Below are 95,028 nucleotides of genomic sequence, written 5' to 3' on the forward strand. Positions count from 1 at the left end.
TGACCTGACCTGTTCGATGAACTGCGCATCGCGCAGTTCATCGACCCTGAGTCCAGCGCTTGCGCTGGTCCGGGTCCAGGGGTGGACAACCCCTGGTCGGGGTCCGGGGTGAAACCCCGGGGGGGCGCGACGCTTCGACGTCCCGGACATGGCCACCAAACAGCTGGGCGCCTTGCTCTGCAGGGGGCGGCAAACTAGGCTGCGCCGCGCCATGTCGCCCGAACCTGACTTCCGTTGCCCGAGCGCTGCGGGCACCTTGCCACGCCGGGTGCGCTTCGCCTCCGCTGCGCTGGTCCTTGCTGCCTCGGGCCTCGTCGGCCTTGGGGGCTGCTTCTCGGTCGCTGACGGCGTCCCGCCGCCCCGCGACGCGTTCTACTACCCGACGGGCCTCGTGGTTTCGCCTGGGCGAACTGCGCTCTTCGTGGCGAACTCTGATTTTGATCTGCAATACAACGGCGGCACGGTCTTCGCGCTCGACCTCGTGAAGCTTCGGGCCGACGGGGACAAACTACGGCAGGCGATCCTCGATGCGGCCGGGAGCCCCGCGTCGAGCGGCGATCCGACGGCTGCTGCTTGCGGCACGCTCGGCGTTGGGCGCAACGACAACACCACGCTCTACCCGGGGCCTTGCGCGCCGGTCTCGCTCTCCTCGTACTTGCAGAACGGCAAGGCTGTGACGATCGGCGCCTTCGCTACCGACGCGGTGATCGCGGTCAAGCCGAACCCTTGCGATGATGGGCGCGGTGCGCGGCTCTTCGTCCCGGTGCGTGGTGATCCCTCGGTCACGTACTTCGACATCACCGACGACCGCGAGATCTCCTGCGACGGCGCGCCGCTGCCTGCTGCGTCGCCTTGCAGCGGCTCGGTCTGCCTCGAGTGTGGGGCCACGTCCTCGGGCGGGCGGTGCTCGCGGGACTTCCTCGTGGGTCGGGATCCGTCGGACAGCCAGCGTGGTCTCACGTTGCCTGTCGAGCCGATTGGCATCGCGGTGGACGAGCGCGGCGAGTCGGTCGTGGTCGTGCACCCGAACGAGCAGACGGCGAGTACGGCGAGCCTCATCGTGAACCGCTGGGAGAGCGAGCCTGCGCTCGAGCACTACGTCGCGGGCTTGCCGCCGGGCGCGACGGACTTGGCGGCGATCCCGATCGCGCGCCTCGCCGAGGAGAACCGGGCCGCGATCGACTACACGCCTGCGTTCGGCGTGAGCTACCGATCGTCGCCGGTGTTCGACGTCTTGCGGTACAACGATGACGGCGGTTCGAGTCCGGCTCGGCCGTTCGTCACGCGGAGCGCGTCGGTGCGCATCGGCACGACGGCGAGCTCGACGGACTCGCGTGGGGTCGCGATCGATGGGACGGAGCGGCGGGCGTGCGAGGATGCGTGCCCGACGGGCGCGGTGCGCGGCAGTTGCCTCAGGGCGTGCGCTGAGGACCATCCGCTCGGCGTTTACATGGCGAACCGTGCTCCTGCGGCGCTCGTGATCGGGCAGATCGAGACCAAGTTCACGGAGCGCGAGGGGCCGAACGGCCCGGAGGTGACTGGCGCGTTCGAGGAGGTTGCGTTCCACGACTCGGTGCCGCTCGCGTTCGGCTCGTCGCGCGTGAGGATGGGGCAGGTGATCGGGCTGGATGGCCGGCCCGCGTGGCGTGTCTTCGCTCTCGCCTATGATTCGAGCTTCGTCTTCTCGTACGACCCGGCCTCGCGGCGCGTGGACAACGTCATCAAGACGGGCCGTGGCCCGCATGCTATCGCCTTCGACACGGAGCGCTTGCGGGACGAGGCGGGGAATCTGGTCCTCGACGAACAGGGCAACCCCATCTGGTACTCGACGATGTACGTCGGTCATTTCACGGATTCGTACGTCGGCGTCGTGGACCTCGACATGCGCAATCATGCCACGTTCGGGGCCATGTACATGACGCTCGGCAAACCGGTGCCGCCCAAGGAGTCACAATGAAGCGGCGTATTTCTTATTCGTTCGGCGGCCTCGCGCTCGCCACGCTCGGTTTGCCCCTCGCGCTTGTCTCCGCGGGCGGATGCGAGACGCAGACGGTGGCGTCGGAGGTCCGCGCGCTCGAACGCTCGGGCCGCGTCTCGTTCCTCTGCCTTGGCGCCCCGGGCCTCGGGACGACGCCGGCGCTGCCTTACGAGCGATGCGGCGGCACGCGGTTCGAGACGCCGGACGATTATGCCGTGGCGAACGGGGTCACGACGCAGCCGCACCTCTACGCGCTCGTGACCCAGACGACGCGTGGCGAGGTGGCCGTCGTCGACATGAGCACGAAGGTCGACTCCGTGCTCGACTCGAATCCGCGCGTGCCTGGCGCGAACTTCCTGCCCGTCGGCGCGCAGCCCATCGACATCGCGAGCACGAACGGCAGCATGGCCGCGTTCGTGGGCGTGGCCGAGTCTGGCCGCGAGGGGATTTTTGCCCTTGCCGCGAAGGACATCCGCGTCTGCAGCACGTGCTTGCCGAAGACGCTCTCGAGCTGGCCCGCCTGCGCGCTGCCCGGCGCGCCTGGCGAGATGCTCGTCGTCTACGATCCGAAGAACGACGCGGGCGAGGTCCGCGCGCACTGCGACGACACCACGTATTCGAAGCCGCGAGAGCCCGAGCCCGACGGGGCCGGCGGGTTCCTCGTCGACCTCACGCAGGAGGGCCTCGGCCGGCCCAAGCTCGTCGTGACGATCCCCGATCTCGGCGCGCTCGCCGTCATCGACGCGCAGACGCTCTTCGACGTGGAGCGCGAGGCCGATGGTACGCCCCGCAAGGATCCGGACACGGGCGAGCTCGTGTACGTGCACGCGCCGGGCTCGTGGAAAGAGTGCCCCATCGATCGCTGGGTCCCGCTCACGGTGGACCTGCCTGTGCAGAGCCCGCCCGCGCCTCCGCCGACGGGCGCCGCGTGCGTCGCGCCCCCCGTGATCGCGCCCGCGCCCGCGCAGGACTACGAAGCGCGCCCCGCGGGGATCACGCTTTCCGAGAAGCGCCTCTTCGTCGGCGACCTCGACGCGCCCGTCGTGCACGTGCTCGACATGAAGACGCCGTGCGAGCCGATCGAGCGGGATCCGCTCCTGCCGACGTCGCTGAGCGAGCCTGATCGGGTCGTGACCACGAGCCAGATCGCCGCGTCGCCGACGCTCGCGGGCTCGCTCGAGCGGTTCCTCTACGCGGTCGACGATCTCGATGGCAGCGTGATGGTCTTCGACATCGCCGAGGACGCGACCTCGCGCAGGCCCGTCACGCGGCCGCACCCCGAGTGGACGCCCGGGCAGGCGCCCGATCGCGTGGAGTTCGGCGTGCCCGTGCAGGATCTCGTGATCATCGAGCGCGACAACCCGCTGCCCATCCCGAACACGGGCGTGGCCCCGGAGGGCGTGCGTTGCAGCCCGGATCCGGATCTCACGGTCTGCACGACGACGTCGACCTCGTGTGATCCCGAAACGCTCTACCGGACGAGCGGGACGTACGAGAGCGGCGCGGGTCCGGCCCGCATGCGCGGGGCGTTCGCGTACGTGGTGCTCGGCACGGGGCAGATCGCGGTCGTCGACATCGACGATTACGACGCGCTTTGCCGCGCGCCGACGCGGTACACGTATCTTTATGGGTGCCCGCCGCCTGGCGCGCCGGCGGATCTCGCCGGGGAAGAGGTGCTCGCGAGCACGGGCGAGATCTCGTGCAACATCGTCGTGCCGCACACGCCGCGCAGCGCGAACTACATGCGGACGTCGGAGCGAACGGGCCAGAACCAGCCCGGCCTCTCGGGCTTCCCCTTGCTTTACAACAACCAAGGGACGCTCCAATCGACGTTCGACGAGGACGGGCCGATCATCCGCGCGACGGTGCCGGTGCTGCCGAGCGGCACCAAGGAGCTCCCGCCCGAGCATTTCACGCTGGCCGTGGGTGGGACGATCCGGGTGATCGATCAAAAAACGGGCCTCACGACGAATGCCGGGGATCCCGAGCATACGGTCGTGATGAATTTCGAGGACCCGCGCGCCCAGTCGGCGAGCCAGACGTTCACGATCACCTACGAGGGCGCTTTGCCTGGTTTCGCGGGGAAGGCCGGGCGGCTCGATCTCACGGGCGGCCCGACGCCGACGCTCTCCGACGCCGCGAGCCGCTTCTGCGATCAGGGCGTGCTCGGCGAGCGCGCCTGGGAGGAGATCCTTTCGAGCGAGGGCGACGCGAACGCCGCGGCGAAAGCGAAGTCCCTCGCCGATTACGTGCAGATTGCCTCGAACATCCCCGACGAGGACGACATTCACTGGACGAGCCCGGAGACACAAGGGGTCTGCACGTACCAGCAATGCAAATCGACGTTCGGCCCGGCGGAGCTTCCGCGGGAGGGGCGCGACATCTCGATCCTCGAGGCGTATCAGGATCGCCTGGAGCTCGGCGGGTCGCGCGGCGGCGCCTCGCCCGAGCTCATCGAATGCTGCTTCCCCACGCTCGTCGGGTTCAACATCCGCGTGGGCGGGCAATGGTCGGTCGTCGGCAACGCCTCGGGCTTCTTGCACCACGTGATCGCGGCTCCGGAGAGCGTCGGCGATACGCCGCTCGGCGCGTGCCGCAATTCGTGTGATCCAACGCGTGCACGGCTCAATGGCCGCGTGCGCGCCGCGCCGCACGGGGAGGTGGTGAAGGACGGCGATCTCCTCGCCTTCATCAATCCCTTTTTCCGCATGGCCATCAACGATCCGGCGCCGGAGAGCGAATTCGACGCGAACCCGAGCTCGGCCACGATCAACGGCCCGCCGCGCGACACGTTCTTCCAGTTCGCGACGCAGGGCAACTTCCGCCCCCTCCTCCTGACCCTCACCTCGTCCACGACGTCCGCGACCGAGATCCAGCCTCAGGCGGTCACGTTCGTCCCCTCCACCGGCGAGCTCGCCATCACCGACGGCTCGCTCGAAGGCCTCATGCTCATCTCGGCCAGCCGCCTCGCCCTCACGCGGCAATACTACTGACACGGTTCGTCCGCGGATCCTGAACGCCTGTCGAGGTCCCGGGTTTTTCCGGGGCGCCCTGGACAAACGAGGGGGACCCACCCGGCAAACCATGGTAAGGGGGGGCCGTGCAAATGCGCGGCAGCAGTAGCGGCAAGAAGCTCACCCCCGTGATGCGGCAGTACGAGGAGGCCAAGGCTGCCCATCCCGACGCAATTCTGTTTTTCAGGATGGGGGATTTCTACGAGATGTTCCGGGAGGACGCCGTCATTTCGGCGCGCCTCCTCGACATCACCCTCACAAGCCGGAACAAGGGGAACCCCGACGAAGAACCGATGGCCGGGGTGCCCCACCACGCGGCCGCCGGATACGTCGCCCGCCTGCTCGCCTTCGGCCACAAGGTGGCGATTTGCGAGCAGATGGCCGATCCCGCGACGGTGAAGGGGATCGTGCCGCGGCAGGTGGTCCGCGTGATCACGCCGGGGCTCGTGACCGATACGGAGCAGCTCGACGCGCGGGCAAACCACTACCTCGTCGCCGTGGACAACGAGTCCGGTAATGCGGAACGCGGGATTGCGCTGCTCGATCTTTCGACCGGAGAGCTTTCGGCCGGGACCATTTCGGATCTCGCGTCGCTGCTCGCGGAGCTCGCCCGGTGTGATCCGCGGGAGGTGCTCGTCGGCGGGGGGCTCGACCCGGATGTGAAGAAGGGCGCCGGGCTGGCAGCCCCTCGCGCGGTGCTGCGGGAGGACGAGCCGCTCGACGATGGAGACGTGGCGGCCACGATCGACGCGTCGGTGGCGGAGCCGATCGCGGCGGAGGCGGCGTCGACGTTGCCGCTCGCGGCGCGGCGGGCGGCGGCGCGGGCGCTCCGGTTCGCGCACAAGTGCACGCCGGGCAGTCCGCTGCCCGTGCGGAGGATCGCGCCGTACGACCCGACAGGGACGATGCGGATCGACGAGACGGCGCAGGTGCACCTCGAGCTCGTGCGAGGGGCCGACGGGTCGCGGAAGGGGACGCTGCTCGAGACGGTGGACGCGACGGTGACGCCGGCAGGGGCGCGTTTGCTCCGGCGAAGGTTGCTCGCGCCGCTGCTCGACGTGGCGTCGATCCGGCGGCGGCTCGACGAGGTGCAGGCGTTCGTGGAGAACCCGCGGGCACGTGGCGAGCTCAGGGAGGCGCTCGGGCGCGTGGGCGATCTGGAGCGGCTCAGCGTGCGGGCGGTGCTCCGTGAGGCGACGCCGAAGGATCTCGGCGCGCTGCGGGATGGGCTGCTCGCGGCGCCCGCGGCGGTGGCGGCGACGCGGTCGATCGTGGATACCGCCGGGGGTTTGGGGGCAGAGCTCGGCTTGTCCGAGCGGAGCCCCCAACGTTCGACCAGCGAGACGCGCGAGCTCTTCGGCGCGGAGGTGGACACGTTGCCCGAGCTCGCGGCGAAGCTCGCGGCGGCCCTGGTGGACCGGCCGCCGGCGCTCGCGCGTGAGGGTGGGTTCGTCCGGGAGGAGTACGACGCGGAGCTCGCCACGCAGCGCAGGCTCGCGCGCGGCGGCGCCGAGGAGATGACGAAGCTCGAAGCGGAGCTGCGCGAGAAGACGGGCGCGGGCTCGCTACGCATCCGCTTCACGCGGGTGTTCGGCTGGTACATCGAGGTGACGAAGACACACCTCGGCAAGGTGCCGCCGGACTTCCGGCGCAAGCAGACGGTGGCCGGCGGCGAGCGCTTTACGAGTGATCGTCTCGACGAGCTGGCGGACGGGCTGGAGAATGCCGAGTCGCGCGCGCTCGCGCGGGAGACCGACATTTTTGAAGGACTCGTGCGCACGGTCGCGGAGAACGCGGAGCGGATCCGCAAGCTCGCGCGGACGCTCGCGTCGTGGGACGTGGCCGCGGCGCTCGCCGACGTGGCGCACCGGCAGGACTACGTGCGGCCCGTGATCGACATGGGCGACGCGCTCGTGATCGAGAGCGGGCGGCATCCCGTCGTGGAGCGTCTCGCGGCGGCGGGTCGCTTCGTGCCGAACGACACGGCGCTCGATCTCGGCGGCGAGCGTCTCTGGCTGCTCACGGGCCCGAACATGGCGGGTAAGTCGACGCTGATGCGCCAGGTCGCGCTCATCACGATCCTCGCGCAGGCGGGGAGTTTTGTTCCCGCGCAGGCGGCACGGATCGGGCTCGTCGATCGGGTGCTCTCGCGCGTCGGCGCGAGCGACAACGTGGCGCGCGGCGAAAGCACGTTCATGGTCGAGATGCGCGAGACGGCGACGATCCTTCGCGACGCGACGCGGCGATCGCTGGTCATCCTCGACGAGATCGGTCGTGGCACGAGCACGTACGATGGGCTCGCGATCGCGTGGGCCGTGGCCGAGCACCTCTACGACGCGGTCGGTTGCCGCGCGATGTTCGCCACGCACTACCACGAGCTGACGGAGCTCGCGCAGCACGGGCCCGGCGTGGCGAACTGGTCGGTCTCGGCGCGCGAGCACGGCGGTGACGTGGTCTTCCTGCACAAGCTCGTGAAAGGGCCGGCGAGTCGGAGCTACGGCGTCGCGGTCGCGCGGCTCGCGGGCGTGCCCGAGCCGGTGCTCGCGCGGGCCAAGGCGATCCTCTCGACGCTCGAAGCTGGCGCGCCGCTGCCCTCGGGCAAACACGCGACGATGCGCGGACGCACGCGGCAAGGCTCGGTGCAGCTCGACCTGTTCGCGAAGGCGAAACCCGACACGGATGCGGCCGCGCCCGTCCTCGAAACGCTGCGCGCCGTGGAAGTCGAGCGTTTGACGCCGCTCGACGCGCTCACGTTCGTCGCGCGCCTGAAGTCGCTCCTGCCCTCCTGAACACGCGAAAAACCGGCTGCCAGAAAAAGCAAGCGACAGAGCTCGGCGCGCGGTCGTGCACCTGCGCATCCGCACCTGGGACGTGCGCTTACCGTCCACCTTGCGCCGGGAAACGTTGAGGACGGTCCTGATCGGAGCCGGGCAAGGTGCCGATGCACTTTTCGGGTGATTCCCGACGGGGAGCGTGCAGAAATGACCTGCTGCCCCGACCATGACACCTCCGAAATTCACCGAAGGATTGTCCCGGGACCTCCTCCCGACGCACGACGCCCCGTTCCCCGGCCCTACGGGGGATCAGGGAGCTCCGTACGTGCCGGGCCTGGTGCTCGAGGGCGTCGTGGCCGAAGGCGGCATGGGGCTCGTGTACGCGGCCCGCGAGATCTCCTCGGGCAAGCGCGTGGCGCTGAAGACGCTGCGGGCCTGCTTCGCGAACGACGAGGGGGCACGGGCCCGGTTCGAACGGGAGATCTCCTTCACGCGTCGGGTCGTGCACCCGAACGTGGCGCCGGTGCTCGGTCACGGGCACATGAGCGACGGGCGGCCGTACTACCTGATGGAGCTCTATCGGGGCAGGACGCTCGGGGCCGTGGTGCGTGAGGACGGGCCACTCTCGATCGGACGCGCGCTCGAGATCACGGACCGGATCCTGGCCGGGCTCGAGGCCGTGCACGCAGCGGGGATCGTGCACCGGGATCTCACGCCGGAGAACGTCCTGCTCACCGAGGGGCCCGCGGGCGAGACGCGCGTGCTCCTGCTCGACTTCGGCTTCGCCCACGAGCCGGGCGTGGACACGGGCGACGGGGTGACGGCGGACAGCCGCGGCGCGCTCGTGGGGACGATCCGGTTCATGTCGCCCGAGCAAGTGACGCGCGGTCGCGCGATCACGGCGCAGAGTGATCTGTTCGCGACGGCTCTCTTGCTCTACTACGCCGTGTCGGGGAAGCTGCCTTTCCGCGGGGAAGGGGACCTGGACGTGGCGGTGGCGACGGTGCGCAAGGCGCCTGTGCCGCTGCGCGCGGAGCTTCGGAATGTGCCGCGCGCGCTCGACGTGCTCCTGTCGCGCGCGCTGGCGAAGCACCCGGACGCGCGGTTCTCGGGCGCCGCAGAAATGCGACGCGCGCTGTCCGAGATGAGGCGCCCGCGCGCGAAGGTCGCCGGGGTAGCCGCGGCGCTCGCAGGGTAGGAGATCACCCGCCACGCGGGCGCCGGCGCGGCATCGAGCACGCCGTGCGCGCCCGCCGTGGGCCCGCTCCTTGCCATAGACGGCCGCGCTGCGCGGCTTTCGCTCACGGTTCCGCCCGCGGGAGCGAAAGACCGCCGCCAGAGCGACAGGCTTGGAGGAGAGGGCTCATGGATGCACTCGATCTGTTGGAGCAACAGCACCGCGACGTCTGCGCGTTGCTGTCGCGGCTCGTGGAGGCGTCGCCGGTCGGCTTGGGGAGCGAAGAGGCGTTTTACGCCGCGCTGCGCGCCGTCGAGGCGCACGTCCGCGTCGAGGAGGCGTACGTCTACATCGCGTGCGCGAGCAGGCTCGGTGACGACACGAAGGTGCGCGAGGCGCGCGAAGAGCACACGCGCATCCTCGACGCCGCGCGGCTCGCGCTCACGATGCCGCGCACCGGGCCGCAGTTCGCAGCGATGATCGCGGCGCTGCGCGAGCGCTTCGAGAAGCACGCGGACGTCGAGGAGGACGTGGTGTTCCCGAAGCTGAAGCGCAGCCTCACGGACGAGGAGCTCGACGTGCTCGGCGAGGAGATCGAGCGCTCGTACAACCGGCTGCTCGCGGGCGCGGACGATACGCGCACGACGCACGCGCGTCCGTCGGACGCAGAGGACGCGTCCCGGGCGGAGCCGCGGCTGCGCCGAGGCATGCGTCGTCCGGCGCCGCGCGGGGCGATCTGAGGCGATGCGGAGATCCTTGGTGCAGCAACCAATGCGGCCCGGCTACACGGGGACCGGGCCGCCGAAGGCGCCGAAGAAGCGCGCGAACCAGACGGCGATCATGGCGACCGCGAGGACGATCGAGCCGAGGGTGACGACGCGCGTCTGCTGGAACGCGAACGTGTACCAGCGGCCGTGGCGCACGTAGTTGTAGCTTCCTTGCAGCGCGAGGAGCGCGACCATCGGGACGATGGGGATCACGAGCGGGTGGAAGTGGATGGCCTCGCGGAGGTCGCCGGTGGCGAGCGCGAGCGCGGCGCGCGTGAGGCCGCAGCCGGGGCAGGGATGGCGCGTGACGAGCGCGAACGGGCAGAGGGGGAAACGGACCACGACCGCAGCGCTGAGCACGGCCCCGACGAGGGCGAGGCGCGCGGCGCGACCGAGCGCGGTTCCTTTGGGGCGAGGGGGCGTGTAGGGGCGCGGGACGGGGTAGGGGACTGGGGTGGGGGACGGGACCGGGGCGGCGATGGGTTTGTCCAAGCGCTGCCCCGGTTCGTCCTGGTCGATCAGTCCACCGCGTTTGGATCCCAGACCTGGTTCAGGTCCTTCGCCAGCGCGTAGGGGAAGAGGAAGATGTACATCACGAGGCTCTGCGACTGCGGGTTGCGCGAGCCGGCCATCTGCTTCGCCCGCGTCACGATCTCGGGCAGCTTCAGGATCATGAGCAGGTTCAGGATCGGGACGAAGAGGTGCCACGACTGGAGCGACTCGTCCTTCGTGTAGGCCTTGAGCTCGTTCAGCATGCCGTAGCCGCCGAAGAGGTGGTACATGCCGCAGCAGAAGAGCGTGCCGAGCAGCGCGGTCATCGGGTTGCGCGTCGTTCCACGCACGCCGCCCATGCCGCCGCCCTGCGCGCCCATCATGGCGCCGCCGCCCATGCCCATCGGAGCGCCCATCGCGCCGCCGGGGTACTGGCCGGGGGCCACCATGGCGCCCGCGGGAGGCGCGCCGTACGCGCCGCCGGGAGGCGCGCCGTAGCCGCCGGGACCGCCCATCCCGCTCGGATCACCCGGAGGCGGGCCGTAGGCGCCGGCAGGCGGAGGAGCGCCGTAGCCGCCCGGAGGAGGCGGAGGAGCGCTGTATCCGCTGCCCGCGGGGGGCGGGGGAGCGCCGTAACCGCCTGCAGGAGGCGGAGGAGCGCCGTAGCCGCCCGGAGGAGGCGGAGGAGCGCCGTAACCGCCCGCGGGAGGCGGAGGAGCGCCGTAACCACCCGCGGGAGGCGGAGGAGCGCCGTAACCCGGAGGCGAGCCGCCCATGGGTCCGCCGGGCGGGGGCGCGCCGAAGCCGCCGCCGGGGGGCGGGCCCGCGGGGGGCGGGAACGCGCCGGGCGAGGGGATGCCGGGCGGGTTCGGCGAGGGAGGAGTGAAGTTCGGGAGATCGATCGCGAGCGTGCTCCCGAGCCCGCCCTGCGGCTCGTATCCGCCCGCCGGCGGATATCCCGGCGGGGGCGGGGGCGCGGCCGGCAGCGGAGCTGCCGTTGGGCCGAGTCCCGCGGGCGGCACGCCGATCACCGTGCCCGCGAGGCCCTGATCACCGAGCGTCGGCCCGCCGGGCGGCATGCCTGGCGGCGGCGGCGGCGCGGCGGCCGGCATGTGCGGCGCCATCGGCGGCGGCGGCGCCGGCGGCGGCATGGCCCCCGCGGGCGGCGTCGGGGGTTGCTGACTCATCAGCATCGTCCCCTTGAACTTCGGCGCGGCGGCTCCTTTCAGGTTGAAGCCACACTTCGTGCACGTCGTCGCCGTCTCCGAGTTTTGTGTCCCACAATTCGGACAGAACACGAACCACCTCCCGAGGCGCTGCGCGTCATTCGAACGGTTGCGAAGGGCGCGAGGCGGCCGGGAGCGTAGTGGAGGTTCGCCCCACTTCTCAAGCACAACGCAAGGGGTCGTCAGAGTATCGAGCGCCGACGCGTGCGCGCGCTTGCGAGCGAGCAAACCCGCGCGTGCCCGGCAGGGCTCTCGGGCGCGTGAAACGGCGCCGCTGCGAGGTGGGCGCGGGTGGAGCGCGGCCCCAAGAAAAAGAGAAAGATTCGGCATGGCGAACGGCGCGCCTTGACACAACCGGGGGTCGCTCACTAGCGTGCGCGCGCCTGCAGAAGGGGCCCGAGCGAAACGCGGGCAAAACCCTTCGGGCGGCTCGCTCTCTTTCCGGTCTGGCTCGTGGCCCGACGGAGGAGCTCGAAGTTGAGCACGAGGACACGTGCTCGCTTGCCGCCGCCTCGATCCACCCCTAGCCCTGCTGGCGAACGAACATGACGAAGTTCGCACTGTCTCCCGACCGCGAGAAGCACGTCGAAGAAATCCTCTCGCGCTACCCGAACCGCCAGGCGGCCTGCATCCCCGTCCTCCATCTCTGCCAAGAGCAGAATGGGTGGATCTCCGACGATGTCGTCGAGTGGGTGGCGGCTCGGCTCGGCCTGTCGGCCGCGCACGTGAAGGGCGTGGTGACGTTCTACACGCTCTTCAACAAGGAGCCCGTGGGCAAGCACCAGGTCTGGGTCTGCCGGACCTTGAGCTGCGCGCTCCGCGGCGCGGACGACATCCTCCACCACTGCGAGAAGCGCCTCGGTATCCACGTCGGGCAGACGACGAAGGACGGGAAGGTGACCTTGCGGACGGCGGAGTGTCTCGCCTCGTGCGGCACTGCGCCGATGATCCAGGTCGACAAGGACTACTACGAGAACCTCACCACGGCCGAGGTCGATCGGATCCTCGACCGCCTCATCAAGTGACCCATGCTGCGACAAACGACGTATCTGACGAAGCGGTATGGCGTCCCCGAGGGGTGGACGCTCCCCGTGTACGAGCGTGACGGGGGCTATCAACAGGCCAAGCGCGCGCTCTCGATGCCCCGGGAGGCCCTCGTCGAAGAGATGAAGGCCGCGAACATCCGCGGTCGCGGCGGCGCCGGCTTCCCGATGGGCGTGAAGTGGAGCTTCATGCCGTGGCCTCCGAAGCCGGAGAAGCCGCACTACCTCGTCATCAACGCCGACGAGGGCGAGCCCGGGACCTTCAAGGACCGGACGATCATGGAGCTCGATCCGCACGCGGTGGTGGAGGGCTGCATCATCGGCTGCTTCGGCATCGGCGCGCACGCGGCGTACATCTACGTCCGCGACGAGCTGCACCTGTCGAAGGCGCGCCTCTGGGGCGCGATCGAGGAGGCGCGCGCCAAGGGCTACCTCGGCGCGAAGCCCTTCGGGATCGACTACCCCGTCGAGGTCTACGTCCACACGGGCGCCGGCGCGTACATCTGCGGCGAAGAGACGAGCCTCCTGAACTCGCTCGAAGGCAAGCGCGGCGAGCCGCGGCTCAAGCCCCCGTTCCCGGCGCAGGCTGGCGCGTTCGGCATGCCGACGACCGTGAACAACCTCGAGACGATCGCGGCGGTGCCGGTGGCGCTGGCGATGGGCGGCGACGCCTTCTCCAAGCTCTCGGACCTGCACGATCAGAAGGACGGCGGCTGCCGGCTCTACGGCGTCTCGGGCCACGTGAACAACCCCGGCGTCTTCGAGGCGTGCGTGGGCCTGACGCTGCGCGAGCTCATCTACGACCTCGGCGGCGGCGTGAAGGGCGGCGAGCTGCTCGGCGTGATCCCCGGCGGTTCGTCCTGTCCGATCCTTCGGCCCGACGAGACGGTGAACGCGCCGGACCCCAAGTCGCCGCTGCACCGCTGGCACGGCAAGAACGTGCTCGACGTGCCGATGGGCGTGGAGACGTACCGCGCGCTCGGGACGATGCTCGGCACGTGCTGCGCGATCGTGCTGAACAAGAACACGGACATCGTGCTCGCGATGCACAACCTGATGCGGTTCTACCGCCACGAGTCCTGCGGCCAGTGCACGCCGTGCCGCGAGGGCAGCGCGTGGCTCTTCCGCATCCTCGATCGGATGGTGCACGGCGAGGCCACGATGGAGGAGCTCGATCGGCTCCACGAGATCGCCGACAACATCATGGGCAACACGATCTGCGCGTTCGGCGAGGGCACGGCGATGCCCGCGCTCGGCTTCTTGCGGAAGTACCGCAAGGAGTTCGAGGAGCACGTGCGCACGAAGGGCAAGTCCGGGACGGGGAGGCTCGCGCTGTGAACAAACTCGAACTCGCGTTCTTCGGCCTCTGCTCGGTCATCGCGCTGCTCGGCGCGGTCGTGACCGTGGGCGCGAAGAACCCGATCCGCGGGGCGATGGGCCTCCTCTCGACGATCATCGGGATCGCGGGTCTCTACCTGATGCTGGCCGCCGAGTTCCTCGCGGCGATCCAGCTGCTCGTGTACGCGGGCGCGGTCGTGATCCTCTTCCTGTTCGTGATCATGCTCCTCGGCCCGTCGGCGCAGTCGAAGCGCGACGCGCGGGGCGCGGTGGCGCGTTACGTGGGCGCCGCGGCGCTCCTCGTGAGCGGGCTCGGCGCGATGGCGCTCGTGATGCGCACGCAGTCGGCCACGCCGACGGCGCTGCCGGCCGTGCCGCCGCAGTTCGGCACGATCGAGTCGATCGGGCACGAGCTCTTCTCGACGGCGCTCGTGCCGTTCGAGCTCTCGGGCGCGCTGCTCCTCGTGGCCGTCATCGGCGCGGTCGCGGTCGCGCGCGGCAAGCAGGTGGATCCCACGCTGCTGCCCGCGGCGGACGCGAAGCCGAGCCAGACGCCCGCACCCACCGCACGCACTGCAGGCCAGACCAAGGAGGCGAGGTCGTGACCGTCCCGCTCGAGTACTTCGTGATCGTGGCCGCCGCGCTCTTCATGACGGGCGCGGTGGGCTTCTTGATCCGACGCAACCTGCTCGTGCTCCTCATGAGCATCGAGCTGATGTTGAACGCCGTGAACCTCACGCTGGTCGCTTTCAACCGCCAGTACGTGGGGGGTCACACCGGGCAGATCTTCACCTTCTTCATCATCGCCATCGCCGCGGCGGAGGCCGCCGTCGGCTTGGCCATCGTCCTCGCGTTCTTCCGGCTCCGCGGCACGGTGCGCTCGGACGACGCCGATCTCCTGAGGAACTAGCGTGGAAGCCCTCAAAGCTCAGTTTCCCGCAACGAACTTCACGCTACTAGCGGTCGTCCTCGCCCTTCCGCTCATCGGCGCCTTCGTGAACGGCGTCTTTGGCAAGCGGCTCGGCAAGGCCGGCGTCCGCCTGATGGCCCTCTCGGCCCTCGGCGGCTCGTTCATCGCGGCGCTCGCCACCTTCCTCCTCCTGCCGAAGGGGGAGGGCGGCGGCACGCTCGCGTGGACCGCCTGGCGCTGGTTCTCGTTGAACGGGCGGATGGGGCAAACGATCCCCATCGATGTCGCCTTCAGCGTCGACGCGATGAGCGCGACGATGATGCTGGTGGTCACCGGCGTCGGGTTCCTGATTCACCTCTACTCGAGCGAGTACATGGTGAAGGACCCGGGCTACCACCGGTTCTTCGCGTACTTGAACCTCTTCTGTTTCGCCATGTTGACGCTCGTCATGGCGGACAACATGGCCGTGCTCTTCGTCGGCTGGGAGGGTGTCGGCCTCTGCAGCTACCTCCTCATCGGCTTCTGGTTCGGCGAGGAGAAGAACGCGACCGCGGGCAAGAAGGCGTTCATCGTCAACCGCATCGGCGACTTCGGTCTGCTCGTGGCGATGGCGATCCTGCTCTACTACACGGGATCGCTGCGCTTCGCGGAGATCAACGCCAGCGCGCGGAACCTGCTCGATCCGGTCACGATCTGGCCCTTCGGCAACCTCCCGCTCGAGGCGCAGTGGGACGCGGCGAACCCGGGCGCGAACGCGCTCTACAAAGCGATCGTGCACCTGTTCCTGCCCGAGAAGGGCATCCAGGTCTACGCGTCGACGCTCGTGGGCCTGGCGATGTTCCTCGGCGCCGCCGGCAAGAGCGCGCAGATCCCGCTCTACGTGTGGCTCCCGGACGCGATGGCGGGCCCCACGCCGGTCTCCGCGCTCATCCACGCGGCCACCATGGTCACGGCGGGCGTCTACCTCGTCGCGCGCACGTCGGCGGTGTTCCTCATGTCGCCGGCCGCGATGGCGACGGTGGCGGTGCTCGGCTGCGCCACGGCGATCTTCGCCGCGTCGATCGGCCTGTTCCAGCACGACCTGAAGAAGGTGCTCGCCTACTCCACGGTGAGCCAGCTCGGGTTCATGTTCATCGGTGTCGGCGTGGGCGCGTTCGCCGCGGGCTTCTTCCACGTCTTCACGCACGCGTTCTTCAAGGCCTGCCTCTTCCTCGGCGCCGGCTCGGTGATCCACGCGATGCACGCGCGGATCCACGACACGGACAAGTCGCAGGACATCCGCAACATGGGCGGCCTGAAGAAGTTCATGCCGATCACGCGGTGGACGTTCCTGCTCTCGTGCTTCGCGATCGCCGGCGCGCCTCCGCTCGCGGGCTTCTGGTCGAAGGACGAGATCCTCTGGAGGGCGTTCTCCACGAAGATCGTCGCGCCGGAGGTCGGCCGCATGGAGCCGCTCTGGACGTGGCCCTCGTGGCTCGGCCAGGGGATCTACTGGGTCGGCGTGGTCGCCGCGACGATGACGGCGTTCTACATGTTCCGCGCCTACTTCCTCACGTTCCACGGCGAGTTCCGTGGGTGGAAGATCGTCGCGGGCTGGAAGGAGCCGAAGCACGGCCACGGCCATGACGATCATGGCCACGACGATCACCACGATCACCACGACGACGGCACGCCGCTCGAGGGGCCGAAGCCCCACGAGTCGCCGCTCGCGATGACGCTCCCGCTCATGGTGCTCGCGGCGCTCGCGGTCTTCGCCGGGTTCCTGATGGCGGAGCCGATCCACATCGAGCCGCTCGGGCACATCCTCTCGCCGGTCTTCTCGCGTGCGCACGACGCCGTCGTGCTGCGCGGCGAGGGCGTCGAGAAGCTCATGTGGCCGATGATGGGCCCGGGCGTGGCGGCCTTCCTCGCCGGCACGGGCGCGGCGATGGTCGTGTACCTGAACAAGGGCGGCGCGCCGGAGGAGTCGTTCAAGAAGGCGGCGCCGGGCCTCTACAAGCTCATCTACGACAAGTGGCGGATCGACGAGCTCTACGACGCCGTGGTCGTCGGGATGGTGGACGCGCTCGCGGACATCTTCACGACCGCGGACAAGTGGCTCATCGACGGCGTCCTTGCGAAGCTCACGGCGGCGATCGTCGCGTTCTTCGGGACGGTCCTCCGCACGTTCCAGACCGGCCGCGTGCAGGTGTACGGCGCTGCGATGGCCCTCGGCCTCGCGGGCGTGGGCTTCTTCCTGGTCCGCCCGCACGCCGACGCGACGGTCGACGACTCGAAGCTCCGCTCGGCTGGCGAGGTGGTCATCTCGGCGGCGCCCGGCCCCGGCTACACCTACCGCTGGGAGGGCACGGGGACGGAGCAGAAGGACTTCACCCAGGTGCGTGAGGTCCGCATCAACGTCAATCCCGGGGAGACGAAGGACGTCAAGCTGCACGTGCGCAACGCGTTCGCGCAGGAGGCGACCCACTCGTTCGCGATCACGCGGCCTGGCCGCGGCTTCCCGTCCTCCGCGGCGCCCATCCCGGTCGTGCCGGGCAATGTGGTGCCGGCGGGCGGCGGTAGCATTCCTGCGAAGGACATCCCCGGGCTCATCAACCCGCGAGGCGCACAATGAGCCCGCTCGATCTCGTGTTTCAGTACTGGCCTGCGATCGGCGCGGGCATCCTCGGCGCGCTCGTCCCGCGGGGCGACGCGTCGACGAAGCAGCGCGCCGGCCTGGCTTTCATCGCCGCCCTCACCACGCTCTTCGTGATCTGGCTCTGGCCGACCGAAGGCGCGGCGCAGGCGGCGCAGGCTCCGGGCGAGTGGCCGCACCTGCTCAACCTGCTCATCGCGCTGCCCATCGTGGGCGCGGCGGCGGTGCTGTTCATCCCGCGCCAGATGCTCTCGGTGCTCCGCGGCTTCACGTACGTGGTGCTCGGCATCGGGTTCGTCGCGTCGCTCTGGCTGCTCACCGTCCCGATGACCGCGGGCTGGCACTTCCAGTACATCAAGGACTGGATGCCCTTCCTCGGCATCCGCTACCACGTCGCGATCGACGGCATCAGCCTGTGGCTCGTGCTCCTCACGACGTTCGTCACGCCGATCGCGGCGTACGCGTCGTTCGGCTCGATCAAGACGCGCATCAAGGAGTTCTGCTTCGCGCTCCTGCTCCTGCAGGGCGGGATGATCGGCGCGTTCGTCGCGCTCGATCTCTTCCTGTTCTACGTGTTCTGGGAGCTGATGCTCGTCCCGATGTTCATGATGATCGGCGTCTGGGGCGGCGCGGATCGCGTGAAGGCGGCGATCAAGTTCTTCCTCTACACGATGGCCGGCTCGGTGCTGATGCTGGCCGCGATCATCTACCTCGTCTGGACGCACCAGAAGCTCACGGGTGACTTCACGTTCGACTACCTCGCGCTCTCGCGCGTGGTCTTGCCGAAGAGCGCGCAGCTCATCTGCTTCTGGGCCTTCTCGCTGGCGTTCTTCATCAAGGTGCCGATGTGGCCGGTGCACACGTGGCTGCCGGACGCGCACGTGCAGGCGCCGACGGGCGGCTCGGTGATCCTGGCGGCCGTGATGCTGAAGCTCGGCACCTACGCGTACATGCGCTTCTCGATGGGGCTCTTCCCGGGGCCCGCCTCGAACCTGTCGGCGAACCTGGCGGGCGTGGCGATCCTGGGCGGCATCCTCTACGGCGCGCTGGTCGCGTGGAAGCAGCGCGACGTGAAGCGCCTCGTCGCGTACTCGTCGGTCGCGCACCTCGGCTTCGTCATGCTGGGGCTCTTCAGCGCGACGCCGACGGGCATGCAGGGCGCGGTGCTCCAGATGGTCAACCACGGCGTGTCGACGGGCGCGCTCTTCCTCCTCGTCGGCGTCATCTACGATCGGCGCCACACGCGCGAGGTGGACGAGTTCGGCGGGCTCGCGAAGGTGATGCCGCTCTACACGGTCGTCTTCCTGATCGTGACGTTCGCGTCGGTTGGCGTGCCTGGGACGAACGGGTTCGTCGGTGAGTTCCTCGTCATCATGGGCACGTTCCTCTCCGAGCGGCTCGGCAAGTTCGCCGGGATCCACACGGTGGGCGCGGCGGCCGGCGTGATCCTCGCGGCGGTCTACATGCTCTACGTGGTCCAGAAGATGTTCTTCGGCCCGCTCACGAACCCGAAGAACAAGCACCTGCCCGATCTCACGGTGCGCGAGTCGCTCGCGCTCGCGCCGCTCGTGCTGATGATCTTCGTCATCGGGTTCTTCCCCGCGATCTTCCTCGATCGGATGAAGGAGTCGATCCTGCTCCACCACAACCAGTACAAGGTCGTATCGGGCCAGGCGATCCTGTTCGCGGACGAGCGGGACGCGAAGCTCCTGCCCGAGGACACGTTCTCGCCGGCGTTCCTGAAGGGCATGCCGAAGAAGGAGAAGCCCGAGGAGCCGGCGGCGGGTGCCGAGGGCTCGCAGGCGGCGCTCGGCGGTGAAGGGAAGGTGGCGCAGTGAACGCGGGGCTCTTCCTCGGTCTGTCACCGCTGCTCGTCGTCAGCTTTGGCGGCCTGCTCCTCATGGTGGCGGAGGCGTTCTCGAAGCGCCGCGTCGACGAGACGTCGGACGATCGCGACGCCGGTCCGTCGTCGGAGCTCTCGCTCGGCACGGCCGTCACGCTCCTCGCGGGCGCGGTGTTCGCCGCGGCGATCTGGTTCGTGGGTCCGGAGAAGCTCGAGGGCGCGTCGTTGGTCGCGCCCTGGGTGATCGTCGACCGCTTCACCCTGTTCTTCTCGTTCGTGCTTTGCCTCGGCGGCGCGCTCGCCGCGCTGCTCGCGGGCGGCTACCTGCCGGAGCATCGGCTCGATCGCGGCGAGTTCTACCCCCTCATCATCTTCTCGACCGTGGGCGCGATGATCCTCGCTGCGGCGGGTGATCTGCTCTCGCTCTTCCTCGGGCTCGAGACGATGTCGCTCGGCGTGTACGCGATGGTCGGCTTCCGCCGCGCCTCGCTGCGCAGCACTGAGGCCGCGGTGAAGTACTTCCTGCTCGGGTCGTTCGCGGCCGCGCTCCTGCTCTACGGCGGGGCGCTGCTCTACGGCGCGACGGGGCACACGGATCTCGCGGGCATCCGCGAGGCGATCGCGAACGCGCAGCCGGGCAAGGGCCCGAACTTCGCGCTCGTGATCACGGCGGCGGTGCTCATCATCGTGGGCCTCGCGTTCAAGGTGAGCGCGGTGCCGTTCCACATGTGGACGCCGGACGCCTACGAGGGCGCGCCGACGCCGACCACGACGTACATGGCCGTGGCCGTGAAGTGCGCGGCGTTCGCCACGATGCTCCGCGTGCTCATCGGCGCCTTCGGCGAGGGCGGGCTCGAGTCGTGGGCGGCGGGCTGGCCTCCGGTCGTGGCGCTGCTCGCGGTGCTCACGATGACGGTGGCGAACCTCGTCGCGGGCCAGCAGGAGTCGGTAAAGCGCATGCTCGCGTATTCGAGCATCGCGCACGCGGGGTACGTGCTCGTGGGTGTCGTCGCGACGATGCGCGCGGGCGGCGACGCGCAGGGCAGCGTGATGTTCTACCTGCTCACGTACACCGTCTCGACCGTCGGCGCGTTCGGCGCGCTCATCCTGATGGGCAGCCGCGGCGCGGAGGCGGTGAGCTACGAGGACCTCGCGGGCGTGGGCAAGCGGCACCCGGCCGCGGGCTTCGCGTTCTCGCTCTTCCTGCTCTCGCTCGCGGGCGTGCCTCCGACGGCGGGCTTCTTCGGCAAGCTCTACATTGTCAAGGCGTCGATCGGCGCCGGGCTCTACCCGCTCGCGGTCATCCTGCTGCTGAACAGCGTGATCTCCGCGTATTACTACCTGCGCGTGATGGTCTACATGTACATGCGCGAACCCGCGCCCGGCGCGCCTATCGCGAAGCCGATGCGCTCGGGCTACGTCGCGACGGCGCTCGTCGTCGCTGGCGTGCTCGTGCTCGTGCTCGGCCTGTGGCCGACGACGTCGCTGCAGATCGCGGTCGAGGCGGCCCTCGCCACGCGCTGACGGAGCGGGCCTTTGGGCTCGCTCCGCGTTCCTCGCTTCCCCCCAAAACGGTATCCTTGCCCCGGCGACGGCTGTGCCGCAGCATCGCCGGGGGTATGGCAACGAGGTTGACATGATCCGACAACTCGGTTGGCAAGGTTTGCGGCGAGCTCCCTCGAAAAGGCTGCGATCCCGCGCGGCGCAGGGCTTGCCCCCGTCCGGGGCGATGAACCGAACTTCGATGTCCTGGCTCCTCGTGGTCCCCTGCGTCGCCGCGCTGGGGTGCCAGAACGGCGCCGCGCCCGCGACCAACGACGCGAAGCCGACGACGAGCGCGCAAGCGGCGGGATCCGCCGCGCCGCAAACCTCGGCGGCGCCCGCGCCGAAGGGACCGATTCTGAATGGCCTTGGGCGCCCCGACGCGGACATCGCGAAGGTCGTCAACCCGAAGAACGAAGCGCCGTACGAGGGCCCGAAGGCCACGGTGCGCGGCACGGTGCGCATCAAGGGCGACGCGCCGCCCGCGACGAGCTTCACGTTCCCGGCGGGCAAGTGCGGCGAGGCGGCCGCGACGTACGGAAAACTCTTCCGCGTGGGGCTCGAGGGCGCGGCGGCCGACGTGCTCGTCGCGGTGACGGGCTACAGTGGGTTGGTCCCGGCACGCGAAGAGGCCGCGAAGATCACCATCCACGGCTGCGCCTTCTCGCGCCGCACGATGGCGCTCACGTACGGGCAACGCATCGACGTCGCGAACATCGACAAGATCGAGAGCTACATGCCGTACCTCGACGGCGCGCCGAAGAAGGCGGTGCTCGTGGCCGTGCCCGGCGGCGCGCCGGTGAAGCTCTACGCGTTCGAGCCCGGTCACTACATGCTGCGCGACGAGCTGCCGAACCCGTTCCTCACGGCGGACGTCTACGTGCTCGCGTACGCGACGCACGCGGTCACGGGCCTCGATGGGCAGTACGAGATCCCCGGTGTTCCGGTGGGCGAGGTGCGCGTGAGTGCGTTCCTCCCGTCGATCGACAAGGTCGTCGAGCAGCGCGTCACGCTGAAGGAAGGCGACAACACGATCGACCTGAACCTCGAGTTCGACGCGAAGAAGGACGATCCCGAGGTGAGGAAGAAGGCCGCCGCGGAGAAGAAGGCCGCGGACGGGAAGGTTTCTCCGGACAAGGTCGAGAAGAAGTAGCGCTACGCGCCCTTGCCCGACGGCGCGAGGAGAGCACGTACGCGCTTGCGTGCGGCTTCGAGCAGCGGATCGGGCGAGGGTGCGTCGGGAGAAACGAAGTCCGAGCCGGCGAAGGCGCGCGCGGCGTCGCGGCCCGCGCGCCGGCCAAGCAGGTCGGTGAAGAGCAGACGCGCGAGCGGGGAGGGCGCCACGGTGGGCGTGTCCTTCGGGGCGTCGAGCGCGGACGCGAGAAGGGCCGTATCGCCCGCGAGATCCGCGGCGACGGCGAGCGCGATGCGCGCGGAGCTCGACGAGGGATCGGCGCCGAGGACGAGCTCGGCCTGGTCACGCGCGAGGCGTGGAAGGCCGAGCGCCGCGGCACGAACAGCGAGCTCGGGCGCGGGCAGGCGCGCGCGACGAGCGGCCTTACGCGCGGCGTCGAGGTCGCCGGATCGGAGCGCCGCGTCGACCTCGGCGAGCGGGGCGAGCGCGGGCACCTCGGCAGCGATCCGATCCGCGAGGCGAGGCGCGCGTTTTCGCAAGGCGCGGGCCGCTCGCTCGGCGGTCACCGCGTCGTGGCGGCGCAAGGCAAGCTCGTACCGAGCGAGCCAGCCCTGCACCGAGGTCGGTCGCTCGATGACGAGCGCGTCGAGCGTGCGCTCGGCGTCCGCGACGCGACCCGCGCGTTCGAGCAGCGAGGCGTAGAGCAGGACGGCCTCGTCCTGCCCGGGATCGAGGGCGACGGCGCGGGCGGCATGCTGCAGCGCGTCGGCGACGCGCCCGCTGTCGGCTGCGCAGCGAGCGCGGGCGCGGGCGAGGGGCTCGTACGTCGGATCGAGCTCCTCGGCGCGGGTGAAGGCTTCGCCGGCGGAGGCACGCGCGTCGGGGAGCGCGCAGGAAGCCGCGCCGAGACGCGTCCAGACCTCGACGCTCTTCTCGTCGTGCTCCGTCGCGCCCTTGTAGAGCATGATCGCGAGCGGCAGATCGCCGTGCGCCTCGGCCTCCGCGCCGCGCGCGTAATACGCGTACGCCTCGTACGAGATGAACCGCCCTTTCGTGGGCACGCCGTCGATCACGCGGATCACCGTCGGATCGCCGCAACCCGCCACGAGGCCGAGAAGCGTGATCGTGGCGGTGACGATCGCGGCAGAGCCTCGGCGTCGGCTCATGCCCACCTCGTGATCGCTTCGAGCAGCCGATCGTCCTCTTCACGCGTGCCAATCGTGATGCGCAGCCGGTTCGCGAGGCGCCCGCCGCGCGCATGAAAGCTCCGCACGAGGATATTGCTCGACGCGAGCCCCTCGAAGACGTCCTTTGCGGGCCGATTCGTTTCAACCCAAAGGAAATTCGCGTCGCTCGGCGAGACCCCGAAGCCGAGCCGCGCAAGCTCACGCCCGAGCCTCTCGCGCTCCGCGACGACGTGCGCGACGACGTGATCGATCTCGGCGCGGAGCTCGCGCAGGACGAGCGTGGCGGCGCGCTGCGAGGGCGCGGGGAGGTTGTAGGGCTGGCGCACCTTGTCGACCTCGCGGACGAGCTCGGCCGGCCCCACGAGCCATCCGACCCGCAGCGCCGCGAAGCCGATCTTGGAGATCGTGCCGAGCATCGCGACGTTCGCGTAAGCGTGTCGGAGGTGCGCGATGCTCCCGGGCGCGAACGCGACGTAGGCCTCGTCGAGCACGACGAGCGCGCCTTCGGCAGCCTCGATCACGGCGCGGATCCGATCCTCCGACATGCGGTTTCCGGTCGGGTTGTTCGGCGTCGCGAGGAAGACAATGTTCGGCTTTCCGGCCTCGATCGCCGCGCGCATCGCGGGGACGTCGAGATCCCAGCGCTCGTCGAGCGACACCTCGACGACGCGCATCCCGCGGGCCGCCGCGCTGAGCCGGTACATGACGAACGTGGGCGACGGCGTGAGGATCGTCGCCGCGCCTTCGCTCGCGCGCGGCTGCGAGAGCGTGGTCAAAAGGAGGGCGATCACCTCGTCGGAGCCCGTGCCGACGAGGATCTCGTCGGGCGTCGCGCCCACGTGCGTGGCGATCGCCTCGCGCAGCTCGGTCGCCCGCGGATCCGGATACCGCTCGAGCCCGCCCGCCGCGAGCGCCTGCGCCACGGCGGCGCGCGCGTCCGGCGAGAGCAGGGGCGGGGCCTCGTTGCCGTCGAGCCGGATCTCGTAGTCGCCCGCGTGCGGCACGTAGGCGGCGAGGTCCGCGAGCTCGGGACGGAGGAGGTGGGCGAAGCGGGGCGCGTTCATGCGAGGCACCTCGGGATCCACGCGTCGGCGCGAATCAGCGCGGCAGCTTAGCCTCTCCCGCGCCAGGTGGCTCGCATGGTCCGGAGCCGTTCGTCGTTCGGGGCCTGTGCTCCGAGAGCCCGCCTGTCGCCCGGTGATGCAGTGCCATGTGGCCGCGCTGGATCCCTTCGGTCGAGAGCGCGCGGAGGGCCGAGAGGTTCGTCGCGAGGCCCGTGGCAGCCGCGACGGCGGCGAGCTCCGCCGCGGACGTCACACGGAGCAAGGCGAGCGCGAGGCGGGCGCCCGGATGCGCGCGGAGAGCGCCGCCGACGATGCCGAGCGCGAGCGGGAGCGCGAGCTGTCCTTCGAGGACGCGCTCGTCGTCCGTGAGGCGCCAGGTGGCGAGCGGACGGTAGCTGCCTTCGCGCGCCGCGTATGCGTGGGCGCCGGCCTCGACCGCGCGCCAGTCGTTGCCCGTCGCGAGCACGACGGCGTCGACGCCGTTCATGATGCCCTTGTTGTGCGTGACCGCGCGATAGACGTCGCGCTCGGCGAACGCCGAGGCCTGCGCGATGCCGCGCGCCGCGTCGTGCCCGGACACGCGCGCGCTCGCGAGCTCCTCGACGGGCAGACGAACACGCACGCGGGCGACCCGCTCGTCGCAGTAGTTCGAGAGGATCCGCAGGCCGAGCGTGCCAGCCGCGAGCTCGGCGACACGCGGGCCCACAGACTCGGCGACGGTGTTCACGAGGTTCGCGCCCATCGCGTCGAGGCAATCGACGTGTGCGTGGACGACGATCATGCCGCCGCCGAGATCACGCATCGAGAGGCGGCGCGCACCACCGCCGCGCGCGACGAGGTTCGCGATCGCCTCGTTCGCCCGCGCGAGAAGCTCCGCGGAAGCGGCCTCGATCCGCGCGAGCGCTCCTTTCGGATCCGCGACGTCGTGCACCTCGATCTGTGCGACGACGATCGACGGATCGATCTCCGCGACGAACCCGCCGGCCTTGCGCGCTCGCTTGGCGGCGTGCGAGGCCGCCGCGATCACGCTCGGCTCTTCGATCGCCATGGGCACGAGGTAGTCCTTGCCGTTGACGCGCACGCCCGGCGCGACGCCGAAGGGCAGGGCCAGCGTGCCGAGCGCGTTCTCGATCATCGCGTCGGCGGTCGACTCGTCGAGGCCGCCCGATCGAAGCGCGTGTTCGAGCTCCGCGGGCGAGAGGCCGACGAGGCGCGCGACCTCGGCGCGTCGCTCGGGGATGGAGAAATGGCGGAGCGAGGGAAGGGGGAGGGAAGGGTCAGCGTGCATGGTTGCTCGGGAGGGATAACGCGCCTCCGGGCGCACGTTCTGTGGAGACTCGGCGCAGCGAAGGTGATGAGGCGCGGGAGGATCGGTGGGAGAGGTCGCGGCGGCTCGCTCGGGTCGTTCAACCGACGGAGAGCCCGGGCGGGCCGATCCGCGTGTCCAGCGGCTCGAGATTCCGTGCGGCCGCGCGGGCGCGGAAGGCTGCGGACGAAGGCGCGCGGCCGACCCAGAGCGCGATGTCGCCGCCGCCGGCGCCGCTCGGCCCGAAGCTCGCGCCTTCAGCCTGCGCGAACGGACGCAGTTCGGCCACGTCTTCCACCACGATGGGAGCGCCGGCAGCACGACCGAGCTCGGCGAGGGCATCGATCTGCGCCGCGATCGCTTGCACGAACCCAGCAGCATCCTGCGCTTCGAGCGCGGCTTGCGCGCCGTCCGCGATCTCGTCGAGCAGGCGCCGATACGTCGCCGGATCCGTCGTGCGTAGGGCCTGAACCTTCTCGACGAGCGCGCCCGTCGAGGCTGCCGTGGGGCACGCGAAGACTTCGAGGACGACGCCTTCGGGTAGGTGGAACGGCATCACATCGAGCGCGTGATCCACCGCGATCCGGCACGCGACGATCCCACCGAACACGCTCGAAGCCACGTCGATGCCACTGCCGCGCGGCTGTGCTTTTCGGTGCGCGGCGAGCGCGAGCGGAAAGACCGCCTTCCGCAGCGCGGCCTCGTCCCCGATCGCCCTTGCGAGGACCGATCCGATCGAGGCGACGAGGATCGCCGCGCTCGAACCGAGCCCGAGCTTGCGTGTCGTTCCATCGAGCATCGGTGCGCGCAGGGCCGACGCATCGAACGCGGGCGCATGCCCGAGGACGCCTGCATCGATCGCCGCGTGCACCTCCTCCGTCACGAGCTCGCTCGTGCGGCTCGCGTCCGCCACCACGTACCGATCGACGGCCGCGACGAGCGCGGGCGCTCCTTCGAGGACGGCGTACGCCCCCGAGACCACGATCTTGCCGGGCGCCCGCGCGATCACGTTCGATCCAGGAGCCGCGCGCCTTCGCCCGGCGACGCCACGATCGTGCGTTTGACGCCCGGCACCTCCGCGAGCGCGGCCGTCACGCGCGGCTCGTCCTCCGGCGTCGTCAGAACTTTCACGTGGGGCCCCGCGTCGATCGTCGCGTACGCGACGAGCCCACGCGCCCTGAGCCTGCGTACCTCTTCGAGCGCCTCCACCGTGCCGCCGGTCCAGTAGAGCAGCCCCGGCCGTGCCGCGATGCTCGTCGCGTGCATGGCGAGCGCGCTTTCCTCGGCCGCGACGCCAAGCGCTTCGAGATCCCGCCGCAAGATCGCCTCGCGCACGCGCGCGCAGAGCGCGGGCGCGGACTCGACCCACGCCGGAAAATACGGGCTCGTACGAACCGTGTGCTCCATGCCGTCCGTCGAGCCCACGGCCTTCGGCCCTTCCCGCGTCACGGCCACGACGACACGCAGCGGCAAATGCTCCGGCGGCGCGATCGGGATCGCCGCGAGATCACCCTCGCCGGGGCTGCCCACCGGCAGCTCCACGAACCCGCCGAACGCCGAGCGCGCCGCGGACACCGAGCTCCGCCGCGCGAGATCACTCACCCGCGCCGGATCCGTATCGAGCCCCGCCGCGCCGAGCGCCGCGAGCGCGAGCGCCGAAAAGCCTGACGCACTCGACGCGAGCCCCGAGGCCGTGGGGAAATCGTTCCCGCTCTCGACGCGCGCCCGCGCCGTGATCCCCGACGCGCGACGCACCCGATCGAGGAGTTTTACGACCCGGCCGTACGCGACCTCGCCTGCCGGCGCGCCGCCGAGCAGGAACGTGTCCTCCGCGAGCGCCGGATCGAACGTCACGGTCGTCGTCGTGGCCATGCCCGCGAGCGTCACCGAGAGGCTCGGGACCGCGGGCTGATTCACGCCGTCCGCTCGTTTGCCCCAGTATTTCGCCAGCGCGATGTTCGGATGCGCCGTCGCTTTCGCAGCGCGTATCATCACGACAAACCTCCTTCGGCACCTAGCGTCTCCGCGCGCCTTCCCGCGCCGATCCGCGCGCAAAACCCTTCGTAGTGGCCCTCGGCGCTCCGCCAGGCGTCGAGGATCCGCGCGGCGCTCTCGGCCTCGCGTTCTTCGTCCCTCGTGCCGTCGCTCCGGAACGACGGCGGCACGAGCGCGATCACGCACCCGCCTCCGCCGCCGCCCGTGAGCTTCGCGCCGAGCGCGCCCGCCGACCGCGCGAGTGCGCAGAGCTCCTCGATCTCGCTCGTCGAGACGAACAGACCGGAGAGCACGAGCTGGTTCATGTTCATGAGATCGCCGAGCGCGCGCTGATCGCCGGCCTCGATGGCGAGCACGGCGTTGCCGACAATCGACGTCACCGCATCGATCGAGCGCTTCACGAGCGCGGGATCCTTCGTGTGTTGCGAGGCGATGAGCTCGACCGTCGTCCGCGTCGACGAGGGATGCCCCGTGGATCCCACGCACAAGACGAGATCCTGGCGCGGCGTGATCGGCCGCGCGCCCTCCGCCCGCGTGAACCGGAAGATGCCGCCTCGGGCCGCGGCCGTCGCGTCGATCCCGGAGGGGTTGCCGTGAAAGATCCGCTCCCATGCAGCCGCGCGCGCGAGCACGCGGGCCTCGATCGCCGCATCTTCCTCGGGCCTGGCTTCGTCCCCGCGCACGAGCGTCTCCGCCGCGCGCGCGATCGACACGGCCAGCGCAGCCGAGCTGCCCAGGCCTCCGCCCGGCGGCAGATCACACCGCGCCTCGACGCGCACGGGCGGGATCGCGGGAGCGACCTCCAGCAGCGCGGCGAACGCTCGCCCGAGATCGTTCGAGGACGAAGCATCCGCGACGACCGATCCGTCTCCGAGCTTCAACGTGCTCGGCCCGCCCGGCAGGCGCGTCACGACGGCGCGCGCCCCGCGATCGAGGCCGGCTGCGATCGCGGGCGATCCGTACACGACCGCGTGCTCGCCGAACAGGATCACCTTCCCCGACGCGGATCCCTCGGCGCTCCCCTTGCCCGTCACGATCGCGCCTCCGGCGCTGCCGGACGCACCCGCAGCGCGTCCACCACGCCGACGAGGATCGAGCGCGCCGCGGCCGACACCGGCATCGACGCGAGCTCCTTCGCAGCGGCCTCGCAGAGCGCTTGCTGCCGCTCCTCCACGGCTCGACGCGCGCCGGACGTCACGAGCGCCCGCGTCGCCGCCGCGATCGCCGCCGCGTCCGCGTCCGCGCGCCCGTGCGCTCGCGAAAGCGCGCGACGCTCCTCCTCGTTCGCCAGCCGCTCGGCCTCGGCCACGAGGCTCGTGCGTTTGCCCGCCACGATGTCGTTTCCCACGGGTTTGCCCGTCTCCGCGTGATCGCCGAACGTCCCGATGAGGTCGTCGCGGAGCTGGAACGCGACCCCGAGCGGCGCGGCGAAGCGCGCGAGCGCGGCGTGGAGCGCCGGCGATCCGCCCGCGAGCGCCGCCCCGATGCTGAGCGGCCCGCGCATCGTGTAGCTGCCGGTCTTGAGGTCGTGCATCGCCTCCACGTCCTCGGCCTTGCCGAGCACGTCCATCTGCTGGCCGAGCACCACGTCCTCGTGGATCCGCATGAACACCTGCATCACCTCGAGCCGCCGCTCCGCCGAGAGTCCCGTGATCGACAGGAGCGTCTCCACCGCGAGCCCCCACGTCATGTCGCTCGCGAGAATCGCCGCCGTCGCGCCGATGTGCTCGCCGCCGAGCTCCTTGGCGAGCGCCGCGTGCACGCTTGGGCCGCCGCGCCGCGTGGGATCTCCATCCATCCAGTCGTCCTGGATGAGCAGATAGCTCTGCAGGAGCTCGAACGAGACGCCTGCGTCGATCGCCGGCTCGAGCGTGCGTTCGCCACCACCGGCGGCGATCCAGCCGGCGGCGATGAGCCCCGCGCGCACGCGTTTGCCGCCGCGCAGCGAGAGGTCCCGCGCCGCTTCGAGCATCGCGGCGATCGCGGGCCCGTACGTACGCGCCCGCGTGATCTTCTCATCGAACCGCACGGCGATGCGGCGCTCGATCTCGGGCTTGATCTGCTTGAGCAGCGCGAGGAACGCGTTCCCGTTCGTGACGGGCTCGGCCGTCGCCGAGGAGAGGCCTTGGTTCATAGGGCGCGCGAGCGTAGGAGCCGCGCACGGGTCGGTCAAATGGCCCCGGCGCATCATCGCCCGCGTCGCGCATGACGCGCGAGCGCTCTGCGAAGCGGGCCACGATCACGAGCGTCCGCCGTCACCGGATCGAGCTCTGCGAGCAGCACTACGAGCGCTCGCGAGCGAGCTCGCGCTTCCTTGTGCGCCACGGTGTCGCTGCGGGCCTCGGCGAGCGCCTCCATCCGCCGGCTCGTCGCAAGCGCGGCCGGCAACGCGGAGAGCGCCACGTACGTCGCGTACAGATTCTCGAGCGCGACGACATGGTCCGGCGTGAACGAGAGCGCCGCCTCGAAGTCCGCGGCGGCTTCCCGCAGCCTCCCGAGGTGCCTGCGTAATTTCCCGCGCGCCGCGTGTCCCTCTGCGAAGCCGGCGACGCGCTCGAGCCCCGTGGCATACACACGCTCCGCCTCCACCACGTCGCCCGTGGCCTCGTGTTGCGCCGCGAGCGCGAGGTACGCCGGTCCGTACGTGGGATCGAACGAGATCGCTTCGAGCAGCCGCCGCGTCGCGGCCGCGCCGTCTCCACGCGCTGCGTGCGCCGTACCTTGCCGCACGAGCTCCGCGGCTTGCTTCGTCGCCCAGCTCGTCCCCTCATCCTGCCCGCGCGCCTCTCCGGCGAGCGCGACGACGAGCGCTGCGCATCCGAGCGTGCTTACGCGGCGTCGCGTGCGAACGACGGCGAAAGGCGTCCAATGCATGGACCTCAAAACAATTCGGCCGCAATGCCGTCGGCGAGGACCCACGCGTCCCGGGGCACGCGGATCGTCCCTCCCTCGATCGTGAGCTTTCCTCGCTGCACGAGCCGCTCGGCTGCCTGCTTGCGTGCATGCGTCCACGCCTCAGCGCCGACCTCTGCCGCCGAGCGTTCGAGGTCGAACCCTTCCCGCAGCCTGAGGCCCAGCATGATCCGCTCACGCAGCCGCGTCTCCGGATCGAGCGGCTCCTCGCTCTCGACCTCGGCCTCGCCCGCGAGCGCCGTCCGCATGTACCGCGCTGGATCGATCGCGTTGCGGTACCGCAGAGCAAACCCCTCGCGCACGCCCGCTCCCTTTCCGCTCACCGTGCCGAACGCCGCGCAGCCGAGGCCCACGTAGTCGTGCCCGCGCCAGTAGCCGAGGTTGTGCCGCGCCTCGTGCCCCTCACGCGCGTAGTTCGAGATCTCGTAGTGCCGGAGCCCCGCCGCGCCGAGGGCCTCCTCGATCGCGAAAAACGTCTCGGCCACGCCGTCCTCGTTCGCGATCGGCAGGCGCCCTCGCCGCGACAGCTCGCCGAACTGCGTCCCCGGCTCGATCGTCAGGCTGTACGCCGACACGTGCGTCACGCCCGTCTCCGCCACGCGCCGCGCCTCCGCGGCCGCCTCGCTCGGCGACTGCTCCTGCGTGGGCCCGCCCGCGAGGTACTTCGGACCGGCCTCCTTCGCCGGCACGGCCACGCCGTAGATGAGATCCGCGCTCACCCGCGGCACGCCTGCCCGGAGCGCCGCCCGCACCGCTTCGAGGCCTCCGTCTGCGTCGTGCAGCCGCCCCAGGAAACGCAGCCGCTCCGGCTCGAGCCCCTGCACGCCCACGCTGAGCCGGTTCACGCCCACGTCGACGAGCGCCCGCGCCCGATCCTCGTCGAGCGAGCTCGGGTTGCACTCGACCGTCACCTCGACATCGTCCACCGCGCGCCCTGCCGCCGCTGCGCGGATCCCCGCGAGCACCCGCCCGAGCGCCCCTGGCGCCCAGAGGGATGGCGTACCTCCGCCGAAGAACACCGTCGTGAGCGTCCGTCCCTCGAACGCCCCGGCTCGAAGATCGAGCTCGGCGAGGATGGCGTCGGCGTAACGCTCGTGTTCGATTCCGTCCCGTTCCTTTGCGAAGGAAACGAAATCGCAATAAGGGCACTTTTTCAGGCACCACGGGAAGTGGACATAGACGCCGATCGGCTCCATGGATTTCTACGTGTGTGGAGGTCTCTGGGGCTCCCGGGTGTCACGGGAGAACGCGGGCGGTGGGACGCTCGTCGAACGGGGGACGAAGGACACGCCTCGTCCCCGAAGGCCACGATGACCCCTTGGGCGTTCCCGCGCCCGTGCGCAAGTTGGTGTGAGGTCGTTCGTGCAGGAAAGGTCGAGGAGGTTTCCGCATCTGCCCGCTGGACAGCCGTGCCCACGGGCGCTCGAAGACGGAAGAAGCGGAGCGCGTGAGCCATGGTCAGCCAATTGCCGGGCGAAACACGGGGTGTTAGCTTGAACGTTCAGGACGGTGCCCAGGCACCATCCGCACAACGTATGTTGACGTCTAAGGAGCTGATCGAGCGGATCCAGGCGTATCAGCCTGGGGCCGACGTCGAGCTCATCGCCCGCGCTTACGACTACGCCGCCGAAGCGCACAAGGGCCAGATGCGTAAGAGCGGCGACCCTTACTTCTCGCACCCGGTCTCGGTCGCCGGCATCATCATCGAGCTCAAGCTCGACGTGGCCAGCGTCGTTGCGGGTCTGCTTCACGACGTCGTCGAGGACACCCTCGCGACGCTCTCGGACATCGAGCGCGAGTTCGGGCAGGAGGTGGCGTTCCTCGTCGACGGCGTGACGAAGCTGTCGAAGATCAACTTCGCCTCGAAGGAAGACCGGCAAGCCGAGAACTTCCGGAAGATGCTGGTCGCCATGGCGCGCGACATCCGCGTGCTCTTGGTGAAGCTCTGCGACCGCCTCGACAACATGCGGACGCTCGAGCACATGAAGCCCGAGGCGCAGGACCGCATTGCCCGCGAGACGATGGAGATCTACGCGCCGCTCGCGAACCGGCTCGGCATCGCACGGTTCAAGAGCGAGCTCGAGGACCTCGCCTTCAAGTACCTCGAGCCCGAGGCCTACGCCGACCTCTCGCAGAAGGTGCTCGGCACGAAGGCCGAGCGCGACAAGTACATCACCGACGTCTCGAAGATCCTCGCGGGCAAGCTCGCCGAGCAGGGCTTCGCCGCCGACGTGACCGGTCGCGCGAAACACAACTACTCGATCTGGCGGAAGATGCAGTCGCAGCAGTGCGACTTCGATCAGGTCTACGACGTGATCGCCTTCCGTGTGCTCGTCGAGACGGTGGCCGAGTGTTACGCGACGCTCGGCGTCATCCACTCGCAGTACACGCCTGTGCCCGGCCGCTTCAAAGACTACGTCGCGCTGCCGAAGCCGAACATGTACCAGTCGCTGCACACGACGGTCATCGGCCCGGGCCGCGAGCGCATCGAGGTGCAGATCCGGACGCACGAGATGCACCGCGTCGCGGAGCAAGGCATCGCCGCGCACTGGAAGTACAAGGAGCGCCACTCGGGCGGGCTCGACCCGAAGGACGCGGCGCGCTTCGGCTGGCTGCGCCAGCTCATGGAGTGGCAAAAGGAGCTCAAGGACCCGCACGAGTTCCTGGACAGCGTGAAGGTCGACCTCTTCCAGGACGAGGTCTACGTCTTCACGCCGAAGGGCGACGTGCGCGTCTTCCCGCGCAACGCGACGCCGATCGACTTCGCCTACGCGATCCACAGCGAGGTCGGCGATCACTGCTCGGGCGCGCGCGTGAACGGCGCGATCGTGCCGCTCCGCTACAAGCTCAGGAACGGCGACGTCGTCGAGGTGATGACGAACCCGAGCCAGCAGCCGAGCAAGGACTGGCTCGACTACGTCACGACGAGCCGCGCGCGCTCGCGCATCCGCAGCCACCTGCGGGCCGATCAGCGCGAGCGCTCGCTCAAGCTCGGTCGCGAGCTCCTGGAGAAGGAGTTCCACCAGCGAGCGATCAGCATGGCGCGCCTCACGAAGAACGAGGCGGAGGTGCGCAAGCTGTGCGAGCACTTCAACGCACAGACCTTCGACGAGCTCCTGATCGGCATCGGCTACGGCAAGCACAGCCCGAAGGCGATCATCGAGTTCCTCGCGCCGCCGCAAGGCAACCAGGAGTCGCTCCCGCCGCCGTCCCTCAAGGAGAGCCGCATCGAGTCGCTCGTCCGCAAGGTGACGGGCCGCGACAACCACGGCATCCGGCTGAACGGCATCGACGACGTGCTCGTTCGCTACACGAAGTGTTGCAACCCCCTGCCGGGGGACGAGATCGTCGGTTTCATCACGCGCGGCCGCGGCATCACCGTGCACCGCCGCAACTGCCCGAAGGCGCTCGACACCGATCCGGAGCGCCGCGTGGAGATCTCGTGGGACGCGCGGGCGAAGATCAACCGCCCGGTGCAGCTCCGCGTGATGACGGCGAACCGGCCCGGCATCCTCGCCACGGTCGGCCAGACGTTCCACGAGCAGGGCATCAACATCAGCGAAGCGACGTGCCGCGCCGGCGACGACGGCCGAGCGACGAACACGTTTACCTTTCTGTGCTCGGATCTCGCGCAGCTCAAAGGCGTCATCCGGCAGCTCCAGCGCATCCCGGGCGTGATGGCCGTCGAGCGGACGTAGCCTGGTTGAGGGGGGCCCGAGAGCCCCCTCAAAACTCCCCGATGGCCACGTGGGGTCTCGTCAGCGCCGACGACGCGGGCCGGGCCCCGAGCTCGCGCCTGCACCCGCGAGCGCGCGCGTGAGCGGACGACCGAGGTCCCCCTCGGGCGCATGCCGCGCCGCGAGATCCTTGATGCGACGAACGAAGGCGTTGATGGCGCGTTGATCGACGCCGGCCGGCGAGGTCGCGCGCTCGCACCAGTAGGTGCGGCATCCGAACGGACGCGACGTGTAGATCGCGCAGCGTCCGTTCTCGTCGAGCATCGGGCAGACGCGCTCGTCGACGGTGGTGAGGCGACGCTTGCCGCGCGAGGTGTCCTCGCTGCTCGCGAGCGGAGGAGGCGTGCGGCCGAGCGCGCGCGCACCACCTCGCGCCGCGATGGCGCGTTGCACGAGGGCGAGCTCGATCGACGTGACGTACGGCTCGCGCCCCGTGACGCCGAAGCGGCAGCACTCGGTGGACGCAGGGCACGACTGCCCCGCGAAGGACGCGTCGACCTCGCGGTAGATCATCGCGAGCTCGTCGAGCAGACCCGCGAGCGCGCGCCGCTCATCGTCCTTCGTGGTGTTCGGGTGAATCGATGCGTGCGAACGATCGGGCGACTTCGTGCGAGACATGGAGCGATCGCCCGCAGCATACGCCACCTCCGCACTGTTCCAACGCGTGGCTCACTTTGCGTGCTGCGTGCGAGCGCTATCCTGCGCGGTGACCATGCCCAAACCGCACGCGCATCCGCGACTGCGGCCGATCGAGGCCATCTTCGTTCCGCACCCGACGTTCGGTAAAGCGCTCATGCTCCGCGACGGCGAGGGCATCGCGCCGAGCTCGGTTGCGATTCGCGGAGACCTCGCCCCGATCGTCTCGTGCATGGACGGCACGAGCTCGCTCGACGGCATCGCACGCCGCGCGAGCCGCACCATCGGCCGCATGATCGACGTCGCGATCGTCTCGCGCCTCGTGGCTGAGCTCGACGAGGCCTACATGCTCGAGACGCCACGCTTCCAGGCGAGGCGACGCGAGGTCGTGGCCGCGTTCGCCGCGGCGAGCGAGCGGCCCGCGCACCATGCGGGCGGCGCTTACCATCGAGATCCCGAGGAGCTCGCTCGTTACATCGAGGAGGCATGTCTCGCGAAGGCGCCACGCGGCAACGGCGCCTCGCACGGCCGCCTCGTCGGGCTCTGCGCGCCGCACATGGACCTCTGGCGAGCGGCTGAAGGCTACGGCCACGCGTACGGCGCGCTCGCCGAGGCGCTACCTCCCGAGGTGGACACGTTCTTCCTGCTCGGCACGTCACACGCGCCGATGCGCCAGCCCTTCGCCGTCTGCGACAAACGTTTCGCCACGCCGCTCGGCGCGCTCGAGCCCGACCACGATGCGCTCGCGTTCCTCGCGGCGCACAGCCGCTTCGACGTGCGCGAGGACGAGTACCTGCACAAGGGCGAGCATTCGTTGGAGTTGCAAGTGATTTTCCTGCGCCACCTGCTCGGCGATCGTCCCGCGCGGATCGTGCCCGTGCTCTGCGGCCTCGGCGATGCGCAGGCGAGGGGACGTGATCCACGCGAGGACGCGCGGGCCGAGTCGTTCCTCGCGGCGCTCGCCGAGCTCGTGGAGCGACGCGGCGCGCGCGCCTTCCTGATCGCGGGCGCCGATCTCGCGCACGTCGGCCCGCGCTTCGGCGATCCGCGCCCGCTCGACGCTGCCGAGCGCGACGCGCTCCAGGCTCGTGACGCGGAGTCCATCCGCCTCATGGTGGAGCACGACGCGAGCGGGTTCTTTTCGCAGGTCGCTGAGGATCTCGACACGAGGCGCGTCTGTGGCCTCGGCCCGATCTACACGGCGCTCCGGGCGTTGCCGGGGTCCGCGGCGGGACGGCTCTTGCACTACACGCAGTGCGTCGATCCCGTGGAGGGATCGATCGTCAGCCACGCGTCCTTGACGTTCGTCTCCTGAAGGGCCGTGTCCCAGCACGGCCCTCTCGTCGAACGAGGACTAACTCCGCGAGAACTTGCGCCGCGCGATGTCGAGGCCGAGGCGCTCGGCTTCGCGGTAGATCGCCTGGCGCGACATGCCGAGCGAACGCGCGGCTGACGCGACGGAGCCGTTCGCACGCGCGAGCGCATCTTCGAGACGTGCGCGGGCGAGCGAAGGATCCGTGGCGGGGGGCAGCGAGGGCTTCGTACGGCTCGCCCTCGCGAGCGACGACGCGATCGACGACGGAAGGATCGCACCGTCGGAGCCCGCGACCTCGGCCGCGGAGACGAGCGTCGCTTCGAGCTGCGGCACGCCGCCCGGCCAACCCGCGCGTACGAGCGACTCGAGCAGCTCAGGCGTGATGCGCGAGAGCTCGATGCCACGGCGCTCCGCGATGTCCTGCACGATCGCCGCGATGTCCTCGCGTCGATGCTCGAGCGGCGTGATCGTGACGCGCTTGCCCGAGAAGAGCGAAGCGAACCACGGCGCGAGCTTGCCGTCGCCGACCGCGCGATCGAGCGGCTGCCCGACCGTCGCGATGACCGACACGCCGCTCGTGCGGCCGACCGCGTGCGCGATCTCGAGCTGCTGCGGGCGCGGCAGCCGATCCGCATCGAGCACGACCCACGTCATCGGGCGAATGCCTGCCGGGATCGTCGGCTTGCCTTCGGCGCGCCCGTCCACCGTGACGATGTCGCCCACGCCTTCGCGCACGGCGGCGGCGAGCTTCGCCATCGTGCGCTTGCCCGTGCCGGGACCGCCCTCGATGCACACGCACGAGCCGCCCTTCACGAGATCGAGGATCGGATCGATCCAGTCCTTGCGCTGCCGCGGGCCGTGAACGAGCGGGCCCGTGCGCATGATCGCGCCGCCGTACGCGCTGAGATCACGCTCGACGAACACGCCGATCCGGCTGCCGAGACGCACCACGTCGCCGTGGCTCAGACCGATGCGACGCGCGCGCACGCCGTCGACGAACGTGCCGTCGGGCGTGCCGAGATCCTCGACGTAGCAACCATCCGCGCGAACGCTGACCTTCGCGTGCTCGGGCGCGATGCCCGCGCCGTCGACATGCGCGTCGCGCGACGCGCTGCCGATCACCGCGCCGTCGGTGAGCGTGATCGGCGCGAGCTCGCCGTTGAAACCGACGAGCACGAGCCCCCAGCCGCTGCCGTCTCGCCGACCCTTCGCGAAGACGCCCGACCGGTGTTCTTTCTGTGCTTGGCTGACCGCCTCCGTGTTCGAAGCGGAGTTGATACGCAAAGCAGCTTGCTGTTCGTTCATGTTTCCCCCCATCCCTACGGAGCACGCGACGGTGCCCCATCCGCCTGTGCTGCAACCCCCAACGGCCGACTCTCCGGCCAGGCCGTCCGATGCAACGGTTGAAGAAGATACTCTTGGAATTCAAAGAGGCAACTGTCTGGGGCGCAGGGCTTGACAGTTTCCAAAGTGCCGAGTAGGAATGGCCTCGCTGCTGACGAGGCACGCCTCGGTACGCAGTAGGGCCCTCGTCGGGGACCTCCCGAGTGAATCGGGAAAAACCCGAACGGCCCTTCGGCATCGTCCCCTTGAAGGCGATGACGAAGTTTGCGGGAGTAACTCAGTGGTAGAGTGCAACCTTGCCAAGGTTGACGTCGCGGGTTCAAATCCCGTCTCCCGCTCTGAAAATTAGCAGTTCCTTCGCAGCACCCTGCGGGAGTAACTCAGTGGTAGAGTGCAACCTTGCCAAGGTTGACGTCGCGGGTTCAAATCCCGTCTCCCGCTCCGCAACGTAGAGAAACACAAAGGCCGGCCGCGCGAACATGAACGCGGCCGGCCTTCGTGTTTCGAAGGCTCAGGGCACAAACGCGGCCGGCCCGCGCCCCGTTGTGATACGCCTCCTCGGCGATGCCGCCCGCGCCTCTTCACGAGCGACTCCGACAGCTCGCGAGCACCCTCGAACGACAGTTCCTCGGCAAGGACGAGATCATCCGGCTCCTGATGATCTCGGTCGTCGCCGGCGAGCACTGCGTGCTCCTCGGTCCGCCCGGCACGGCCAAGAGCGCCCTCATCCGCTCGCTCTCGGAGCTGATGCAGGCGAACTACTTCGAGTACCTGCTCACGCGCTTCACCGAGCCAAACGAAATTTTCGGTCCCGTCGACATCGTCGCCTTCCGCGAAGGCACCTACCGCCGCAACACGCAGGGCATGCTGCCCGAGGCGGAGGTCGTCTTCCTCGACGAGGTCTTCAAGGCGAACAGCGCGATCCTGAACGCCCTGCTCACGCTGCTCAACGAGCGCAAATTCACGAGCGGCGGCAAGGTGATGCGCTGCCCGCTCATCAGCGTCTTCGCCGCCTCGAACGAGGTGCCCGGCGACGAGACGCTGAACGCGATCTTCGACCGCTTCCTCCTGCGCGTCCACTCGGACAACCTCGACGCGTACCACTTCAGCGAGCTTCTACAGCGCGGCATCCAGCACGAGATCCGGCAGATGTCCGGCGAGCCGCTGCGCCCCGTCGTCACCGCCCGCGAGCTCGCCGATCTCGGCAAGAGCTTCGGCGGCCGGATGAATTTTTCCGACGCGTTCCTCTCGGCCTACAAGGGCATCGTCTTCCAGATCCGCGCCGAGGGGATTTCGCTCTCGGATCGTCGCGTCGTGAAGATGCTCAAGCTCTTCGCCGCAAGCGCCTACCTCGACGGGCGCAACACCACCGACGCGAGCGACTTCTTCGTCCTCAAGCACATCTGGAACAACCAGGACCAGGCCGCGATCCTCGAAGGCATCGTGCAGCCCGTGCTCGAAGCGTTCTTCCGCGAGCACCCCGATCGACGTCGTGTCGGCGCGCTCGGCGTGGGCGTCGACGCGCTCGCCGCCGAGATCGATCGCATCCGCCAGCTCCTCACCGGCGGCACCGCCCTCGGCGACGTGCAGCTCTTCAGCCAGCTCAAGGCCCTCGGCGAGATCAAGACCGCGCTCGCCGGGATTACCGATCCGCGCGCGCGCGAGCTCGAGAAGCGCGTCGCGCAGCTCCTCGAAGCCTCGTTCCGCAGCGGTCGCTTCGCGCAGATCTGACGCGCCGCCTCAGGTGGGCCGCTTGCGCTCGCGCGGCGGTCCGCTCGTGCCCCGCTCGCGCGGCGGCCCGCTCGTCCCACGTTCACGCCGATCCGCAGGCCGCGCGCGTCGCTCCTCGTGCCCGCCTTCCCGCGACGCGTACCCTGCCCGCGGGCGTTCGCCACGCTCGCCGCGCTCGCCTCGATCGCGCGGCGCCGCGCCGACGTGCGCCCGCGGCCTCTGCTGCTTCGCGCGTTGCGCCGGCATCTGATCCACGGCCGGGCGCACGCGCTTCGGCACGCCGAACTCTTTTCGGATGGCGAGCAGCTCGTCGACCGTCAGGAGCCGCCACTTCCCCGGCAAGAGCCCCTCGGAGGTCACGCCGGCAAAACTCAGCCGCGCGAGTCGCATCACGGGGAAGCCCGTCGCCTCGCCCATGCGGCGGATCTGCTGGTTTCGCCCTTCGCGCAGGGTGATCTCGAGCCAGGTCTTGTCGCCCTCGTGTCGCAGGATGCGCACGTCCGCAGGCAGCGTCTTGCCGTCTTCGAGCTCGACGCCCGTGCGCCACACGTCGGCGTCGCCTTCATCCATCACGCCTCTCACTTTGAGGACGTACGTCTTGGGCACGCCGCCGCGCGGATGAAGCAGGCCGTTCGAGAACTCGCCGTCGTTCGTCATCAAGAGGACGCCGCTCGTCGCGAAGTCGAGGCGGCCGACGGGATACACACGCGCCCCCGCGCCACGCACGTGATCCGCGACCGTGGGCCGACCTTCGGGATCATGGAGCGTCGACACGACGTTCCGCGGCTTGTGCAGCACGAGGTAGACCGGCGACTCCGCGGTGAGCCGCTTGCCATCGACCTCGATCTTGTCGCGGCGCGGGTCGGCCTTGGCCCCGAGTTCCGTCACGACGCGCCCGTTCACCCGGACCCGCCCTGCCGTGACCAACTCCTCCGCTGCGCGCCGGGAGCTCACCCCCGAACGGGCGATGATCTTCTGCAACCGCTCTTCCATCCGCCGACAATGCCTCCAGCCCGCTTCGCTCCAAACCCGTTCGACGCTCGGGGCTCCGGTTTGCCTGACGGCGCCCTTCGCCCCGAACTTCGTCGACGCTCGGGGCTCCGGTTTGCCTGACGGCGCCCTTCGCCCCGAACTTCGTCGACGTTCGGGGCTCCGGTTTGCCTGACGGCGCCCTTCGCCCCGAACCCCAGCTCGTGATAAGCACGCTCCATGCGCCGCGTCGACAAGCCGTGGGGACACGAGCTCATCTGGGCGGAGACGTCCCGTTACGTGGGCAAGTTGCTCCACATCCGGGCAGGCGAGCGTCTGTCCCGTCAATACCACCGGGTCAAGGAAGAGACACTCTTTCTCCAGTCGGGCGAGATGGACCTCGAAGTGGGTCCGAAGGAATCGCTCGAACGTCGCCGCATGGTGAAGGGCGACGTCTTCCACGTCCTGCCCGGGACGATCCACCGCATGATCGCCGTCACCGACGTGGACGTGATCGAAGTGTCCACGCCCGAGCTCGACGACGTCGTCCGCATTGAAGACGTCTACGGCCGCGAAGGAACGAACGCTCCCTGAGCGTGTCCCCGTCGCGCTAGGGCTTCTTCTTCTCGCCCTTGTCGGTCTTCGCGTCGGCCTTCTTGTCGGCTTTGCCGTCGTCCTTCTTCTCGGCCTTCTCGTCCTTCTTCTCGGCCGGCGCGGGTGAGCCTTTGGGCTCGCCTTCGCCCTCGTCGCCGTCCTTGTCGGCGTCGCGCTTCTCGGCCGCGCGCTTCTTCGCCGCCTCTTCTTCTTCTTTCTTTCGCTCGGCCTCCTCGGCACGGCGGCGCACCTCCGTGTCGTGGTCCCAGCGATCGACCCGCTCGTCGCCGTCGAGGTCCACGCCCATGCGTTCGAGCTTGCCCTCGCGGTAGACCTCCCAGACATCGGGCTTGCCGTCGCGGTTCTGGTCGCGCTTGATGCGCGAGAGCTTCCCGTCCGAGTAGGACTTCCACTCGTCGGGCTTGCCGTCGCGATCGTTGTCGAACTCGACCTCCGCGAGCTTGCCGCGCGAGAACGTGATCCACGTGTCGATGCGGCCGTCGTAGTTCGTGTCGCTCTCCTCGTGCAGGCTCTCGCCCTTGTCGTTGTAGCGACGCACGACGTCCTTCACGCCGTCGAAGTTCGTGTCGATCTCGCGGCAGACGAGGATCTTCTTCTGCGACTCGCCCATGCCGACGAGCAAAAAGACGCGGCGGACGTTTGGCTTGAGCGAGCCGGGCCCCGCGATCTCACTCGCTTCCCGATCCTTCCGGCCCTTCCAGTCGCACATCGAACGATCGTCGACCTTGTAGGCCGGACCTTTGAGCGGAGCGCGCTTCGGCGTGGTCTCGCCGGTGAACGCGTTCGTCGTGGTCGCGGGCGTGCTCGCGCACGCCGTGAGCGCGAGGAGAGAGCCGGCGAGTGTCCACACGATCACGCGGCTCGTCATCGAGGGCTCGTTCCGCCGGGCTGCGGTGCGGTGGGCGCGCCCCCCTGAAGCACCGGGGTGGGCACCGTCGGAAGCGGCGCCGCGCCCGAGGGACGGGGCGCAGGGGCCTGCGGCTTCGGCATCGTGGCCTGCTTCGCGCGGGCCTCGGCGCAGAGGTCGAGCACCGTCTCGGGATCGGGTTTGCCGTCGACGTTGCGATCGGTCGCGACGAGTGCGCAGCGATCGTCGCTGGGATCGTTGAAGGCCCACCACTGATCGACGAGCCCGTCGCCGTCCGAGTCGCGCTCGCGCCGGACGAGACGGCCGCCTTCGTAGTAGTCCCAGGTGTCGAGCTTGTCGTCGAAGTTGGTCTCGCGTTCCTTCAGGAACACGGCGCCGTCGCGCGAGCTCACGATCTCGTCGGCGCGGCCGTCTCTATCGTAGTCCGACTCGCGGCGGCGTTCGCGGCCTGCAGGGTCGTAGTAGACGAAGACGTCGATCGCGCCGTCGAAGTTGAGGTCGAGGATGCGGCAGACCTCGCGTCCCGCGCCGTCGGGCACACGCGTCATGTCGGGCTTGCCGTCGCCGTTCACGTCGAAGCGCTGCGCGTTCGCTGCGGTCATGTCGCAGGCCTCGTGCTTCACCTCGGTGTCACGCTCGGCGCCCGTGGGAAGGGTGGGCGGCGGGCCGCCCGGATCGGCCGAGGTGCATGCGGTCGCGCCGATCGCTGGCAGCGACGTGAGGAGGGCCGCGACGCCGAGCGAGCGCGCCCAGCGGCCAGGGCATGGAAAGCGGCGAGATTCCAAGCGTTCGAGGCGAGTCTAGACGCACCGCGACGTCTTCCGCAAGGCGAGCGGCAGGCGGATGCCTTGCTCGTGCTCATGCTACTGACGTGCGTTTCCGGAGACTCCCGAGTCTTCCTGATTGACAACACACGTACCGGCATCTAGGGTAACGCCTTGTCAGTATCCCTCAGAGTCCTGGGGGCGTGCCGTCCGCATGCGGTGGGCGACGCGAAGAGCGCAGGGCCGGCGTGACATGTCGCGAAAGAAAGTCTCGACGACCATCTACATCACGCCCGAGCAGGCCGAGCGCCTGAAGCTCTTGCACGACCGGACGAAGGTGCCGATCGCGGTCTACATCCGCGAGGGGATCGACATGGTCCTCAAGCACTACGAGCACGTGCTTCCGGGACAGATGAGCCTGGAGACGACGGTCCAGAAGAAGTAACCGCCGCAAGCCGTGGCTTTCGCCCGCGCGACGCGCTAGGAGCACGCGGCCGTCGTCTTGCCGGCCTCACGGAAGTATGCCCGCCGATCCCAAGCTCATCCGCAACTTCTCCATCATCGCGCACATCGATCACGGCAAAAGCACGCTGGCCGACCGCATCCTGGAGACCACCGGCGCCCTGTCGGAGCGCGAGAAACAAGACCAATTCCTCGACAAGATGGAGATCGAGCGCGAGCGCGGAATCACCATCAAGGCGCAGAACGTGCGGCTCGAGTACGCCGCCAGCGACGGCCAGAAGTACCGGCTGCACCTCATCGACACGCCCGGACACGTGGACTTCAACTACGAGGTCTCACGTAGCCTCTCGGCCTGCGAGGGCGCGCTGCTCGTCGTGGACGCCTCCCAGGGGGTCGAGGCGCAGACGCTCGCCAACGTCTTCCTCGCGCTCGACAACAACCTCGAGATCATCCCCGTCCTGAACAAGATCGATCTGCCCTCGGCGGACGTCGACCGCACGAAGCGCGAGATCGAGGACGTCATCGGCCTCGATTGCGCGAACGCGATCCTGGCGAGCGCGAAGACCGGCATCGGCATCAAGGACATCCTCGAGGCCGTCGTGGCGCGCGTGCCGCCGCCGAAGGGCGACGCGCAAGTCACGCCCCGCGCGCTGATCTTCGATAGCTGGTACGACAGCTACCGCGGCGCGGTCGTCATGATCCGCGTGGTCGAGGGCACGCTGCGCAAGGGCCAGAAGGTGCGGTTCCTCGCGACGGGGCGCGACTACGAGATCACCGAGATGGGCGTGTTCGCACCGCACGCGACGCCCATCACCGAGCTCGGCCCGGGCGAAGTCGGGTTCATCGCGGGCAACATCAAGAGCGTCACCGACACGAAGATCGGCGACACGGTGACGGACGCGGTCCACCCGACCACGGTCGCGCTGCCCGGCTTCAAAGAGGTGAAGCCGATGGTCTTCGCGGGCATCTTCCCCACGGATTCGGCTCAGTACGAGGACCTGCGCGACGCCCTGTCGAAGCTCCAGATGAACGACGCGGCGTTCGTCTACGAGCCCGACACGTCCGAGGCGCTCGGCTTCGGCTTCCGCTGCGGCTTCCTCGGCCTGCTCCACATGGAGATCATCCAGGAGCGGCTCGAGCGCGAGTACAACCTCGACCTCATCACCACGGCGCCGAGCGTCGTGTACCACGTGTACATGAACACCGGGGAGATGAAGCCCATCGAGAACCCGGCGCGCTTGCCCCCGACGCAGCACGTCGACCATCTCGAGGAGCCGATCTACCGTGTGACCATCCACGTGCCCTCGTCGTACGTGGGCGCAGTGCTCGCGCTCTGTCAGGACCGGCGCGGCGAGCAGAAGTCGCTGCAGTACGCCTCGTCCGACCGCGTGATCATCACGTACGACATGCCCCTCAGCGAGGTGCTCTTCGACTTCCACGACAAGCTGAAGAGCGTCTCCCGCGGCTACGCCTCGATGGACTACGAGCTCGTCGGCTACAGGCCCGCCGACCTCGTGAAGCTCGACATGCTGGTGAACGGTGACCCGCTCGACGCCCTGAGCGTCATCGTCCACAAGGAGAAGGCGTTCCAGCGTGGGCGCGATCTCGCCGTGAAGCTGAAGGACATCGTGCCGCGCCAGCAGTACGAGGTGGCCATCCAGGCGGCCATCGGCTCGAAGGTGATCGCCCGGACGACCGTGAAGGCGATGCGCAAGGACGTCACGGCCAAGTGCTACGGCGGCGACATCTCCCGCAAGCGCAAGCTCCTCGAGAAGCAAAAAGAGGGCAAGAAGCGCATGAAGATGGTCGGCAGCGTCGAGATCCCCCAGGAGGCGTTCCTGGCGATCCTCAAGGTCGACTGAAGCGCGCGCCCTCTACCGTCCGCGCCCGAGCCTTCGTATAAGGCGCGACATGTCGGTCGCTCGACGCGCTCTCCCGCTCTGCCTCCCGCTCCTCCTCGCGCTCGCTGCCTGCGACGAACCGGTCTCGACGAAGGGCGCGGCGCCCTCGGCCGCGCCGCCGCCCACCGCAGCCGAGCCGCAGCCCTCCGCGACGACGCCGCCTCCACCGGCGAAGGCGAAGATCGAGATGCCGCCGCGGCCTGTGCCTCTTGGCTCGGCGGGCCCGATCCAGCCGAGCGCGCCGCCGGATCAGCAGATGATGGCGATTCAGTACACGATCGCGATGGTCACGCCGCGCGGCACCGACCCCATCGTCGACAAGGACTACGTCGACCGCATCGTGAAGAAGCTCGAAGCCGCGGTGCGCACGGCCGACAAGGGCAAGACGCCGCCGAACCCAGTGAAGCCGAACAAGGGCAACCGCAAGCTCGAGGTCGACATGGGCAAGGGGTGCAACGAGCGCGTGCCGGAGAACCTGCTCCACCAGCGGGCAGGCTCGTCGTTGAAAGAGGCCTACGAGGCTGGCGTGCTCGTCATCTCTTGCCACGACGACAAGTGGGAGTGTCATCAGTCGACGCGCATCCCCGAAGACGTGTTGTGCCACGCCGCGCCGCGCCGCTGAGCCACGTCCGCCCCTGACGAGCGAGCCCGCATCCTCCGCACCACGTGGGGCCTAGCCGCGCTTCTATGCGCGATGTGGTAAGGGAGAGCGGCAAATGCATACGGCCCTCCCGAATCTTCGCTCGCGCGTACGGAAAGGTCCTTACGCCGAGCTCCTCGCCGAGCTCAACCGCAACCGGACCCGGCTCGCAGAGGCCGAGCACGACGCGACCATCTCGTTCGGCCCGACGATGCGCGTCGAACGTTTCGTTCTGGGCAACGGCCTCAGGGTCCTGATCCTGCAGGACAACGCGGCGCCCGTCGTCTGCGTGCAGACGTGGTTCGGCGTCGGATCGCGGCACGAGCGCGTCGGCAAGACGGGCATCGCCCATCTCTTCGAGCACCTCATGTTCGGCGAGACCGAGACCTCGGCCCACGGCGCGTACGATCGCACCCTCGAAGAGGCGGGCGCCGAGACGAACGCCGCGACGTTCCTGGACTGGACGTACTACCACACGAACCTGCCCGCCGAGGCGCTCGAGCTCACGTTGCGGCTCGAAGCAGACCGGATGTCACGCCTCGTGTTGCGTGATCCGCAAGTGGCGAGCGAGAAGGAGGTCGTCGCGAACGAGCGTCGGCAACGTGTCGACGACGACGTGGACGGCGCGATCAGCGAGATCCTCTACAAGGAGGCGTTTCGCGAGCACGGCTACGGGCACCCGACGATCGGGTGGATGGACGACATCCTCGGCTTCACGACCGACGACTGCGTCTCGTTCTATCGGACGTATTACGCGCCGAACAACGCGGCGATGGCGATCGTCGGCGACGTCGACATCGGGCAGGTGCTGCGGCTCGTGCAGGACAACTACGGCGGCCTGCCGTCCTCGGTTTTGCCGGTCGAGGACGTGCGCCCCGAGCCTCCGCAGATCGAGGAGCGCCGCATCCGCATCACCAAGCCGACGCCGACGCACAAGGTAGCGATCGGGTACAAATCGCCGGCGCTCGGGGACTTCGATCATCCGGCGCTCACGCTCCTGAACGAGGTCCTGTTCGGCGGGCGCTCGTCGCGGGTGCATCGCGCGCTCATCCAGGAGCAGGAGATCGCCACCGACGTGCGCGGCTGGGTGGGCGCGTTCCGGGATCCATCGCTGTACGACGTCTTCTTGTCGGCCCGCGGCGAGCACACGGCGGAGGCGCTCTGCGCAGCGCTCGACGTGCTCCTCGATCGGGTTCGCACCGAGCCGGTGACCGAGGAGGAGCTCGAAAAGGCGAAGGCGCGCGTCGAGCTCGCGGTGCTGCAGGGGCTCGAGACGGTGAGCGGCAAGGCCGAGCAGATCGGGTTTTACGAGGTCGTGCTGGGCGATCCGGCGGCGCTCTTCGATCGGCTCTCGGCGTACCGCAGGGTCACCGTGGGGGATCTCCTCCGCGTGGCGCGCCGGTACCTCGGGCGCTCGTCGAGGACGGTCATCGAGGTCGCGCCCGACGGATCGATGGAGAGCGACGAGATGGACGACGAAGAGACGGACGGCGAGGGGAGCGAAGAGGAGGTGGCGTCGTGACGCACGTCATTGTCGAGCCGAGTCCCGCGTTGCCTCTCGTCAGCGTCGTCGTCGCGTTCCGGTCGGGCTCGGCGCACGACCCCGTGGGCCGCGAAGGGCTCGGGCGCATCACGGCCCGCATGCTCCGCCGCGGCGCCGAAGGTTGGAGCTCGGAGAAGATCGAGCAGACGATCGACCTCCTCGGCGGCGAGCTCGGCGTGGACGTCTCGCCGAGCGCGAGCACGGTGCACTTCGAGGTGATCCGGCGTTCGCTCGATCCGTTCGTGGACCTCGCGTCGACGCTGCTCGCGCGGCCCTCGTTCGACGAGGCCGAGCTCGCTCGGCTGAAGCGGGAAGCCGAGGCCGAGCTCATCGAGTCGCGCGACAGCGACGGCACCTTGTGCGCCCGCGCCTTCCGCCGGACGCTCTTCGCCGGTCATCCGTACGGCCGCCGCGTCGCCGGTTGCATCCCCGCGTTGCGTGCGATCGAGCGCGCCGACGTGGTGTCGTTCTACGGAGCGCACTACGCGCGGGAGAATGCGATCGTCACGATCTCCGGGGACGTCGACGTCGAGGAAGGTCACGCGATCGCGGAGCGCCTGCTCTCCGGACTTCCGGTCGGCGCGAGTGTCCCGGATCCCGTGCAGCCGCCGCCGCGCAGGCCCGGCCGTCGGCTCGTCTTCGTCGACAAACCCGAGCGAACCCAGACGCAAATGATCGTCGGAGGGCTCGGGACGCACCCGAACGACCCCGACCATGTGGCGCTCCTCGTGGCGAACACCGCGTTCGGCGGGACGTTCACCTCGCGGCTCATGCAGGAGGTGCGGGCGAAGCGCGGCTGGTCGTACGGCGCGTCCTCGCGCGTTGGCTTCGATCGGCAGAGGGACGCGTTCACGATGTGGACGGCGCCCAAGGCCTCGGATGCCTCGGCTTGCCTCGCCTTGAAGCTCGAGCTCTTGCACACGCTCCGCAAGGACGGGATCACGAAGGACGAGCTTTCGTTCGTGAAGAAGTACCTCGTCCGTTCGCACGCCTTCGAGGTCGATACGGCGAGGAAACGGGCCTACCAGAAGCTCGAAGCCGCGCTCTACGACTTGCCCGAGGGCTACCATGACAAGCAGCTCGAGCAGATCGAGGGCGTCACGCTGGACGAGGCGAACGCCGCGATCCGCGAGCGTCTGTCGGAAGACGATCTCGTGGTCTCGGTCGTGGGGACCTTTTCGCAGATCGGCGACGCCGTCGCGAAGTCCGTCCCGCGGCTGCTGGAGACCCAGGTCGATCCGTTTGACCTCGAATGACCTGCCGCGCGGGGATGGGGGGGACGCGCGCCTCTCGCCTCACGGCGGGAACATGGCCATGGGGTAGGACACCTCCCGCGGAGCGATGGCGCAGGGATACATGATCGGCTGCTTGCGCCGACGTGAGCCGCGTGCCGCGCTGGGCGGTCGATGCACATACGCGAGCAGCACTTCGCGCACGCGGAGCAGATCCTTCGGCCGCAGGGGGCGCGGCGTCGACACGGCGAGGCTCGACGCGGCGAGCGCGCGCCCTCGCCGGAGCACCTCTGCGCGCGCGAGCTTCAACCGAGCGTAAGCAGTCTTGAGCGGGATTCCGAGCTTCTCGGCGATCTCCGGCATCGACTGCTCCTCGAGGTCGTGCAGGACGAGGATTTCGCGGAGCTTTGGGCGCATCCGACCGATGAGCTCGCGGGCGAGCGCCTGCTCCTCGCCCTCCAGGAGCGCGGATTCGGCTGCGAGAGTGTCGCTCATCGGCTCCGGCGGCTGCTCGGCCACGAGCGGCTCCATGCGGTGCCTCGCGAGCTTCCGATAGTTCGTCGCGAGCTGCATCGCGATGACGAACAGCCACGGGCGCGCCGAGCTTGCCGCGTCGTGATCCTCGATCCGCCGCAGGGCGACCGAGAAGACCTCCTGCGCGATGTCGTCGGCGTCGCGTGCGGGCACTCCATATCGCTCGACGGTGCGCAGGACGAACTGCCATTCGCGCGCATAGAGCTGCTGGAACACTTCATCCCGCGGAGGCAGGACCCCGGAGATGAGCTCCTCCGCGAACGGATAACGAACGGGGGGGTGCGAAGGATCGTGAGGGACGACGTCGGCCGACGGAGGAGGGATGACGTCGGGACACCACGTGGATGGAGACGACGTCGGCGTCGACGGGAAGGAAGCGCCACGGCGCTTGCCTTCTGCAAGGGTTTTATTGGACGAACCTGCGCATGAAGCTCGTTTCCCGCGGGTGTTGCGGGGACGCTCGTCGGCTTTCTTCATGATTCACCGCCCCGAGGCACGGCCTGCGCGCTCGACGTCGCCCGCGCCTCTCGAACGGTTTGTCCTGCGGGTGGCAGGGAGCGTCAATGGTCATCCGCGCTCAAGCGCCCGCGATCGGCTCTCCCTCGGCCTCCGTCGCGAGCATCCACAGGACCGCCATCCGCACAGCGACGCCCGCTTCCACCTGATCGAGAATGACGCTGCGTGAGCCATCTGCCACGGCGGGGTCGATCTCCACGCCTCGGTTCATCGGCCCGGGATGCATCACGATCGCGTCGGGCGCTGCGAGCGCGAGTCGCGCCTCGTTGAGGCCGAACTTCCTGCTGTACTCGCGGGTGCTCGGCAAGAACGTGCCCGCGAGGCGCTCGCGCTGGACGCGGAGCATCATCACCACGTCGGCCCCTTCGAGCGCGGGCTCGAGTCGATCGTGCACCTCCGCGCCGAGCGTCTCGGCCGCGGGTGGCAGCAGCGTGCGAGGGCCCGCGAAGCGCACCGTGGCGCCCATCGTTCGCAGGAGAAGCGCGTTCGAGCGCGCGACACGGCTGTGCAGGACGTCGCCGCAGATGGCTACGACGAGGCCTTCGAGTCGGCCCTTGCGACGTCGGATCGTGAACGCGTCGAGCAGCGCTTGCGTGGGGTGCTCGTGCGTCCCGTCGCCCGCGTTGACCACGGCGGCCTTCGTGCGTGCTGCCACGTAGTGCGGCGCGCCCGACGCTTGATGCCGGATCACGAGGACGTCCGGGCACATCGCCTCGAGGTTCTTCACCGTGTCGAGGAGCGTCTCGCCCTTGACCGCGCTCGACGTCGACACGCTGATGTTGATGACGTCCGCTGAGAGCCTCTTGCCTGCGAGCTCGAACGAGGTCCGTGTGCGTGTCGAAGGCTCGTAGAAGAGGTTGATCACCGTCTTGCCGCGGAGCGTCGGCACCTTCCGGACGCTGCGCCGCGAGACGTCGAAGAAGCTCTCCGCGGCTTCCAGGATCGAGTGGATCTCGGCCCTCTCCAGGGCCTCGATCCCGAGCAGGTGGCGGTGCGGATATCGCGCGCGTGGTGTCGTCGTCACGTTCCCCCCAGGGTGGATGTGTCCTCGATGGTGGCCCACGCGCCGTCGTCCTTCTGCGTGACCTCGATCCGCTGTCCGGGGCCGAGCTCCACGCGACGCACGGTGTAGTCCGGGTGGATGGGCAGCTCGCGGCCGCCGCGGTCGACGAGCACGCAGAGCTCGATGCGACGCGGGCGGCCGTAGTCGAGCACGGCGTCGAGCGCCGCGCGGATGGTGCGGCCCGTGTAGATGACGTCGTCGACGAGCACGACGCGCTTGCCGCGCACCTCGAACGGGATGCGGCTCGGGCCGATCTTGGGGTTCGGCAGGGCCGTCGCGGCGTCGTCGCGGTAGAGGGTGATGTCGATGGAGCCCGTCGGCGGGGCTTCACCTTCGAGCTCGCGGAGCAGCGCGGCGAGCCTCTCCGCGAGGGGCTCTCCGCCGCGCCGAATGCCGACCAGCGCGAGGTCACGGACGCCGCCGTGCTCGGCGATCTCGCCAGCGACGCGGCGGAGGCCTCGGGCCACAGCGACCGGATCGAGGAGGACTTCGGACATGGCGGGGACGAGCTACCACAAGGCCGACGCGGTGTCCCCGGGCCGCGCGGGGTGCGTCACGTCAATCGGGCTGGTGGAGAATTTTCTGGGTCGGATCCACGAAGTAGAACCGACCGTAACCGGCGCGCTGGAAGGTGACCGCGCCGAACGCGTTGACGAGGACGGAGACCACGGCGAAGGCCCAGAAGAAGCCGCCGAGCCGCCTCCTGCCGAGCGCGAGGAGCGCGAACAGGAACACGGCGAAGTCGTTGGAGAAGCGGTAGCCGAACTGGATCCAGCCGCTGTTCTGGTAGAGCAAGCTCGGCAGCGCGACGCACGCGGCCGTGAGCGCGACGGCCCAGAACGAAGGCGGCGTGCGCCGAGGCCAGAGGACCCACGCGTAGATGGGCGTCGTGATCCACAGCGCGAGGCCGTGCGCGTTGATCTGGAACGGAGCTCCACTGACACCCGTGTAGGGCAGGGACGTCAGGATCACGCCGAGGTTCCGGCCGAGGTAGTGGTACGAGAAGAGTCCCCACCGCTCGATGCGTGTACGCCACGTGATCGCCAGCAGCCGGTGGCCGAACTCGAACGGATCGCCGAACCGCGCGGCGTTGTACCAGAGCAAGACGCCGAGCACCGCGGCAGCAGGTACGGCAAAGAGCGCGAGCTTCTTCGCGAGCGCGCGCGCGTCCACGTCCGCGAGGCGCACGCGATCGCTCGCGCCTGCTCGCGCGCTTGCCCTCACGGCCTCGTACACGAAGAGCGGGAACGCAAAGCCGAGCGGCGTACGTGTGGCGAACCCGAGGCCGATCGCGAATCCCGCGAGGATCGGGTGCGCGGCGCCGACGGACGCGAAGAGGTAGAGCGCCGCGAGCGCCGCGCCGACGACGTGCGCGGCGAACCAGACCGTGCCTTGCACGGCGGAGAACCAGTACACGGTGCCGAATGCGAAGAGCAGCGAGAGGAGCACGTTCTCCCGCTCGGATCGGCCCGTCCTGCCCGCGCGCGCGAGCGCGTCGAGGCCGAGGTACAGGAGCGCCGGCGCGAGCCCCGTGTAGAGCGCGAAGACCTGACCGTCCCGGACGCGTTCGACGTTGCCCGCGAGCTTGACCGCAGGCAGCAAGAGGACCGCGGGGAACGGCGGAAAGCTCACGTAGTGCTTGCCTCCCCACGCGACGAAATCGTTGTTCCCCGTGTACGCGGGGGGCGGGCCGCCGAGGTCCAGGCGACCGTGCAGCCACGCGTCGGCGAGCAAGGCGAAGTGGTTGAACGGCGTGTGCGTCGTGAGCCGCTCGCGCCCCGTTGTGGCGAGACAGACGACCGTGACCAACGTGTAGATCGCCGCGGCAAAGAGCCACCTTCGCGATCGATCGTCGGGCCGTTCGAGCGGGCGGTCCATGCGTGCTGGGCGCACCCTACCATGGCCTTCGCTGCTCGAAGCGCGTCGGGCGGCTTGCGAGCACCCCGACCGTGCGCTAGTTGCTCCCGCCTCGCGCGGCCGCGGCGAACGCACCGCTACCGCGATCTCGCTTTTGCCCCCAGGAGTCGACCATGCCGCTCTTCGCCATTCCTGCCGGAGACATCGACGCCGCTGGTCGCTCGATCGCGGCGGACCTGCCCGTGGCTTGGCTCGACGAACAGCTCAGCGACTGCGACATGCGTGGCGCCGAGCCGGGGCACGTTTCGGGTCGGATCTCTCGTTCGGGCTCCGACATCGTCGTGCGCGGGCGCGTCCACACCGTCTTGCAGGCGCCGTGCGCTCGTTGCCTCGAACCCACGAAGCTCGATGTCGAGGCCGAGATGTCGCTCCTCCTCAAGCCCGCGCCGCCTGCCGTGCTCGCGCAGAAGGCGGACGAGAAGCGCGCGGCGGCGCAGGCGAAGAAGGCCGCGGGGGGAAGCACGAAAACCGAAACGGGCAAGAAGGCGCCGAAGGAAAAGGAGCTGCCGGAGTACGAGTTTTCCTCGGAGGAGGCGGAGGTCGACATCTACGACGGCGAGACGGTCGTGCTCGACGGGTTCATCCGCGAGGCGATTCTGCTCGAGATGCCCATCTTCCCCTTGTGCTCCGAGGCGTGTCCGGGTATCCGTCCCGCCTCCCCCGAGGCCGACGAGGGTGGCGCCGAGCCGCCCATCGACCCCAGGCTCGCGCCCCTCGGCGCTTTGCGCGCCGCGCTCGCCAAGAGCGGCTCGCGCGGGCCGAACGATGATCAAGGGGCCGCGACCGGCAGCGCCGACGCGTCCCAGCAGAAGAAGACGAAGAAGGAGTAGCCCGTGGCCGTCCCGAAGAGGAAAACCACCCCGAGCAAGCGCGACATGCGGCGCGCGAACCACGACAAGGTCACCCCGGTGCAGGTGGTTGCCTGCCCGAACTGCGGGGAGGCGGCGCTGCCGCACCGCGCCTGCGGCGCCTGTGGTTTCTACAAGGGCCGCAAGGCGAAGGCCGTCAAGGCCACGACCACCTGAATCCACCGCAATCCCCGGCTTGCCCGTCTCGCAGGGCCTCCCGCTTCATGACGAAGGGCGAGGCTGCGAGATGGGCTCGCGCCGGGCAGCGCGCGCGTGCATGGATCTCGGCGCTTCGCGATGAATCCCGCGGAGGCACAGGCCGAGGTCCATCGCTCGAGCACGCGCCGCGCCGGCGCCCTGCTACCTTGTCACCATGAACGCGCTCCCTACACCGAAGAGTCGCATCCTCGGGACTGGCCACTACGTCCCTGAGAAGGTCCTCGCCAATGTCGACCTCGAAAAGATGGTCGATACGTCCGACGCTTGGATCGCGGAGCGCACCGGCATCCGGCGCCGGCACATCGCGGCCGAGCACGAGAACACGAGCGACATGGCGGCGGCCGCCGCGCGTCGCGCCCTCGAGTCGGCGGGCCTCAACGCCGCCGACATCGACATGATCATCGTCGGGACGATCAGCGGCGACAGCCCCATGCCCGCATGCGCCGTGCACGTGCAGCAGAAGCTCGGCGCCGACAACATCCCGGCGTTCGACGTGTCGGCCGCGTGCGCCGGGTTCATCTACGGCCTCACCATCGCCGATCAGTTCATCGCCACCGGCGCGGCGCGCTGCGTCCTCGTGGTCGGCGTCGAGCTCCTTTCGAGGCTCCTCGACTGGCAGGATCGGACGACGTGCGTGCTCTTCGGAGACGGCGCGGGCGCAGTCGTGCTCGGGCCCTCGGAGGGAGACGGCCGGGGCCTGCTCGCGACGCGCATCTTCACGGATGGCTCGCTCGCGCATGCGCTCACGATCCCAGGCGGCGGCACGGCCGAACCGCTCACGGACGAGGGACTCGCCAAGAAGCGCAACAAGGTCCACATGATGGGGCAGGAGATCTTCCGGACCGCCATCAAGAACCTGACGAGCGCGTCCACCGCGGTCCTCAAGGCCTCCGGGCTCACGAGCGCCGAGCTCGACTGGGTCGTCGCCCATCAGGCGAACCTGCGCATCATCACGCAGGTCGCCGATCGGCTGAACTTTCCGATGGAGAAGTTCGTCATCAACATCCAGGAGTACGGCAACACGTCGAGCGCCTCGATCCCCATCGCGCTCGACGAGGCCGTGCGCGACGGGCGCATCAAGCCCGGGCAAAACGTCCTGATGTGCGCCCTCGGCGCCGGGATCTCCTGGGGCGCTGCGCTCGTCCGGATGTGACGCGCGCTCTGCGCGTCTCCTGCCGATCCTTTGACTACAAAACTTTCTGTCGCGACGTAGCACGAGGAGTCCGCGTCGATGCAACGAAGCACGAAGGTCGCCTGGTTGTTTCCTGGTCAAGGCTCGCAGCTCGTCGGCATGGGCAAGGAGCTCGCCGCGACGTCCGAGGCCGCGCGCCGCACGTTCGAGCGTGCGGACGCGGCGCTCGGCGAGCCGCTCTCCCGGCTCTGCTTCGACGGCCCGATGGAGGAGCTCACGCTCACCGCGAACACGCAGCCCGCGCTGGTGGCGGCGAGCGCGGCCATCGTGGCGGCGCTGCGTGAGCGTCACCCGGAGCTCGCGCCGCCCATGTTCGCCGCGGGGCACTCGCTCGGCGAGTACAGCGCCCTCTGTGCGGCGGGCGCGATCGAGCTCGAGGACGCCGTCCGCCTCTGCCGGCTGCGCGGCTCTGCGATGCAGGCCGCCGTGCCTCCGGGCGAGGGCGCGATGACGGCGATCATGGGGCTCGACGCCGAGACGATCACGGCGATCTGCGAGGAAGCGGCCGCGGGAGAGATCGTTTCGCCGGCGAACTACAACGCGCCCGGACAGGTGGTGATTGCAGGACAAAAGGACGCGGTGGCACGCGCGAACGATCTCGTGGTGGCGCGCGGCGGCAAGGCCGTACCGCTCAAGGTGAGCGCGCCTTTCCACTGCGCGCTCATGCGGAGTGCGCGCGACGCGCTCGCGCCTGCGCTCGGACAGGTCGTGATCCATCCGCTCGCCTTCCCGGTGATCGCCAACGTCGACGCGTCGCCGAACACCGATCCTGGCCGCGTCGCCGACCTGTTGCTGCGGCAGATCGACGGCGCGGTCCTTTGGTCTGCTTCGGTCGAGCGCATGGCGGCCGAGGGCGTGACGCACGCGCTCGAGCTCGGGCCTGGCAAGGTGCTCGCTGGGCTCGGGAAGCGAATCGCGAAATCCATCAAGGTGCTGAGCGTCTCGGATCCCGCGGGGATCGACGCGGTGGCAGCGTTTCTGGAGGCATGAGAGATGTTCGGTCTGAGCGGCAAGGTCGCGCTCGTGACGGGCGCTTCACGTGGGATCGGTCGGGCGACGGCAGAGGCGCTCGCGGCGCAAGGCGCGCACGTCGTCGTGAACTACGTGCGCGGCGAGGAAGAAGCGCGGCGCGTCGTGCAAGCGATCGAGGAGCGCGGTGGCAAGGCAGAGGCGCTCGGCTTCGACGTGGCGGACATGCAGGCCACCGACGAGGCGATCGCAGCTCTGTCGAAGCGGCTCGGCCGCCTCGACATCCTCGTGGCAAACGCGGGCGTCGCCGTCGACAACCTCGTCCTGCGCGTGAAGGAAGAGGAGATCGATCGCGTCTTCGCGGTGAACGTGAAGGGCGCGATCGGGTGCGCGCGCGCGGCGATCAAGCCCATGATGCGCGCCCGCACGGGACGCATCGTGTTCCTGTCGAGCATCGTCGGAGAGATGGGCAATGCAGGGCAGGCGGTCTACGCCGCATCGAAGGCCGCGCTCCTCGGTCTCTCGAAGACGCTCGCGCGTGAGTACGCTTCGCGGAACATCACGGTGAACGTGGTCGCACCCGGCTTCATCGACACCGACATGACCTCGTCGCTCGGTGCCGAGGTGAAGGAAGGCATGCTGAAGGCCATTCCTCTCGGTCGCACCGGAAAGCCGGAAGAGGTCGCTGCCGCGGTGATCTTCCTCTGCTCGGATGCTGCGTCTTACATCACGGGCGAGACCATCCGCGTAAACGGCGGCATGTACATGTAAAAAGCGTTTCGCACGCCACGAAGGTCGTGCAAAAGCTCGAACGATGGGTTAGGAGGGGACCGCTTTTTCCCGGAGGACGCCATGGCGGAAGGTCGCGACATCTCGGCCGAGGTCAAACGGATCATCAAGGAACAGCTCGACGTCGAAGAGAAGGACATCAAGCCCGAATCGACGTTCATCGACGACCTGGGCGCGGATTCGCTCGGCCTCGTGGAGCTCGTGCTCGCCTTCGAAGAGGCGTTCGAAATCGACATCCCGGACGAGGACACGGAGAAGATCCGGAGCGTGCAGGATGCGATCGACTACATCAATTCGCACACCAAGAAGTAGTCCCCGAGAGCCCTAGCGAGGGCCTCATCCCCGATCCATCCTGGGCGAAGCGAGTATGGAACGCGTCGTCATCACCGGCATCGGTCTCGTTACCCCGAACGGCATCGGCACCACGGAGACGTGGCGCTCCGTGCTCGCGGCCGAGTCCGGGATCGGACCCATCACCCTCTTCGATGCATCGCAGTATTCGACGCGCATCGCAGGCGAGGTGAAGGGGTTCGTCGCGGAAAACTTCATCCCCAAGAAGAAGCTCCGCGAGATGGGCCGCTTCGCCCACCTCTCGATCGCCGCATCGCAGCTCTGCATGAACGATGCGGGGATCGAGCTGACCGACGAGGACCGCGAGACGTGCGGCACGTACATCGGTGTCGGCCTCGGCGGGCTGGAGAATTTGTACCAGTACGCGCAGGTGCTCCTCGAAAAGGGGCCCTCGAAGGTCAGCCCGTACTTCATCCCGCAGGTCATCGCGAACCTCGCCGCCGGGCAGGTCGCGATGGCCTTCGACCTCAAAGGGCCGAGTTACTGCAACACGAGCGCGTGCGCCTCGAGCGCCCATTCGATCGGCGAAGCCTTCGAGTGGATCCGCCGCGGCCGCACGCACCTCATGCTCGCGGGCGGCACGGAGGCGACGATCACGGGCCTCGCCGCCGCAGGCTTCGGCGCGATGTTCGCGCTCTCCCGGCGCAACGACGAGCCCACGCGGGCAAGTCGGCCCTGGGACAAGGGCCGCGACGGCTTCGTCATGGGCGAGGGCGCGGCGACGCTGCTGCTCGAGTCGCTCTCGCACGCGAAGCGCCGCGGCGCAAAGATCTACGGCGAGGTGACCGGCTACGGCGCCACGTGCGACGCGTACCACCTGACGAAGCCCGCGCCGGAAGGCGAGGGCGCGCAGCGCGCAATGAAGCAAGCGCTCGTGGACGCGAAGCTCGCGCCGACGGACATCGAGTACATCAACGCGCACGGCACCTCGACGCCGCACGGCGACCTCGAGGAAGCCCGCGCGATCGTAAAAGTGTTCGGGGAGCACGCGACCGGGCACGCGCTCTGGGTGAGCTCCACGAAGTCCGTGACCGGGCACTTGCTCGGCGGCGCGGGCGCAGTCGAGGCGGCTCTTTCGGTGCTCGCGCTTCACGAGAGCAAGGTCCCTCCCACGGCAAACCTCGAGGAGCAGGATCCCGAGTGCGTGCTCGACTGCGTCCCGCTCGTCGCGCGGGAACGCCGTCTCCGGAACGTCATGTCGAACTCGTTCGGGTTCGGGGGCACCAACGTTGCGCTCGTGTTCTCCCGCTTCGAGGGCTAGGCGATGAGGTGCCCGTTCTGCGGGCACCTCGAGGACAAGGTCGTCGAGTCCCGCGCACCCGGGTCGGGTGACGTCGTGCGCAGGCGCCGCGAGTGCGCCGCGTGCGGTCGTCGGTTCACGACGTACGAGCGCGTCGAGGACGTCCTGCCGACCGTCGTGAAAAAAGACGGCCGGCGCGAACCCTTCGATCGAGCCAAGCTGATGCGAGGTCTCCGGACCGCCTGCAACAAGCGGCCGGTCTCAGTGGACCGGCTGGAAGTCGTGGTGGACGCGATCGAGCGCGAGGTGCAGGAATCCGAACGGCGCGAAGTGACGAGCGCCGAGCTCGGGGAGCGGGTGATGAACCACCTCCGCGACCTCGACGAGGTCGCCTACGTCCGGTTCGCCAGCGTCTATCGCTCCTTCCGTGACGTGGACGAGTTCCTCCGCGAGCTTGGTAAGCTTGTGAAGGCGAAGGGCCCCTAGTAGATCCGGGCTGACCCATGACGACTGCCCCCGAATCCGATTTCGATCTCGCCACGATGCGCCTCGCGCTCGAGGAGGCGAGGAAGTCCCAGCCATCGCCGAATCCGCCGGTCGGGGCCATTGTCGTCAGCGAAGCGGGCGAGGTCGTCGCGACGTCCTACCACATCCGCGCCGGCGAGGAACACGCCGAGACCGCCGCCCTGCGTCGCGCCGGCGAGGCCGCGCGCGGCGGCACGCTCTACGTCACGCTCGAGCCCTGCAATCACCACGGCCGGACGCCGCCCTGCGTCGACAACATCCTGCGGGCAGGCATTCGGCGCGTCGTCATCGGTTGCCTCGATCCGAACCCGAACGTCGAGGGCGGGGGCGCGGCGCGGCTCACCGAGTCGGGCGTCACGGTCGACGTCGGCGTCGCGGGCGCCGAGGCGCGCGCACTCATCGCGCCGTGGGCGAAGTTCATCACGACGGGCATGCCGTACGTGTCGCTGAAGCTCGCGCTCTCGCTCGACGGGCGCATCGCGACCCGCAGCGGCGCCTCGAAGTGGGTCACGGGCCCCGAGGCGCGGGCGAAAGTCCAGGAGCTTCGCGCGCAGCACGACGTCGTCGGCGTCGGCATCGGGACGGCGCTGGCGGACGATCCGCGCCTCACGGTGCGTACGCCCGGGCTCGCCGAGCAGGGGCGTTGCCCGACGCGCGCGGTCTTCGACACGCACCTGCGCTTGCCGCTGCACAGTCGGCTCGTGCAAACCGCGCGCGAGGTGCCGACGTGGGTGCTCACAGGCGAGGACGCGCCGGGGGCAAACGAGCAGGCGCTCGCCGACGCAGGATGCGTGGTGCTGCGTGTGCCAAACTCGGCAGAAGGCCGGGTGGAGGTGTCGGCAGCGCTGCGGATCCTCGCAGCGCAGGGCGTGGTGTCGATCCTCGTCGAGGGCGGCGCGGAGCTCGCGGGCAGTCTGCTCGCGGCGCGTCTCGCGGACGAGCTCCACGCGTTCATCGCGCCAATCCTGCTCGGGCCGCGTGGTCGTCCCGGAGCAGTCGACTGGGCAGGCCCGGACACGCCGAGCGAGGCGCCGCGGATCGTCGATCCGCGATGGGCGCTCTGCGGCCGCGACGCGTACGTCAGCGGGCCGCTGTCATTCCCGCGTTGAGCTGGGCATTGGTCTCATCTGGGAGGCGCTGAGCTGGGGCGTTGCCCCAGGCCCCACCAGGGGTTGTCCACCCCTGGACCCGGACCAGCGCAAGCGCTGGACCCGGGGTCGATGAACTGCGCATCGCGCAGTTCATCGAACAGGCCAGGTCAAGACCAACGACGACCGACCGCAACGCTGACGATTCAACAGGCGACGGGCCCGTTGCCAGCGGGCAACGCACCTTCCTGGTCTTGCCACGGGCCTGTGGGAAGAACTGCGCATCGCGCAGTTCTTCCCCAAAAGGTCCAGGGCTTGCCCTGGTTCGGGTCGAGGGGCGAACAGCCCCCGCGGGGCCCGGGGCAGCGCCCCGGCGCGACGCTTTCGACCATCAACCCGTCGCGTCTGCGCGCTTCTGCATCTTGCGCTGGATGATGCGCTTCTTCAGCATGCCCACGCGGTCGATCATCAGCACGCCGTCGAGGTGATCGTTCTCGTGCTGGATCGCCACTGCGAGCAGACCGTCGGCCGCGAGCTCGAACGTCTTGCCGTCGCGGCCCTGGGCGCGCACGCGGACCTCGGTCGCGCGCTTGATGTCCTCGCTCACGCCGGGGAACGACAAACAGCCCTCGGGACCGACCTCTTCGCCGACCTTTGACAGGATTTCCGGGTTGACGAAGACCATGAGGTTGCTTGGTTCGTCCTCGGCGGCGATGTCGATGATGAAGATCCGGTGCGGCTCGCCGATCTGCGTGGCCGCGAGTCCCACGCCTGGCGCTGCGTACATGGTCTCGGCCATGTCGTCGATGAGCCGCTCGAGCTCGGGCGTGATGCGCTCGACCGGCTGGGCCTTCTGGCGAAGGCGAGGGTCGGGATAATGCAGGATGGTGCGGATGGCCATGTTCGCTTCTTGTTGCCCTTGGAACCGCCGCTGCCGCTACGTCACCGGCGGCAGGGTGCATACAGGGTAGCCTAGTCGAACGTCGTCGTCCTGCCGAGACTCGTCAAGACGCGCTCGGCCCGCCGACGACGCTTTACTTCGCGCGTCGGAAGATCGCTGGATCGACCGGCGTCCCCCGTGCTGCCAGGTCCTCCGCGATGGCTGGGACCACGCCCGTCGGGTGGAGACTGCCTTCGATCGTCCCGCCCGCGGCGGTCCGTTCGATGATGAATGTGAAGAGGTCCCGCGCCACGAGCGCGCCGCCTTCCACCCGCAGATCTGCGACCCGCATGAGCCGCGCGCGGCCGTCGCGAAGCCGGGCCACTTCGAGCACGAGGTCGAATGCGCTCGCAAGCGCCTCCCGCGCTGCCTCCACGGTCGTGCCTGGGCGCGCCGTCACGAGGTCGGCCGTGAGCCGGGCGAGCGCATGGCGCAAGGTCGGCGCGCGCGTTGCCGCGAGCACGCTGCCCGCGCCCTCGCCGAGGGCCCCTACGAGCTCGGAGGCTGCAGGTCCGGCGAGTGCGCCGATCACGATGCGGTCGGGACGCATCCGTGCGGCGACACGTGTCGCGTTTGCCGCCGCGTCCGCGCTCGGGCCGAGCGGGATCGACAGCGCGTTCGTGTGGAGGACGGGGATCTCGTCGTCGTCTTGCAGCGACACGACGCGCTCCTCTGCGGCGAAGCCTTGCGCGAGCGCTGCGACGAGGGATCCGTGCCCCGAGCCCATCGGCCCGGCCACGAGCACGTTTGCGCGACCGGCCATGCATTGCGAGAGCAGCGTCGCCACGGCCCGCGAGACGAGCCCTGCGCGCACGAGATCTTCCAGCGTGCTCGCCTCGATCCGCTGCGGCTTGCGCAGCACGACGAGCAGCCCTTTCGCGCCCGGCGCGGGCACGACCCCGAGGATACGAAATCCCTCCGGCGTGACGACGTCCACCGCGCCCGGCGCCTCGAACGGCGTGCCTGCGCGCACGAGAAGCCGCCTGAGCGCCCGCGCTGCGGCCTCTTCGCTCGTGAACGGCATCTCGCCGGTTGGTGTCTTGCGGCTCTTGCGGAATGCGACGAGCCGCGTGTTCCCTTGCACGTGGATCTCAAGCACGTCGTCGTCTGCGAGCAGCGGCCCGATCGCGCCGAGCTCCAGGATCTCGCGCCGCGCTTCCACTGCGAGCTCCGCGATGCCCACGCCGTCCGGCACGAGGCCCGCGGTCTTCATCCCGGCCACGCGTTCCTCGATCGTCGTCGCGATCTTCGTGGCGAACGTCGACGAGATCGGCGCGCCCGTGGCGAGCGGGGCGAGGTCCACGCCCTCGGCCACGCGCTCCACGAGGGTCACGAGTGCGGCGCGGTGCGGGGCCGACGGGCCCGGCGTCGGCTCCGAGTTCGTACGATTCACCGGGGACGGAGGCACCGCCGTCGGGCCGGGCGGCATCGCGTGCCGCGATGGGAACGCCTGCCCGAAGGCAGGCGGGAAGGGGCTTTGCGGTGGCGCGGGGATGCTCGACGCCGTGGGCCGCGGGCCGGCGCTCAGCGTGGGCGGACCGGCTGCGGTGTGCGGCGGCAGCGGCGAGAGTGCGGTGGGCGAGAGCATCGAGCCGCTTGGCTTCGTGCTTGCGGTTGGACGTGGCACGCGCGGCGGGGCGGGCACGGGGACCGGCGCCTCGTCGGGATCGTTCTCCAGCGGGAAGTGGCTGACCACGTCCGCGGCTTGCTCGCCGGTGAGAATGCCCGGGTCGCGGGGTTTGGCGGGGATGGCCGAGGGCGGGCCTCCGGGCGACGAGAGCGGACCTTCGATCGAGCCCATGTCGGGCATCGCGTTGAACTCGCCGCTCGGCATACGCCCGCCGGCGAGCGAAGTGCCGGGGCCGGCTTCGATGCGCAGGACGAAGTCGCCGATGTAGATCTTGTCGCCTTCGCGGACGAGCGTCGGCTGCCCGATCTTGCGGCCGTTGACGTACGTGCCGTTCGTGCTCTTCAGGTCGGTGACGATGAAGCGGCCGTCACGCAGGACCAGGCGCGCGTGCCGCTTCGACACGTTGCCTTTCGGCAGCATGAGGTCGTTGCCTTGCACGCGGCCGACGTTGATCTCCGCGCGATCGAAGGATTCGCGCCGCTCGGCGCCGCCCTTCTCGCTGATGATGACCGAGAAAATCATTCCGCTCGGGCGGCCTTGCGGGATCGGCCCCGGGCCACGCCCGGCAATACGAGCAAGCCCCGAGGAGCATGTCAACGAAGAGGGGACGATCGCGCGCGGGTGGGGACGGAGACGGATGACGGATCAGCGCGGCTTGCGGGCGGAGGCGGAGGAAGGCGGGATCGAGGTGGGGTCGCCGTTTTCGCGGCGGTCTTTCATGTCACCGGCGACGAGGGCGAGGAGCTCGCCGGCGACCGACATCACGTCTTCTTCGGCGAGACCTCCCTGGCGCATTTCGCGGTAGATGGTCTTTGCGAGGATGCGGAGCGCCCGCGGATCGCGGGAGGCGTGTTCATAAGGGCGGGGCCGCTGCGTCGCGTCACCGCTCCCCTCGGAAGGGGCGCCCGTGATCTCGGCTTTGGGGGTGGGGAACTCCATGCCGGCCGCCCCTTGCGATGGTCGTGCCGAAGCCGGGGCGTCTGAATTTCGGTCATTTCCCGGTCATATTTTACCCGGGAAGCGAACGCCTTTACGCACGTGCGTCACGCGCGGTGCGTTTTCGATTTCGCAGGGTGCGTCAACGGCGGGTGTGTGCTCGCGTGCCTTCCATGGGTGGCACTCCGCTTGACGGTCGGACGAGCGGACGTCTACCTTGGCGCCGCTCGACCGGGGGCGCGTGCGCTGGATACGCGCGGAATCGTGGGGATCGACAGCGATCGGCGAGCACCGTGTGAAGTGGAGGAGTTATGGCAGTAGGTAAAGTCAAGTGGTTCAATGACGAGAAGGGCTGGGGGTTCATCAAGCAGGACACGGGCCCCGACGTCTTCGTCCACTACTCTCAGATCCAGCAGCCGGACGCGGGTCGGAAGCGTCTCTTCGAGGACGAGACCGTCGAGTTCGAGATCAAGGAGGGCCCCAAGGGCCTGCAGGCCATCAACGTGATGCGCCTCGCCGCCGCGAGCTGAGCTGAGCTGAGCTAGTCGTCACCCGGCGCCTCGGACCTCGCACCGTCCGACGGCGCCGGGTTCGTTTCCGGCTCCCCCCTGCTCATCCCTTCGGAATCGGCACTTCGGAAAACGTCTTCGTCGCGGGATCGAGCCTGCACGAGCTGATCGACTGGATCGCCCCGGAGGCGTCGTCGATCTCGTACAGGTTGAAGCCCGCCATGCGCTCGTCGCTGTCGTGCAGGAGCGATGCGCTCGTCGCGCCGACCGCGTCGATGTGGCCCCGCGCCGTCGGCAGCGTGCGGTGGATGCGCCGGTGCAGGTGTCCGTGCAGCAAGAGGCCCCGCTCGACCCCGCGCAGGAGATCGCCCTGCTCCCGTGCGTCGTAGAGCCCCTCGAGCAGCCTCTTCGCGAGCCGCGGCGGGTTGTGCCACGGGTGGTGCTGGAGCAGGATGGGCGTGCGCGAGCGCACTTCCGGGTGGGAGAGCACCCGCGAGAGCGCATCGAGCTGCTTCGGGCGGAGGGCGCCGGCCGCGACGAGCGGCGGCCTCGGCACGGCCGTCGACAGGCCGATGAGCGCGACCGGGCCGCGCAGGCGCACGAAGGGGAAGGGGCCCGGGATCTCGGGGAGATCGGTCTTGAGGTAGGGCTCGAAGTAGTGGAGGAAGCGCTTCGAGCGGAAGGCGCCGCGGGTGTAGGTGTCGTGGTTGCCCGGGACCATGCTGATCTGGTCGGGCGAGAGGCCGAGGTCCTGTTCGACGAGCTTCTTCACGAGCTCGAACTCGACCTCGAGGGCGAGGTTCGTGACGTCGCCCGTGATGACCACGTGATCGACGCCGAGCTTCCGGATCTCCGCGGCGGCCGCCTCGACGGCGAAGGGCTTGTGGACCGACTTGCGGTGGAAGCGCAGGTTCACGTAGCCCGTGAGGCGCTTGTTGAAGAGGCGCATCGGCACCGCGCCTTCGAGCGAGAGCAGGTGCAGATCCGAGAGGTGGGCGATCTTCACGCGCCCACTATGATCCCGCCGGGCGCGCTTCGCTACGGATCCCGGGCGCACCGGAACCCGCGCCAGGGCCGGCGCATGGAAGGAAGATCGTGCTGGCGCGACGCCGCCCGCAAAAACGGCCGGCCATGCACGTAGCCGCCGCCCCGCAGGACCCGCTCCTCCCCCGAGGACGGGCCGCGCGGGTTCATCACGCTGCCCTCCTGGTAGCGAGGGGCGTAGTAGTCCGCCACCCATTCTTCTACGTTTCCCGCCATGTCGGCGAACCCGTCGGGGGTCCGGCCGTCCGGGAACGAGCCGGCGGGGGCGAGCTCGAGGAAGCCGTCGGTCGGGTCGAGCTCGTCCCAGGAGAGCTTGCCGTGGTTCACGATCGAGCCGTTCCAGAGGTTGCCCCAGGGGTACCGCCGGCCCCGCGCGCCCCGCGCCGCGCGCTCCCACTCGGCCTCGGTCGGCAGCCGCCCGCCCGCCCAGGTGCAGAAGGCCACGGCGTCGCCATAACTCACCATCACCACCGGCAGCTCCGGCCGATCGAAGCGCGCCGCCCCCGAGGCATACGGCGGCTCCAGGCAATGCCCCGCGGCCACGCAGCGGCGGTACCGCGCGACCGTGACCTCGGTGCGATCGATCCAGACGTCCGAGAGGTAGACCTCGTGGGGCGGGTATTCGTCGCCGAAGATCTGCTCGGGGCACTCGCGGCCCATGGGCTCCAGGGCGCAGAGCGTCTGCGCGTGGGCGACCTCGGCGGGCGTCGAGCCCATCGTGAACGTGCTTTCGCGGAGGAGGATCGCCTCGGGCGCGGGGCTTTGCAGGGTGACGATGCCGGTCTTCGTGCTCGCTTGCGGCGCGGGGGCCGAGGGAGCCTCGGGGGGAGGCGGAGGACGGGCGGCCCCGCCGGAAGGGGCGAGCACGAGGAGCGCGAGGGCGGCGACCGTCGCGGGGCGCATCGAGGAGAGGCGTAGCACCGGAACGGCCGTTCGTCGTCGCAGGACGGCTACGGCGCGAGCTTCGCCAGGACGAGCTCCGCCGCGCCGCCCGCGAGCGGGCCCTGGCCGAAGTCGACCGTGCCGGAGACCAGGGCGCCGAGGAAGACGCGGCCCGCGGCGTCGGTCGCGACCGCGGTGATGGCCTGATCGTCCTTGTCGCCATAAGCCGTGGCCGAGAGGACGTTGCCCGCCGTGTCGTACCGCGCGAGGAATGCCTCGGACGCGGAAGCGCCGCCCTGCGCGTTCAGCGTGATCCCGCCGAATTGCGCGTCCTTCAGGAAGCCGCCGCCGACGACGAAGCGGCCCCCCGCGCCGATGGCCACGCCGCCGGCGGTGTCGGCCTTCGAGCCGCCCATGATCACGCTTTTCACGTGGTTGCCGCTCGGCGAGAGCTCGAGCAGGAAGACGTCGAGGTTCTGCGCGGTGTGCGCGCCGCCGCCGAAATCCACGGTGCCCCGCACGATTCCGCTCACGATCGCGTTGCCCGCGGCGTTCACGCGCACCGCATAACCGCGCTGCGGATCCATGTCGCCGTATCGCTTCGCATAGGTGACGCCGCCGTTCGGATCGAGGCGCGCGACGAACAGGTCGAAGCCGCCGGCGCTCGTGAGCGTGGTCCCGCCGAAGTTCACCTCGCCACGAAAATCCCCGGTGAACACGGCATTGCCGCCCGCGTCGACCGCGATCGCGCGGCCGTTTTGCTCCTCGCCGTCGCCGTAACGCTGGGCGCGCACGGGGTTTCCGTTGCTGTCGAGCGTGAGCACGAATGCATCGAAGCTCCCGGCGCTCTCGAGCAAGCCGGTGCCGAAATCGACGCCGCCGGAGAAGCTGCCGGTCACGAGGATCTCGCCCGTCTTCGTGACGGCGACGCCGCGCGCGATCTGGTCCTCGCTGTTGCCGAAGCGCCGGCTCCACATGTGGTCGCCGCTTTCGCCGTCGTACTTGGCGACGAATACGTCGTAGCCGCCCGCGCTCTGGAGCGAGTTTCCGCCGCCGACGCTCATCTGCCCGAGGAACTCGCCGATGACGACGACGTTGCCTTGCGGGTCCTCGGCCACGCTCCACGCGGCTTGATCCTCGGCGCCGCCGAGCCTGCGGCTCCAGAGGTGCTCGCCCGAGGCGCCGTCGAGCTTGGCGACGAACGCGTCGTAGCCGCCCGAGCTCGTGAACGTGTTGCCCCCAAAACTCAGGGTGCCAGGAAAACGACCCACGAGGATCGGGTGGCCGCCGGCGCCGGCGATGAGCCCGAGGCTCTCGGCCGCGCCGAAGCGTCGGCTCCAGAGGTTGTCGCTCCCGCACGTTGGTGTGGCGCCGTCGCAGTCCTCGTCTTCCGAGGTGGCGCAGTCCTCCTGCGAGGGCAGGACCTCGCCATCGCAGGGCCCGAAGCCCGTGCCCTCGGCGTTGCAGGTGCGGGTTCCGCCCTGGCAAACCCCGATGCCCTCCGTGCCGGCGGGGCCGCCATAACAAGCCTCGGTCGTGTTCGGTACGCACGACGTCGCGCCGCCGGGGCCGTCGCTCCCGCCGCCGCCTTCGCCGCCGCCCGCGCTCGCGCCCCCCACACCGCCGCCGGTGCCGCCGGCGCCCTTCGTGGTCTCGGTCGTCGATTCTTCCTCCCCGCAGCCGTACGCCGCGAACACGCCGATGAGGAGCGAGATGGTCGCAAGACGGGACGGTTTCATAGAGGGTCAGAATAAGACGAATGCGCCAGCTAGCGATATCGCAAACGATGCGGATCCGAAGGAGAGCAATAAACCGTCTTGCGCTGCCGCTGCGTGGCGTGCAGGCCGGTCAAAATGGTGACGCGGGGCGGGCGGCGTCGCGCCGGGGCGCTGCCCCGGGCCCCGCGGGGGCTATTCGCCCCTCGACCCGAACCAGGGCAAGCCCTGGACCATTTGGGGAAGAACTGCGCGATGCGCAGTTCTTCCCACAGGCCAGTGGCAAGACCGGGAAGGTGTGTTGCACGCTGGCGGGATTTGAGCTCATCCTCCGTGTCGAACCGAGCCCGGAACGTTCCCCTCGACCTTCTCCCAGGAGGAGGAAGCTCCCCGGGGCGTTCCCCTCCACCTTGGCCTCGAGGGAGGAAGCAGCCGGGAACGTTCCCCCCATTCTCCTCCCCAGGGGAGGAAGCATCTGGGAACGTTCCCCCCGTTCTCCTCCCCGGGGGAGAAAGTAGCCCGGAACGTTCCCCCCGTTCTTCTCCCGAGAGGAGGAAGCAGCCAGGAACGTTTCCCCCGTTCTCCTCCCCAGGGGAGGAAGCAGCGGGGAACCTTTCCCCCGTTCTTCTCCTCACGGGAGAAAGCAGCCAGGAACGTTTCCCCCGCTCTCCTCCCGTGGAGAGGAAAGAATGAGGAACGATTCGACCGTCCACACCTCAAGCGTTCGTGTTGTCGATCACGGAACACCCTGTTAGGTTGCGGACGCATGGCCAAGCTCGACCAGATTCCGCGCGCCGAGAAGCGCGACATCGCCAAGAAGATCAAGGACAACCTGAGCGCGCGGGCCGCGAAAGGCCCTCCGGAACCCGCGCTGGATGCGTATGTCGCCGAGTGCACGGACATCGTCGACGCGCTCGACGCGCACGTCACGGGGAACGTGCTCGCGCAGGCGGAGCGCACCGCACGGCTCGCGCAGCTCGCGGCCGCGGATGAGGCGGTCGATACCTGGTATCGCCATCTGGAGAACTACATCGGGGTCGAATCGCGGCGCCGCGTGAGCCCGTACGCCCTCCATGCCGCCGCCGTGCACCAGGCCGCGTTCCCGGATGGCCTGGCGCACGTCGATGACCCCATCGCGGATGAAAACCGGATCTGTCGGGACGCGTTGCTCGCGCTCCGCGCGCCCGAGCACGCCGCGACGCTGGCGGCGATCGAATTGCCAATGATATGGCTGGAGCGTTGGGAGACGGCGCTCGACAAGAGTGATGCCCTGCTCGCCGAGGTGGAGAAGGCTCGGACGGACAAGCGCGCACACGTCGGCGCGGGCCAAGACGCAGAGACGGAGTGGGTGGAGCTGATGGTGCGGCTCAGGCGATACGTGTCGAGCCGGGCCAAACGATCCGATACGGCGAGGATCCAGGAGGGCAAGGCGCTGCTCGCACCGCTGCTCGATGCCATGGCGAGGCTGCGCGCCGAGGCCGCCGCACGCGCGACGCGGAAAGAGAATGGGAAGCAGGAGACACCCCCAGCGGAGGGGACGCAGGGCTGAGAGTCGCTGCCGCTGCCGCTGCCGCTGCCGCTTCCGCTTCCGCTTCCGCTTCCGCTTCCGCTTCCGCTGCCGCTTCCGCTTCCGCTGCCGCTTCCGCTTCCGCTGCCGCTGCCGCTTCCGCTTCCGCTTCCGCTTCCGCTTCCGGGACGCGCCTTCAAGGGCGCTCTCGTCCGGGGTCGGCCAGCATGCCCGCGTGCTCGGGTGGCGCAAGGCCAAGCCGTGCTCACCGTACTCGCGCTTCGCGCTCCGTGCGGCTGCGCGCGGTGCGAGGCTTCGCCTCGCAGCCTTGCACCACCCTCCGCGCGCGGGCCCGGGGTCAGGGCCCCGGTCGGGGCAGGAGGAAGCAATGGCTCTCAAAATCTACAGCGTCACGATCGAAATGCTACGGCGGCTGCGGCCCATCATCGAGAAGATCGGCGGGAAGGATGCAAACCTGGCGGATCAGCTACGGCGCGCCGCCACAAGCGTGCCGCTGAATCTGCACGAGGGCGCGTATTCGCAGGGGCGGAACGAAAGGGCGCGGTGGCACACGGCCATGGGATCCGCGGCCGAGGTGCGCGCGTGCTTGGATGTAGCGGAGGCGCTCGGGTACGTGGAACCAGTCGATGATGGGCTACGCGATGCGCTCGACCATATCATCGCCACCCTGCACCGGCTGGCGCGGCGGTGATGCGTAAAGCGGGCCGTCCTTCGCCGGGCGGCCCGCCACGTTCACGGGAGCGGGAGCGGAAGCGGGAGCGGAAGCGGGAGCGGGAGCGGAAGCGGAAGCGGAAGCGGAGGCGGAAGCGGAGGCGGAAGCGGTCTAGCGTTTCTACCCCCTACCGCGAACATCGTTTTCAGCGTGACGTGCAGAAGGTTGCGACCGTCTTGCAGCCGGAGTCGGTTTGACTGCACACCTTTATTGCTGCTGCCTCCGCCGCTTGCTGCGTCGTCTCCGGGTTGCTGCCAAACGCCATCGGCTTCGTGCCTTGGGCGACGGAGACGCACGCGTTCTTGAACCAAGCGACGGCACCGCCACAGTCGGGCTGTCCGCAGAGCGCGGTCGCGTCTTTCTGCGCCTGCTCCTGGCTTGCGCGATCGACGACGCCTCCGAACTTTCCAGTCGAAGCCGAGATGGCGACTGCCCCGTACTTGTCACCGCCTTTACATGCGACGAGCAATACAGGGATGCAGATGAGCGCGAGCGAGGTCGAACGAACGAACGAGATAGTCATGAGTGTGCTTCTCCTTGTGGGATGCGAGGCTTCAAATAAAGGGACACGGCACCCAGGACAAATAAACCAGGATTTCCGCCTCCTCGGGGGCGTGGCACGCTTCCCGCGCGGCGGTCAACCGTGTCTGCGGTGGCGTGCGGGCCACCGAAGCGGAAGCGGGAGCGGAAGCGGAAGCGGGAGCGGAAGCGGGAGCGGAAGCGGGAGCGGAAGCGGGAGCGGAAGCGGAAGCGGAAGCGGAAGCGGGAGCGGAAGCAGAAGCGGTCTAGCGTTTCTACCTCGCTTCCGCGTCCAGGCTCCGCACAAGCTCCGTCCCCTTGTCGCCGCCTTGAAAACGTATATTGTCGATCGGGTGAAAAAGACGGGCCTCCTCGCGCTTTCCATTGGCATCTTGGCTTGCGGCCCGAGCGTCGAAATCACCGAAGCGGCTTCCACCGGGGCTCGCCCTCGCCCCGATGCATGCACTCCCGGTGCGGCTCCGAAGCTCGCGTCGATCGACCGGGAGCAGCTCTCGCCGCCGCCTGCACCGGTGGGCTCCATGGTCCTCGATCCCAAAGCGAGCCGCGCGCTCATCATCGGCGGCATCTCGCTGAATGGCGGTGGTCCTGCGAAACAGATCTCGGCGCTGGACCTCGCCTCGCTCGAGCACCACATCCTGTCGCTCAAAGGCGATTCGGTCGAGGTGCCCACGTTCGCCGCGGCGATATGGGATCCCGAAAATGAACGCGCCGTCGTCATCGGCGGCACGGCAAACACCGCTGATCTGGCGCAGGTCTTCGCCGTACGTGTCGAAGGGGACGCGGCGATCATCGATCAACTCCCCGAGTTCCCGATCGGCTCTGCCTGGGCTCCCGCCGCCGCATACGATCCAATTGGCAAAAGGGTCCTCGTTACAGCGCTCATCTATTCAGACGATCCAGCGCTCGCGCTACCCTATCGCGGGACCTACGCGCTCGACCTTCGGCCAGGCGCCGAGAGTTGGTCAACGCTCGTTCCGGGGGAGGCCGGTCCGCCGGCGCCGCAGCCGGGCGAATTGCGGCAAATGGCTTATGATCCCGCGCTCGATCGGATGGTGATGGTGCGGAGCGGGCAGAAGCCTGGGCCGGCTGACGCGTGGGCGCTCGACCTTCAAAACCCGACGTCATGGATAGGTTTGGCGGGGACGCTCCCTGCTCTCCCCGTGTCGACGCCGTCGCTCCTCTGGGACGAGGTCTCGTGCTCGTTTCTCTCGTTCACGCGTACCCCGAACGCGTGTGGCTTCGACGCTTGGGCGATCGACGCCGCTGCCACGCTCTTCGCACCAAGCCCCCTCGGCAGCGCCATGTTTGGTCCCGGTGGGCCCGGATATGGCAACGTCTTGCTCGATGCCCCTCGAGATCGGCTCCTGATCCTAGACGGCGGCGATTGCACTGCCGAGAGTAACTTCCTAAAGACTGTCGAGATCGTCGGAATCGATCGATAGTCGCTCGTACATAAGCGCTTCGGCCGCTTGGTACCCGCGTATCACGGCGGCGGAAGCGGAAGCGGGAGCGGAAGCGGGAGCGGAAGCGGGAGCGGGAGCGGGAGCGGGAGCGGAAGCGGGACTTACGCGGGCGCGAGCATCTCCAAACGCTTTCGGGCGAGACGCAGGCGCCCCTCGACGGCCTTCGCCTTGATGTCGAGCGACGTTGCAATCTCGGTGATCGATTGCCCCTCCAGGAACGGTATCACCGCGGCCCGGAGGCGTGGACCAATCTTCTCCAGGAATCGCTTGAGCCGAAACACACCATAGATCGCGTGCAGATGCGTCTCCGGCGTGGTCCGGTCCTCCTGCTCAGGAAGCTCTTCCGCGCAGCCAACGAGCACTTCACTCTCGCGTCGCACGAGCCTTCGGTGATTGCGCGCATGGTTGAGCCCGATCAGCGCGAGCCACGGGCGAGCCTGCTCCGGCGTGACCAGGCACGAGAGGCGACGCCATACCGTGATGAAGACCTCTTGCAGGACATCCTCCACGTCGCAAAGAGGGACGGCCTGGACAAGAAGAAGGCGGCGCAGGAAAGCGCGGTGTTCGAGGTAAAGGCGGCCGAGCAAGGCGTGCGATGCCGAGAAGTTTGCCGGCGGAGGATGGAGATGTAGGGTTGTCATTAGCTCATGACTCCGTAGCTCCGGGGTTGTGGGTCAGACGCCGGTCGGTGGTAGGTACACCGGCTGGCGTCGCTTGTTTTGTCTCATGGATTGCGGCCCGAGGCAATTGGAAAAGTGCGGATTGGTTCGTCGGGGGAGTCGCGGGAGAACCCACGCTGAAAGTCCCTCACCCCCAACCCCTCTCCCGTCCCGGGAGAGGGGCGAGGGAGGCTTCTCCTACGACGCGCGGCGGTAGACGAGGCGGCCCAGGGTGGCGATGACGTGGTCCATGCGATCGAGCATCTGCGCATCGACCGGGCCGATGTAGCGCATGGCCTGGGCGACCTGGACGCAGGCCAGCACCTCACGAGCGGACCCGAGAGCCGTCTGATAACGCTGTCGTTTATGCCCGGCCGTATTCCCGGCACCTTCCGCCGTATTGAGAGCGACGCTATGCATGGCCCGACGAAGTTGCCGAGCGAGATCCGAATCCCTTCGTTCGATCTGCTCCGCGATACCCGCCGCGTCCCCAGCCATGGCCAAAACGACCTCGAAAATCCTCAGCATGACGAGACCCTCCGCCCGACGACCCAATCGCCGGGACCCTCGTCCCACACCGTCGCGCGGAGCGCTCTTCAAGGCTGCGCAGCACCGCGCGGAGCCGCGCGGAGCGCGAAGCGCGAGCACGGTGAGCACGGCTTGGCCTTGAAGAGCGCGAGCACGACGGTACGATCGCCGTCCCCGAGCGGGATCCCCTGAACCCCGCTCCCGCTCCCGCTCCCGCTTCCGCTTCCGCTCCCGCTTCCGCTCCCGCTTCCGCTCCCGCTCCCGCTCCCGCTCCCGCTTCCGCTCCCGCTTCCGCTCCCGCTCCCGCTCCCGCTTCCGCTTCCGCTTCCGCTTCCGCTTCCGCTTCCGCGCTCCACCCCGAGATCGTCCGAACGGAGGGGCACAGCACCCGCCTTTGGTGGGGTTTCCTCCGCCGATGATTCCGGCCATAACCCGCGCCCCCGAGCGCGTGAGCAACGCGAGAGCCGGAAGGGATGTTCGAGATGAAGGAAGAGACGTTCGAGGGTAAAGGTGGGCTGAAGATTTTCATGCGCTCGTGGCGGCCGGGGACGCCGCGCGCCGTGGTGGTGCTGGTCCACGGCTTCAAGGCCCACAGCGGCCTGTACGAGTGGACGGCGGAGCAGCTCGTCGAGCATGGGTTTTCGGTGTTCGCGCTCGACCACCGCGGGCATGGGCGCTCGGAGGGCGAGCGGCTCTACGTCGACAAGTTTTCCGAGTACGTGGAGGACGTGCACACGCTCGTCGGCCTGGCGAAATCGCGCGAGCCCGGGCTTCCGGTGTTCCTGCTCGGGCACAGCGCCGGTGGCGTGATTTCAAGCGTATACACGCTCGAGCACGGCGAGGAGCTCGCGGGATTCATCTGCGAGAGCTTCGCGCACGAGGTGCCCGCGCCGGATTTCGCGCTGGCGATCCTCAAGGGCCTCAGCCACATCGTGCCGCACGCCCACGTCCTGAAGCTCGACGACGACGGCTTCTCGCGTGACAAGAGCTTCGTCGAGCGGATGAAGAACGACCCGCTCATCGAGCGCGCGGGGTACCCGACGCAGACCGTGGCCGAAATGGTGCGCGCGGACGAGCGACTGAAGCGGGAATTCCCGATGATCACGCTGCCGGTGCTGATCCTGCACGGCACCGAGGACCGGGTGACATTGCCGCATGGCAGCCAGCTCTTCCACGAGAAGGCCGGATCGAAGGACAAGACCCTCAAGCTGTACGAGGGGCATTTCCACGATCTGCTGGCCGACGTCGGCAAGGAGGGCGTGCTGCGCGATATCGTCGAGTGGATGACGGCGCGGATGTAGCGCGCAGCTCACGTGGGCCGCCGCGCCGGGGCGCTGCCCCGGACCCCGCGGGGGCTATCCGCCCCTCGACCCGGACCAGGGCCAGCCCTGGACCTTTGATGGAAAAACTGCGCTTCGCGCAGTTCTTCCACAGGTCGGTGAGTAAACCGACCGATGTTTTAGCTGCCTTGCAACCCATATTCCGACCGGAGAAGCACGCACATGACTACATCGACCTGGCATGACGATCCCGAACATGTGTTTCGCATCCGCTCAGCAGAAGGCAGCTTCGACGGCTACCTGGCGCGACCGGCAGCCGTGGCGGCACCGGCCATCGTCGTTCTGCATGAAGTCTTTGGCGTCAATGTGGACCTTCGTGCCACTTGCGACGAGCTTGCCGCGGCAGGATTCATCGCGATCTGCCCGGAACTGTTCTGGCGCCAGGGGGAGTCGCACGTGGACCTGTCCGTTCAATCCCAACCCGACTGGGAGAAGGGCCTGGCCCTTTACAAGGCGTTCGATATCGACGCTGGCGTGCGCGACGTCGAAGCGACGATAGCCGCTGCGCGCACGCTCACGGGAGCTACGGGACGCGTGGGTGTCATGGGTTTCTGCCTTGGCGGGCTGCTCACCTTTCTCGCAGCGGCGCGCACGCGCGTGGATGCAGCGGTCGCCTTTCACGGTGGGCGTACCGAGGAGTTTCTCGGCGAAACAGCGGACATCGACGGACCGTTGCAGATGCACCTCGCCGAAGAGGACGAGTTCATCCCGAAGAAAGCGCAGCGAGAAATCGCGGAGGCCCTCGCGGGAAACCCGAAGTTCGAGGTCTTCAGCTATCCGGGTTGCCGTCACGCGTTCTCGCGGCACGGCGGAACGCACTTCAATGCCGAAGCCGCGCGCCTCTCCCGTGCCCGCACGCTCGAGTTCTTCCACCGCGAACTGGCGTGACGCGCACTCGCACACGTTCAGATTCCAGCCATCCCATAAGACCGAGGAGTCCACATCATGAGCTTCGTACGTACCAAAGACGGCACCGAGATTTTCTACAAGGACTGGGGCAGCGGTCAGCCGATCGTGTTCCACCATGGCTGGCCCTTGAGCAGCGATGACTGGGATGCGCAGCTCATGTTCTTCCTCTCGAAAGGGTTCCGCGTGATTGCGCACGATCGGCGCGGGCACGGTCGGTCCTCCCAGACGTTCAGCGGCAACGAGATGGATACGTACGCTGCTGACGTCGCCGCGCTGGCGGAACATCTGCAGCTCAAGGATGCCGTCCACATCGGACACTCCACCGGCGGCGGCGAAGTGGCGCGGTATGTCGCGCAATACGGTGGCGGCGGGCGTGTCGCGAAAGCCGTGCTCATCGGAGCCGTGCCTCCGGTCATGGTGAAGAGCGAGAAGAATCCCGGCGGGCTGCCCATCGAAGTGTTCGATGGATTCCGGGCTGCGCTCGTCGAAAACCGCGCGCAGTTCTATCGCGACGTGCCCTCGGGCCCGTTCTACGGCTTCAATCGGCCCGGTGCGAAAGTGCTGCCGGGTGTGATCGACAACTGGTGGCGGCAGGGAATGATGGGCGGCATCAAGCCCCACTACGATTGCATCAAGGCGTTTTCCGAAACGGATTTCACCGAGGATCTGAAGAGGATCGAAGTCCCGACCCTCGTCATGCACGGCGACGACGATCAGATCGTTCCGATCGCGGACTCGGCATTACTGGCCATCAAGCTCCTCAAGCGCGGGACGCTCAAGGTCCACAAGGGCCTGGGTCACGGGCTGTGCACGATCAACGCTGATGTGGTCAACGCAGACCTGCTGGCGTTCATCCAGGGTTGAGGTCTCGTGCGTGCGGCACGCGGCCTGCGCTGCGTGTCGCACGCCCCCCTCCGCCCTGGCGGCCGCCACGCCTGGCAAGGCCCATCTGGCGCACAACCCGCCCGCCTTCCCAAAAGCGGTACCCAAACAGATCTCGCTTGCGGCTTCCGCTGCCGCTCCCGCTTCCGCTTCCGCTCCCGCTCCCGCTGCCGCTCCCGCTCCCGCTCCCGCTCCCGCTTCCGCTTCCGCTTCCGCTGCCGCTCCCGCTTCCGCTTCCGCTCCCGCTTCCGCTTCCGCCCCCGATCGGCGAGGCTAACCGGCCCGGAAGGCGTTCCCTCTCCTCCTCACGATGGGCATACTCGTGTGGGGCTGTATTCCGGAGGCAAGCGAGGCGACCGTGTACATGGCCTGCCGGGGCGAGGGAGAGGCTTGCGCGGACGGTTCGCAGTGCTTGGTCCTGGTGTGCTGCCATGGCGCGCAATGCGCAGAGGAGTGCGTGGAGGACAGCGATTGCCCCGCGCTCGATGGGTATGAGCCCGTCTGCCAGATCTTCACGAACGGACGCTACTGCGCGCTCCGTTGCGCCGGCGAAGACGCGCCCTGCCCTGATTCATTGTCGTGTTCGCACGTTGATAAGCGCGACGGCACGTCGAGGTTTTTGTGTCTGTGATGCGCGTGCTGTTGCTTGCGCCTGCGCTCGCGGTGGCGGGCTCGAGCGTTGCTTGCGGCGGCCGCTGCCAAACGGACGTCAGAGAGTCGACGTTCGAGCTTGCGCCGGACGAGCTGGATATGGAGTGCGAAGAGATTTGTGCCGAGGCGCCCGAGGACGGCTGGGCCTTCGACGGCTGCTCACGCACCAAACCCGGCGTCGACCCGCCCATGGTCACGTGCACGTTTTCACTCGAAACGTGCGACAGCGGCGGTGGATTCTGACCGCGATCGCGGGCCGTCAGCACTTCGCAGGCCGCTTCACCGATTGCACACACTCACGCAATCCCGCGCGGAAGCTGCGGCGTGTGTTCATTGCTGACAAATCGACCCCGAGCTCGACGAGCGCTCGGGCCACGGCGGGTCGAATGCCCGTGAGCATGCAGGAGGCCCCTAAAAGGCCCGCTGCCTGTACGATCTGGATGAGATGATCGGCGACCTGCGTGTCGACGATGGGCACGCCCGTGACGTCGACGATGACGAATTGGGCGCGCTTCTCGACGACCGCCGAGAGCAATCGCTGCATGATCTCGGCTGCGCGCTTGGTGTCGATGAGCCCGATGATGGGCAACGTGAGGACATCGTCCCAGACTTCGAGGACGGGCGTGGATAACTCCTGGATGATGTCGCGTTGGCGGACGATGACCTCGTTTTGCTCTCGGACCACCTGGAGCTGCTGCTGGAGCTCCTGGTTGTAGGCTTGGAGCTCGAGCGATTTGCGTATCTCCAGATCTTCCGCTTGACGGCGACGCACGAAATCGCCGAGGCGTTCCGCCAGCACCTTGAGGAGGTGTCGCTCCTCCTTCAAGAACGGCCCTTCATCGCCAGGGGGCCTCTCTTCGAGGTAAAAGACTTCCACGGTGCCGATGGCTCTGCCATCGATCGCGATTCGTTGCGACTGACGAAATGGCCCTTCTTCAAACGATTCCGAGACGAACGTCTGGCCCTCGCAGACGATGCGGGCGCGCGTGATCTCCGGGTATTGAAAAGCTGGCGGGATGCTCTCGACAATACCTTGGAAAACCTCCTCCCTGGAGGCGGAATCGTCATGAGTCATCTCGGAGACATTGTAAAGACAATGGAGCTCCTTGACGCGCTCATCGATGCGATGCTCCACTCTCTTTTGACGTAATCGTTCGCCCACGACCTTTGCGACGGCGTTGATGAAGCGCGGCTTCCATGCCTCCGACGTTTCGTCCCCCTGCGACGGAAGATCGCGCGCATAAAACACCTCCACGACGCCGACGTGCGTGCCGTCGGCGATGACCTCGCAGAACTGCCGCCAAGGTGTCTCGGAAAAACGCGGGGTTTGAAAAGAGCGCCCTTCCAGGACGATCCTGGCGCCGACGACCTCCATGCCCTGCGATCCCGTCGATACAATCTCGAGGATGCCGTTCAGTTTGTCCTCCAGGCCCTTCTCGGCATCCATCGCGGTGCTCGCGACCCGATAAAGGCACTGAAGCTCGTCCTCGCGCGCAGCGAGCTCGCGACGCGCCCGCTCGAGGTCCTGGGAGAGCTTTGCGAGCTCCGTTCGGACGTCCCCACCCTCATTCACACGCACTCCCTCCCCGAGCTCTCGATCCCCGGAACTGTGGATCGTTTGCCCAGACTGCCATGTTCCGTTTGCGAGGGAAACCAGAAACGCAAGCGCGCGGCGATCACGGCGACGAGCGACGCGTACCCTGCAGGACGACCTTGCTCCACGTCCGCACGGACCGCCAAGGTCGCCCCGATGTCGCGTGGCCTCCGAAGCCTCTCGTTGCCCCTCTCGGCCCCCGTAGCAGTCGTGCTCAGCGCGTGCGCCGGAAGCATGGCGCCGGGAGCTGCGGCGCGTGCATCCACGGCCGAACCGATGACGCTCGTCGAGTTTCGGCTCGAGGACGTGCCATCATCACGCGATCGGCAGCTCGATCGTGAAGCGCGAGCCCTGCCCGAGCTTGCTCTCCACCCTTATCGATCCGCCGAGCGCCTCGACGATCTGGCGGGCGATGTACAGCCCGAGGCCCAGGCCGCCGTAGTTCTTGGTCGGTACCCCACGCTCGAAGCGTTCGAAGATATGCGGCAGCCGATCGGGCGCGATGCCGATGCCTCGATCGGCGACGGTGAGCCAGGCCTTGCCGTCGAGGACCGAGAGCTCCACCTCGATCGGCTGACCCGCGCCGTACTTGATGGCATTGTGGACCAGGCAGGTCAAAACCTGCTCCAGCCGCGCCCGGTCCCAGAAGCCCACCACGGGCCCGTCGATTCGCCATAACAAAGGGCTGCGCACCTGCGCGAGCTCCGTTTCGAAGCGCGCCGTCACCTCCCGGGAGAGCGCCACGAGCTCGACCTCCTCGCGGTGCAGCTCGAGCTCGCCGGCCTGGATCCTGCTGACATCGAGCAGATCCTCGACCAGCCGCTCCAGCCGCCGGCATTGCGCCTCGGCCCGGACGAGCAGCTTCGGGGTCCCCGAGGGGCTCTTCTGCGCTTCGCGCAGCAGGCTTTGGAGGGTGAGCTTCTGGCTGACAATGGGGGTGTGGAGCTCGTGGGAGGCGACATATAAGAAATCGTCCCGGAGGCGGAGCGCCGATTCCGCGGTGGCGCGGGCGAGCTGCTCCTGCTCGATCGCCTCGGTGAGCGCGGCCGTGCGCGCCGCGACGAGCTCCTCCAGGCGCTTCTTGGCGAGGGTCTCGGCGGAGAGGCGGGCGTTGTGCTGCACAAGCGCACGCAGGTCTGCCTGGACCACATCCCGAAACTGGGTAATCAGCCGCTCGTACAGCAAGCCGTAGCCATTTCGCTTGTCATCGAGCACGCAGATGGTGCCGAAGATGTCGCCGCCGGGCCATTCGATCGGCAATCCGAGGTAGGAGACCATGCCACGCTCGAGCTGCGCGCTCGCCGCCCAGTGCTCGTCCGCCAGAGCGTCCGGGATCAAGAGCGGCAGGCGGGTGCGCAGCACGGCCTCGCAGTAGAGGCCGGCGCGGACGCGAACCCGCTCGTCGCGTCTGAACGGGTTGCCCATCGATTCGCTGGTGACGAAGACGACGAGGTCGGGCGCCTCGAACCTCACGACCATAGCATTGGGCACGCGCACGACTTCGGCAAGGAGATTCACAATTTCCTGCCATTTTCCGATCATGCCGTCAGGTATCGGGAGAGCTGCCTCGCTCATGGAGTGATCCGGCACCATCCGAGGAATCTATCACGCCGAGGCCCGTCGTCGTCATCATCCCACGCGAGCGTGGATCTCGGAACCCTGGAGGCAATCGGCATCACGAAAGTCCAACATCAGGACAACCCCCCAGGGTTGTTTTGGCTGGCGTCTTCGTCAATTGAGCAGGCGTGCGAGCTGTGATTGGCTCGGCACCCGCAGCGACCATGGCGATCACTGTAAAATCGTCAGCTCTCGCCTTCCTTTCCGCAGGAGCGCTGCGACCCCGAGGGCTGCGCTGTCGAGCACGCCGCGCCGAGCACCCGGGGGGCTCCCATGATGACCGGAGGGATCATGCGAATACGCCCTTCGTCCTCTCCATGGCTCAGAAACGGTACACAAGCAGATTTCGCTTGCCGCTTCCGCTGCCGCTGCCGAATTGCTGCGGCGGCTGCGGCCGGTCATCGAGAAAATCGGCGGGAAGGATGCCCTCTCGCGCCCGCGGGGGCCGGGTGCATCGCTTGCACCCGAGGCCGTCCAAGGGCGCATGTTGCGTGCTTCTTCTCTTTCACACGGCGCTGTTGCGCTCTTGATGCTCTTGCTGTCTGGTGTTCACGCATGCGGTGACGCCGGCTCCAGTGACGCCTCCACTCAACCCGCCACGGGCGGTGGCCCCGGAGCGGGCGGTTCTGGTGAGAGCGGTGGCGCTGGAGGCCAGGCAGGCGCCGGGGGACAGGGCGGCGCCTCGGGAGGCGCTGGCGAGGGCGGAGCTGGGGGCGGAGGCGGACAGGGAGGGATGCCCCCGAGCGTCCGTGGCAACACGGTGGCGACGGGTCCCCATTTCAGCTGCGCCATTGACGGCAAGGGGCGGATCGTATGCTTCGGGATGACGGGGCTTTGGTGGCTCGACGAGCAGAGCGCCACCCCGCAGGTGATCTCTCCAGACGGCGTCGTGTTCGCGTCTCTCGCGGCCACCTCGCGCGGGCTCTGCGCGCTGGATGAGGCAGGGGGACGGTGGTGCTGGGGAGAAGGGTATTTCGGGGAGGTGAACGGCCAGAGCAGTGAAGTCGACATGAAGAAAATGGACGAGGGCTGGCAGCAGATTTCCCTCACCCTCAGCGGTGGCTGCGGCGTTCGCGCGGCGGACGGCGCGCTCTGGTGCTGGGGGGCTGTCGGGTTCGACGAGCCGCAGGCTTCACCGATGACGCCGACCGTGCAGAAGAGCGGGCCTTTCCTCGAGGTCGTTCTCGGCAGCGCCTCCTCGGGGAGCCGGGGCGCGGCGATCCAGGCGGACGGCAAGCTGTTGACCTGGGTGCGCCAGAATCAGGGGATACCGGGGGCATACGAGAACCTGGCCCCCGAGGGGAGCTGGGTAGACGTCGCCACGCAGTGGCAAAACACCTGCGCGATTCGCTCAGACGGCACGCTCTGGTGCTGGGGAGAGAACGACTACGGGCAGTGCGGGCTCGGTCATCACGCGAAGGTCCTCGCGCCGACGATGGTGGGCAGCGCGAATGACTGGAAGGCCATCCAGATGGGCCACTTCAGCGCCTGCGGCGTGCGCGGCGATGGCGATCTGTATTGCTGGGGTTGGAACCGCTTGGGTCAGCTGGGCGTCCCCGTGACCCCTTCCACCGTCGTCGTCCACGAGCCCACGCTCGTCCTCCAGGGGGTCCCCGCGGACGGCTGCGACACGGAGGGCACGACCTCGGACTTCGCAAACAACCTGGCCCACTTCACCGGGCATGCTTGCGCGCGTCGCTCGGCGGATACCGTGGCCTGCTGGGGCGATGGTGCTCGCGGCCAGCTCGGCAACGATTTCACCGGCAAGACACCGAAGCTCCCGACGCTCATCCCCGGCGGCGAAGCGTTCTCGGGGATCGCAGGCGCCAACCTGCTTCGCAAGCCGGACGGCAGTGTATGGCGCCTCGGGCGCTTTGCGGTGCAGCCGCAGACCTCCTACGCCTCGGACAGCGAGGACGTCGACGTGTTCTCCCAGGTGCCCATCCCCGTGGCCAGCGGCGTCAGCGAGGCTGGTTTACCGGAGGGCGGCGATCTGTGCGCGATCTTTGACGATGGATCGCTTGGCTGCGTCGAGCACAGCTCCTCCTACGATTGCAACAAGGAGGCGGCAGCGGTCTGCGAGTTCGCTTTTGTTCCCGTCAATAACGACAAGGACTGGGTTCGCGTCGCGTCGAACCCTCAGTATTCGACCCAGGTCTGCGCGCTCAAGGCCGACGGATCGATCTGGTGCAAAGGCTCTCTCTCGGGCGATGGCACGGGAGCATACAGCCTGTCGATGGTGAAGGTCGCCGGGGGCCATACCTGGCTCGATCTTTCCTCGACTTTGGACTTTGCCTGCGGCGTGCGCGCCGATCATTCGCTCTGGTGCTGGGGGAGCATGGATTTCAAGAAGATCCCGGCGCCCGCGCAGATCGGCCTGGATACGGACTGGAGCGACGTGAGCGGCCGCTGCGCTCGCAAGCAATCGGGCGAGCTCTTCTGCTGGGATCAGTTCGGCAAGGGTTTCTCGTCGATCGGGAGCTGCGCCTCGTATTCGAGCGGGAATGACGTGGTGTGCTTCGTCAAGACAGACGGCTCGCTGTGGTGCGACGGCGACAATACGTACGGTCAGGTGGGTATCGAGGGCGAGCCTGTCCCGGGTAATCCTGTCCGCGTGGGCCAGGATTCCGACTGGAGCGTCGTCAGCGTCGGCGAGCGCTCGACCTGCGCCTTGAAGACGGGCGGCGGCCTGTGGTGCTGGGGCGTTGCCGACGGGCGCACCGGTAGGCCCGCGAGCTACAGCGATGTTCCGGTCGAGGTGACTCTCCCCTGAGCGTCCGGAGGGGCCTCGCCTGTCCCTGCGGCGGTCCTCGGAAGCGGCAAGCGGCAAGCGGGAGCGGAAGCGGGAGCGGAGGCGGAAGCGGAAGCGGAAGCGGAAGCGGAAGCGGCGTCGGCAAGCGGGCTCTGTTTGTGTGTACCGCTTGTCGCAGTCTGAGAGGCGTGGCGCTCGGCGAGCGAGCGTCAGCATCTCGGTCCACGCGACGACTATTCGACCTTCTCCACCACGAACCGCATTACGCCCGGCGCTCCGCGCTCCTGCACTTCCCGTCCGGTCACCTTCGCGGTCGTGCGGCCGCCCAGATCGAACTTCTGGGAATCGAAATAGACCGCTCGCGAGCCCGAAGGGTCCGTCAGCTCCACCTCGTCGAGCTCGACGGAGCCGAGCTGCTTGGCGTTGAGGGCCTTGTTCACCTCGTCGATCGCCTTCACGCTTCCGGTCACGATGCAGATGTTGTCGTTGTGGAAGGTCTCCTTCACCGTGCACGGCTTCGCCGACGGGCGCATGAGCCATACCACGACCCCCGCGATGGCGAGCATCACCGCGAGGGTCGCGTACTGAACCGGCTTCGGGAGCGGCTTCACGGCGGGCGGCGTACCTTCGGGCGGGGGCGTCGGCATCGGTCAGGTCTGGATCAGAAATCCTGAAGCACCAGCTCAATTGGGCGCTCGTGTCTCGAATTGGGCGGGCCCCCGCATCCAAGGGGGCCCCGCACCTATCTGTGCCGCCTCATCGCTCGAAGAAGCTTGCCCACGGCCTCATGGGCCGTGCGAGCCGCGCTGGTGGCGTCGCTTTCGGTGACCAGTCCAAAGAGCTGTGCCGCTGCCTCGTGGGCAACGGACGCGGCATCGAGGTCGCCTGCCGCCGCTGCCGTCACCTCGCCCTGTAGGAGCACGGGCAGGAGGGGCCGGCCGGGATGCCCCAAAGGGCGGCCAAGAGGTCCGAAGTGGCACCAACGCGCGCAAACAGCGCCGAGCCGTCATTAGCAGGATGCAAATCCCGCGGGGTACGCCGGGTCAGGGGTGACGGAATCGGAAGCGGAAGCGGAGGCGGGAACGCGAACGCAAACGCAGGCGGATCACGCGAGCGCGAGCATCTCCAAACGCTTTCGGGCGAGACGCAGGCGACCATCGACGGTCTTCGCCTTGATGCCGAGCGACGCGTTTGCGTTTGCGTTTGCGTTGCCGCCTCCGCCTCCGCCTCCGCCTCAGCGTCGATTCGCCCCCGCAAACCGGAGCGCCCGCCCCCCGCGCCCCGCCGTCGCCTTCCCCCCCTCGCGCTCGACCACGCCCCCGACGACCACGAACCGCATCCCCTCGGCCAGCCGATGCGGCGCTGTGAACGTCGCGCGCTCGTGGATCTCCCCCGGCGAAAACACCAGCAAATCCGCCCCGCACCCGTCGCGCACGCAGCCACGCTCGCCTTCGAGCCCAAGCGTGCGGGCGGGCAGATCCGACATCTTGCGCACGGCTTCTTCCAGGGAAACGAGGCGCTGCTTTTCGACGAGCTCCTCGATCACCCGCGCAAACGCGCCAAATCCGCGCGGATGCCGGCCGCCGCCCCCGCCGTCGGTGCCGACCATGACGAAAGGATCGACGAAGAGGCGCGCCACGACGGCCTCGTCCATCACGAAGTAAGCCGCCTCGGCGCCGTCCGGGCCGACGTCGATGAGGATGTCCTCGAACGGAACTCGCCGCGCCGCGGCAACCTCTTCGAGCGTCCTTCCTGCGAATGCGCCCGTCCCGAAAAGCATCGCCTTCGGACCGTTGCGTTTCTCCACGCGGGCGCGAAGGAATGCGGCGAGCTCGTGGCGGCGGCTGCGCACCGCGTCGGCATAGGAGGACGGCGGGCGCGCGAAGTCGGGAAAAAGGACGGCGGTGGAGGTGTAACTCGCGGTGTACGGATACAGGTCGGCCGTGACGGGCAGGCCGAGGGTGCGGGCTTTTTCGATGCGGGCGAGCAGGCGCTCGGCGCGGGCGGCGCCGCGGCCGAGGACGATTTTCAGGTGCGCGATGTGCGCGCGGGCCTTGGCCTTGCTGCACATCTCGAAGAGCTCGTCGAGCGAGGATTCGACGCGGTCGTCGTCCTCGCTGCGGAGGTGGCTCATCACGACGCCGCCGCGCGCGCCGACAGGCTCGGCGAGGGCGACGAGCTCATCCATCGAGGCGCCGCGCCCCGGGTCGTACTCGAGGCCGGTGCTGAGGCCGAATGCGCCGTCGTGCAGGGCCTGGGCGACGAGATCACGCATTCGCTGGAGCTCGGCGGGCCTCGGCTTCGTATGGAGGGCGGCGCCGACGAGGCTACGGACGGTGCCGTGCCCGACGAGGGCCGCGACGTGGACGCGCGGCTTTCCAGCGTCGATTTTCGCGAGCCAGGGGCCGATGCGCGTGGCCGGGCTGCGACCGTCCTGGCCGACGACGAGCGTGGTGACGCCCATGGCGAGCGCGTACTCGACATCGCCGAGCGGTGCGCCGTGGGAATGGGCGTCGATGAAGCCGGGCGTGACGACGGCGCCCGTGGCGTCGATCGTGCGCTCGGCGCGCACGGAAGGGTCGACGTCGCCAACGAAGGCGATGCGATCGCCGCGGACGAGGACATCGGCGCGGCGACGCGGGCCGCCCGAGCCGTCGATCACGTGGCCTCCGCGGACGGCGAGACGAAACACCTCGTCGGAGCGGAAGGGCGGAGGCGGAGGCGGAGGCGGCGGCGCAGGCGGGAGCGCTTGCGGCGGCGTCGACGTGAGCGGGAGCGTGTGCGGTGGCGGAGGCGCGGGCGGCGGCGCCTCGGGAGGCGGCGGGGACGCGGGCGGCGGCGCGGGGCTACAGGCCGCGAGCAGCGCGAGGAGCGGGAGAGCGGGAAGGAGATGCTTTCGCAGGCGCGACATCGCGGGGGCCGGGACGGTTTTTGGAAGGCCCCCGCGAGATTGTCAACACGCGCTCAAGGCGTGCTCGTCGGGTCGGCCGGATCGCTGCCTGCGACTTGCTCGTCGCCGTCGAGGAAGCCGTCGAGATCGCGGTCGACGCCCATGCGAACGCCCGAGCCCGGAGGCGCGCAGGTATACGTGACCGCCTTGCCATTCGCCGTCAGGACCGATTCCAGCTGGGCCCTCGTGACGGCCGCGACGGAGGCGCGATCGACCAGGAATTGCCCGCTGCCGACGTAAACCAAGCCGATCTCGTTGACGAGCCGACCCTTGACGACGAGATCACACTCGCCGGCGTCGGCGCGCGCGACGAGCAGGTCGATGCGAGCCGATGTGACGGTCTGGTTGCTCTGGGTGAGCGTCACCTGTTGCCCCACGATCGGCGCCAGGTTCGATTCGAAGGCGAGCTGGTATTGCACCATGTCGAGCTTCGCCTGGTTGCCCGCCGGCGTATTCGGGATGCCGGCCGGGTTTGCCGCGACCAGATCGAAGCCGCTGACGAACGTGAAGAGCTCGGGCACGGTCCCGTCGTGATTGAGGCCGAAGCCGCGGACCTGGTCGCCGAGGAACGGATCCGGCGGCCGATTGCCGCTCGTGAACCCGGCGCCGAACATGCCAACCTTCGAATACGCGTTGCGCAGGTGCGGGACCTTGAGGATCTGGGTCGTCGCGTCGAACGAGCCGAAGCCGGCGGTCCCGAAGAACCCGGGGAAAGCGTCGCTCGGATTCGCCTCGGGATCGACGCGGTGACACGCCTCGCAGGAGCCCTGGGACGCGACGTTCTGGGTGAAGAAGAAATCGCGGCCGGCTTGTTGCGTGGGCGTGAGCGAGTTGTCGAGGTTGCGGACCGGGTTCGGCGGATACATGACCTGCAGGACGAAGTCCGTGAACTTCTGCATCTGCTCGGCGGAGAGCGTCGCATCGCGGCCGAGCAGGTCCACGAAGGCCCCGTTGAACTTCTTGAAGGCCGCCTCTTCGTCGAAGCTCCCGTCGTCCGGCTGCGACGAGGCCTCGTCGTTGCCTCCCGTCCGGTCGCCGCGCCAGTGCATCGGCCCGTGGTTTGCCATGCCGCGCAGGCTCTGCGTCGTCATCGGCCCCTTCATCGGATGGAAGTCGGGATTCTGGCCGAAGGTCGGATCATCGGTGCCGAAGACGGGGACGAGTTCGGGCTTGATCGGTACGAACGGGCCCGGGTTGTTCAGGACAACCCCGTCTGGATTGCCGAGATCCCAGGCGAGGCTGTCGAGATCGCCGAACACGTGGCAGCTCCCACACGCCGACTCGCCGTTGCTCGACGACAGGCGCGCGTCGTAGAGGAAGGCACGCCCCTCGATCACGCTCTCGGGCTCCGGGTTGTGCATCGAGACGTGCCCGATCTCCGTCTTCGTCGTGGTGTCCACGATCGCGATCGAATTGTCGAAGCGGGTGAGCACGTACATGCGCCCGCAGCTGTCGTCGAGCACCATGCCCGTGGGCCCGCCGCCGGAGAGCTCAATCTGGTTCGCGGCGTTCGGCACGAACGTGTCGTTCTCAAGCGCGGCTGTGTCGTAGACGCCGATCTTCGAGGAGGCGAACGCCGCCACGTAGAGCTTCGTGCCGTCGCTCGACACGACCATCCCGAGCGGCTGCGAGAGGGTCTTCTCGTTCACCGTGGCGGGGGCCGGGTACGCGTCGTAATCGATGTGCTTGTTGAGGTGCCGGGGCGCCGGGGCGCCCGTCCCGAGCACCGTGATCCGGCTCTCGTGCAGGTGGCCGCGGAGCGTCTCGCCTGCGTAAATGCCCGGGCCCTCGAAGCGCAGATCGTTCCGAGCCTCGGTGTTGCTGACGTAGACCTTCCCGTTCACCGGGTTCACGGCCATGTTGTAGAGGATCGTGCCGACGCCAGTGTAATAGCCGGACGAACCGGAGAGCTGCGCCGGGGGATTTGCGTTCGCGTCGATCACGAACACGTCCTTGTCCGGCAGGGAGAAGCGCACCGCGCTGTCCCAGGAGCGGCCGACGACGTCCTTCCAGTGCTCGCCGTCGTGCTTGACGATGATCCCGACCTCGGGCGCGGGCACGCCGTCGGCATTCGTGTTCGGCCCCGGAACGCCGCCGGCCGCCTCGCCGCCGTCGGGGACTTGCAGCTCACTCAGGGCCGTCGTGCGGTTGCCGGAGTGGAAGGCCGCCGCATAAACGCGCGAGCCGTCGGGCGTCACCGCGAGCGCGCGGGGCGTATCGCTGAAGAGCGTGAGGATGTTGAGGGGCGTGCCGCCGAGCGTCGTGCCGAGGTTTGCGGCGTCGAACACCCACACGTCGGCGCGTCCGACGCCGGGCGTCGTGAGCTGCGGATCGTACGGCACGTTCTGGCCGCGATGGGCCGTCGTGATGAACGCGCGGGTCTTGCCGGGCCCGCCGAACACGATGTCGCGCGGCTCATCGCCGACGAGCAGCGTGCGCACCACGTTTCCCTGGTGACCGAGCGGGCCGATCTTCACGACGCTGACGCTGTCGGAAAGATGATTGACCACCCAGATCTCGTCGTTCGAGCGCGCGGCGACGGAGACCGGCTCGAGCCCCACCGGCACCGAGCCGCGGTGCGAGAGGCTGCCGTTCGACTCTACGTGGAAAATTTCGAGCCGATTGTCGGGCGTATTGACGGCGAACAGGAATTGCTTGTTCGGCGAGAGCGCGACGGGCCGGACCTGGCCGCTTTCGAAAAGGGTGTAGGAGCTATCGGCGGACGCCTCCGCGCTCACCGAGAGACCTGCGAGGAGCGGCGCCACGGCGAGAATGGAGAGGAGCGGACGGCGAAATAGGCGCTTCGCCGCCTGTGGACGCGTGAACGTCATGGGACCTCCGTGCACGAAAAGGAGCTGCTCATCGCCAGGGGGCGAGGAGCGCCAAAAAGGAAACTTTGCGAAGCTTATCCGGGCTTTCCAGATTTGTAAAGCTCCAGATGTGCCGGAACTCCGTTGTCATGCTTGCAGGCAAAATTCTGACGCGGGCACGGGACGCAACCTACCCCGAGTCAGGAGATTCCTGATGGTAACGCGATTGCGCAGCCTTCAGCGTGCCAACGAAGCGCGGACGCGTTCGAGGTACGCGACCAGCGGGTCGCCCTCCACGAGCAGCGGCACCGTGCCGATTGCCTCGATCCACAAGAAGACGCCGGCGAGGATGCAATCGGCGTAACCCAGGGTTTGCCCCGAGAGGAAGGGCTGCCCCTGGTGGGTGAGCGTGATCCGCGCCGGATCGAAGCCCGCGCGCATCGCGTCGAGCCGCGCCTCGCGGCCGGCCGCTGCCTCTTCCAGCGTACACCGGAACCTCGCTTCGCGGCTCTGGCGGAAATAGGCGCGGTCCTTTTCGAGGAGGAGGTCGTGAATGTCCTTCAAGTAGAATCGCAGGACCTGCTGGAGCACGCCGGAGAACAACCAGGCCTCGAGGAAACGGCAGAGGCCACGCTCCTCCGGCGAATGGAAGAGCGGCGGGTGATCGGGATACGCCTCGTCGAGATAATCGGCGATGGCCCAGGAATCCCCCACGACGCGCTCTCCGTCCTTCAGGATCGGCACGGTCTTGAAGGCGCCGCCTTCGAGGGCCTTGATGTCGGTCATCGCCACGGGCGCGGTTTCGAATGCGAGGCGCTTGTGCGCGAGGGCGAGCTTGATCCGGAAGCAGAAGGGGCTCGGGCGTCGATCTGCCTCGGCGACGAGGTCGTACAGGAAAATGGTCATGGCCTCTCCGTATCACGCCTCCGTCGTGGGGCGCTTTTGCTTTTTCTTGCGGCGCTTGGGCCTGTGTTCGGAGGCCAGAGCCATCGCCATCGCTGGATCCCGGTACGGGCCGAGATCACCGGGGTCGGGCAGGGGCTCGTTCGTCACGGGTCGCCCCGCGGCGTCGAGCACGAGCGTGTGGTCGTCGGGCGGCCCGATCGTCTCGCGCCAGGGCTCGGCGGGCATGTAATCGGCGGGCGCCTGGCCCATGAATCCCGGCAGCGGAATCGCCCCGTGCGCCGTGCGCCCGAGCTTCGCCCCGAGCTGCCGCGTCTCCTCGGGGATCTCCTTGCGGCGCAGGCGCGCGATGAACGTGTACACGCCAAACACGAAAACCAGAAAGACGAGAATGCCCATGTGTTCCCCCCAGGCCGGTCAGCTCACTCCCGTGGGGAGACTCTACACGGATCTTTCCGCTTTGGATAGAGTGATGAGGGGGCAGGTCGACGCTCGGCTCAAGGGCTTTTCGTCGACGCGTCGGCGAGGGCGCGATCGAGGGCCACGGCGAGGGCACGTCGGCGCGCGGGGGCATACATGCTGCCGAGCTTCTCCGCCGAGCCGTGGCCCTTGAACGTGCGCCCGTCGCGCTCGACCGTCACGTCGACGGAGAGTTTTTCGTTGTCGATGACCAGGCCGAAAAGCGCGCCGAACATCCCCATGAACGCGATGCCATCCTTTCGCATGGCGTCGTAAATGGAGGACCTGCGCTCGAGATCGATACGCACGCGTACGCGCGTAGGGCCCGAAGCCGCGGGCCGCGATCGCGCCGCCTTGCCCAGGATTTGCACCGTGTCTTGCCAGGTGTCGGCTGGCGATTGGGTCTCGCGCGTCGGGTCGTGGTCCACGATCACGATTTCGTCGATGTCGAGATCGGCTGCCGAAAACGCGAGGGAAGGGGGGACGTGCGTGGGAGGGACACGATAAGCGCAGCCGACGGCGCCCAGCGCGAGGGCGAGCAGGAGGGCGGCAGGGGCTTTGCGGATCATGCGTACATCATGACGCCGCGGGACAGAGAGGGGAAGGGGCTTTTCGTCAATCGAACTTGACGAGGTTCTGGGCCGGGAGCGGCCCGCCGGGGAACTGGACGAGCCGGCCGCCGACGGCGAGCGTGCCGAGGTCGAGGCCAAAGAAGCCGAGCCGATCGATCAGGGCGGCGACCTCCGCTTTCGCGCGGGCCTCGTCGCCCGAATAAAACAGCACCCGCCGGCCCCCCTCGGCCCTCGGATCCCCCGCGACGAGGTGCGCCTTCAGGTGATTGAACGCTTTCACCACGCGCGCCCCCGGGACGAGGTCGGCGAACACCTCGCTCGAAGCGCGACCCTTCAGATCGACCGGCTCGAAGCGCGGCGCCTCGATCGGATTGTTCGCGTCGATCACGATGCGCCCGTTCCAGGAGGGCAAGCCCGCGAGCGCCCTCGGCAATTTCGACCAGTTGACCGCGACGAACACGATGTCCTGCGCCGCCGCCTCTTCCCGCGTGCCGGCTTTGATCGACGGGCCGAGCTCGCGGACGAGGCCCGTGAGCGAGGCGGGGCCGCGGCTGTTGCTGAGGATCGCGGGGATGTTCGCGCGGGCGAGCGCGCGCGCGAAGGCCGAACCGATGGCGCCCGAACCGATGATTCCGATGGTCATGACGTTGCTCCTCTTCTGCATTTGCCGTGGGTGTCCAATGAATCAGGCGGTGAAACCGCCGTCGGCCATGAGCTCGGCGCCCGTGATGAAGGCCGCTTCGGGGCTCGCGAGATACGCGACGGCGCTGGCGATCTCCTCGGGGCGACCATAACGACCGACGGCGAGGCCCGGGCCGACAATCTTGGAGACGGGGCCCGTGGCCGGGTTCATGTCGGTATCGGTCGGACCGGGGTGAACCGTGTTCACCGTGATGCCCCGGGGCCCGAGATCCCGCACGAGGCTGCGATTGAAACCGGCCACCGCGCCCTTCGTGAGCGTGTAGACCGAGGCGGTCGGGAACGCGGCATAACGCGCCATCGAGCTGCCGATGTGGATGATCCGTCCGCCGGCCTTCATGTGCCGCACGGCTTCTTGCGTCGCGACGAACACGCCGGTGACGTTGACCGCGATCATTCGCTGGTAATCCTCGAAGGCGATCTCGTCGACGGCGCCGAGAATGCTGATGCCGGCGTTGTTGACGAGGATGTCGATCCCGCCGAACACCTCGACCGTCCTTCGCACGGCCGCGCGCACCGCGTCCGGATCGCCCGCGTCGGCGTGGATCGCGACAGCCCTCCCGCCTTCGGCCTCGATCGAATGCACGACCTCTCTGGCCTTTTCGGGCGAAGCGCTGTAGGTGATTGCAACGGCCGCGCCTTCTTTGGCGAGGCGCTTGGCCACGGCCGCGCCGATGGAGCGCGAACCGCCGGTGACGAGGCCAACTTTGTGGGACAGGGAGAAGGTCGTGGTCGTCATGTCGAATCACTCCGTGAAGCGTTGATGGGGTAGATATCGCACGCGGATTGATTCATGATTAGGCGGAAGTCGCTGGTTTCAGTTTCAAGCGTTCGTTGAAGGTCAGGACATGGAGACGCTCGCCAACCTCGAATCGTTCGTTCGCAGCGCGGAGGCCGGGAGCTTTTCGGCGGCGGCGCGCCGGCTCTCGCTGACGCCGGCGGCGGTCAGCCGAAACGTGGCCATGCTGGAGGGCCACCTCGGCGTGCGGCTGTTTCAGCGGAGCACACGAAAGCTGACGTTGACCGAGGCTGGCGAGCGGTTCCTGCATGCGATCAAGGGCAACCTGGAGGAGCTCCAGGCCGCGATCGCCGACATCGCCGCGGACGACGGCGAGCCCGCGGGCGTCCTCAAGGTCAGCATGAGCCCGACGTTCGGGATCCAGTACATCGTGCCGCTGCTCCCGGCCTTCCTCGAACGATATCCGCGTATTCGCGTCGATTGGCATTTCGAGAACCGGCAGGTCGATCTGATCGCGGAAGGGTACGACGCGGCGATCGGGGGCGGGATCGAGCTCTCGCCGGGCGTCGTCTCGCGCGTGCTCGCCCCCGCGCATATCATCGCGGTCGCGTCGCCCGCGTACATGAAAGGCCGCACGCGGCCCGCGGATCCGGAGGGGCTCGCGGATTTCGACGGCATCGTGATGCGGTCGGCGCGGACGGGTCGGGTGCGGCAATGGGTGATGCGGAACGTCGCCGGGGAGGAAATGCCGGCGCGACCCGCGGAGACGATCGTGCTGAACGACCCCGCGGCGATGTGTCGCGCGGCGGTGCTGGGGCTTGGCGTCACGCTGATTGCGGTCCCCGATGCGCTATCCTACCTGGAGAGCGGCGCGCTCGTGCGGCTCGTGCCGCGATGGTATGCCGACGCGGGGCCGATCTCGCTTTATTGCGCGAATCGGACGCTCATGCCTTCGAAAACGCGCGTGTTCATCGACTACGTCGTCGACGCGTTCCGCCGGGAGCATCTCGCGGAGCGGTTCGCGGGGAGCCTGGGCACCTGAGTTCCTTCGCGCACCCACATCAGAGCCCCGACGGTGTGTACTCGCAGACGTAATGGTATTCGTACGTGCAGTTGTCGTCGTTCCACTCGCCGGTCACGTGGTACATTTCGACGCAATCCTCGGAGGCGTTGTAGTCGTCCGGCTGATCTTGCCCCCAATGGGTGTACGCGAGCGGTTCGCCGCTCTCCCACACGAACGTGCCCTCCGTGGCGATGTCGGTCAGCCCGAGCCAGCGGGGCAGGAGGATGGTCTTGTCGATGACCGTGTCGAACAGAAAATCTTGCTCGGCCTGGCTGGTCACCGTGACCATGTAGCCTCCGGTCGCGGCGCAGGCCCCGTGCGCGTTCGCGAAATTCGTCTTCTGCGCGGTGAATTCGACGTAACAATGGTTGTTTCCGGGCCATTTCTTCTCGCCCTCGGGGCATTTCACCACGCAACCGTCGCAGCGGTCGGCCGGATCGTCATTCGCGTCGTCGCACTCCTCACTGCCGGCCAGGATGCCGTCGCCACACACGGCGCCGCCCCCTGCGCCCCCCGCGCCGCCTGTACCGCCCCCGGCGCCTCCGCTCCCTCCTTCGCCGCCCGTTGCGGAGCTCGATGGCTCCTGCCCGCCTCCGTCGCCGCCACTGCCGCCGGCCCCGGCTGCGCAGCCCCAGGCCGCCAGCGACATCCCAAGAAGAAAGTTTCCGAGAACGAATGCCCGAACGTTGTTCATGCCCCACGGGACGAAAAAGAAGATCGTTTTTTGCGGGTTTTTTTTTCGTCCACTGGCTCACGGCCGACGGGACGCGCCCTCGCCGGCGATGTGCCCTACGGAGACGGAGCGGGAGTCGTCCCCGAAGACCAAAAAGTCCTTGATCTTCCAGACGGTCGGGTTATGTTGCGGTGCAACAAATCGTGCGCCCTCCGTTCCTCTCCTCCGCCGCTCAGTACCTCAGGCCGCCGAAGATGTACCACCTCTACGAGCTGCAGCGGGCGCTGCTCGAGCCGCTCGCGCACATCGCCGGCGCCTCGGCCGAGGCGCTTCGGCACCCGAGGAATCCGCTGTCGAAGCTGCCCCACGTACGCACGCTCGGCGCGAGCCAGGCCCTCTTCCACCGCCTCGGCAAGCGTTACCCCAAGCAGCCCTGGGGGATCGACGAGGTCGAGAACCAAGGCGTCAAGGTCTCCGTCGCCGAGGAGGTCGTCGTCGCCGAGCCCTTCTGCAGGCTCCTTCATTTCGTGCGCCGCTCCGAGGATCCCGAGGTCGCGCGCCGCCTCGCGGCCGAGCCGAAGGTCTTCGTCTGCGCGCCGCTCTCCGGCCACCATTCGACGCTGCTCCGCGAGACGATCCGCGCGCTGCTCAAGGACCACGACGTGTACGTCACCGATTGGCTCGATGCGCGCGACGTGCCCCTCTCCGAGGGCATTTTCCATCTCGACGATTACGTGCACACCGTCATGCGCTTCTTGCGTTTGCTCGGGGCCGGCTCGTTGCACGTCGTGTCCGTTTGTCAGCCGACGGTTCCCGTCCTCGGCGCAGTATCGCTCCTCGCGCAGGCTGGTGAGGCGACGCCGCGCTCGCTCACGCTCATGGGCGGCCCCATCGACGCGCGCAAGAGCCCGACCGAGGTGAACCTGCTCGCGACGCAGCACCCGTACGCGTGGTTCGAGAAAAATATGATCCACAAGGTCCCCGGCCCCTACGCGGGCCAGGGACGGCGGGTTTATCCCGGGTTCCTCCAGCTCACGGCCTTCGTGATGATGAACCCGAAAAACCACTGGAAGGCGAGCTTCCGCTACTGGATCGACTCGCACAAGGGCGAGTCCGGCGCCGCCGCGCGCGAGATGCACGAGAAGTTTTACGACGAGTACAACGCGGTCCTCGACATGGACGCCGCGTATTACCTCGAGACCGTGCGGACCGTGTTCCAGGAGTTCGCCCTCGCCCGGGGGACCTGGGACGTGCGCGGCGTGCGCGTGAAGCCGGCGGCAATCGAGAAGACGGCGCTCTTCACGATCGAAGGCGAAAAGGACGACATCTCCGGCCTCGGACAGACAGAGGCGGCGCACACGCTCTGCACGGGCGTCCCGGCCGAGAAGCACAAGCACTACGTAGCCGCCGGCGCCGGTCATTACGGCATTTTCTCCGGTCGGAAATGGCGTGACGACATTTACCCGAAGGTGCGCGATTTCATCCGCGCCCACGGCGGTTGAGCAAGCAGACTACGTCCACACGCGGGAAATCGCCACGCCGTTCACCATGCCGGTGCGCGCGTCGACGCCTGCCTGGATGAACAGGCCGTCAATGCTGTCGATCCGGGGATACTCGTGGAAGTACATCCCCGTGCTTTGCGTCCAGAGCAAGGGCTCGACACGCAGGAGCTGGCTGCCCTTGATGTCGAGCGGGTAATCGCCCTCGCCGCGCCGGGGCGCTGCCCCGGACCCCGCGGGGGCTGTTCGCCCCTCGACCCGAACCAGGGCCTGAGCATTGGTCCCATCTCCGATCGGTACATTCCCCCCCTCTGACGACATTTACCGAGTGAGATGTTGGATGCAGGGGCAGCCTTGTCGGCGGAAGCGTGGGCGGAGGAGGAGTTCGGGCATGCGGACCTTGGAGACAAGCGCCGGACCCGGCGACTGACGCGCATGGCCGCGCAGGCGGCGCTGTTTCCCTCGGGGAAGGTGAGTGAGGTT

General features: G+C 68.6%; 84 protein-coding genes, 2 tRNA genes and 1 pseudogene. 45 read left to right on the plus strand and 42 right to left on the minus strand.

Annotated elements, in window-relative coordinates; translation table 11 throughout:
- Window positions 1-211: 211 nt before the first annotated feature.
- The 5 genes from KEG57_RS40420 to KEG57_RS40440 all read left to right on the plus strand — a co-directional run bounded on the left by KEG57_RS40420 (window position 212) and on the right by KEG57_RS40440 (window position 9,683).
- A complete protein-coding gene (locus tag KEG57_RS40420; protein WP_272422441.1) occupies window positions 212-1,957 on the plus strand; it encodes a hypothetical protein in 1,746 nt (581 codons plus the stop codon).
- Window positions 1,954-4,971, plus strand: coding sequence for a hypothetical protein (locus tag KEG57_RS40425; RefSeq protein ID WP_272422440.1), 3,018 nt, complete (start codon window positions 1,954-1,956; stop codon window positions 4,969-4,971). The genes KEG57_RS40420 and KEG57_RS40425 overlap by 4 nt, the downstream gene beginning before the upstream one ends.
- A 113-nt stretch (window positions 4,972-5,084) precedes the next feature.
- A complete protein-coding gene (gene mutS, locus KEG57_RS40430) occupies window positions 5,085-7,781 on the plus strand; it encodes a DNA mismatch repair protein MutS (protein WP_272422473.1) in 2,697 nt (898 codons plus the stop codon).
- A gap of 211 nt (window positions 7,782-7,992) precedes the next feature.
- Entirely contained in the window at window positions 7,993-8,964 is a 972-nt protein-coding gene (locus KEG57_RS40435) for a serine/threonine-protein kinase (RefSeq protein WP_272422439.1), read from the plus strand.
- A 167-nt stretch (window positions 8,965-9,131) separates the two neighbouring features.
- Window positions 9,132-9,683, plus strand: a complete 552-nt coding sequence (locus KEG57_RS40440) for a hemerythrin domain-containing protein (protein WP_272422438.1) — start codon at window positions 9,132-9,134, stop codon at window positions 9,681-9,683.
- A 42-nt stretch (window positions 9,684-9,725) separates the two neighbouring features.
- On the opposite strand, the gene KEG57_RS40445 is transcribed toward KEG57_RS40440, so the two are convergent.
- The 3 genes and pseudogenes from KEG57_RS40445 to KEG57_RS56265 all read right to left on the minus strand — a co-directional run.
- A complete protein-coding gene (locus tag KEG57_RS40445; RefSeq protein ID WP_272422437.1) occupies window positions 9,726-10,202 on the minus strand; it encodes a DUF2752 domain-containing protein in 477 nt (158 codons plus the stop codon).
- 26 nt (window positions 10,203-10,228) lie between these two features.
- Window positions 10,229-11,389 carry a hypothetical protein gene (locus KEG57_RS40450; protein ID WP_272422436.1) on the minus strand — a complete coding sequence of 387 codons (1,161 nt, stop codon included), beginning with the start codon at window positions 11,387-11,389 and terminating at the stop codon, window positions 10,229-10,231.
- A 45-nt stretch (window positions 11,390-11,434) separates the two neighbouring features.
- Window positions 11,435-11,758 (minus strand): annotated as a pseudogene (locus tag KEG57_RS56265) (zinc ribbon domain-containing protein); the annotation flags it as partial.
- Between the two features lie 215 nt (window positions 11,759-11,973).
- On the opposite strand from KEG57_RS56265, the gene nuoE reads away from it, so the two are divergent.
- The 8 genes from nuoE to KEG57_RS40490 all read left to right on the plus strand — a co-directional run bounded on the left by nuoE (window position 11,974) and on the right by KEG57_RS40490 (window position 21,892).
- On the plus strand, window positions 11,974-12,453 hold the full coding sequence (gene nuoE, locus KEG57_RS40455; RefSeq protein ID WP_272422435.1) for an NADH-quinone oxidoreductase subunit NuoE: 480 nt from the start codon (window positions 11,974-11,976) through the stop codon (window positions 12,451-12,453).
- A gap of 3 nt (window positions 12,454-12,456) precedes the next feature.
- The gene (gene nuoF / locus KEG57_RS40460) at window positions 12,457-13,809 is read left to right on the plus strand and encodes an NADH-quinone oxidoreductase subunit NuoF (protein ID WP_272422434.1); all 1,353 of its coding nucleotides are present in this window, start codon (window positions 12,457-12,459) and stop codon (window positions 13,807-13,809) included.
- A complete protein-coding gene (locus KEG57_RS40465) occupies window positions 13,806-14,414 on the plus strand; it encodes an NADH-quinone oxidoreductase subunit J family protein (protein WP_272422433.1) in 609 nt (202 codons plus the stop codon). Before nuoF ends, KEG57_RS40465 begins: the two co-directional genes overlap by 4 nt.
- Window positions 14,411-14,719, plus strand: coding sequence for an NADH-quinone oxidoreductase subunit NuoK (gene nuoK, locus KEG57_RS40470; RefSeq protein WP_272422432.1), 309 nt, complete (start codon window positions 14,411-14,413; stop codon window positions 14,717-14,719). Before KEG57_RS40465 ends, nuoK begins: the two co-directional genes overlap by 4 nt.
- Window position 14,720: 1 nt before the next feature.
- Complete coding sequence (gene nuoL / locus KEG57_RS40475) at window positions 14,721-17,333, plus strand: NADH-quinone oxidoreductase subunit L (protein ID WP_272422431.1); 2,613 nt, start codon at window positions 14,721-14,723, stop codon at window positions 17,331-17,333.
- Window positions 17,330-19,192: a complex I subunit 4 family protein gene (locus tag KEG57_RS40480; RefSeq protein ID WP_272422430.1), complete on the plus strand. Its 1,863-nt coding sequence runs from the start codon at window positions 17,330-17,332 to the stop codon at window positions 19,190-19,192. Before nuoL ends, KEG57_RS40480 begins: the two co-directional genes overlap by 4 nt.
- Window positions 19,189-20,721 carry an NADH-quinone oxidoreductase subunit N gene (locus KEG57_RS40485; RefSeq protein ID WP_272459498.1) on the plus strand — a complete coding sequence of 511 codons (1,533 nt, stop codon included), beginning with the start codon at window positions 19,189-19,191 and terminating at the stop codon, window positions 20,719-20,721. The genes KEG57_RS40480 and KEG57_RS40485 overlap by 4 nt, the downstream gene beginning before the upstream one ends.
- 220 nt (window positions 20,722-20,941) lie before the next feature.
- Window positions 20,942-21,892 (plus strand): peptidase associated/transthyretin-like domain-containing protein, encoded by a 951-nt coding sequence (locus tag KEG57_RS40490; RefSeq protein WP_272422428.1) that lies wholly within the window; start codon window positions 20,942-20,944, stop codon window positions 21,890-21,892.
- A gap of 2 nt (window positions 21,893-21,894) precedes the next feature.
- Here KEG57_RS40490 and KEG57_RS40495 read toward each other — a convergent pair whose 3' ends face one another.
- The 9 genes from KEG57_RS40495 to hemW form a co-directional block, all read right to left on the minus strand.
- Window positions 21,895-23,040, minus strand: a complete 1,146-nt coding sequence (locus KEG57_RS40495; protein WP_272422427.1) for a tetratricopeptide repeat protein — start codon at window positions 23,038-23,040, stop codon at window positions 21,895-21,897.
- Entirely contained in the window at window positions 23,037-24,125 is a 1,089-nt protein-coding gene (gene hisC, locus KEG57_RS40500) for a histidinol-phosphate transaminase (protein WP_272422426.1), read from the minus strand. The genes KEG57_RS40495 and hisC overlap by 4 nt, the downstream gene beginning before the upstream one ends.
- A gap of 34 nt (window positions 24,126-24,159) precedes the next feature.
- A complete protein-coding gene (locus KEG57_RS40505) occupies window positions 24,160-25,413 on the minus strand; it encodes a hydroxymethylglutaryl-CoA reductase, degradative (protein WP_272422425.1) in 1,254 nt (417 codons plus the stop codon).
- A 118-nt stretch (window positions 25,414-25,531) separates the two neighbouring features.
- Window positions 25,532-26,440 (minus strand): mevalonate kinase family protein, encoded by a 909-nt coding sequence (locus tag KEG57_RS40510; protein WP_272422424.1) that lies wholly within the window; start codon window positions 26,438-26,440, stop codon window positions 25,532-25,534.
- Window positions 26,437-27,423 carry a diphosphomevalonate decarboxylase gene (gene mvaD / locus KEG57_RS40515; protein WP_272422472.1) on the minus strand — a complete coding sequence of 329 codons (987 nt, stop codon included), beginning with the start codon at window positions 27,421-27,423 and terminating at the stop codon, window positions 26,437-26,439. Before mvaD ends, KEG57_RS40510 begins: the two co-directional genes overlap by 4 nt.
- Complete coding sequence (gene mvk / locus KEG57_RS40520) at window positions 27,423-28,460, minus strand: mevalonate kinase (protein ID WP_272422423.1); 1,038 nt, start codon at window positions 28,458-28,460, stop codon at window positions 27,423-27,425. The genes mvaD and mvk overlap by 1 nt, the downstream gene beginning before the upstream one ends.
- The gene (locus KEG57_RS40525) at window positions 28,457-29,560 is read right to left on the minus strand and encodes a polyprenyl synthetase family protein (protein WP_272422422.1); all 1,104 of its coding nucleotides are present in this window, start codon (window positions 29,558-29,560) and stop codon (window positions 28,457-28,459) included. The genes mvk and KEG57_RS40525 overlap by 4 nt, the downstream gene beginning before the upstream one ends.
- A gap of 53 nt (window positions 29,561-29,613) precedes the next feature.
- The gene (locus KEG57_RS40530; RefSeq protein WP_272422421.1) at window positions 29,614-30,300 is read right to left on the minus strand and encodes a tetratricopeptide repeat protein; all 687 of its coding nucleotides are present in this window, start codon (window positions 30,298-30,300) and stop codon (window positions 29,614-29,616) included.
- Between the two features lie 5 nt (window positions 30,301-30,305).
- A complete protein-coding gene (gene hemW, locus KEG57_RS40535; RefSeq protein ID WP_272422420.1) occupies window positions 30,306-31,535 on the minus strand; it encodes a radical SAM family heme chaperone HemW in 1,230 nt (409 codons plus the stop codon).
- Window positions 31,536-31,874: 339 nt separating this feature from the next.
- Here hemW and KEG57_RS40540 point away from each other — a divergent pair, with 339 nt between their 5' ends.
- A complete protein-coding gene (locus KEG57_RS40540; protein ID WP_272459499.1) occupies window positions 31,875-34,037 on the plus strand; it encodes a RelA/SpoT family protein in 2,163 nt (720 codons plus the stop codon).
- A gap of 60 nt (window positions 34,038-34,097) precedes the next feature.
- Here KEG57_RS40540 and KEG57_RS40545 read toward each other — a convergent pair whose 3' ends face one another.
- Window positions 34,098-34,694 carry a YkgJ family cysteine cluster protein gene (locus KEG57_RS40545; protein ID WP_272422418.1) on the minus strand — a complete coding sequence of 199 codons (597 nt, stop codon included), beginning with the start codon at window positions 34,692-34,694 and terminating at the stop codon, window positions 34,098-34,100.
- Between the two features lie 94 nt (window positions 34,695-34,788).
- On the opposite strand from KEG57_RS40545, the gene amrB reads away from it, so the two are divergent.
- Window positions 34,789-36,027 carry an AmmeMemoRadiSam system protein B gene (gene amrB, locus KEG57_RS40550; RefSeq protein ID WP_272422417.1) on the plus strand — a complete coding sequence of 413 codons (1,239 nt, stop codon included), beginning with the start codon at window positions 34,789-34,791 and terminating at the stop codon, window positions 36,025-36,027.
- 39 nt (window positions 36,028-36,066) lie between these two features.
- On the opposite strand, the gene KEG57_RS40555 is transcribed toward amrB, so the two are convergent.
- Window positions 36,067-37,332 carry an FHA domain-containing protein gene (locus KEG57_RS40555; RefSeq protein ID WP_272422416.1) on the minus strand — a complete coding sequence of 422 codons (1,266 nt, stop codon included), beginning with the start codon at window positions 37,330-37,332 and terminating at the stop codon, window positions 36,067-36,069.
- A gap of 305 nt (window positions 37,333-37,637) precedes the next feature.
- On the opposite strand from KEG57_RS40555, the gene KEG57_RS40560 reads away from it, so the two are divergent.
- From KEG57_RS40560 to KEG57_RS40570, 3 genes are all read left to right on the plus strand, one after another.
- Window positions 37,638-37,709 (plus strand) — tRNA-Gly (locus KEG57_RS40560).
- Between the two features lie 31 nt (window positions 37,710-37,740).
- Window positions 37,741-37,812, plus strand: a tRNA-Gly gene (locus tag KEG57_RS40565).
- Between the two features lie 123 nt (window positions 37,813-37,935).
- Window positions 37,936-39,102 (plus strand): AAA family ATPase, encoded by a 1,167-nt coding sequence (locus KEG57_RS40570; RefSeq protein ID WP_272422415.1) that lies wholly within the window; start codon window positions 37,936-37,938, stop codon window positions 39,100-39,102.
- Between the two features lie 9 nt (window positions 39,103-39,111).
- On the opposite strand, the gene KEG57_RS40575 is transcribed toward KEG57_RS40570, so the two are convergent.
- Window positions 39,112-40,095, minus strand: a complete 984-nt coding sequence (locus KEG57_RS40575; protein WP_272422414.1) for a pseudouridine synthase — start codon at window positions 40,093-40,095, stop codon at window positions 39,112-39,114.
- A 216-nt stretch (window positions 40,096-40,311) separates the two neighbouring features.
- Here KEG57_RS40575 and KEG57_RS40580 point away from each other — a divergent pair, with 216 nt between their 5' ends.
- A complete protein-coding gene (locus KEG57_RS40580; RefSeq protein ID WP_272422413.1) occupies window positions 40,312-40,665 on the plus strand; it encodes a cupin domain-containing protein in 354 nt (117 codons plus the stop codon).
- Window positions 40,666-40,681: 16 nt separating this feature from the next.
- On the opposite strand, the gene KEG57_RS40585 is transcribed toward KEG57_RS40580, so the two are convergent.
- Together KEG57_RS40585 and KEG57_RS40590 are read right to left on the minus strand one after the other, a co-directional pair.
- On the minus strand, window positions 40,682-41,554 hold the full coding sequence (locus tag KEG57_RS40585; protein WP_272422412.1) for a hypothetical protein: 873 nt from the start codon (window positions 41,552-41,554) through the stop codon (window positions 40,682-40,684).
- Window positions 41,551-42,339 carry a hypothetical protein gene (locus KEG57_RS40590; RefSeq protein ID WP_272422411.1) on the minus strand — a complete coding sequence of 263 codons (789 nt, stop codon included), beginning with the start codon at window positions 42,337-42,339 and terminating at the stop codon, window positions 41,551-41,553. Before KEG57_RS40590 ends, KEG57_RS40585 begins: the two co-directional genes overlap by 4 nt.
- A gap of 232 nt (window positions 42,340-42,571) precedes the next feature.
- On the opposite strand from KEG57_RS40590, the gene KEG57_RS40595 reads away from it, so the two are divergent.
- From KEG57_RS40595 to KEG57_RS55895, 5 genes are all read left to right on the plus strand, one after another.
- The gene (locus tag KEG57_RS40595) at window positions 42,572-42,763 is read left to right on the plus strand and encodes a ribbon-helix-helix domain-containing protein (protein WP_136918444.1); all 192 of its coding nucleotides are present in this window, start codon (window positions 42,572-42,574) and stop codon (window positions 42,761-42,763) included.
- Window positions 42,764-42,839: 76 nt separating this feature from the next.
- On the plus strand, window positions 42,840-44,642 hold the full coding sequence (gene lepA / locus KEG57_RS40600; protein ID WP_272422410.1) for a translation elongation factor 4: 1,803 nt from the start codon (window positions 42,840-42,842) through the stop codon (window positions 44,640-44,642).
- A gap of 49 nt (window positions 44,643-44,691) precedes the next feature.
- The gene (locus tag KEG57_RS40605) at window positions 44,692-45,303 is read left to right on the plus strand and encodes a hypothetical protein (RefSeq protein WP_272422409.1); all 612 of its coding nucleotides are present in this window, start codon (window positions 44,692-44,694) and stop codon (window positions 45,301-45,303) included.
- Between the two features lie 94 nt (window positions 45,304-45,397).
- Window positions 45,398-46,843, plus strand: coding sequence for a M16 family metallopeptidase (locus tag KEG57_RS40610; RefSeq protein WP_272422408.1), 1,446 nt, complete (start codon window positions 45,398-45,400; stop codon window positions 46,841-46,843).
- A complete protein-coding gene (locus KEG57_RS55895; RefSeq protein WP_272422407.1) occupies window positions 46,840-48,120 on the plus strand; it encodes a M16 family metallopeptidase in 1,281 nt (426 codons plus the stop codon). The genes KEG57_RS40610 and KEG57_RS55895 overlap by 4 nt, the downstream gene beginning before the upstream one ends.
- Before the next feature lie 39 nt (window positions 48,121-48,159).
- On the opposite strand, the gene KEG57_RS40620 is transcribed toward KEG57_RS55895, so the two are convergent.
- From KEG57_RS40620 to KEG57_RS40635, 4 genes are all read right to left on the minus strand, one after another.
- Complete coding sequence (locus KEG57_RS40620; RefSeq protein WP_272422406.1) at window positions 48,160-49,107, minus strand: RNA polymerase sigma factor; 948 nt, start codon at window positions 49,105-49,107, stop codon at window positions 48,160-48,162.
- A 100-nt stretch (window positions 49,108-49,207) separates the two neighbouring features.
- The gene (locus tag KEG57_RS40625) at window positions 49,208-50,170 is read right to left on the minus strand and encodes an aspartate carbamoyltransferase catalytic subunit (RefSeq protein WP_272422405.1); all 963 of its coding nucleotides are present in this window, start codon (window positions 50,168-50,170) and stop codon (window positions 49,208-49,210) included.
- Entirely contained in the window at window positions 50,167-50,706 is a 540-nt protein-coding gene (gene pyrR, locus KEG57_RS40630) for a bifunctional pyr operon transcriptional regulator/uracil phosphoribosyltransferase PyrR (protein ID WP_272422404.1), read from the minus strand. The genes KEG57_RS40625 and pyrR overlap by 4 nt, the downstream gene beginning before the upstream one ends.
- A 61-nt stretch (window positions 50,707-50,767) precedes the next feature.
- Window positions 50,768-52,087 (minus strand): hypothetical protein, encoded by a 1,320-nt coding sequence (locus KEG57_RS40635; RefSeq protein WP_272422403.1) that lies wholly within the window; start codon window positions 52,085-52,087, stop codon window positions 50,768-50,770.
- A gap of 152 nt (window positions 52,088-52,239) precedes the next feature.
- On the opposite strand from KEG57_RS40635, the gene KEG57_RS40640 reads away from it, so the two are divergent.
- The 9 genes from KEG57_RS40640 to ribD all read left to right on the plus strand — a co-directional run bounded on the left by KEG57_RS40640 (window position 52,240) and on the right by ribD (window position 59,368).
- A complete protein-coding gene (locus tag KEG57_RS40640) occupies window positions 52,240-52,956 on the plus strand; it encodes a YceD family protein (protein WP_272422402.1) in 717 nt (238 codons plus the stop codon).
- Between the two features lie 3 nt (window positions 52,957-52,959).
- Entirely contained in the window at window positions 52,960-53,151 is a 192-nt protein-coding gene (gene rpmF / locus KEG57_RS40645) for a 50S ribosomal protein L32 (RefSeq protein WP_136931837.1), read from the plus strand.
- Between the two features lie 196 nt (window positions 53,152-53,347).
- Window positions 53,348-54,346 (plus strand): beta-ketoacyl-ACP synthase III, encoded by a 999-nt coding sequence (locus KEG57_RS40650; RefSeq protein WP_272422401.1) that lies wholly within the window; start codon window positions 53,348-53,350, stop codon window positions 54,344-54,346.
- A 78-nt stretch (window positions 54,347-54,424) separates the two neighbouring features.
- Window positions 54,425-55,375 carry an ACP S-malonyltransferase gene (gene fabD, locus KEG57_RS40655; protein ID WP_272422400.1) on the plus strand — a complete coding sequence of 317 codons (951 nt, stop codon included), beginning with the start codon at window positions 54,425-54,427 and terminating at the stop codon, window positions 55,373-55,375.
- A gap of 3 nt (window positions 55,376-55,378) precedes the next feature.
- Window positions 55,379-56,125 (plus strand): 3-oxoacyl-[acyl-carrier-protein] reductase, encoded by a 747-nt coding sequence (gene fabG, locus KEG57_RS40660; RefSeq protein WP_272422399.1) that lies wholly within the window; start codon window positions 55,379-55,381, stop codon window positions 56,123-56,125.
- 81 nt (window positions 56,126-56,206) lie between these two features.
- Window positions 56,207-56,455 (plus strand): acyl carrier protein, encoded by a 249-nt coding sequence (gene acpP, locus KEG57_RS40665; RefSeq protein WP_272422398.1) that lies wholly within the window; start codon window positions 56,207-56,209, stop codon window positions 56,453-56,455.
- Between the two features lie 55 nt (window positions 56,456-56,510).
- A complete protein-coding gene (gene fabF, locus KEG57_RS40670; RefSeq protein WP_272422397.1) occupies window positions 56,511-57,755 on the plus strand; it encodes a beta-ketoacyl-ACP synthase II in 1,245 nt (414 codons plus the stop codon).
- A 3-nt stretch (window positions 57,756-57,758) separates the two neighbouring features.
- Complete coding sequence (gene nrdR, locus KEG57_RS40675; RefSeq protein ID WP_136931831.1) at window positions 57,759-58,220, plus strand: transcriptional regulator NrdR; 462 nt, start codon at window positions 57,759-57,761, stop codon at window positions 58,218-58,220.
- A gap of 17 nt (window positions 58,221-58,237) precedes the next feature.
- Window positions 58,238-59,368 (plus strand): bifunctional diaminohydroxyphosphoribosylaminopyrimidine deaminase/5-amino-6-(5-phosphoribosylamino)uracil reductase RibD, encoded by a 1,131-nt coding sequence (gene ribD / locus KEG57_RS40680; RefSeq protein WP_272422396.1) that lies wholly within the window; start codon window positions 58,238-58,240, stop codon window positions 59,366-59,368.
- Window positions 59,369-59,738: 370 nt separating this feature from the next.
- Here the strand turns inward: ribD and def are convergent, their stop codons facing one another.
- The 3 genes from def to KEG57_RS40695 form a co-directional block, all read right to left on the minus strand.
- Window positions 59,739-60,248 carry a peptide deformylase gene (def, locus tag KEG57_RS40685; RefSeq protein ID WP_272422395.1) on the minus strand — a complete coding sequence of 170 codons (510 nt, stop codon included), beginning with the start codon at window positions 60,246-60,248 and terminating at the stop codon, window positions 59,739-59,741.
- Between the two features lie 133 nt (window positions 60,249-60,381).
- The gene (locus KEG57_RS40690; RefSeq protein ID WP_272422394.1) at window positions 60,382-62,439 is read right to left on the minus strand and encodes an ATPase, T2SS/T4P/T4SS family; all 2,058 of its coding nucleotides are present in this window, start codon (window positions 62,437-62,439) and stop codon (window positions 60,382-60,384) included.
- A 123-nt stretch (window positions 62,440-62,562) separates the two neighbouring features.
- Entirely contained in the window at window positions 62,563-62,856 is a 294-nt protein-coding gene (locus tag KEG57_RS40695; protein ID WP_272422393.1) for a hypothetical protein, read from the minus strand.
- 308 nt (window positions 62,857-63,164) lie between these two features.
- Between KEG57_RS40695 and KEG57_RS40700 the strand changes: the two genes are divergently transcribed.
- Window positions 63,165-63,383, plus strand: a complete 219-nt coding sequence (locus KEG57_RS40700; protein WP_272422392.1) for a cold-shock protein — start codon at window positions 63,165-63,167, stop codon at window positions 63,381-63,383.
- Window positions 63,384-63,465: 82 nt separating this feature from the next.
- Here the strand turns inward: KEG57_RS40700 and KEG57_RS40705 are convergent, their stop codons facing one another.
- From KEG57_RS40705 to KEG57_RS40715, 3 genes are read right to left on the minus strand one after another with little or no spacing between them, the layout of a single operon-like run.
- Window positions 63,466-64,368 carry a metallophosphoesterase family protein gene (locus KEG57_RS40705; RefSeq protein ID WP_272422391.1) on the minus strand — a complete coding sequence of 301 codons (903 nt, stop codon included), beginning with the start codon at window positions 64,366-64,368 and terminating at the stop codon, window positions 63,466-63,468.
- A gap of 32 nt (window positions 64,369-64,400) precedes the next feature.
- Window positions 64,401-65,309, minus strand: coding sequence for a formylglycine-generating enzyme family protein (locus tag KEG57_RS40710; protein ID WP_272422390.1), 909 nt, complete (start codon window positions 65,307-65,309; stop codon window positions 64,401-64,403).
- Window positions 65,310-65,356: 47 nt separating this feature from the next.
- On the minus strand, window positions 65,357-67,027 hold the full coding sequence (locus tag KEG57_RS40715; RefSeq protein WP_272422389.1) for a hypothetical protein: 1,671 nt from the start codon (window positions 67,025-67,027) through the stop codon (window positions 65,357-65,359).
- A 742-nt stretch (window positions 67,028-67,769) separates the two neighbouring features.
- Between KEG57_RS40715 and KEG57_RS40720 the strand changes: the two genes are divergently transcribed.
- Both KEG57_RS40720 and KEG57_RS40725 read left to right on the plus strand, forming a co-directional pair.
- Entirely contained in the window at window positions 67,770-68,552 is a 783-nt protein-coding gene (locus tag KEG57_RS40720) for a hypothetical protein (RefSeq protein WP_272422388.1), read from the plus strand.
- A gap of 346 nt (window positions 68,553-68,898) precedes the next feature.
- A complete protein-coding gene (locus tag KEG57_RS40725; RefSeq protein ID WP_272422387.1) occupies window positions 68,899-69,222 on the plus strand; it encodes a four helix bundle protein in 324 nt (107 codons plus the stop codon).
- A 166-nt stretch (window positions 69,223-69,388) separates the two neighbouring features.
- Here the strand turns inward: KEG57_RS40725 and KEG57_RS40730 are convergent, their stop codons facing one another.
- On the minus strand, window positions 69,389-69,766 hold the full coding sequence (locus KEG57_RS40730) for a DUF4189 domain-containing protein (RefSeq protein WP_272422386.1): 378 nt from the start codon (window positions 69,764-69,766) through the stop codon (window positions 69,389-69,391).
- Window positions 69,767-70,091: 325 nt separating this feature from the next.
- On the opposite strand from KEG57_RS40730, the gene KEG57_RS40735 reads away from it, so the two are divergent.
- Window positions 70,092-71,225 (plus strand): hypothetical protein, encoded by a 1,134-nt coding sequence (locus tag KEG57_RS40735; protein WP_272422385.1) that lies wholly within the window; start codon window positions 70,092-70,094, stop codon window positions 71,223-71,225.
- Window positions 71,226-71,347: 122 nt separating this feature from the next.
- On the opposite strand, the gene KEG57_RS40740 is transcribed toward KEG57_RS40735, so the two are convergent.
- Together KEG57_RS40740 and KEG57_RS40745 are read right to left on the minus strand one after the other, a co-directional pair.
- Window positions 71,348-71,887 carry an RNA polymerase sigma factor gene (locus KEG57_RS40740; protein ID WP_272422384.1) on the minus strand — a complete coding sequence of 180 codons (540 nt, stop codon included), beginning with the start codon at window positions 71,885-71,887 and terminating at the stop codon, window positions 71,348-71,350.
- Window positions 71,888-72,103: 216 nt separating this feature from the next.
- Window positions 72,104-72,433 (minus strand): four helix bundle protein, encoded by a 330-nt coding sequence (locus KEG57_RS40745; protein WP_272422383.1) that lies wholly within the window; start codon window positions 72,431-72,433, stop codon window positions 72,104-72,106.
- Window positions 72,434-72,915: 482 nt separating this feature from the next.
- Here KEG57_RS40745 and KEG57_RS40750 point away from each other — a divergent pair, with 482 nt between their 5' ends.
- The 4 genes from KEG57_RS40750 to KEG57_RS40765 all read left to right on the plus strand — a co-directional run bounded on the left by KEG57_RS40750 (window position 72,916) and on the right by KEG57_RS40765 (window position 76,458).
- Entirely contained in the window at window positions 72,916-73,734 is an 819-nt protein-coding gene (locus KEG57_RS40750; protein WP_272422382.1) for an alpha/beta hydrolase, read from the plus strand.
- 201 nt (window positions 73,735-73,935) lie between these two features.
- On the plus strand, window positions 73,936-74,661 hold the full coding sequence (locus KEG57_RS40755; protein ID WP_272422381.1) for a dienelactone hydrolase family protein: 726 nt from the start codon (window positions 73,936-73,938) through the stop codon (window positions 74,659-74,661).
- 57 nt (window positions 74,662-74,718) lie between these two features.
- Window positions 74,719-75,546: an alpha/beta fold hydrolase gene (locus tag KEG57_RS40760; protein ID WP_272422380.1), complete on the plus strand. Its 828-nt coding sequence runs from the start codon at window positions 74,719-74,721 to the stop codon at window positions 75,544-75,546.
- Window positions 75,547-76,194: 648 nt separating this feature from the next.
- The gene (locus tag KEG57_RS40765) at window positions 76,195-76,458 is read left to right on the plus strand and encodes a hypothetical protein (RefSeq protein WP_272422379.1); all 264 of its coding nucleotides are present in this window, start codon (window positions 76,195-76,197) and stop codon (window positions 76,456-76,458) included.
- A 16-nt stretch (window positions 76,459-76,474) separates the two neighbouring features.
- Here KEG57_RS40765 and KEG57_RS55900 read toward each other — a convergent pair whose 3' ends face one another.
- Window positions 76,475-77,788: an STAS domain-containing protein gene (locus KEG57_RS55900; RefSeq protein WP_272422378.1), complete on the minus strand. Its 1,314-nt coding sequence runs from the start codon at window positions 77,786-77,788 to the stop codon at window positions 76,475-76,477.
- Between the two features lie 336 nt (window positions 77,789-78,124).
- Entirely contained in the window at window positions 78,125-79,327 is a 1,203-nt protein-coding gene (locus tag KEG57_RS40775) for a GAF domain-containing sensor histidine kinase (protein ID WP_272459501.1), read from the minus strand.
- 832 nt (window positions 79,328-80,159) lie between these two features.
- Between KEG57_RS40775 and KEG57_RS40780 the strand changes: the two genes are divergently transcribed.
- Window positions 80,160-82,199: an RCC1 domain-containing protein gene (locus KEG57_RS40780; RefSeq protein WP_272422376.1), complete on the plus strand. Its 2,040-nt coding sequence runs from the start codon at window positions 80,160-80,162 to the stop codon at window positions 82,197-82,199.
- 212 nt (window positions 82,200-82,411) lie between these two features.
- Here the strand turns inward: KEG57_RS40780 and KEG57_RS40785 are convergent, their stop codons facing one another.
- The 8 genes from KEG57_RS40785 to KEG57_RS40820 form a co-directional block, all read right to left on the minus strand.
- Window positions 82,412-82,789, minus strand: a complete 378-nt coding sequence (locus KEG57_RS40785; RefSeq protein ID WP_272422375.1) for a hypothetical protein — start codon at window positions 82,787-82,789, stop codon at window positions 82,412-82,414.
- A 623-nt stretch (window positions 82,790-83,412) separates the two neighbouring features.
- Window positions 83,413-85,089, minus strand: coding sequence for an N-acyl-D-amino-acid deacylase family protein (locus KEG57_RS40790; RefSeq protein ID WP_272422374.1), 1,677 nt, complete (start codon window positions 85,087-85,089; stop codon window positions 83,413-83,415).
- Window positions 85,090-85,142: 53 nt separating this feature from the next.
- Window positions 85,143-87,959: a YncE family protein gene (locus tag KEG57_RS40795; protein WP_272422373.1), complete on the minus strand. Its 2,817-nt coding sequence runs from the start codon at window positions 87,957-87,959 to the stop codon at window positions 85,143-85,145.
- Window positions 87,960-88,175: 216 nt separating this feature from the next.
- Entirely contained in the window at window positions 88,176-88,844 is a 669-nt protein-coding gene (locus KEG57_RS40800) for a glutathione S-transferase N-terminal domain-containing protein (protein WP_272422372.1), read from the minus strand.
- Between the two features lie 12 nt (window positions 88,845-88,856).
- Window positions 88,857-89,240 (minus strand): hypothetical protein, encoded by a 384-nt coding sequence (locus KEG57_RS40805; protein ID WP_272422371.1) that lies wholly within the window; start codon window positions 89,238-89,240, stop codon window positions 88,857-88,859.
- A gap of 98 nt (window positions 89,241-89,338) precedes the next feature.
- A complete protein-coding gene (locus KEG57_RS40810; protein WP_272422370.1) occupies window positions 89,339-89,869 on the minus strand; it encodes a hypothetical protein in 531 nt (176 codons plus the stop codon).
- 46 nt (window positions 89,870-89,915) lie between these two features.
- Window positions 89,916-90,536, minus strand: coding sequence for an NADPH-dependent F420 reductase (locus KEG57_RS40815; protein WP_272422369.1), 621 nt, complete (start codon window positions 90,534-90,536; stop codon window positions 89,916-89,918).
- A 21-nt stretch (window positions 90,537-90,557) separates the two neighbouring features.
- Window positions 90,558-91,310: a 3-oxoacyl-ACP reductase family protein gene (locus KEG57_RS40820; protein ID WP_272422368.1), complete on the minus strand. Its 753-nt coding sequence runs from the start codon at window positions 91,308-91,310 to the stop codon at window positions 90,558-90,560.
- A 109-nt stretch (window positions 91,311-91,419) separates the two neighbouring features.
- Between KEG57_RS40820 and KEG57_RS40825 the strand changes: the two genes are divergently transcribed.
- Entirely contained in the window at window positions 91,420-92,352 is a 933-nt protein-coding gene (locus tag KEG57_RS40825; protein WP_272422367.1) for a LysR family transcriptional regulator, read from the plus strand.
- A 19-nt stretch (window positions 92,353-92,371) separates the two neighbouring features.
- Here the strand turns inward: KEG57_RS40825 and KEG57_RS40830 are convergent, their stop codons facing one another.
- Window positions 92,372-93,067 (minus strand): lectin-like protein, encoded by a 696-nt coding sequence (locus tag KEG57_RS40830; RefSeq protein WP_272459503.1) that lies wholly within the window; start codon window positions 93,065-93,067, stop codon window positions 92,372-92,374.
- Window positions 93,068-93,249: 182 nt separating this feature from the next.
- Here KEG57_RS40830 and KEG57_RS40835 point away from each other — a divergent pair, with 182 nt between their 5' ends.
- Window positions 93,250-94,548, plus strand: coding sequence for a polyhydroxyalkanoate depolymerase (locus KEG57_RS40835; RefSeq protein ID WP_272422365.1), 1,299 nt, complete (start codon window positions 93,250-93,252; stop codon window positions 94,546-94,548).
- Window positions 94,549-94,557: 9 nt separating this feature from the next.
- Here the strand turns inward: KEG57_RS40835 and KEG57_RS40840 are convergent, their stop codons facing one another.
- On the minus strand, window positions 94,558-94,866 hold the full coding sequence (locus KEG57_RS40840) for a hypothetical protein (RefSeq protein WP_272459504.1): 309 nt from the start codon (window positions 94,864-94,866) through the stop codon (window positions 94,558-94,560).
- Window positions 94,867-94,878: 12 nt separating this feature from the next.
- Here KEG57_RS40840 and KEG57_RS56270 point away from each other — a divergent pair.
- Window positions 94,879-95,028, plus strand: a 150-nt coding sequence (locus tag KEG57_RS56270) for an IS4/Tn5 family transposase DNA-binding protein (protein ID WP_372518250.1), incomplete at its 3' end; no start/stop codon positions are given.

This window comes from Polyangium jinanense (genome assembly GCF_028435365.1).

Coding starts and splice junctions, on each gene's coding strand:
- KEG57_RS40420 (WP_272422441.1), top strand. CDS start 212: ATGTCGCCCGAACCTGACTTCCGTTGCCCGAGCGCTGCGGGCACCTTG.
- KEG57_RS40425 (WP_272422440.1), top strand. CDS start 1,954: ATGAAGCGGCGTATTTCTTATTCGTTCGGCGGCCTCGCGCTCGCCACG.
- mutS (WP_272422473.1), top strand. CDS start 5,085: ATGCGCGGCAGCAGTAGCGGCAAGAAGCTCACCCCCGTGATGCGGCAG.
- KEG57_RS40435 (WP_272422439.1), top strand. CDS start 7,993: ATGACACCTCCGAAATTCACCGAAGGATTGTCCCGGGACCTCCTCCCG.
- KEG57_RS40440 (WP_272422438.1), top strand. CDS start 9,132: ATGGATGCACTCGATCTGTTGGAGCAACAGCACCGCGACGTCTGCGCG.
- KEG57_RS40450 (WP_272422436.1), bottom strand. CDS start 11,389: ATGAGTCAGCAACCCCCGACGCCGCCCGCGGGGGCCATGCCGCCGCCG.
- nuoE (WP_272422435.1), top strand. CDS start 11,974: ATGACGAAGTTCGCACTGTCTCCCGACCGCGAGAAGCACGTCGAAGAA.
- nuoF (WP_272422434.1), top strand. CDS start 12,457: ATGCTGCGACAAACGACGTATCTGACGAAGCGGTATGGCGTCCCCGAG.
- KEG57_RS40480 (WP_272422430.1), top strand. CDS start 17,330: ATGAGCCCGCTCGATCTCGTGTTTCAGTACTGGCCTGCGATCGGCGCG.
- KEG57_RS40490 (WP_272422428.1), top strand. CDS start 20,942: ATGTCCTGGCTCCTCGTGGTCCCCTGCGTCGCCGCGCTGGGGTGCCAG.
- KEG57_RS40495 (WP_272422427.1), bottom strand. CDS start 23,040: ATGAGCCGACGCCGAGGCTCTGCCGCGATCGTCACCGCCACGATCACG.
- hisC (WP_272422426.1), bottom strand. CDS start 24,125: ATGAACGCGCCCCGCTTCGCCCACCTCCTCCGTCCCGAGCTCGCGGAC.
- KEG57_RS40505 (WP_272422425.1), bottom strand. CDS start 25,413: ATGCACGCTGACCCTTCCCTCCCCCTTCCCTCGCTCCGCCATTTCTCC.
- mvaD (WP_272422472.1), bottom strand. CDS start 27,423: ATGATACGCGCTGCGAAAGCGACGGCGCATCCGAACATCGCGCTGGCG.
- KEG57_RS40525 (WP_272422422.1), bottom strand. CDS start 29,560: ATGAACCAAGGCCTCTCCTCGGCGACGGCCGAGCCCGTCACGAACGGG.
- KEG57_RS40530 (WP_272422421.1), bottom strand. CDS start 30,300: ATGCATTGGACGCCTTTCGCCGTCGTTCGCACGCGACGCCGCGTAAGC.
- hemW (WP_272422420.1), bottom strand. CDS start 31,535: ATGGAGCCGATCGGCGTCTATGTCCACTTCCCGTGGTGCCTGAAAAAG.
- KEG57_RS40540 (WP_272459499.1), top strand. CDS start 31,875: ATGTTGACGTCTAAGGAGCTGATCGAGCGGATCCAGGCGTATCAGCCT.
- KEG57_RS40545 (WP_272422418.1), bottom strand. CDS start 34,694: ATGTCTCGCACGAAGTCGCCCGATCGTTCGCACGCATCGATTCACCCG.
- amrB (WP_272422417.1), top strand. CDS start 34,789: ATGCCCAAACCGCACGCGCATCCGCGACTGCGGCCGATCGAGGCCATC.
- KEG57_RS40555 (WP_272422416.1), bottom strand. CDS start 37,332: ATGAACGAACAGCAAGCTGCTTTGCGTATCAACTCCGCTTCGAACACG.
- KEG57_RS40570 (WP_272422415.1), top strand. CDS start 37,936: ATGCCGCCCGCGCCTCTTCACGAGCGACTCCGACAGCTCGCGAGCACC.
- KEG57_RS40575 (WP_272422414.1), bottom strand. CDS start 40,095: ATGGAAGAGCGGTTGCAGAAGATCATCGCCCGTTCGGGGGTGAGCTCC.
- KEG57_RS40580 (WP_272422413.1), top strand. CDS start 40,312: ATGCGCCGCGTCGACAAGCCGTGGGGACACGAGCTCATCTGGGCGGAG.
- KEG57_RS40585 (WP_272422412.1), bottom strand. CDS start 41,554: ATGACGAGCCGCGTGATCGTGTGGACACTCGCCGGCTCTCTCCTCGCG.
- KEG57_RS40595 (WP_136918444.1), top strand. CDS start 42,572: ATGTCGCGAAAGAAAGTCTCGACGACCATCTACATCACGCCCGAGCAG.
- lepA (WP_272422410.1), top strand. CDS start 42,840: ATGCCCGCCGATCCCAAGCTCATCCGCAACTTCTCCATCATCGCGCAC.
- KEG57_RS40605 (WP_272422409.1), top strand. CDS start 44,692: ATGTCGGTCGCTCGACGCGCTCTCCCGCTCTGCCTCCCGCTCCTCCTC.
- KEG57_RS40610 (WP_272422408.1), top strand. CDS start 45,398: ATGCATACGGCCCTCCCGAATCTTCGCTCGCGCGTACGGAAAGGTCCT.
- KEG57_RS40620 (WP_272422406.1), bottom strand. CDS start 49,107: ATGAAGAAAGCCGACGAGCGTCCCCGCAACACCCGCGGGAAACGAGCT.
- pyrR (WP_272422404.1), bottom strand. CDS start 50,706: ATGTCCGAAGTCCTCCTCGATCCGGTCGCTGTGGCCCGAGGCCTCCGC.
- KEG57_RS40635 (WP_272422403.1), bottom strand. CDS start 52,087: ATGGACCGCCCGCTCGAACGGCCCGACGATCGATCGCGAAGGTGGCTC.
- KEG57_RS40640 (WP_272422402.1), top strand. CDS start 52,240: ATGCCGCTCTTCGCCATTCCTGCCGGAGACATCGACGCCGCTGGTCGC.
- KEG57_RS40650 (WP_272422401.1), top strand. CDS start 53,348: ATGAACGCGCTCCCTACACCGAAGAGTCGCATCCTCGGGACTGGCCAC.
- fabD (WP_272422400.1), top strand. CDS start 54,425: ATGCAACGAAGCACGAAGGTCGCCTGGTTGTTTCCTGGTCAAGGCTCG.
- fabG (WP_272422399.1), top strand. CDS start 55,379: ATGTTCGGTCTGAGCGGCAAGGTCGCGCTCGTGACGGGCGCTTCACGT.
- acpP (WP_272422398.1), top strand. CDS start 56,207: ATGGCGGAAGGTCGCGACATCTCGGCCGAGGTCAAACGGATCATCAAG.
- fabF (WP_272422397.1), top strand. CDS start 56,511: ATGGAACGCGTCGTCATCACCGGCATCGGTCTCGTTACCCCGAACGGC.
- nrdR (WP_136931831.1), top strand. CDS start 57,759: ATGAGGTGCCCGTTCTGCGGGCACCTCGAGGACAAGGTCGTCGAGTCC.
- ribD (WP_272422396.1), top strand. CDS start 58,238: ATGACGACTGCCCCCGAATCCGATTTCGATCTCGCCACGATGCGCCTC.
- def (WP_272422395.1), bottom strand. CDS start 60,248: ATGGCCATCCGCACCATCCTGCATTATCCCGACCCTCGCCTTCGCCAG.
- KEG57_RS40690 (WP_272422394.1), bottom strand. CDS start 62,439: ATGATTTTCTCGGTCATCATCAGCGAGAAGGGCGGCGCCGAGCGGCGC.
- KEG57_RS40695 (WP_272422393.1), bottom strand. CDS start 62,856: ATGGAGTTCCCCACCCCCAAAGCCGAGATCACGGGCGCCCCTTCCGAG.
- KEG57_RS40700 (WP_272422392.1), top strand. CDS start 63,165: ATGGCAGTAGGTAAAGTCAAGTGGTTCAATGACGAGAAGGGCTGGGGG.
- KEG57_RS40710 (WP_272422390.1), bottom strand. CDS start 65,309: ATGCGCCCCGCGACGGTCGCCGCCCTCGCGCTCCTCGTGCTCGCCCCT.
- KEG57_RS40715 (WP_272422389.1), bottom strand. CDS start 67,027: ATGAAACCGTCCCGTCTTGCGACCATCTCGCTCCTCATCGGCGTGTTC.
- KEG57_RS40720 (WP_272422388.1), top strand. CDS start 67,770: ATGGCCAAGCTCGACCAGATTCCGCGCGCCGAGAAGCGCGACATCGCC.
- KEG57_RS40725 (WP_272422387.1), top strand. CDS start 68,899: ATGGCTCTCAAAATCTACAGCGTCACGATCGAAATGCTACGGCGGCTG.
- KEG57_RS40730 (WP_272422386.1), bottom strand. CDS start 69,766: ATGACTATCTCGTTCGTTCGTTCGACCTCGCTCGCGCTCATCTGCATC.
- KEG57_RS40740 (WP_272422384.1), bottom strand. CDS start 71,887: ATGACAACCCTACATCTCCATCCTCCGCCGGCAAACTTCTCGGCATCG.
- KEG57_RS40745 (WP_272422383.1), bottom strand. CDS start 72,433: ATGCTGAGGATTTTCGAGGTCGTTTTGGCCATGGCTGGGGACGCGGCG.
- KEG57_RS40750 (WP_272422382.1), top strand. CDS start 72,916: ATGAAGGAAGAGACGTTCGAGGGTAAAGGTGGGCTGAAGATTTTCATG.
- KEG57_RS40755 (WP_272422381.1), top strand. CDS start 73,936: ATGACTACATCGACCTGGCATGACGATCCCGAACATGTGTTTCGCATC.
- KEG57_RS40760 (WP_272422380.1), top strand. CDS start 74,719: ATGAGCTTCGTACGTACCAAAGACGGCACCGAGATTTTCTACAAGGAC.
- KEG57_RS40765 (WP_272422379.1), top strand. CDS start 76,195: ATGCGCGTGCTGTTGCTTGCGCCTGCGCTCGCGGTGGCGGGCTCGAGC.
- KEG57_RS40780 (WP_272422376.1), top strand. CDS start 80,160: ATGCCCCCGAGCGTCCGTGGCAACACGGTGGCGACGGGTCCCCATTTC.
- KEG57_RS40790 (WP_272422374.1), bottom strand. CDS start 85,089: ATGTCGCGCCTGCGAAAGCATCTCCTTCCCGCTCTCCCGCTCCTCGCG.
- KEG57_RS40795 (WP_272422373.1), bottom strand. CDS start 87,959: ATGACGTTCACGCGTCCACAGGCGGCGAAGCGCCTATTTCGCCGTCCG.
- KEG57_RS40800 (WP_272422372.1), bottom strand. CDS start 88,844: ATGACCATTTTCCTGTACGACCTCGTCGCCGAGGCAGATCGACGCCCG.
- KEG57_RS40805 (WP_272422371.1), bottom strand. CDS start 89,240: ATGGGCATTCTCGTCTTTCTGGTTTTCGTGTTTGGCGTGTACACGTTC.
- KEG57_RS40810 (WP_272422370.1), bottom strand. CDS start 89,869: ATGATCCGCAAAGCCCCTGCCGCCCTCCTGCTCGCCCTCGCGCTGGGC.
- KEG57_RS40815 (WP_272422369.1), bottom strand. CDS start 90,536: ATGCAGAAGAGGAGCAACGTCATGACCATCGGAATCATCGGTTCGGGC.
- KEG57_RS40820 (WP_272422368.1), bottom strand. CDS start 91,310: ATGACGACCACGACCTTCTCCCTGTCCCACAAAGTTGGCCTCGTCACC.
- KEG57_RS40825 (WP_272422367.1), top strand. CDS start 91,420: ATGGAGACGCTCGCCAACCTCGAATCGTTCGTTCGCAGCGCGGAGGCC.
- KEG57_RS40830 (WP_272459503.1), bottom strand. CDS start 93,067: ATGAACAACGTTCGGGCATTCGTTCTCGGAAACTTTCTTCTTGGGATG.
- KEG57_RS40840 (WP_272459504.1), bottom strand. CDS start 94,866: ATGTCGTCAGAGGGGGGGAATGTACCGATCGGAGATGGGACCAATGCT.